Raw genomic sequence first — 115,343 nt, forward strand, 5'->3', positions numbered from 1 at the left:
GCCCGGGAACGGATGGCGGCCCACGAAAGCCTCCGGCAGGCCGAGTTCGCGGCCGAGCACGCGCACTTCGTCCTTGAACAGCTCGCGAAGCGGCTCGACGAGCTTCATCTTCATGCGCTCAGGGAGCCCGCCCACATTGTGGTGGCTCTTGATGGTAACGGAGGGGCCGCCGGTGAAGGACACGCTCTCGATCACGTCGGGATAGAGCGTTCCCTGCGCCAGGAAGTCCGCCCCGCCGATCTTCTTGGCCTCCTGGTCGAATACGTCGATGAAAAGCCTGCCGATGGTCTTGCGCTTCACCTCCGGATCGGACACGCCCTCCAGCGCCCCAATGAAGAGATCCTGCGCCTGAACGTGCACCAGCGGGATGTTGTAATGGTCGCGGAAGAGGCTCACCACCTGCTCGGCCTCGGACGCCCGCAGTAGGCCGTGATCCACGAACACACAGGTGAGCTGGTCGCCGATGGCCTCGTGGATTAGAACCGCTGCCACCGCCGAGTCGACGCCGCCCGACAGGCCGCAGATCACGCGGCCGGAACCGACCTGGGCGCGGATGCGCTCGACGGCCTCCTCGCGGAAGGCCTTCATGGTCCAGTCGCCCTTGCAACCCGCGATGTCGCGCACGAAGTTGCGGATCAGCTGCGCGCCCTGGGGCGTATGCACCACTTCCGGGTGGAACTGCACGCCGTAGAACTTGTGCTCCTCATCGGCAACGACCGCAAAAGGCGCGTTCTCGGAGGCCGCCAGAACCTCGAAGCCGTCGGGCAGCTTGGTCACTCGGTCGCCGTGGCTCATCCACACCGGATATTTCCTGCCGACCTGCCAGACGCCCTGAAAGAGCGGGCTCTCGGAGAGAATCTCGATCTCTGCGCGGCCGAATTCCGAGTGATGCCCGCCCTCGACCTGACCGCCGAGCTGAGCCGCCATGGTCTGCTGTCCGTAGCAGATACCGAAGACCGGGAGCCCTGCCTCGAACAGCTCCTTGGGCGCGCGGGGCGAGGCATCGGTCGTGACCGATTCCGGCCCTCCGGACAGGATCACGCCCTTGGGCTTCATGGTCCGGATGGCTTCGGCCGCCTTATTAAACGGGATTACCTCCGAATAAACGCCGTCCTCGCGAACCCGGCGGGCTATGAGCTGGGTTACCTGAGAACCAAAGTCGACGATGAGGATCTTGTCGTGGGACTGGGCCATATCATTTCACTAAGGGTAGAAGGGCATATCTCGGTAAAGGATCGTGTAGGTGCTTTACCCTCATCTCTGCCGAGGTGTCATGCCCTTTGAAGGGGCTGCCATGGCGCGTTACGCGTTTATAACGATTTTCTCAACACTTGGACTCCTCTTTCCAGGTGCGGGAGTTCCCGAAGGTCTGTCTTTGCAGAGGGTCGAAGAGCTCAGCCGGGGCGCCCTCCCCGAGGTTCGCGAATTCATCACCCGGAAGCTGGGATGTGCCCACTGGGAAGACGAGGACAGACGGCACATGCTCAGAACCATGGAGGCCAAGCGGGCCCTCAAGCACCTGAGGTGCAGCGAGTTGAAGGAGGACGAGGCCTTCCTGAGAAAGACTTACTCCCGCCACGCCGCGTCGGTCAGCGCGCTCGACGCCGTTCGACGGACACAGATCTCCGCTTCGGAGTCGGTGCAACTGCCCGTGCCCGCCAAAGCGGCTGTAAAGGGGGCAGGTTTCTAGAGCGTCCTTTCAGTCTTACCGCCTTCTGAGGCACGAAACGAAGAAGCCGTCCGTCCCCGTCCTTCCCGGCGTCAGCTGAAGCCCATGGCTCGTCATGCGCACGAAGGAGGAGAGCGTCGACAGCCCCGCCGAAGCAAGCAGCTCATCGGCCTTTACCACATCGAATCCCGGATCGCGCTGGAGCAGGCCTTCGAGCGCCTCGTCATTTTCCTCCGGCAGGATCGAGCAGGTGATGTAGACAATCCGCCCGCCCGGCTTCACCAGAGAAGCGGCGCGGTCAAGAACGGTCGCCTGCTCTTTCCGCCTTACCTCCAGGCTGCCGGGACGCAGCCGCCATTTGGCATCCGGGTTGCGCCGCCAGGTGCCCACGCCCGTGCAGGGCGCATCCACCAGCACGCAGTCGATCCGGCCATTCAGATCGGTGACCGCATCCGCACCGCTCCGCGGGGTCCGAACCTGGACATTGCGCACGCCCGCGCGGATCAGACGGTCGTGGATGGGGGCCAGACGGCGCGTGTCGCCGTCCGTGGCGTAGATCTGCCCGTGGTTCTCCATCATGGCCGCAAGGGCGAGGGTCTTGCCGCCACCGCCCGCGCAGAGATCGACAACCTGCTCGCCGGGCCTCGCGGCGGACAGCAGGGCCGCGAGCTGCGAGCCCTCGTCCTGGATCTCGATCCAGCCCTTGATGAACTCGGGCTCCGATTGCACGGCGGGGCCGCGTCCGTCCTCGGACGGCGCGATTCGCAGGCCAAGGGGCGACAGAGGCGTCTCGATCGCGCCGAGATGAGGCAAGGCATCGTGTGCCTCCTCCCGGGAGCGTACCTTGAGGGCGTTCACCCTCAAGTCGAGCGGCGCGCGGGTGGTCAGAGCCTGCATCTCGGGAATCAGCTCCTCCCCGAAGATCCGCCGGAGCGAGGGCTCGATCCATTCCGGAAAATCGCCCGCCACGTGGGCAGGCGCCCCTTCGAGGCTGGCCGCCGCCAGCTTCTCCCGTTCGGTGGCCGAGAGCGGCTCGGGCGCAAAACGCTCGCCCGAGCAAAGAGCTGCAACCGCTTCCGGGTCCATGCCGCGTTGGAGGCGCAGCATGCCGAGCACCACGGCGCGTGGCGTGGCCTCTCCCATGATCCAGGCGGCGGAGGCTTTGCGGCGCAGGGAGTCGTAGACGAGGCTGGCGATCGTGGCCCTGTCCTTCGAGCCCGCGAAACGATGGGACAGCCCCCAATCCTTGAGAGCGTCAGCGGCCGGGCGGCGGCGGGCTTCGAGATCGCCGAGAACCTCGATGGCGGCGGAGATACGGGCTGCAGGTGTCATCGAATAAGCACGCTCAAGCTTGGCCGCGATAGCGGCACGTTGTTTCCTGTTCTCCGACACGTTCAGAAGTGAATTCGAGAGCCGCGTGCATTCCGCACGTTTCTCTCGAAGCTTCTGACGGCGTCTACCCAATTCCGCCTCGCGCAAGCTGACCAACGCCAAGATCTGGCTCAACGGCGGCAAGCATAACCGGGCGGTCGGGCGGGACGGGCGATGCCGCTCATCCCACCTTTCAGATGGCGGCCTCCGCGAAGAAGATCCGGAAGCCGAAAACGATCCACATGGCGGCCAGGATCAGCACGCCGGCCGCGAAGGCCTGAAAGCGCCAGATCACCCTGTTGGATGTGGTGTGGATATAGGCGTGAACCAGCCGGGTCGCCACGAACATCCACGCCATCACCACGAAGAGCACGTCCGCCTTGCGCGTGACCAATGCGAGGGCCGCCAGAGCATAGAACAGCACCGGCAGCTCGAACTGGTTGTGAAACGCGTTCTGGAGCTGAAGGACCCGCTTCGGCCAGTTGCGCTCGCCCAGGGCGATGTCGCCCGTTTTCACCTCCCCCCTGCGGAGCGCCGCGACGCGGGAGCTCCCCAGCCGGAGAAGCAGCAGAAAGGCGAGCCCGACCTGGACGAAGACGGGCAGGAGGACGGCGGTGACGCTCATGAGTGGGAACTCGGGCTGATCTCAGCTCCGCGTCGGGTAGTTCGGGCTCTCTCGGGTGATCGTGACGTCATGGACGTGACTCTCTCGCAGGCCCGCGCTGGAGATGCGGATGAACTGCGCTTTTTCGCGGAATTCCGGGAGGGTGGCGGCTCCCACATAACCCATGGAGGCGCGAAGGCCTCCCGTGAGCTGGTGGAGAACGCCCGAGACCGGGCCCTTATAGGCCACCTGCCCCTCGACACCTTCCGGCACGAGCTTGAGGGTGTCGCGCACCTCCGCCTGGAAGTAGCGATCCGCTGAGCCGCGGGCCATCGCGCCGACCGAGCCCATGCCGCGATAGGATTTGTAGGAGCGCCCTTGGTAGAGGAACACCTCGCCGGGGGTTTCGTCCGTCCCCGCGAGCAGCGAGCCCACCATGGCGCAGGAGGCACCGGCCGCGAGGGCCTTGGCGAGATCGCCCGAGAACTTGATGCCGCCGTCGGCGATCACCGGGATATCGGCCGCGTGAGCGGCCTCGACGGCCTCCATGATGGCCGTGAGCTGGGGCACGCCGACGCCTGCCACAATACGGGTGGTGCAGATGGAACCCGGCCCGATGCCGACCTTCACCGCGTCCGCGCCCGCGTCGATGAGCGCCTGGGCGCCCTCGCGGGTCGCCACGTTGCCGGCCACGACCTGAACGGCGTTCGAAAGCTTCTTCACGCGTGTGACGCTCTCCAGAACTTTCACCGAATGGCCGTGAGCTGTGTCGACCACGACCACGTCGCAGCCCGCATCGATCAGGCGCTCGGCCCGCTCGAAGCCCTGCTCGCCCGTCGTCGTGGCGGCGGCGACGAGGAGGCGGCCCTGCTCGTCCTTGGCGGCGCTCGGGTAGGCCACCTGCTTCTCGATGTCCTTCACCGTGATGAGGCCGATGCAGCGGAAATGATCGTCCACCACCAGCAGCTTCTCGATACGGAATTGGTGCAGGAGACGGCGCGCCTCGTCCTGGCTCACGCCCTCGCGGACCGTGATGAGCCGGTCCTTGGTCATGAGCTCGGAAACCGGCTGGCCGGGATTGTTGGCGAAGCGCACGTCGCGGTTGGTGAGAATGCCGACGAGCTTGCCCTTGGCCCCGCTCGGGCCCCGCTCGACTACGGGGATACCGGAGATGCCGTGGTGCTTCATCATCGCCAGCGCATCGGCGAGCGTTTCGTCCGGGTGGATCGTGATGGGGTTCATCACCATGCCCGATTCATAGCGCTTCACGAGGCGCACCTGCTCAGCCTGAGCCTCAGGCTCCAGGTTGCGGTGGATCACGCCGAGACCGCCGTTCTGGGCCATGGCGATGGCCATGCGCGCCTCCGTTACCGTATCCATGGCGGACGCGATGATCGGCATGTTGAGGTGGATGGTGCGGGTCAGCCGGGTCGAGACGTTCACGTCGCCGGGGAGCACCTCGGAGCGACCGGGCCGAAGCAGCACGTCGTCGAAGGTCAGTCCTTCGATGATCTTGTTCGTGACGATTGAGGCCATGGCCAACTCCTTAGGATGTGCGCGGCGGATGAAGCGATAACGCTTTGACGAGTTGGCACGGGTCCGTAGCACGGTGTTTCGCTTTCGCAAAGGGGCGAGTGCCGCATTCCCCGAAGATCTGCCGTGCGCGAAACGGCTTTGCAACCTTTCCTGAGAGCGCTAAGTCCCCCGGGTCATGCTGCGCAAGGTTCGTGTTCTCCCGCTGATCGTCGCCACCGCCCTGTTCATGGAGAACATGGACTCGACGGTGATTTCCACCTCGCTTCCGATGATTGCGCTCGATCTGGGCACCGACCCCATCGCCCTGAAGCTGGCCCTTACGTCTTATCTCGTGAGCCTTGCGATCTTCATTCCGATCTCGGGCTGGATGGCGGACAAATACGGCGCCCGGACCATCTTCACCGCGGCCATCGCCGTGTTCATGGCCGGTTCTCTCGCCAGCGCCGGAGCGGATTCCCTGGCAGGCTTCGTCATCGCCCGCTTCGTGCAGGGCATGGGCGGAGCCATGATGGTGCCGGTCGGACGTCTGGTGATCCTTCGCAGTGTTTCCCGTAACGAGGTGGTCCAGGCCCTGGCGCTGCTGACCATTCCCGCCCTCGTCGGCCCCGTGGTCGGCCCACCCCTCGGGGGGTTCATCACCACCTATTTCCATTGGCGCTGGATCTTCTTCATCAACATCCCGATCGGCGTCCTCGGCATCGTGCTCGCCACGATGTACGTTCCGAACATCCGTGAAGACGACACCCCGCCCCTCGATGTGGCAGGCTTCCTGCTCTCGGGCCTCGGCCTCGCGCTCCTGATGCTGGGATTGGCCTCCGGGGGACGCCATCTGATCCCCGAGTCCGTCTCGCTCGCCTGCGTGGTCATCGGCACCATCAGCGTGGCGGCTTACGTATGGCATGCCAAACGGACGCCGCACCCGGTCCTGAGGCTCGACCTGCTAAAGGTACCAACCTTCGCCATCAGCGTCGTCGGCGGCTCGCTGTTCCGGGTCGGGGTCGGCTCGATCCCGTTTCTCCTGCCGCTCATGCTCCAGATCGGCTTCGGCCTGAGTCCGGTCGCCTCGGGATCGCTCACCTTCATCGCAGCGGTGGGCGCGCTGTTCATGAAGACCATGGCCAAGCGCATCCTGGAACGCTTCGGCTTTCGCCGGGTACTGATTGCCAACGCCTTCATCGGAGCCGCCTTCATCGCCTTTCATGGATTATTCACGGCCACGACACCCCATTGGCTGATCATGCTCATCCTCCTGATCGGCGGCTGCTTCCGCTCACTCCAGTTCACGAGCCTCAACGCCATCGCCTACGCTGAGGTGTCGAAGCGCGACATGAGTCACGCGACGAGCCTGTCGAGCGCGGTCCAGCAGGTGGCGCTGAGCGTGGGCGTGGCGTTCGGCGCCTTTGCGGTGGAAGCGACCGCTCACTGGCATGGCCGTTCGGCCATCGCCGCGGAAGATTTCGGTCCGGCCTTCTGGGCCGTGGCGGCGGTCTCGGCCCTCGCCGGTTTCGTCTTCGCGCGCCTCGAACCCACGGCGGGCGCGGAGATGTCGGGCCATCGGGCTCTGGAGCAGAAGCCGCCTGCGACAGGCCTCGGCGACGGCACTACAAATCTCGGTGAGGAGGTGGAACGCCGCTAGGTTTGCGTTACCATGGCTTTCGACCGGGAGGCCGCCATGGATCAACGTATCATAGACCTCTACGACGACTTCACTCATGGCGGCATGAGCCGCCGCTCCTTCCTCGACAAGCTGGCGGCGCTGGCCGGCAGCACCGCGGCCGCAGCCGCGCTTCTGCCGATCCTGCAGAACAACTACGCCATGGCGCAGGTCGTGCAGGAAAACGACCCGCGCATCACGGCGCAGACCGTCGACATTCCCGGAGCGCAGGGGCTCGAGGGGTATCTCGTGAAGCCGAAGGACGCTTCCGGCAAACTGCCCGCCGTGCTCGTCATACACGAGAACCGGGGCCTCAACCCACACATCAGGGATGTGACCCGCCGCATGGCGACCGAAGGCTTTCTCGCGCTCGGCCTCGATTACCTCTCGCCCATGGGCGGCACGCCCGCCGACGAGGACAAGGGCCGCGAGATGATCGGCCAGTTGAAACAGCCGGATGTGATCGCCTACGGCAAGGCCGCGGTGGCCTATCTCAAGGCCCATTCCGAGGGCAACGGCAAGGTCGGCGCCATCGGCTTCTGCTGGGGCGGCGCTGCGGTCAACAACCTCGCCACGAACGAGCCGGACCTCAGCGCGGGCGTGGCCTATTACGGCGGTCAGCCGAAAGCGGAGGACGTGCCGAAGATCCGGGCTGCCCTCATGCTGCATTACGGCGGTCTCGACGATCGCATCAACGCGGGAATTCCGGCCTACGAGGCGGCCTTGAAGCAGGCGGGCAAAACCTACGAGCTCTACGTCTACGAGGGTGCGAATCACGCCTTCAACAACGACACCAACGCCGCCCGTTACGACAAGGACGCCGCCGATCTCGCCTGGAGCCGCACGGTGGATTTCCTGAAGAAGCACTTGGCATAGCGGCCATTTTCAACGTCATGACATGATCCTTCGACATCATGGCCAATCGCGGACTCGTTCGGGGGTTGGCCATCGCGCTTCCGAATGGAGCGCGCTCCACGGATCGGGATCACCGGCACAGAGCCGGTGATGACGGGAGGTGCGACCGTGACGCCTCTCCTCGTAGCTCTCAATCCTCGAATGCCTCCACCGGCACCCGGCGGCCTACCATGAAGGCATCGGCCACGAGGCGGAATGGGGCGTCATCGACCTCGGAGCGGCCGATGGTGAGGAGGGCGTCGAAGCGGCGATAAATGCCTTGGTATTCGGCGGGCTCCTCCTTCACCACAAGGCGTCCGTCGATCTCGAGACAGCTGCCGCCGTGCATGAGCTTGAGCGCGAAGCCCGCCTCCGTCTCCACCTCGATGTCCCAGCTCTGCGGCCCGGTCTGGCGCCAGTCGAACACGGCCTGAAGATTGCCGTCCGTATGGCCGGTGTGGAATTGCAGGGTCGCTGCAATCGGCGCGTCCCTGTTGGCGGGAAATTCCAGATCTGCGGCCTTGATGAAGACCGGCTCCGGCATGATGCGGGTGACGATGGAGAGTGCGTTGATGCCGGGGTCGAAGACGCCGAATCCGCCTGCCTCCCAGATCCATTGCTGGCCCGGATGCCAGTGGCGCACATCCTCCTTCCAGGTCACCTGCAGGCGCTTGATGGACCAGCCGGCGAGCGCCTTCCGCGCCTCTTCGACGGCCTTGTTGTACTGCGAATGCCAAGTGGTGAAGACGGTCCTGCCCACCTTCTCGGCAATCCGCCTGAGGTCCTCCAGTTCGCTCAGCGTGGCGGCGGGAGGCTTCTCCAGCAGTACATTCTTTCCGGCCAGAAGCGCCTCGCGGGCGATGGCGTGGCGCACCTGCGGCGGCGTGCACACGGCCACCGCCTCCAGGTCCTTGAGCCCCAGGAGATCGCGATAATCCTGAAAACTGTACCTCGCGTCGTCAGGCACGAGTCCGCGCTGGCTCGACACTGCCAGCAGCTCGAAGTTCGGATTGGCCCGGATCACCGGCAGGTGCTGGTCCTGGGCGATCTTGCCGAGGCCGATGATTCCGATCTTGTGCGGTGTCATGTGCGTGGTCCTTCCATCAGCGGCGACCACGCAGGAGCCCCTCGAGGCTTAAGGCGTCCGGTCCGCCGCACCCCGAAAACCGGTCGCCAGCACGTAGAGTTCCGCCGAATCCGCCCGGCTTGCCGCAGGCTTCACGTGGCGCACCACCGCGAAGTCGCGCTTGAGATCCGCCAGGAGCTGGTTTTCGGTGCCGCCCTGGAACACCTTGGCGACGAAGACGCCACCGGGCGCCAGGATCTCCCGGGCGAAGTAGATCGCGGCCTCCGCGAGGCCGATGATGCGCAGGTGGTCGGTCTTCTTGTGACCGGTGGTGTTGGCGGCCATGTCCGACATCACCACGTCCGCGGGTCCGCCCAGCATCTCGATGAGCTTGCCCGGAGCGCTCTCGTCCAGGAAGTCGAGTTGGATGAACTCGACGCCCGCCATGGGATCGATCGGCAGGAGGTCGATGCCGACGACCTTGCCTTTCGGCCCCACCTTCTTGGCCGCGATCTGAGACCAGCCGCCCGGAGCGGCGCCAAGGTCGACGATCCGCTGCCCTGGCTTCAGAATGTGATATTTCTCATCGATCTCGAGCAGCTTGAAGGCCGCGCGCGAGCGATAGCCCTCTCGCTTGGCGCGGGCCACATAAGGATCGTTGAGCTGGCGCTCCAGCCATTTCTGGGAGGAAAGAGACCGCTTGTTCGCGGTCTTCACGCGCTGCTTGAGGTTGCGGACACCCGAGCCGGTCTTGGTGCTCACCGTTGGCTTCCCCCCCGCCATACGCTGTCCTCTCTCATCATTTTCATCAGAATTCCTTCACGTAAGCCCCGGTCCGCGATGCGCAGGCGATCCGAGGGGAAGGCCCGGCGGATCGCCTCGAGAATGGCGCAGCCCGCCAGGACCAGATCGGCCCTCTCCCGGCCGATGCATGGATTTTCGGCCCGCTGCTGGAAATTGGAATGCAGCAGGCGGTTCATCACTGTCGAGATCTCTCCGTTGCGCATCCACATGCCGTCGACCTTGCGCCGGTCGTACCGGGCGAGGCCCAAGTGAATTCCGCCCACGGTCGTCACGGTTCCCGAGGTGCCGAGGAGATGGAAGTTCCTGGCCCGCCCCGCCTCCGCCGCCACGAGAGAGAAATCCGTGAGAAGCTCGGATACCTCCTCGACCATGCCCTCGAAGCTCTCGGGAGTCACGTGCACCCCGCCATGGCGCTCCGCCAGGGTCACGACGCCGACGGGCAACGAATCCCAGGCACGGATGCGCTTGCACGGATCCGCGAAGGCATGAGGAGCCTGGCCGTCGAGCCAGGCGATCTCCGTCGATCCGCCTCCGATATCGAAGATGACCACGGACTGGGCCTTCGGATCGGCCAGGGCCGCGCAGCCCGTTACGGCCAGATAAGCCTCCGTCTTGCGGTCCACGATCTCCAGATCCAGGTCGAGATCGCTGCGCACGCGCTCGATGAAGGAGGCGCCGTTCTCGGCGAGGCGGCAGGCTTCCGTCGCCACGAGACGCGCGCGGATCACCTCCTTGGCGATCATCTTGTCGCGGCACACGCGAAGCGCGTCGATCGTGCGCTCGATGGCATCCTCGCTCAAGGCGTTGCCGAGGCCGAGTCCTTCGCCGAGCCGCACGATTCGCGAAAAGGCGTCGGTGACCCGAAACCCGTAATGGGCGGGCTCCGCGATGAGTAGCCGGCAATTGTTGGTCCCGAGATCCAGGGCGGCGTAGCTACGCGACGCCCGCCGTCTCGCATCTCGCCTGCCCCATGTCATCGATTGTCGGGAAGGCCATGACGAGCCATCCTCGGCCCCGGAAGATGGGTCCGCGCGTCGATCTCTCACATCGGTCGTCGCATCGGCTTTCACTGTCAAACTGAAATCCTTGGGCATTCTCGCAGAACGCCGGTGTTCCTTTTAGAGTAACAACCGCCGCCTCCATCTGCCAAGGGTTGCCGACGCAGATTGTGACCGCCCTCTCCCGGAGGTTAGAGCGTCAGCCCCTTCAGGCGCTCCGTGAGCGTGGCCAGGACATCGGCGCCGACATTGGCAACGGCGATGCGCAGGTGTCCTTCCTGACCTGGGCCGAAATAGCTGCCGGGCAGGCACAATACGCCGCGCTCGGTCGCCAGTTTCTCGGCGACGGCCTGTGCCTTCGCTCCCGCGAACGGATGCCGCAGATAGGCGAAGTAGGCCCCCACCGACTCAATGCGCCACTCCGGCAGAGGCGCGAGCGCCTCCCGAAAAACCTGTGCACGCCGGTTGATCTCGGAACGGTTCTCCTCGCGCCAGCCACGCAGGGCCTCGATGGCCCAGGGCAGGACGGCCTGCGCCGTTCGGGGCGCGCAGATCTGGACGCAGTCCAGAATCTTGGCGATTTGCCCGGTGAGAGCGGCATCGGCGGTGATGGCTCCCATGCGGTGACCCGGAATCGCATAGGATTTCGAGAAGGAGTAGAGCTGGATCACGTTCTGCCGCCATGCCTCACCCTTGAAGAGCCCATGGGCGCGGTTCATCCCCTGCGGCAGGAAATCCCGGTAAGTCTCATCGATCACGAGATAAATGCCGCGGCTGGCACACAGATGAGCAAATCCCTCGATGATATGCGCGGGATAGACGGCTCCGGTTGGATTGTTGGGCGTGACCAGCACGATGGCGCGCACCGTCTCGTCGATCAGCGCCTCCGCATCCTCGATGCGCGGAACAAATCCGTTCTCCGGATGGCACGGCAGCGGACGCGCCTCGATGCCGAGCATGTCCAGGCTCATCTGGTGATTGAAGTACCACGGCGTCGGCAGCAGCACCGTCTCGCCGCGATGGGCGAGTAGCATCATGGCGACGAAGAAGGCCATGTTGCATCCGGCCGTGATCGCAGTGTCGGCCGCCTCAATGCGGCCCTCGTAGAGGCGCGACACCTCCTCCGCATAGGCCTGCCTCAGAGCCGCATCGCCGGTGATGGGCCCGTACTGGGAGGTCCCGGCTTCGCCTGCGACCGAGGCGAGGCGCTCCAGGAAACTCGCATGGGGCGCATTGCCGGGAACCGCCTGCGAGAGATTGATCAGCGGCCCGCAGGATCCGTCGTAGCGCCGAGTCCAGCTCTGCGCCTCCGGGATCGGGGGGCTGCCGACGTCGGCCACCAGGGAATTGATGGGTGCGAAGAGACCGCTGGCCATTTGGAATTCGAGCTCCGAAGATGGAAAGGGCAGGAATCTCGGTGAAACTCCACCGAAAGCCCCTGCCCTTCAAGCTGTGTTCGCAGCGCTCGGCGTGATGGCCGGCCTTGTGCCGGTCATCCCGACGAAGAAAGACGCGGCGCTCCGAGGGTCGAGATCACCGGCACAGGCCCGTGATGACGCGAGCGGGGAAAGGACCTCAGTCCTTCGCGCGCTCCACGTAGGAGCCGTCTTCCGTCATGATCACGACGCGGGTGCCGGCCTGGATGTGCGGCGGCACCATGGTGCGCACGCCGTTTGAGAGCATCGCGGGCTTGTAGGAGGAGGAGGCCGTCTGCCCCTTTACCACCGGCTCGGTCTCGACGATCTCGAGGGTCACGCGGGCGGGCAGCTCGATGGCGATCGGCACGCCGTTATGGGTCGAGAGCATCACCGCCATGCCTTCCTGAAGGTAGGGCTTCTGGTCGCCGATGATGTCTTCGGGAACCGCAACCTGCTCGTAGGACTCGGGGTTCATGAAGTGGAAGCCTTCGCCGTCCTCATAGAGATAGGTGTATTCGCGGTCCTCCACGAAGGCGCGCTCGACCTGCTCGGTGGTGCGGTAGCGCTCGGACACCTTCACGCCGTCGGAGATGCGGCGCATGTCGAGCTGGGTGACCGGCGTGCCCTTGCCGGGGTGGATGTTCTGGGCGGTGAGCACGACATAGAGCCTGCCGTCGATGTCGACGACATTGCCTTTGCGGAGCGAGGAGGCGATGACCTTCACGGGAAGCGTTCCTTGTGACAGATAGGGGCGCGCCGCAGGGCCGGCCTGCCCGGCTCCGGCGACGCCGATATTCGGTTTCGCTGCCGCAACTAGCCTATCTCGGCGGAAATCGCCAGCCTGACGTGTTAGGAAGTCCTCCACGATGGAAAACGCCACGCCTGCTCCTTCCCCCTGGTGGACGCCGCACGTGCATGCGGATCGCCGCCCTTTCCTCTTGGGGCGCAACCGGATCCAGGCGGCCTTCCGGAGCTTTTTCGCAGATCGCGACTTCGTGGAGGTGGACACCGCCACGCTCCAGATTTCCCCCGGCAACGAGGCGCATCTGCACGCCTTCGCGACCGAGGCCGTCGGCCTGGGCGGATCGCGGACGCCCCTCTATCTCCACACCTCGCCGGAATTCGCCTGCAAGAAGCTGCTGACGGCGGGCGAAGCCCGGATCGCATGCTTCGCCCATGTCTATCGAAACCGGGAGCGCGGTCCCCTGCATCACCCGGAATTCACCATGCTCGAGTGGTATCGCGCGGGCGAAAGCTACGAGGCGCTGATGAAGGATTGCGCCGCCCTGCTGGCGCTCGCCGCCGAGACGTCGGGCACCCGCACCCTCGCCTATGGGGGCAGGCGGACCGATCCCTTCCTGGAACCAGGGCGCCTGAGCGTGGCGGAAGCGTTCCGGCGTTTTGCGGGCATCGACCTCCTCGCCTCCATCGACGAGAGCGGGGCAACGGACCGGGACTGCCTGGCGGCGAGCCTCCGCGGCGCCGGGATTCGCACGGCCGAGGACGACACCTGGTCGGACCTCTTCAGCCGCGTCATGGTGGAGCGGGTCGAGCCGCACCTCGGCCTCGGCCGCGCCACGATTCTCGACGAGTACCCGGTTGCGGAGGCGGCGCTCGCCCGTCCCACGGCACGCGATCCGCGCGTGGCCGAGCGTTTCGAGCTCTATGCCTGCGGCGTGGAACTGGCCAACGCCTTCGGCGAGCTGACCGATCCGGACGAGCAGCGCCGGCGGTTCGAGGCGGAGATGCGGGAGAAGATGCGGGTTTACGGAGAACGCTACCCCGTGGACGAGGATTTCCTGGCCGCCCTGGGCCACATGCCCGAGGCCAGCGGCATCGCGCTCGGCTTCGACCGGCTGGTGATGCTCGCCACCGGCGCGTCGCGCATCGATCAGGTGATCTGGGCTCCCGTTCCGGAGACGGACCATTGAGCACCCTTCGCACGCCGGCGGAGCTGGCCGAGGCGGGCCTCGCCGCTCCCGAAGAGCTGGCCGGAATCGAGGCCGTGGCCGAGCGCTACGCCATCGCCGTCAGCCCCGCCATGGCCGGCCTGATCGACCGGGCCGATCCGAACGATCCCATCGCACGCCAGTTCGTGCCCGATCCCGCGGAACTCGCGACGGGGCCGGAGGAGCGCGAGGATCCCATCGGCGACCTCTCCCATTCGCCCGTCGAGGGAATCGTGCACCGCTATCCCGACCGGGTGCTCCTGAAGGCCGTGCATGTTTGCCCGGTCTATTGCCGGTTCTGCTTCCGTCGCGAGATGGTCGGCCCCCAGGGCCTCGGCACCCTCTCCTCGGGCGCCCTGGACAGGGCCTTCGCCTATATTGGCGGGCACCCGGAAATCTGGGAGGTCATCCTCACCGGAGGCGACCCGCTGGTGCTCTCGCCAAGACGCCTCTCCGAGTTGATGCAGCGACTTGCCGCCATCGATCACGTGAAGGTCGTCCGCTTTCACACTCGGGTCCCGGCAGTCGTGCCAGAGCGGATCGACGAAGCTCTTATCGCGGGCATGAAGGAAAGCGGAAAGACCACGTATGTCGCGCTCCACGCCAACCACCCGCGCGAGCTCACGCCCGCTGCCCGTGCCGCCTGCGCCCGGCTGGTGGATGCGGGCATCGTCATGCTCAGCCAATCGGTGCTGCTCAAGGGCGTCAACGACGATCCCGACGTCCTGGCCAGCCTCATGCGCGCCTTCGTGGAGACGCGCATCAGGCCCTATTACCTTCACCATCCGGACCTTGCCCCGGGCACGAGCCATTTCCGCCTGTCCCTCGAAGAGGGCCGGAGGCTCGTGGCGGCGCTTCGCGGACGCATCTCCGGACTGTGCCAGCCGACTTACGTGCTCGATATCCCGGGCGGATACGGGAAAGCCGTGATCACTCCCGATAGCGTCAGGGAGAGGGACGGCTGCCAAACGGTTTCGGATTTCCGTGGCCGCGAACACATCTATCCGCCGGAAAATTAACATAGGTCATCATTTCTTCGCTTCCCTGCGTTCGGTCAGCGCGGCGATGGAACAACCGGGTGAAAAATTCCTTTCCCTCTCGAATTGCAATCAATGCAGTGCTGGAGGGAGCAATCTTGTCCCTCTCGACTTGCAATCAATGCAGCGCTGGAGGGAGCAATCTTATGCGTTTCGTATCAACCCGAATCCACGGCGTCATGGACTACATAGTGGGTCTTCTGCTGCTCGCTGTCCCGTACCTGCTGGGCTTTGCGGATGGCAGCGCCGCCCAATGGGTTCCCACCATCCTGGGCGTCGCGATTATCGGCATGGCGCTCATCACCGATTTCGAGCTCTCGGTGGTCAAGCTCATTCCCATGCCGCTGCATCTGGGCATCGACATCGCGGGCGGCCTGCTGCTCCTGGTTTCGCCTTGGCTCTTCGGCTTCGCCGACCGGGTCATGTGGCCTCACGTCATCGTCGGCGCTCTCGAGGTGGGCCTTGCCCTGACCACACGCACCGTGCCGGACACGGCGGAGGTGGAAGCGGGGCGATACAGCTGACCCGGTTTCGCGTCAGTCGAAAGCCGGCTTGGCCCCTCGGCCCTTCTTGATCTCCGAGCGTCGGCCCTTGGCCTCCAGCCTGCGCTTCTTGGAGGCCAGGGTCGGCCTCGTCGGCCGTCTCGGCTTCGGGCGCTCCGTGGCCTGACGGATCAGCTCGACCAAGCGGTTTACGGCGTCCTCCCGATTTCGTTCCTGCGTGCGGAACCGCTGGGCCGTAATGATCAGCACACCTTCGTTCGTCAGCCTCTTCCCGGCGGCCCGCTCCAGGCGCGCCTTCACATCCTCCGGCAGGGACGGCGAGTTGCGAACGTCGAAGCGCAGCTGGACGGCCGATTCCACCTTGTTGACGTTCTGCCCGCCGGGTCCCGAGGCGCGGATGAAACTCTCCTGAACCTCGGCCTCGTCGAGCGCGATGCTGTTCGTCACCTGGATCATCGGGGCCTCGGGCGGGACAGGACGAAAAGGAAAATGAAAGTGGGGCGTGAGAGCTTCATGTCCAATGGGGACTAAAGCCGCGCTTGTCGACCCTGGATTTAAGCCTTAAGCGGCTTGTTCCCTTCTTTCGCCGGGATAGCTCCGGCCCTGCAAGCATTCCCATGTCCGCTGTCTTCGCCAGCCTCATCCCGACATTCCTGATCATCGCCACCGGCTGGCTGTGCCGCGCCACGGGCTTCGTCAACGAGCAGCAATGGGCCGGGCTCGAGCGGGCCACCTATGTGATCTTTTTCCCTGCGCTCATCATCGACACGCTCGCCCGGGCGGATCTCGGATCGGTGCCGGTCCTAGGCGTCGGGGCTGCACTCGTCGGATCCATCCTGCTCATGGCGAGCCTCATGCTGGTGCTCCGCCCTCTCCTGGAGCGCCATGCCGGCATCGACGGGCCGAGCTTCACCTCGATCTTCCAGGGGGCCACGCGCTGGAACACCTTCGTGGCTCTTTCCGTCGCCGGAAGCCTGTTCGGCCAGCGCGGCATCGCCCTGATCGCGGTCGCGATCGCAGCCATGGTGCCGCTTCTGAACCTGCTCGCCGTCTATGTGTTCATCCGCTTCGCCGGCAGACCCCGGCAGAGCCCCTGGGCCATCCTCCGCTCCTTCGCCACGAATCCGTTCATCTGGTCCTGCGCGGTGGGCCTGACGCTCAATCTTCTCGCGCCGCCGCTGCCGAAGCCCGTGACCGCCTATATCGACCTGATGGGGCGCGCCTCGCTGGCGGCCGGGCTTCTGATCGTGGGAGCCGGCCTCGACATCCGGCGGCTTGCCAGGCCCGGCCTTCCCCACGCGCTGGCCACAGGCTGCAAGCTCGCCCTGATGCCGGTCACCGCCGTGACCTTCGCCCGCTACGGTGGGGTGAGCGGAAACGACCTTCTGGTCACGATCATCGCCGCTTCCGTACCTTCCGCAGCGGCCGGCTACGTGCTGGCGCGGCAGATGGGCGGCAACGCACCGCTGATGGCGGAGATTCTGACCCTGCAGACCCTGCTGGCTCTCGGTTCCATGCCGATCATGATCTCTCTTTTGGGTTGATCGCCCGGCACAGATTTGCAACTGAGAGTTATATAAGTCACTCTTGTTTAATCTTCGGTTGTATAGATAATGATGCGGACTGAAACAGAGACACAGCCGCACCACATGTCCAAGCCTCCGCGCCGCGTCCTTCCCGCTCCCTCGCCTCATGACCAGAAGGCCGCCGCTCCGACCCGGAGGTTTCACGAGGATGGCATGAGCGCGGTCGAGACGGCGCAGTACATCGCCGAGTTCACGGCTGAGCTGTCGTATCTCGCGCGGCAGACGAGGATGGATTTGCTGGCCTATCTTCTGGATATGGCGAGGCTCGAAGCCGCGCGGGTCGTCCAAACCGAAAAGCGAATGACATGATGCATGGTGCGGACGCGAAGGGCCGCACTGACAGAAATCGGATCCGGTCCGATCCCGGCCCTGACACGGTGCCGCGGCCCGGCGTGCGGTCCGAAGAATGCGATGACTGATCCTCCAGGATCAGCGGCCCGGGATCAGGGAGACCGCATTGCCGCCATGGCGTTCCAGGCGCCCTGCCATTTCGAGTTCGAGCAAAGCGGTCTGAACGGCGCGGATCGGCCATCCGGATTGGCGCACCAGATCATCCACCGAGATCGGCGACGGGCCGAGGAGCTCGATGAGACCGGTCGCCGGATCCGCGTGGCCGTCGTGCCACCCGGCTGCCGGTGGGACGGAGCCTGTGGGAGCCCGGGGGATTTCCGGGAGGTCGAGCTCGTCCCACAACTCCTGGGTATCCAGGTGCTGATGAGTTTCCTCCGCCCCCGTCTCGGTCCGGGATCCTGAAGCGATCAGCGGCTCGAGGACGCTCGTGACGTGCTCGACGCTCGCGCAGAGGGTAGCCCCTTCGCGGATGAGATCGTTCGTGCCCTCGGCGCGCGGGTCGAGGGGCGACCCCGGGACCGCGAAGACCTCCCGCCCATGTTCCAGAGCGAAGCGTGCGGTGATGAGCGATCCGGAACGGCGCGCCGCCTCCACGATCACGACGCCGTAGGACAGGCCGGAGATGATGCGGTTGCGGCGCGGAAAATCGCGCCCGCGCGGCTCCCAGCCCATGGGCATCTCGGACACGACGGCTCCGCCCCGTTCCACAATGGCCTGCAGGAGCGGCTCGTTCTCCGACGGATAGACCAGGTCCTGTCCGCCCGCGAGCACCGCGACGGTGCCAGTATCCAGGGTGGCCCTGTGCGCCCGGGTATCGATGCCACGCGCGAGCCCCGAGACGACGACATAGCCTGCCTCGCCGAGCTGTCGCGACAGGCGCTCGGCGAAGGCAAGTCCCGAGGCGGACGCGTTGCGCGAGCCGACCATGCCGACGGAGGGCTTCAAGAGCACCTCCGCGGAGCCGCGCACGGCGATCAGCGGCGGCGCAGTGTCGATGGCCTGCAGCGCTTTTGGGTATTCCGGCTCGCCCATGGCGATAAAGCGCGCGCCGAGGCGGGCAGCGGCCGCCATTTCCTTCTCGGCCTCGGCACGGTCCGCCACTTTCAGCGCCGGGCGTCCGCTGCGCCGTGCCAGATCGGGCAGGGCTTCGAGGGCTGCGGCCGCGCCGCCGTACCGGTTGATCAGGGTGCGAAACGTGCGCGGCCCCACGCTCTCCGAGCGGATCAGCCGGAGCCAGTCGAGGCGCTGCTCGTCCGTCAAGTTCACGGGGTCAGCCCTTCTGACCGATCTTGCCCTCGGTTCCGTCGAGCAGGCGGCTGATGTTTTCGCTGTGCTTCCACCAGAGCAGTGCCACGAGGATCACCGCCATGGCCGCCATCTCAGGCGCGTTCAGCAGCCAGAGAGCGACCGGGGTCGCGGCACTGGCGGCCAGGGCGGACAGGGACGAGTAGCGCGACGCGAAGGCAACGCCCAGCCAGATCGCGGCGAAGATCAGCGCCGCGATCCAGTTCAGGCCGATCAGCACGCCGATGAAGGTGGCCACGCCCTTGCCGCCCTTGAATTTGAGCCACAGCGGATAAAGATGGCCGAGGAAGGCCCCGAGTGCGGCAAGCGTCGCGAACTGATCGCCCCATCGCGCGGCGAGCAGCACCGCCGCGGTTCCCTTGAGCGCATCGCCCAGCAGGGTCGCGGCGGCGAGCCCCTTGCGGCCGGTGCGCAGAACGTTGGTTGCGCCGATATTGCCGGAGCCGACCTTGCGGATGTCCCCCAGCCCGGCCATGCGGGTGAAAATCACCCCGAAGGGAATCGAGCCCAGGAGATAGCCGAAGGCCAGGGCTACGAGCAGGTACAGCATGTTCATTTCGTCAGGCATTCGTTTCTCGTCACATCGAGCGTCGGTCGAACACGATCCTGCCCGCAACCATCGTGATCGTCACCTGTCCTTCCAGACGGGCCTCGTCGAAGGGCGAGTTCTTGGACAGGGATTTTAGGTCCCGTTTGTCGAGCACGTAGGGCGCTTCGGGATCGAACAGGATGAGGTCGGCGGGAGCGCCGATCTTCAGCCGCCCGGACGGAAGCCCGAGGATTTCCGCGGGTCTCGTGGACATGGCGCGCAGGAGCCTGGGCAGGGGAACGCGATCCGCATGCACGAGGCGAAGCGCCGCCGGGAGCAGGGTCTCGAGCCCCACGGCCCCGTTCGCGGCCTCGGCGAAGGGCAGGCGCTTGTTCTCCACATCCTGTGGATTGTGGTCCGAGACGATCACGTCGATGGTGCCGTCGGCCAGCGCCGCGATCACCGCCTGCCGGTCGTCCTCGTGCCGCAGGGGCGGCGAGAGCTTCATGAAGGTGCGGTAGTCGCCGATGTCGTTCTCGTTGAGCGACAGGTGATTGATGGAGACGCCGCAGGTCACCGGCAATCCCCGCGCCTTTGCGGCTTGGACGATCTCTGCCGAATCGGCGGTCGAGATCATGGCCGCATGATAACGCGCGCCGGTGAGGCGCACGAGGCGCATGTCGCGCTCCAGCATGATCGTCTCGGCCTCGCGCGGGATGCCGGGGAGCCCAAGGCGGGAGGAGAATTCGCCCTCGTTCATCACGCCCTGTCCCACGAGGTCGGGATCCTCCACGTGGTGGACGATGAGAGCGTCGAAATCACGGGCGTAGGTCAGCGCCCGGCGCATCACCTGCGCGTTGGTGACCGAGCGCGCTCCGTCCGTGAAGGCGATCGCGCCCGCCTCCTTCAGCCGCCCGATCTCCGCCATCTCCTCGCCCCTGAGGCCCTTGGTGAGTGCCGCGGCAGGCAGAATGTTCACGGCGGAGGTGTCGCGCGCCCGGCGCACGATGAAGTCGATCACCGCCGGATCGTCGAGAACCGGGCTCGTGTCCGGCATGGACACCATGGTGGTTACGCCACCGGCGGCAGCCGCCTCGCCCGCGCTCTTGAGCGTCTCGCGGTAAGGTCCGCCCGGCTCGCCGATGAAGGCGCGCATATCGATGAGACCGGGAGCCAGCACCTGCCCGCCGCAATCGATCACGTCCGCATCCGCGGCCTCGGCCAGTTGCGGTCCGAGATCCCGGATCACGCCGTCACAGACGAGCATGCCGCCCGTCTCCTCGCGCCCGGTGTCAGGGTCGACGAGGCGTGCGTTCTTGAAGAGAAGAGGTTTCGTGCCCATCGCGTCTCACCCGTTCGGCAGATGGCTCGCGAGAGCCTCGAGGACCGCCATGCGGACGGCCACGCCCATCTCGACCTGCTCGCGGATCAGCGACTGCGCGCCGTCCGCCACATCGGAGGAAATCTCCACGCCCCGGTTCATCGGCCCCGGATGCATCACGAGGGCATCGGGCTTGGCGAAAGCGAGCTTCTCCTGGTCAAGCCCGTAGAAGCGGAAATATTCCTTCACCGACGGCACGAAGGAGCCGTTCATGCGCTCGCGCTGGAGGCGCAGCATCATGACGATGTCCGCACCTTCCAGGCCCTTGCGCATGTCGGTGAAGGTTGGAAAGCCGAGGCGCGCGAAGCCGGGCGGCAGGAGGTTGGTGGGCGCCACGAGCCTGACCTGCGCACCCATCGCGGCCAGCAGGATCATGTTGGAGCGCGCCACGCGCGAATGCAGGATATCGCCGCAGATCGCGACCACGAGGCCTGCGATCCGACCCTTGTTGCGACGGATGGTGAGCGCGTCGAGGAGCGCCTGCGTCGGGTGCTCGTGTGCGCCGTCGCCTGCGTTCACGACCGCGCAATCGACCTTCTGCGCCAGGAGGTGCACCGCGCCCGCCGCGTGATGGCGCACGACGATGATGTCGGGCCGCATGGCGTTGAGTGTCGCCGCCGTGTCGATCAGCGTCTCGCCCTTCTTCACCGAGGAGGCCGCCACCGCCATGTTCAGCACGTCCGCGCCGAGACGCTTGCCCGCGATCTCGAAGGAGGATTGCGTGCGGGTGGAAGGCTCGAAGAAGAGGTTGATCTGCGTGCGGCCCCGAAGGGTCGTCTTACGCTTCTCGATCTGACGGCTCACCTCGACCTTGTTGTCGGCCAGATCGAGCAGCGCCTGGATATCCAAAGGGGACAATCCCTCGATGCCGAGGAGGTGCCGGTGGGGAAAAACGGATCGCGGGGTGTCTGTCATCTTAAAGCCATCGCTATAGGCGCTCGGATCGGGAGCGGCAAGACGCCCATTGTTCTTTCCGTCTGCGGAAAGGCTTGGATGTGGAGGACCGGACGGCCAGAGTGCGGCGCATGCTCCACGTACGACGGCGGAACAACGTCATGGCCGTCCCCGGACCTGATCCGGGGACGGCCATCCCGATGACGAACAGCGCACCGCTCAACGGATCGGGATCACCGGCACAGGGCCGGGGATGACAGGAGCGAGCCGGTTCCGCCGTCCACCCGTTCCCGCGCAAGATTGAGGACGTTTCTGGTGTTCGCCGAGCGCACTATATGAATGAACGACTCACAGGGTGGCCGCATGTCCGCATTCCAAACCCACGAGATCTTCAATCAGACCCCACCCTTCGGCGGCGTGAACCTGGTGGCGGGAGACCGGCCGCTCCTGGACGCTCTGAAGGCCAACGGCGTGGATCCTCAAACGGAAGGCCTCATCGCCTTCGGTGAAGTCTGGGGGAGCCCGGAGCGGCTCGATCTCGGGCGTCTGGCCAACGAAAATCCGCCGAAGCTGCGCACGCACGACGCGCGGGGCTTTCGAATCGACGCGGTGGAGTTTCACCCGGCCTATCACGCGCTCATGCGGGCCAGCATGGCGGACGGCCTCCATTCCTCCACCTGGGATGAACCCGGGAGCGGGCACGAGCATGCGGCCCGCGCGGCGCGGATCTACACCGCGGCAGGCGTCGAAAGCGGCCATGTCTGCCCCATCACCATGACCCACGCGTCTGCGGCGGCGCTCGCGACCGCGCCCGCCCGCCTGAACGAATGGTTGCCGAGGATCCGCTCCCGCGACTACGATTCGCGCTTCGTCCCCTTTTGGGAGAAGAGCTCCGTCACCCTCGGCATGGGCATGACGGAGAAGCAGGGCGGCACGGATGTGCGCGCCAACAGCACCCGCGCCGTCCCGACCGTTGGTGACGAATATGCGCTCACCGGGCACAAATGGTTCATGTCCGCACCTATGTGCGACGCCTTTCTGGTGCTGGCCCAGGCCCCCGGCGGCCTCACCTGCTTCCTCGTGCCCCGCTTCCGGCCGGACGGCTCCCTGAACGGGCTGCGCCTCCAGCGGCTCAAGGACAAGCTGGGGAACCGCTCCAACGCCTCCTCCGAGGTCGAGTTCACGGAGGCTTTCGGCTGGCGCATCGGCGAGGAGGGCGCGGGCATTCGCACCATCATCACCATGGTTCAGCTCACCCGGCTCGACTGCGCCGTCGCCTCCGCCGGGCTCGTGCGCATGGGCCTGACGCTCGCCATGCACCACGCCCATCATCGCAGCGTGTTCCAGAAGAAGCTGATCGACCATCCGGCCATGCGGATGGTGCTGGCCGATCTCGCCCTGGAGAACGAGGCCATGACGGCGCTCGCCCTGCGCACGGCCCGCAGCTTCGACCTCGCGCCGCAGGACGAGCACGAGGCAGCCTATGCCCGCCTGATCACGCCAGCGGCCAAGTTCGGCATCTGCAAGGCCGCGCCCCGGCTCCTCTACGAGGCCATGGAAAGCCTTGGCGGCAACGGCTACGTGGAGGAGAGTCCCCTGCCCCGGCTCTACCGCGAGGCTCCGGTCAACGCGATCTGGGAAGGGTCCGGCAACGTGATCGCCCTCGACCTGCTGCGTGTCGAGAGGAGGGAGCCGGAGCTGGCGGCCTCCGTCCTGGAACGACTCATGGCCGATGCGGGAGACCTGCCGGGAGCCTCCGAGACGGCCCGGGACATCGTTCTCGCCCTTCAATCTCCCGAGGCGGAGGGCAAGGCCCGGTTCATTGCCGAGCGCCTCTTCACCCTGGCAGCGGCGGCGGCCCTGGCGCGCTCCGCGCCCTCCCCGATCACCGAAAGCTACGCCCTGACGAGGCTCTCGCAGCCCGCTCGCATGACCGGAGCCAACGACCTGGGAGACGCCGCACCCCCCTTGGCAGAGCGGGCCTTCGTCACCATATAACAATAGGCGCGGAACGGCCGATTTGACTTGTCCTCGATCATCAACCACTTATCGCGCCTCTGACGGTCGTCACCGACCGCCGCCTCCTACAACACAATATTGAGCATCCGCTCGCGGCCATCTACGGGAAGTCGTCCATGAAAGTCGTCGTCGTCGAGTCGCCTGCAAAGGCCAAGACGATCAATAAATATCTCGGCAAGGACTACGAGGTCCTGGCCTCCTTCGGGCATATCCGCGATCTGCCCGCCAAGGACGGCTCGGTCGACCCGGATGCCGATTTCCGCATGATCTGGACCCTCGAGGACAAGGGCTCGAAGCGGGTCTCCGAGATCGCCAAGGCGATTAAGGGCGCCGAGAAGCTCATCCTCGCCACCGACCCCGACCGTGAGGGCGAGGCGATCTCCTGGCACGTGGTCGAGGCCCTGCGCGAGAAACGGGCGCTGAAGGACCTGCCGGTCGAGCGGGTGACCTTCAATGCCATCACCAAGGACGCGGTGCAGACGGCGCTCCGCCAGCCGCGCGAGATCGATCAGGCGCTGGTGGATGCCTACATGGCCCGCCGCGCCCTCGACTACCTGGTAGGATTCACCCTGTCCCCCGTCCTCTGGCGCAAGCTGCCTGGGGCGCGCTCGGCCGGACGCGTGCAGTCGGTGGCGCTTCGCCTCGTCTGCGACCGGGAGCTGGAGATCGAGACCTTCAAGCCGCGGGAATATTGGTCCCTCGTGGCGACGCTCGCGACCAGGGAGGGCGGCGTGTTCGACGCGCGCCTCGTGGGCGCCGATGGCAAGAAGATCCAGCGCCTTGACATCGGCAACGGCAAGGACGCGGAAACCTTCAAGAAGGACCTGGAGCTGGCGACCTTCTCGGTGGCTAATATCGAGGCCAAGCCCGCCAAGCGCCACCCCTACCCGCCATTTACCACCTCGACCCTGCAGCAGGAGGCCTCGCGCAAGCTGGGGCTCGCCCCCGCGCAGACCATGCGCATCGCCCAGCGTCTCTACGAAGGTGTTGATATCGGCGGCGAGACGGTCGGCCTCATCACCTATATGCGTACCGACGGCGTCGACATGGCCCCGGAGGCCGTGCAGGCCGCCCGCCGGGTGATCGGCAAGGAATACGGCGACCGCTACGTGCCCGCCGTCCCGCGCAAATACTCGACCAAGGCGAAGAACGCGCAGGAGGCGCACGAAGCCATCCGTCCGACCGACATGAGCCGCCTGCCGAAATATGTGGCGAAGTATCTGGAGCCCGAGCAGGCCCGTCTCTATGATCTCATCTGGACCCGCACCTTGGCGAGCCAGATGGAATCGGCGGAACTCGAGCGCACCACGGCCGACATTCTGGCCAAGGTCGGGCCGCGCAGTCTCGACCTTCGCGCGACCGGCCAAGTGATCAAGTTCGATGGTTTCCTCACTCTCTACAATGAGAGCAAGGACGACGAAGCGGACGAGGACGAAGGCCGCCTGCCGCCCATGAAGGCGGGCGATTCCCTGGAACGCCGGCGCATCAACGCGACCCAGCACTTCACCGAGCCGCCGCCGCGCTATTCGGAGGCCTCGCTCGTCAAGCGCATGGAGGAGCTCGGCATTGGTCGCCCCTCCACCTACGCCGCCGTCCTGCAGACCCTGCGTGACCGCGAATACGTGCGCATCGAGAAGAAGCGCCTCGTGCCCGAGGACAAGGGCCGCATCGTCACGGCCTTCCTGGAGAGCTTCTTCCGCCGCTACGTGGAATACGACTTCACCGCCGATCTGGAGGAGCAGCTCGACCGGGTCTCGAACAACGAGATCGACTGGAAGCAGGTGATGCGCGAGTTCTGGCGCGACTTCTCCGCCGCCATCGGCGAGACGAAGGAGCTGCGCACCACAGAGGTGCTGGACGCGCTCAACGAGCTACTCGGCCCGCACATCTTCCCCGACAAGGGCGACGGCTCGAACCCGCGTACCTGCCCGAATTGCGGCACGGGCCAGCTCTCCCTCAAGCTCGGCAAATTCGGCTCCTTCATCGGCTGCTCGAACTACCCGGAGTGCAAATACACCCGCCAGCTCGCTGCTTCCGGCGTCGAAGGCGACGGCGAAGGCTCATCGGAAAACGGCGGCACACCCGGGGTGAGGATTTTGGGCGACGACCCGGAAACCGGACAGCAGGTCACCCTGCGCGACGGCCGCTTCGGCCCCTTCGTCCAGCTCGGCGAGGGCGAGAAGCCCAAGCGCTCCTCGCTGCCGAAAGGGCTGGCTCCGTCGCAGGTCGATCTGGAGAAGGCGCTTAAGCTCCTCTCGCTCCCGCGTCAGGTGGCGACCCACCCGGAAACGGGCGAGCCGATCCTGGCGAGCATCGGGCGCTACGGCCCCTACGTTCAGCACGGCAAGACCTATGCCAATCTCGGCCCCGGCGACGACGTGCTGGAGATCGGCGCCAATCGCGCCATCGACCTGATCGTCACCAAGGAAAGCGGCGGCGGCGGTGCCCGTCGCGCCGCAGACCCGGGCCGTCCGCTGGGAGACGATCCTGAGTCTGGCAAGCCCATCGTGGTGAAAGCCGGGCGCTTCGGCCCCTATGTGACGGACGGGGAGACGAACGCTACCCTGCCGAGGACAACGTCCGCCGACGCGGTGACCCTCGACGAGGCCATCGAGCTTCTGAAGGCGCGCCGGGCCGCCGGTCCGTCGAAGAAGTCCGCGCGCGGCCGCAAGGCGCCCGCCAAAAAGGCCGCGGCGAAGGAAGCTCCCGCCAAGAAGGCAGCGAAGAAGACCGCCGCCAAGAAGACGACCGCCAAGAAGCCTGCCGCGAAGAAAACCGCGATCAAGAAAGCCGCGAAGGCGGCCGAATGAGATGAGTGAATGGCTGTCCTGGTTCCTGGTGGACCATGCCGATCAGGTCGAGATTCTGCTTCGCCTCTCCGTGGCAGCCCTCGCGGGCATGGCCGTCGGGCTGAACCGGGACATCCACAACAAGCCCATCGGCATGCGGACCCTGGGTCTGGTGGCGCTCGGCTCCGCCACGGTGATTCTCTCGGGCTCGGTCTATGAGGGGCTGCACTTCGGGCAGGACGCGGTCAGCCGCGTCGTCCAGGGTATCCTGACGGGCCTCGGCTTCCTGGGTGCCGGAGCGATCATCAAGGCCAGCGACGGCAGGGAGGTTCAGGGACTGACCACCGCCTCGACGGTGTGGATCGCAGCCGCCCTCGGGGTGACGGCGGGCCTCGGCGCCTGGTTCATCACCTTCGCCGGGACTGCGATGACGCTTTTCATGCTGACGTTCGGCAAGCCGCTGGAAAACTGGCTCACCCGCCTGTTTGCGGGCCGCGAGAAGGTCGTTCAGGATGACGAGTAATCAGAACGCGAAGCCGAGGCCGAGCACGGCGACGGCGGCGATGGAGAGCCACAGCAGGCTGGAGCCGATCGTGCCGCTCTTGGCAGCCGGAGCGTTATCCGGCTCGTCGAAGGCGAACGCCTCTCCGGCGGTGCGTGCTGCGCGGTCCAGGTGAAGTTTCTGAGCCGATCCCATCGTCGTCCGCATCGTCGCCCTCGTTCTGCGTCAAGCCCATGCTTACTCAACCAACGTGAATGGTAACTAAACAGTTCCTGATGACGGTTGAAAGACATCCTTTAGAGGCAATCGGGATACTGACCGAACCAGGGTTCTCAACGTCGGCATTTTGTGGCTTGTGACCTAAATCGCCTTCCCGTTTCCGTTTTGTTCTCGTATAAAAACGGAATGAGAAATAGTGTAAACAAACGCGAATCATCGAAACGGACCAAGGTCCCAATGGATAACGACGATCTCTTCGGGGGCGCAGCCGCGAAGCGCTCCGCGCCTGCAACGGCCAGAACGGCTGCCGTGAAAACCTCCCGCGCCGCACCTGCGCCGCAGCAAGGCACGCCGGGCGAGGCGGGCTATGACGCGTCCGCCATCGAGGTGCTGGAGGGGCTGGAGCCCGTCCGCCGCCGCCCGGGTATGTATATCGGCGGCACGGACGAGAAGGCCCTGCACCACCTCTTCGCCGAGGTGATCGACAATTCCATGGACGAGGCGGTGGCCGGCCACGCCACCTTCATCGAGGTCGAACTGGAGGAAGACGGCTGGCTGGCCGTGACCGACAACGGGCGCGGCATTCCGGTCGATCCGCATCCCAAGTTCCCGAAAAAGTCGGCGCTCGAGGTCATCATGACCACGCTGCACGCGGGCGGCAAGTTCGACTCGAAGGTCTACGAGACCTCCGGCGGCCTGCACGGCGTCGGCGTCTCGGTGGTGAACGCCCTCTCCGAAACCCTCGAGGTCGAGGTCGCACGCGGCCAGCAGCTCTACCGGCAGGTCTTCTCCCGCGGCATCCCCCAGGGCAAGCTCGAGACGGTGGGCCGCGTGCTCAACCGGCGCGGAACAAAGGTGCGGTTCAAGCCCGACTGGCAGATTTTCGGAAAGGACGCCCGCTTCCAGCCCCGCCGCCTATTCAAGATGGCGCGCTCGAAGGCTTATCTCTTCGGCGGGGTCGAAATCCGCTGGAAATGCGCCCGCTCCCTCATCGAGGGCATCGAGAACGTCCCGGCGGAAGCGGTTTTCAAGTTCCCGAACGGCCTGCGGGACTACCTGCTCCACGACATCGAGGGGAAGGAACTGGTCACGGACCAGATCTTCTCCGGCAAGATCACCAAGCCCGGCAGCCACGGCTCGCTGGAATGGGCGGTCGCGTGGATGTCGAACGAGGACGGATTCTCCACCTCCTACTGCAATACGGTGCCGACGCCGGAAGGCGGCACGCACGAGAACGGCCTGCGCATCGCGCTGCTGCGCGGTCTTCGCGATCACGCGGAGCGCGTCGGCCAGCAGAAGCGAATGGCCGCGGTGACCACCGACGACGTGATGGCCACCTGCGCCTCGATGCTCTCCGTGTTCATCCGCGAGCCGGAGTTCCAGGGCCAGACTAAGGACAAGCTCGCGACTGTGGAAGCAGGCCGCATCGTCGAGAACGGCATCCGGGATACCTTCGACCACTGGCTCGCCGCCTCCCCGCAGCAGGCCAACAAGCTTCTCGACTGGGTGATCGACAGGGCCGAGGAGCGCCTGCGCCGTCGCCAGGAGAAGGAGGTCGCCCGCAAGACGGCAACCCGCAAGCTGCGCCTGCCCGGCAAACTGGCGGATTGCTCGAACGCGGGCGCCAAGGGCTCCGAACTCTTCCTCGTCGAGGGCGACTCGGCCGGCGGCTCGGCCAAGCAGGCTCGCGACCGCGCCACCCAGGCCGTGCTCCCCCTGCGCGGCAAGATCCTCAACGTGGCCTCCGCCGGCCGCGACAAGCTGCACCAGAACCAGCAGATCTCCGATCTCGTTCAGGCGCTGGGATGCGGCACGGGCTCGGCTTACCGCGAGGCGGACCTCCGCTACGAGAAGGTCATCATCATGACCGACGCGGACGTGGACGGCGCACATATCGCGACGCTCCTCATCACCTTCTTCTACAGGCAGATGCCGAAGCTCATCGACGGCGGCCATCTCTACCTCGCGGTTCCGCCGCTCTACCGCCTCAGCCAGGGCGCAAAATCGGCCTATGCCCGCGACGAGGCCGATCGCGACCGGCTGCTGAAGACGGTGTTCAAGGGTTCCGGAAAAGTCGAGATCAGCCGCTTCAAAGGCTTGGGCGAGATGCTGCCGGGCCAGTTGAAGGAGACCACCATGGATCCGAAGAAGCGCCTGCTTCTGAAGGTAGTCGTGGCGGCCGACGACCGGCCGGAGGCCAACGATGCCGTGGAACGCCTGATGGGCAACAAGCCCGAAGCCCGCTTCACCTTCATCCAGGAGCGCGCCGCCTTCACCGACGAGGCAGACCTGGATATTTGATCGTTCGACCGGACAAGCGGGGAACCGGTCTGGCAGAGCGCCCGATCCAGGCAATGATACAATCGGCTGTCGCAGCAGGTCAGGCGGCCCTAGTCGCCCCGATACGGCCGTCGCGGAAAGCCCAATATCCCATTCAGCCCTTCCAGGAGTACTGCTCCTGGAAGGGCCGGGACGGCATGCTCTTCGCTCCTGGATCCGGGCCCATTGGTGTCTGGGAGTGCGTACCGTCAAGATGGCGCTGCGTTCCATGGTGATCGAGGCTCCCGTCAGGGCCCGGGAGAGCTGGACCGGCATGGCCTTCCCGGCCAGAGGCTCCTACTGGGTTCCACGCGCACATGTCCCCGCCGAACCGACCTGGTTTCCGGCAAGGGTCTCTATGGAGAGCGCAATCTGTGGATTCGGCATTGCCTCTAGCCCATCGTGCGGAACGATGGACCCGACTTTCCGCCTTTCACGATACGCTGTTCCACATCGGGTGGGGCATCGGATCACGTTCCGGCGGCGGAGCACTTCCCACGTCCGATGCTCTCGCGCGCGAACCGCTGCATGGGCCCGGAACGCGCTCCATCGTCTCCGACCAAGCAGGTCTGATATCCGAGGGGGCTGGAATCCGCCGGCCAGCGCCATGTACTCCCTGCCCGCTGTTCAAGCCGGATGCGGCGCCCAACCTCGTGCACGGCCAATCTCCAGGAAGAATTTGGCAGCTCTTTCAAAGACTTGCGCCAAGATGAAAATTCCTTGAAATTTTTATGAAGAATTTTTGGAACCAACGTTGAACCCGGTCGTTGATAAGCATCACCGGCCCATTCTGCCCCCACGGGCCGGTCCCTCACAGGCTCCTCAAAGGAGCCTTTTTTTTTGCCCTGAAGGGCTCTTATGGTTCCGATGGATCCATGCCGCCGCTCGCGCGTCATCCCCAGGGTGAAAGCCACGGACTAGCCGCGGCCAAGCTTGCATGCGACAAGACCCGACGAACTCAACGAGTTTTTCCCTTGGCCAAACGTTCCAAAATTCATTCCTCCTCCGCACTCCCGTCCCGGGAGGATCTCGTCACCTTCATTGCCGAGGCCCCCGGCAAGGTGACCAAGCGCGAGATCGCACAGGCGTTCAACATCAAGAGCGGCGACCGGATCTGGCTCAAGCAGGTGCTGAAAGAGCTGGAAGACGAAGGCGCGGTGAACCGCCGGGGCAAGCGCGTCCACAAGGCGGGCCAGCTGCCGCCGATGGTCATGGCCGATATCGTCAAGCGGGACCGGGACGGCGAGTTGGTCGCCGTGCCGACCGAATGGGACGAGGAGGAGCACGGCTTCATCCCGACCATCGTCATCATTCCCCCGCGCAAGCACAGGCCGGGAATGCCGGCGGCCGGGGTGGGGGACCGGGCTCTGCTGCGGGTCGACCCGCTGAAGAGCGGCGACATTCATCATTATGCAGGCCGCGTCACGAAGATCTTGGCCAAGAAGCAGGCGCAGGTACTCGGAATCTTCCGCGCGATGCCCGAGGGCGGCGGCCGGCTGATCCCGGTGGACAAGAAGGCTCGCGAGCAGGAGCTCCAGATCAATCCCGGCGACGAGGCCGGAGCCCAGGACGGCGATCTCATCGCCGCCTCGGTCGTGAAGCACGGCCGCTATGGCCTGCCCCACGCGAAGGTCAAGGAGCGACTGGGCTCCATCAAATCCGAGAAGGCCGTGAGCCTCATCGCGATCCATGCCCACAACATCCCGAGCGAGTTTCCGAAGGCCGTCATCGAGGAGGCCGAGCGGGCGGAGCACGCCTCCATGGCGGGCCGCGAGGATTGGCGTGACGTGCCGCTCGTCACCATCGACCCGCCGGACGCCAAGGACCATGACGATGCCGTCCACGCGGTTCGCGACGAAGACCCGCACAACCAGGGCGGCTTCGTCATCACCGTGGCCATCGCGGATGTAGCCGCCTATGTGCGGGCCGGATCAGCCATGGACCGCGAGGCGCAGGAGCGCGGCAATTCGGTCTATTTCCCGGACCGGGTCGTGCCGATGCTTCCCGAGAGGATTTCGAACGATCTCTGCTCCCTGCGTCCGCACGTGCCCCGCCCCGCTCTCGCCGTGCGGATGGTGATCGGCCCCGATGGCCGCAAACTCCGCCACAGCTTCCACCGGGTCATGATGCGCTCGGCGGCCAAGCTCTCGTACCAACAGGCGCAGGCCGCCATCGACGGCCGAACCGACGAGGTGACGGCGCCGATCCTTGATACGATCCTGAAACCCCTCTGGGCGGCCTATGCCTGTGTGAGGAAGGCCCGCGACATCCGTGAGCCGCTCTATCTCGACCTGCCCGAACGCAAGATCGTGCTCAAGCCCGACGGCACGGTGGACCGCGTGTTCGTTCCGGAGCGGCTCGAAGCACACAGGCTCATCGAGGAGTTCATGATCCTCGCAAACGTCGCGGCGGCCGAGGCTCTGGAGAAGGCGCAATCCGACCTGATTTATCGCGTCCACGACGAACCCTCGCTGGAGAAGATGCGGGCCTTGAGCGAAGTGCTGGCTTCCATCGGCTTGAAGCTGCCGACGCAAGGGGCGCTCAAGCCCGAGCTCTTCAACCGGATCCTGCGTAGCGTCGATGGCACCGAGCACCAGCTTTTCATCAACGAGGTGGTGCTCCGCTCGCAATCCCAGGCTGAGTACTCGGCGGAAAATTACGGGCATTTCGGCCTCAACCTGAAGCGTTATGCCCATTTCACCTCTCCGATCCGCCGCTACGCGGATCTCATCGTCCACCGCGTGTTGATCACCGGCCTCAGGCTCGGCAAGGATGGGCTGCCACCCGACACCACCCGCGCAGAGCTGATCGAGATCAGCGCCAAGATCTCGGCGGCGGAACGGCGCGCCATGGCGGCGGAACGTGAGACAATCGACCGTCTGATCGCGCACTTCCTGGCCGACCGTATCGGGGCCAAGTTCGACGGCCAGATCTCTGGAGTGACGAAGGCGGGCCTCTTCATCAAGCTGAGTGAGACCGGCGCTGACGGCTTCGTTCCGGCAGCCACCATTGGCGACGATTACTACCGCTTCGACGAGAAGACCCATTCCATGCGCGGCGAGCACACGGGTGAGACCTACCGCCTCGGCGACAAGGTGGAGGTGAAGCTGGTAGAAGCGGCACCCGTAGCCGGCGCCTTGCGGTTCGAGCTGCTCACCAAGGGCCGTTTCACGGGCAAGGCCGCAGGCGGTCGCAAGGCTGCGAAACGTCCTCCGCGCGGAGCCAAGAAGCCCGCGAAGGCGGCTTCGGGCCGCCGCGCTCCCACCCGCGTGAAGGTGAAACGGCGCGGTCGCGCCTGATAAGGAAGCGAGAATGCCCCTGACGATGCATACGGCCTCTCCGGCGATGGCAGAGGAAGTGAGAACCGTGCCCGCGATGAAACGAGGCTTTCGCGGGCATTGCCCGGCCTGCGACACGGGCCGCCTCTTCGGCCGGTTCCTGAAGGTGGTGGACCGCTGCGATGCCTGCGGCACGGAACTTCACCATCACCGGGCCGACGACCTGCCGCCCTATCTGGTGATCACCCTCGTTGGCCACTTGATCGGCTACGGCATCTTCACGACGGAAACCAGGATGGAGATGCCCCTCTGGGCGCATCTGGCGATCTGGCCCCTTCTGACCGTCGTCTTGGCCCTGCTGCTTCTTCAGCCCGTCAAGGGGGCTGTCGTAGGGCTCCAATACGCGCTAGGAATGCACGGCTTCGGCGCGGCCCGCCAGTTGAGGCAAGCAGACAGGGAGGACCGGGGTGACGGACGCGCAGACACTGACCAGAATGGATACGCTGGTCGCCGGGGAGCGTAAGGCGAACGCTCCCGCCCTTCGCCCCGCCGACGCCGCGACCCTCATCATCATCGACCGACGGGTCAGGCACCCGAAGGTTCTCATGGGCAGGCGCCACGACGGGCACAAATTCATGCCCGGCAAGTTCGTGTTTCCCGGCGGCCGCATCGAGGCGGGCGACCGGTCCATGACAGTTGCCGGCGCCCTGAATCCGCGGGCGGAGCAGGCCCTCATGGCGCGGGTCAGCCGACCATCCATCCAGCGCAGCCGGGCGCTGGCACTGGCGGCCATCCGGGAAACCTTCGAGGAAACTGGTCTCCTGCTCGGCACCAGGGATTACGGTGGCCCTGAATCGGTACCCGCCGGCACCCCATGGGAAGCCTTCCGGGAGCACGGGGTGTTCCCGGACCTGGAAGCGCTGCATTTCGTCGGCAGGGCCATCACTCCGCCCAAGCGCGTCAAACGGTTCGACACCCGCTTCTTCGCGGTCGACCGGAGCGCCGTGGCCCATGAGATCGAAGGAGTCGTCGGACCCGATTCCGAGCTTGTGGAACTGGCCTGGGTGACCGTGGCCGAGGCGAGAAAGCTCGATCTCCCTCCCATTACGGGCGTCCTCCTCGGCGAACTGGAGGCCCGGATCGCGGCCGGGTTCGGCCATCAGCTCCCTGTGCCCTTCTTCTATCAGAAGAACGGCCATTTCGTGCGGGAGCTGCTTTAAAGAATTTCGCTACGTGGAGATGCCACCGCCTCGTACGGATCTCCTCGCCAGCGAGGACGGCTCCATTCCATAGGAAGCCCGCCGCGTCATCACCGGCTCCAGGCTGGTGATCCAGACCCGTGGAACGCGGCTCCATCCGGAAGCGGGATCGCTTGGCCTGATCCCCTGATCAAGTCCAGGGCCGCTAGAGGCAAGACGTCGGCCGCTCCTCCAAGGGGAAATCTCGCTGCCCTTCTCCCGGAACCCTTGACGGAAGCGCCATAATCGGGCATGGGAACGTCACGATTTTCCGGCCGGGTTCGCCCGGCCTTTGCGTTTCGGCTACGCCGCGGGGCCAACCGAGCGCGTTGCAACTGAACAAGAGGTCCAACCCATGGCCAAAGCCGCAACGATCAAAGTGAAGCTCGTCTCCACCGCCGACACGGGCTATTTCTACGTTACGAAGAAGAACTCCCGCACGATGACAGACAAGATGTCGTTCAAGAAGTACGACCCTGTCGCGAAGAAGCATGTGGAGTTCAAGGAAGCCAAGATCAAGTAAGCTTCCTGCGAGCAGCCGCAGAATCGGAAAGCCGCCTCCTCATCGGGGCGGCTTTTTCATTTGCGGCTTGCTTAAACCAAGGAGCCCGGCATCCATGCGATGGGACAAGCACCTCTTTCTCATCACGCGCGAAGCCCTGCGGGCCGGCGCTTTTGCGATGGAGATGCGGAGATAAGGACCACCGAATGCCAACCTCAGGGTTCTGTGGGCACGGACGCAGCCGGCATCTTAGATAAGCCATGAGGGCTGTCGTCGGGGTGAAGGAAAGTCGTTCCTTGTCGCCGTCCTGCATTCGGCTTGCGCTCGGTCGGAGCTCAGCAGGGGCAGGCCTGCGCCCGAGGCGCGGCGAGGCCCGCGAAACAGCAGTGCGACGAACTCTGCCGCCGCACTGCCGCTGGAGTCTCAGATCGATTCCTTCAGGTCCTTCGCGGCGCGGAAGGCGATCTTCTTCGAAGCCTTGATCTTCACGGGCTCCCCGGTTTGTGGGTTGCGGCCCATGCGGGCGGCACGCTTGCGAACCTGGAGGATGCCGAGGCCGGTCAGGCGGATCTTCTCGCCCTTCTTCAGGCTCTTGGCGATGAAGTCGACGACTTGAGTCATCATCTCGTTCATCTGGCGTTTCGGAAGCTCATGCATCTCAGACAGCGCCTCAGCAATGTGCCGCAGCGTCAAGATGCCGTTGCTCGACACCGGCCCCTTCACGGGCTTCTTCGCAACCGCCTTCGCGGAGGTCTTCGCGGAGATCTTCGCAGGAGCCTTCGAAGCGGCAGCTTTCGCTGGCTTCTTGGCCGCCGGCTTTGCGACTGCTTTGGCCGTCGTCTTGGCCGCCGCCTTCTTAGCCGGAGCCTTGGTCGCCTTGGTTGCTGCGGCCTTGCGGGCCGGGGCTTTCTTGGTTGCAGTCTTTGCCACTGGAAACTCCTTTCACGAGGCCATACGCATATTTAGCACTATCTGCATAGAGATTGGGAACAAAGTTCCAAGTTGCCGGAGTGCCGTTTCCACAAGGGAAATGGCAGGGGAATGCGCAAACTGCCTTGAAAACCGCATGTTAATCGCCTGTCACGCTCCACCGGTACGAAGAGAACGAGTGCCCGGGAACGCGGTGACAGTACCGGTCAACCCGCAATCCTGCCGCCGAGTTCATCTTCGATATGCAGGCGAACGATCTCATCGAAGCTCTTCTCCGCCCTGAAACCGAGGCTCTCGGCGCGACTTGCATCGAAGCGGCGCGGCCATCCGGCCACCATGCGCATAATGTCGGGATCAGGCTCACGGCGGATCCTGGACGCGACCTTGTCGCCGGCGATGCGCCGCAATGCGTCGATCTGCTCCGCAACGGTCACCGAAACGCTCGGCATGGTGAGATTGCGGCGCGGGCCGATTTCGTCGGTGTCGATGGTGGCCGCATGCACGAGGAACCCCACGGCGGAGCGTGGTGACGCATGGGCATGGCACACATCCTCCGGCACGGGCAGCACCGCCTCCTGACCGTTCAAGGGCTCGCGGATGATGCTCGAGAAGAAACCGGAGGCTGCCTTGTTGGGCTTGCCGGGGCGCACGCAGATCGTGGGAAGGCGGATGCCGACGCCGTCGAAGAAGCCGCGCCGCGTATAGTCGGCGAGGAGCAATTCGCCGATCGCTTTCTGCGTGCCGTAGCTCGTGAGCGGCGTGAGGAAGAATTCGTCGCCGATGGCCTCCGGGAACGGAGCGCCGAATACGGCGATGGAGGATGTGAAGACCAGTCGCGGACGATAGCCGTCGCCCACCCGACGGACGGCGTCGAAGAGAAAGCGTGTGCCGTCGAGATTGATCCTGTAGCCCTTCTCCAGATCCGCTTCCGCCTCGCCGGAGACGATGGCGGCAAGATGAAAGATGACGTCCGGGCGGCTCGCCACGAGCCTCTCGGCCTCGCCGGGTTGAGAAAAGTCGGATGCGAGCGCCGTAACCTCGAAGGGGGCCGGTGGAGCGACGGGCTCCACGACGTCGTGCAGGATCATGCGCGTGATCGCCTGCCGGTTCAGCTGCCCCTCTTCGACAAGCCGGTCGGTGAGCTTCCGGCCGACCATTCCGGCCGCCCCGAGAATGAGAATCCGCATGGTTCAAGATCTTCGTTGGAAAGAGCAGTGTTCAACGGCAGTTCACGCCGTCCAGAGCGCCAAGCTCCGGACGGCGTGGCCTCGATGAAGGCGGGATGCGTTATTTCTTGCGCATCTTTTCCAGTTCGTCCCGCATCATCTTCACCGTCTCGGGACCGATGGTGGAAGCGTGTTTCTCCCACACGGCCTTCGCCTGATCGCGCATACGGTTGGCCTCCTGCTCGTTCAGCTCGTTGACGATGACGCCAGAGCCCTTGATCTTCTCGAGGGACGCTTGGGACAGCTCACGGGAGACCTTGCGCTGCTCGTCGCGGGCCTTCACGGCGCATTCGCGAAGCGCCGCCTGCTCATCCTTCGACAGGTCATCCCACAGCCTCTTGGAGTAGAGAACCAGGAAGGGCGTGTAGGCGTGACGGGTGACCGACAGATATTTCTGCACCTCGTAGAACTTGGAAGTGTCGATGGTCACGAACGGGTTTTCCTGACCGTCGATCGCCTTGGTCTCAAGGGCCGTGAACACCTCGCCGAAGGCCATCGGCACCGCGTTGGCGCCCATGTTCTTGAACGTGTCGAGGAACACGTTGTTCTGCATGACGCGAACCTTCAGCCCCTTGAAGTCCTCCCACTTCTCCACCGGACGGCGGGAGTTCGTGAGATTGCGGAAGCCGTTCTCCCAATAGGCGAGATTGACGAGCCCTACCCCTTCGAGCTTCGCGTCGATATGCTTTCCGAATTCCCCGTCGAGGATGGCGTCGGCCTCCTTCTCGTTGGAGAATAGGAAGGGCAGATCGAAGACGCCGAGTTCCGGCAGGATGCCGATGAGCGGCGAACTCGACGTGACCACCATTTCCTGGGTGCCGGAGCGCAGAGCCTGCGTGGCCTGGAGATCGCCGCCCAGGGCACCGCCCCAGAAGCCCTGAACTTTCATCTTGCCGCCCGACTTGTCGGCGAGACAGGTTCTGAATGTCTCGACGCCCTTTCCGTTCGGGTGATCCTCGTTGACGCCATTCGACAGGCGGATATTGCGCTCCGTGAACTGCGCGGCAGCCGGAAGCGCCGACAGGAGCGTGACCGCGACGCCCGCGGCGAGTGCGTATTTCAAAGCTTTCATTGTGGTTTCCTCTCCGTTGTTTGTTCTTTCCCCACTGCTCACCGCCCCCTCAGCCATGACAGGGGCACCATCACGAGGTCTGGGAAGACGATGAGCAGAACGAGCACGACGAGCTGCGCGATCAGAAAGGGATTGACCCCTTTGATCACGGCTCCCATTGGAACACGGGCGACGCCGCTCACGACGTTGAGCACGATGCCCACCGGCGGGGTGATCAGCCCGATTGCATTGTTGATGATGAACAGGACGCCGAAATAGACCGGATCGATGCCCGCCTGCTTCACGATGGGCATGAGGACGGGCGTCAGGATCAGCACGGTAGGCGAGAAGTCCAACGCCGTGCCCACGATGACAACCAGGAACATCAGGACGAACATGAGCAGAGTCTGGTTGCCCATGAGCGGCTGGATCAGGTTGCTGATCTCGGCGGGAATATTGGCCTGGGTGATGAGCCAGGCGGACACCAGCGCCGCGGCGACGAGGAACATCACCACGGCCGTGGTCTTGGCCGCTCTCAAGAGGATGCCGTAGAGCATCGACGGCGTCAGCTCGCGGTAAACGAACATGCCGATAACGAAGGCATAGACAGCCGCCAGAACGGCCGCCTCCGTGGGCGTGACGATGCCCCATTTGATGCCCCCTAGGATCATCACCGGCATCAGCAGGGCGAAGAATCCGTCGACGAAAGCCTTCCCGCGCTCCCGCATGGTCGTTCGCGGCGTTGTCTGCAGCTTGTCCTTCCGGCTGACGATCCACCACGCAACGACGAGCGACAGGGCCATCATGATGCCTGGAGCAACGCCCGCCAGGAACAGCTGCGAGATCGATACGTTCGCTGCGACCCCAAACACGATGAAACCGATGGACGGCGGGATTACGGGCGCGATGATGCCGCCCGCCGCGATGAGACCTGCCGATCGCGGAATGTCGTATCCCGCGTTGCGCATCATCGGGATCAGGATCGCCGCTAGCGCCGCCGTATCGGCCGCAGCCGAACCTGACAGGGCGGCGAGGATGATCGCCGCGACGATGGCGACATAACCCAGTCCGCCGTGAATATGCCCAAGGCACGCGAGAGCGAAGTTGACGATGCGCTTCGACAGGCCGCCCGCGTTCATCAGCTCCCCTGCGAGAAGGAAGAACGGGACCGCCAGCAACTGGAAGTTATCGGCACCGATGATCATATTCTGCGCCACGATCTGGCTGTCGAAATTGCCGAGCCACAGCATGAGCGCGAGCGCGCAGACGATGAGCGCGAAAGCGATCGGCATTCCCAGCGCCATCGCCCCAAGCAGGGAGAAGAGGAAGACGAGAATCGTCACTCGAGCCGCTCCCTCAAGGCATGAGCCTCGTCATCGCTGTAGTCGCCGGCGAAGGCCCGGAGTTCCCGCTCGCTGACCCGCCCTGTGAGCACCCTCAGAATTCTGAACGCGGCCATCAGGCCGAGGCCGACGCTCGTAAAGTACCCGATGCCGTAGACCCAGAGCATCGAGATTTCGGTGATAGGGGCATAGTTCGTGGCGTTGATCTCCGCCTGCAGCCAGGTGCCCCAGAAGAAAACGGCGCAGCAGATGATCACAAAGATGTCGGACAGGATCATGCAGACCTTTCGGCCCTGCTCTCCGAGCCTCGACACGAGGGTCTCAACGCCCAGATGGGCATTCTCCCGCCCGACCACCACCGCGCCGATGAAGGTGAGCCAGACGAAGAAGAAGCGGGACATCTCCTCCGACACGTCGATGCCCGTGTCGAGGAGGTATCGCAGCACGACATTGCCGAACACCATGACGACCATGCCGGCCAGCAGAAAGACCATGAGTCCTTCCAAGCCTCTGAAGAAGAAGGCTCCTATCCTGCTCACTGCTCCTCCCGCGCTGTTTTATCGATTTGGTGCTATTCTGATCGCAAGGGTGAATTATTCAAGACGAGCAGGAAGGAAGTGAAATCGGCTAATGGTATAAGACGCTATCCCGCACCGGTGTTACACATCAGGCTTATGTATACTCGGCTTCGGCACTGGTTTCGGTAGATCTTCCGGCGCCAGTTTGCATATGCTCTCAGGTGAACCGGGAATCGTTCACCCCTGCCCCGGCGCCGCTCCAGGGACGCAGCTGCGGGAGACGCTCATGAAGATCACCCAGGTCGAAACCATCCGCCTTCGAGAATTCGCCAACATCGTGTGGGTGCGGCTTCACACGGACGAGGGAATCATCGGGCTTGGGGAAACCTTCATGGGTGCCGCCGCCGTCGAGGCCTACATCCACGAGACGGTGGCGGCGAAGCTGATCGGACGCGACCCGCTTCAGATCGAAGGGATTCATCGCGACCTGCAGAACTACCTCGGCTGGCGCTCCGCGGGCGTGGAAACCCGTGGCAACTCCGCCATCGACATCGCCCTTTGGGACATCTTCGGCAAGGCGCATGGCAAGCCCGTTTGCGACATGCTGGGCGGCCGCTCGCGAGACAGGATCCGCGTTTACAACACCTGCGCCGGCTACCGGTACATCCGCGACAGCCGCGCGCAGAAGGTGGCGAACTGGGGCATCGGGCAGCCCGAAGGCGACTACGAGGATCTCGACGCCTTTCTGCACCATGCCGAGGACCTGGCTCACTCGCTTCTGGAGCAGGGCATCACCGGCATGAAGATTTGGCCCTTCGACGTCGCAGCCGAGCGCAGCAACGGCTACGACATCTCGCCGGAGGAACTGTGCACCGCGCTGGAACCCTTCGCCAGGATCCGCAACGCCGTCGGCGACAGGATGGACATCATGGTGGAGTTTCACTCCCTGTGGAGCCTGCCGATGGCCAAGAAGCTCGCGGGCGCGCTCGCGGAATTCAACACCTACTGGCACGAGGACCCCTTCCGCCTCGACAATGTCGGCGACCTGAAGGAATACGCGCGGCACTCGAAGGCCTGGGTCTGCGCTTCCGAGACCCTGTCGTACACCCACGCTTTCCGGGAATATCTCGAAACCGGCGTCGCGGGCGTGGCGATGCTCGATCTGTCCTGGTGCGGAGGCCTGACGGAAGCACGCAAGATCGCGGCCCTGGCGGAAGCCTGGCATGTTCCGGTCGCTCCGCACGATTGCACCGGACCGGTGGTCTACGCCGCGTCCTGCCATTTCTCCCTGCACGCCCGCAACGCACTCATCCAGGAAAGCGTCCGCGCCTTCTATACCGGCTGGTACACGGAACTGGTCACGGATTTGCCGACGGTCACAAAGGGAGAGGTCACGGTGAACATGAAGCCTGGCCTCGGCCTGGAGCTGCTGCCCGAGATCCGGACCCGTCCGGACGCCATCGTTCGCGTGACCGATTCAGCGTAGGCGCGAGGGAGCGGATTGCTTTCTGCAGGGCAAACGCCACCCCGACATGACGAGGCCGCCCCTTTCCAGAGGCGGCCTCAGGTGCCGATCGCTCCGATCTCAGCGATAGTTCACCCGGACGGCGCGACGCTCACGGATGGAGCCGGTGGTGACCACATCGCGGCGGACGGCTCGGACGACCCGGGTTCGTCGGCCATCACGGCGGTAGACGGTCCGCGTGCGATATTGCGGCTGGCGACGGACAACACGGGTGCGATAGACCGGCTCCCGATAGACGACCTGCGTACGATAGACTGGCGGAGCATAGACCACGCGGGTCGCGACGGGAGCCGCATAGTAGCCGTAGCTATAGGGATAGCCGTAGCCATAGCTGTAGGCGGGATAGTTGTACCCGTAGCGGTAGCCGTAAGCCGGGTATCCATAGGCGGGATAGCCGTAGGCGGGAGTCGCAGCGGCGCTGAGGAGCCCCCCCACCAGCGCACCGCCGATCAGGCCCGCGGCCAAGGCACCGCCATTTCCCCAGCCGCGATGATGGTGATGATGGTGACCGCCGCGCCACCCGTCACCGCGATAAACTCTTTGTGCTTCAGCCGAGCCGATGCTCCCAACGACCAGCAAAGCCGCACTCGAGAGCAGGATCACCTTCTTCATGACAAACCTCGTTCCGAAATGGCGAGCAGCATTCGTGCCTAACCAATCTGCAAATTTAAAAAAGGTTTCATGAGCAGGCACTACTACTCTTAGTATTTCGATTACCATTCATACTTCGTTCATATTCATGAACAAATTGGCGAATACTGCCAAGCAGAGCAGGCGATAAAGTAATCCACCTTCCTCTGATATAGTCAGAGTCGAAAACCGTTTTCGAAAGGCCGGCGGCCGCTCAGTGCGCATAGACTTGAGATCGGGGGAAGAGGATATCTCCCACCACGACTTCCACGATCGCATTCGCGATCTTGGCGCCGCCTTTCGCTGAAGGCTCGATGGGGTTTGCGTAATCCTCGTGTTGATCGCAGATCAGCCGCAGATCGATCAGGGGCAGCCTTCGGAGGAAGGCCTCGCGCGTAATGACATCGTTGAAGACCGACAAGGCCGTCACAACTTGGCGCTGCTCTTCCGGATCTGGAAAGCACCCGTCGTAGATCGTACAGAGCGCTGTCGGCAGACGGCGAGCCATCACCTGATCCAGAGCTTTGCCGTAGCTGCGGGCAAAGGAGTCCCGAATGTCGGCGATCCGGGACATGACCTCCGCGACGGAACGGGCACTTTCGCCGAGAATGGGGCTGCTGCCCAGCGCGTCATTGCCGCCGATGCTCAGGATCAAGTGACTAGCATCGTCGGGCAGATGGGCGAGCTGGCGCTCGAGACCAGTCGTGGTTGCCCCGTCGACGGCGTTCCTCGTGACCCGCCAGCCTGCGGGAAGGCTGGCCCGAACCTGCGCCAGGACATCCGGTTCTCCGGGCCTCACGTAAGCGCCGTTGTCGAACACGCTGTCGCCGAGCAAAACGACGTGGCTCATCGAAAGTCCTCGCTGTTTGGTTTCGATTCATTATATCATTACGTAGCGGCATATCCCTGGCGATAATAGATGGTCTTCCTCCGGACTAACGGCCCGCAGGCGCCGTCGCGGGAAACAAACGAAGGAGCCGCGTGTTCCGGCGACCTCCACGCGCTGCTTCTCAGGAACAGCCTGCTTCAGGCGACGTTGACAGGTTGAGTGATCGTGCCTTGGGAGAAGGACGGATGATCGAGACCATCAAGGTATCGTTGCTGACGCTGATGCTGACGGCCTGGAGCGCTCTGGCCATGGCGCAGACAACCCCGAGCCCCCCTCCCGGCGACACAGGAGCCGGAACCGCATCGCCCGCAGCCCCGGAGGCTGCCGGCGATGGAGAGACGATGACTTGGCTGTGGGTCGTTCTCGCCGTCATCGTCGTCGCCGGGTTGTTGTATTATTTTCTGGGACGCGGCCGCGCGACGCGGGTCTGAGCGCTGCCGGCGAAGCGCATTCCATCGAGCTGACGTTCACGCGTCAGCTTGAAAGAAGGACCTGAAATTTCCGAGCCAAGCAACGAGCCAGTGCTCAAGGGCTGTTTTGGCCGCCTCCTCCGTGGGCCCATAGCCCCAGGCATCCTCCTGCAGTGGCGTCGACCAGATCCAGAACCTGTTGCTGCCGTCATAGGCCACGCTGCCAACCTCGACCGGTCCCACGAAGCCCTTGTGACGCTTGAGCGGCACGCCGGCGACGGCGTCCTGCTGCCATTGAATTCTGCCCATGGCTCCGATCTAGCGCGGTCCCGCCCCGGCACAAGCCTATGCCGGAACAGGCCCAGCCCCACCACGTTGGTCCGCTGCCGATGAGCGAAAGACCGAACCATGCGTTTTCTTCCCACCCGTATCCACGGTGCGATCGACTATTCCTGGGGCGTCGCGCTCCTCGCATCTCCCTGGCTGTTCGGCTTCGCGGATACGACCACGGCTAAATGGGTTGCGATCGTCTTCGGCGTGGGAGCCATTCTTTACTCCGCTTTCACCGCCTATGAGCTCGGAGTGCTGCGCATCCTGCCCATGACGCTGCATCTGATGCTGGACGGCGTCGCAGGCGCCCTGCTTGCCGCCTCCCCCTTCCTGCTCGGGTTTTCCGGCCGAGTTTACCTGCCACATGTTCTGTTCGGGCTCTTCTCAGTCGCGGCGAGCCTCGTCACCCGCACGGAAGTCACGCTCGCCACCGGACATCGCGAGCCTGCCTGACTCCCTTCATCTTCGCTTGCCGGCGGACTCGCATGAGAGTAACATTGTCTCCCTCCAGGGAGGCGACTATGTTCGAACAAGCTGTTCAAGTCAGCGAGGCCCATCGACAAGGCGCGAGTCAGATGCACGGAATGCTCCGGATGGCGATGAAGGGCTGTCCGGAATGCCGCACCATGCACATGATCGCATCGCCAGAGCTCGGCACCTGTGCCGATTGCGGCTCCAGCCTTCAGGTGCTGGGGGATGAGACGCTGGCCTCATGGGCTGAAGGCGCATAGCCCGTTCTGCGAACCACCCTCTATGCTGTGCGTTCGGAGATTCGCATGGCATGGTCAGGGTGGATTGGCACGGCAGCGGGACGGATCGGAGCGCGTCAGGCGGAGCTGAAGCTCGCACTGCGCGTGACCGTCGCCGGCACCCTCGCCTACGCCATCACGAAGTTCTTCAGCCTTCCGCAGGGCTATTGGGCGGCCATCACCGCCGTCGTGGTCACGCAGGCCAGCCTCGGCGGATCGCTGAAGGCGGCCATCGAGCGTTTCCTCGGCACGCTCGCGGGGGCCGCCTATGGGGGCTTGGTCGCGGCGCTGGTCCCGCACGAATCGCCACTCGGCATGGGGCTTGCCGTCATCCTCGGGCTTTTTCCCCTGGCGCTTCTCGCGTCCATTTGGCCGAGCTTTCGCGTGGCGCCAGTGACCGGGCTGATCATGCTTCTGCCGCCGACCGGTCAAGCCATCGGCCCCATCTCCGCTGCCGTCGACCGGGTAGCGGAGATCACGCTCGGCAACGTCGTGGGCGTCGTCATATCCCTGTTCGTTGTGCCGGCACGGGCCCATACGTTGATGATGGAGGCAGCCGCCAGAGTCGTTTCGCTCAATGCCGGTCTGATCGAACTCCATATAAGCGAGCTCCTGGCGGAACCGAAGGGCAGAAGCGCCCTGCAAACCATCCATCCGCGGATCCGCGCCGCCCTCAAGAAGGCGGAAGCCGCCGCCGAGGAGGCCGCGCGCGAGCGTAGGAGCCATCTCACCGGCGCGCCGGATCCGGAGCCTCTCATCCGCACGCTCTATCGGGTGCGCCACGATCTCGTGATGATTGGCCGCGCCTCTGCGAGCCCCCTTCCGGAGCGTATCCTCGACAGACTCGGCCCTTCCTTAAGAGCCCTCCGGGATGAAACCTGCGCCCTCCTCTTGGACATTGCCCAATCCTTGCGGACGCGCACACCGCCGCCGAACGCCGGGACTTTCGAGGCAGCCCTTCGCGCTTTCATGAGCGAGACGGAGTCCTTGCGCTCCCATGCGTTTTCCCAGGATCTTCCCTATGGCAGATTCGGACAGGTCTTTGCCCTCGGCTTTGCTTTCGAGCAGTTCCGGAAGAACGTGAGCGATCTGCTCGCCCGAACAGAAGAGCTGGCGCAGAAAGGGAACGCCGAAGCGGCGGGATGAGAGGCTCCCATTCGTGGCGGAGCCGCTCGATCGAAGCGTGCCGCGCGGCGCGCCGGGCAATAGCCGAACACCACGCCAACCGGTGCCAAGCGCCCGATGGCCATGAGGATGATGGAGGGACCGATAAGGAACGAAACCTGCAACACGTTGGCAGCCGCAACGGGGCCGAGGCCCAGCAGAATGCCGACGATCCCGCCCACCAGGGAGAGCACCACGGCCGCCGCGAGGAACTGCAGTAATACCTGACCTTCGAGAGCACCGACGGCGAGACGGATGCCGATCTCGCGCGTGTGCTCGGTGACGAGGACGAACATGATGTTCATGATGCCGTTGCCGCCGACGAGCAGGAACACCGGCGCCAAGGCTCCGAGTTGCCCGGTGAGAACCGCTGTGGTCCCGGCCATGGTCTGCACCACCTGCTTCATTCCGCGGAGGGTGAAACCGTCCCCCGTGATGCCGCGCCGTTTACGCAGCAGGTGCTCGATGCTGGCTTGCACCTTCGACGGGTCAGCATCGTCCCGAGCCGAAACATAGACGCGCCCGATATCCGTATTGCCCGCGACGGGACACTGGAACGGGCATGGGCATGATGATCGTGTCGTCCTTGTCGGCGCCGAGACTCGACCGCCCTTGGCTTTCAGCACTCCGATCACCTCGCAGGAGATTTTGTTGATGCGGATACTGGACTCAAGGGGGCCGACATGGCCGAAAAGTTTATCCCGTACCGTCTGCCCGATGATGCAGGTGGCCCGCCCGGCCGGCTCCTCGCCGTCGAGGAAGGAGCGGCCGGAGGTCAGAGCGCGGTTCTGCGTGATCAGGACCTCGTTCTCTGTACCGGCCGGCGTCGTGGTGCGGCTTTCGTTTCCGTAGGTGGCCATTACCGATTTCTGTACGACGGGAGCGACCGCGCGGATGCGGAAAGTTGCATGTGCATGGTTTCGACATCGCGCGCGTTGAAGGGACGCGCATCCGAACTCGCACAACTGAGACCGAACTGCCCGGGCGAGGCGAAGAGCAGATCGCTTCCGAGCTTGGACAGATCCGCCGTCACCTTCGCGGTGGTGCCCTAGCCGATGGCGACCATGGCGATGAACGCCGACTCCGATCGCGATGCCGAGCTCCGTGAGAAACGAGCGCAACGCATTGCGACGGATGGAGGAGAGCGCGGGCTCGATCGCCTCGAACAGCATCAGGCCGTCCCCGCCTTGCGCTTGTCGCTGTCGAGATGACATCCACGAAACATACGATGCGCCTGGCATACGTCGCTATGTCGGGTTCGTGGTTAACCATGATGACGGTGACGCCCTGCCCGATAAGCCAGAGGTCTGCTCCATGATCTCGTCGTGGATTTGCTGTCGAGGTTGCCGGTTAGCTCGTCGGCGAGGAGCACGGCAGACTCCGTCACGGAGGCCGGGCGATGGCGACGCGCTGCTGCTGGCCGCCGGTGAGTTCGCTCGGCTGATGATGCGCGCGGGCTCTCAGGCCGACGTGCACCAGGGCCATGAGGGCCTTCTCCCGCCGCTCCCTGTGCGAGATGTCGCCATACGTCAGACGGCGTTCTAGATTCTCCACGGCGCTCGTGCGAGCAGTGGAGTTAAAGCCCTGGAAGACGAAACCGAGGAAGCGGCGGCGCAAGAGCCCGCGGCCCGTTCTGTCGATACCGACCGGCTTCATTTCGCCGTCACGGAATCCACGCTCACGTGCTGACCGGGCATGATGCCGACGCGGCCGATCTCCATTTTCCGGCCGTCGGTGGCGCCTGTCGTCACCGAAACGGCAGCAGGCTCGCCGTTCTGCAGAACCCAGATTCTGCGGTCCGCGCCCATCGCCGCTTTCTGGCTCGCGGGACGGAACTGCGGCATCCGCCGCAGAAGAGCGCCGGGGAGGCTACGCCTCTGCTGGGCCGTGGAAGCAGGCGGGGCGAAGCGCGAAGCCGCGTTGGGCACCAGCACGGCATCCCGAACCTCCTGTACCGAAATCTGCGCCGTGGCCGTCATGCCGGGGCGCAGGAGGAGCTCCGAATATCGACGTCGATTTCGACGAGGTCCTCCGCGATGGAGAACAGCACCAGGGTGCCGATGGCCTGGATCGCGAGGCGCGCCGGGGACAGCCAGCTCCGCCCGGACTCCTGAGCTCCAACAGCGCCTCAACATCCTGGGTCCGGTCACATAGGGAGTTATCGGCCATAGCTGTCCCTTCCTGGGGAACAGCACTCTTGGATCTATGGCCGGCAGCCCCCTTGAGAGAGGTCAACGTTCCCGCGCCGGATCGGCGCAGGCGGCCTATTCGTAGAGCGGCACCAGCTCCATCTCTGGCACGAGCACCAGTCCCTTGTCCGTGATGCGGATCTCCGGGATCACCGAGAGCGGTATCAGGTTGAAGCCCATGTACGGGATCTTGCAGCCTGCCTTCGTCCAGGCATCCTTCAGCGCGCGTGTTTCCTCCGCGACTTCCGTGACCCGCTTGTCGGAGAGGAGCCCCGCGACCGGTAGCGGAACCATGGCGACCATCTCACCCCGTTCCACCACGCAGACGCCACCCTGAGACCGGATGAGCGCATCCAGAGCCACGCGCATGTCGCCCTCGTTCGTCCCGGCGACGATGATGTTGTGGGAATCGTGCCCCACGCTGCTCGCCACCGCGCCGCTCTTCAGGCCGAAATTTTTGAGGAGCCCGTGCGCGACGCCCATTCCGTCGTTGCGCCCGTGACGTTCGATAACGGTGACGAAGGTCAGGTCGTTCCTGGAAAGCAACGCCTCCCAACTCTCCTCCTTGTCCAGCTTCACCTTGTCGTGGAAGAGCACGATCCCAGGCAGAGCCACGCGGATCACGTTCGCCGTGCAGGCCTGAGCCGGCAGCTCCGGAACGAGTTTCGGAACGCTCGGAATATGCACCGTGCGATAGGCCGCATCCGGATAGCGGTAGCGGTTGGAGAGCGCCTGATCGAGAACGGGAGTGATCTTCCTGTCTTCAACCACGAGCTCGCCGCCGTACCAGGTGTTTCGCACCTGCAGTTCGTCGTCGAGAAGCACCACGTCGGCGCGGCGCCCGCCGCCGAGACCGCCAATCTCCCCTTCCATACCGAAACGCGTCGCCGGATGAAGCGAGCCCATGCTCCAGGCCTGCTCGCGGCTCATGCCCGCGCGGCGTGCCTCGCGCGTCACCCAATCCATGCCGAACATCATGAGATCGTCCGCGTCGCGGTCATCCGTACAGACGCAGATGCGTTTGTGCGAGGCCCCTAGCTCCGTGATGGTCTTGATGGCCTCCGGCAGCGAGTGCCAGGGTGTCGTGGGAGGGCCTCCGCGCAGGAAGATCCAGATTCCCGCATCGAGCAGGTCGTCGGCGATGTCACGGTCTATGGCCTCGTGGGTGTCGGTGACGCCGCTCGCCGCATAGGCGGCCACGAACTCGCGGCCGTAGATGTGCCCCGAGACCGGCTTCCCGCGTTCGAGCGCGGCGGCCAGGATCGCGTGGCTTCTCTCGTCACCCATGGTGACGGGCACGAAATCCATCTTCTCCCCGAGGGCCGCAGCCTCCGGCCAGCGGTCGAAGAGCGCGGCGATCTTTTCGGGCGTCAGGTCGCCGCCTGCTGTTTCGAGATCCGGCGAGGTGGCGGGAACGGTGCTGGGTACTGTGAGGAAGATGGAGAGTGGCGCCAGACGGGCATCTTCCAGCATCATCTCGATGCCCGTGGCGTCCATGACGTTGCCGATCTCGTGGCTGTCGCAGAAGATCGTGGTGGTGCCGTTGAGCAGCGCCGCCTCCGCATAGGCGCAGGCGGTCACCATGCTGCTCTCGATATGGATATGGGGATCGACGAGGCCCGGAGCGACGATGCCGCCCTTCGCGTCGTAGACCCGCCCCGGCGCGCCGTTCACCCGGGTGTACGACCCGGCGGGCTTCACCGCCGCGATACGGCCGCCCGCGATCCACACCTCCCGCTCAATCGCGATCCGCTCGCTATAGGTCGAAAGCACCCGCGCGCCGGTAATAACCAGATCCGCCGGAGCACGGCCGGAGGCCACATCCGCCAGATGCCGGGTCATGGTAGACAGCGGCGCCACGGAAAACCGTGTCAGAGACGATCTCGGGGGTAGTGAAGGTGTGCGCTGATCCATGGTCGATCCCCTTTTCCGGGTCGATACCCTCCAGGGCCCATTCCCCAGCGGCATCGGCTATTCGTCTCAATAGTCACGGCCAAGCTTAACCTGCAAGCTGAAGTCCTGTGAACATTCCTGATTCGCGCTTACGGCCCGACCGAAACACCAACGGATACAGGAGGTAAGCTAGAGCCTGTGAGAGATTGAGACAGGGCGGAGTTCGGGAAACGGCAACAAAAAAGCGCCTTGCGGCGCTGGTCGGACGTTGGAAAGGTGGCCGGCTGGAAGCGGTGTTGAGGAGGCAACGATCCGCTCCCAGCCCGGCCGAGCCCACGAAGTCCCAGGAGATGCGGCGGACCTGAGCATCCGTAGGGCATTTCTTCCGCCGAGGCGGAAAGTTAACTTGAACATATTGGAAACATGGGCCGATGCAAGCGCCTATGTGCCTGAAAAGCTGCATTTTCCCATAAAAGTTAACGGAAAGGTCGATTTTCTTGGAGAAATGCTCCGGTCCCGCCTTGACAGCTACGGCACTCCCCCATCCGCTTCGAGGTATGTTTTAACAGTGGCGATGAACTTGGCCACGGAAATCGGCTTGGACATATAGGCTTCGCAGCCCCCTTCGCGAATTCGCTCTTCGTCCCCCTTCATGGCGAAGGCCGTAATCGCGATGACGGGGATGGACTTCAGCTCCTCATCGGCCTTGAGCCAGCGCGTGACTTCAAGGCCGGACACCTCAGGCAGCTGGATGTCCATGAGAATCAGGTCCGGCTTGTGGGCGCGCGCCAGCTCCATGGCTTCGATGCCGTGGCTGGTTTTCAGCGTGGCATAGCCATGAGCCTCGAGGAGATCGTTAAAGAGCTTCATGTTGAGTTCGTTGTCCTCAACGATGAGCACGGTCTTCTTCATTGGCACTGTCCCTGGGCCCGAGGTGGCATTTCACCGGCCCACTTCTTCTGAGAATGGTATAGTTAGGCCATAACCTATTGATGAAGTGCAAACCGACAGCATGAACACTCCCTTAAAAAAGATGAACAGAGACGAGGCAGAATACGTCGCAGTCAGCGCCTTCGCGTTCATCACGAGCGACGAGGAACGTATGGGCCGCTTTCTGGCGGTTTCGGGGCTGAGGCCCGACACGATCCGCTCCGCAGCCTCCGAGCCCGGCTTTTTTGCCGGAATTCTCGATTACGTCGCCTCCGACGAGCCCCTGCTGGTCGCCCTGGCGAAGGAGCTGAACACCAAGCCGGAGCACATCATGGCGGCTCATTGGACCCTCTCCCCCTCGGAGTTCGAGTGACCGCCTCCGCCCCAGATACTTCTTAAACCATGAGCACCTCCCCCTTCTGCCGCGATTGCCTCAGCCTCGCAGCCTCGCCCCTGGCGAGGCGCTGCGAAGCTTGCGGGTCCCCGCGCCTGCTGCGGCACCGGGAGCGGGACCTGCTGTCCATCGCCCACGTGGATTGCGACGCCTTCTTCGCGGCCGTGGAGAAGCGGGACGATCCGTCTCTTGCCGATAAGCCGGTGATCATCGGCGGCGGCAAGCGCGGCGTGGTGTCCACCGCCTGCTACGTGGCGCGGACCTATGGGGTGCGCTCCGCCATGCCCATGTTCCAGGCCCTCAAGCTCTGCCCTCACGCGGTGGTGATCCCGCCCAACGGGGAGAAATACCGCAAGGCCGGGCACGAGGTGCGCACGCTGATGCTGGAGCTGACGCCCCTGGTCGAGCCGGTTTCCATCGACGAGGCCTTCCTCGACCTGACTGGCACGGAGCGCCTCCACCACGGGAGCCCCGCCCTGACGCTGGCGCGCTTCGCGCAAAAGGTGGAGCGGGAGATCGGGATTACGATCTCGGTGGGGCTCTCCTACAACAAGTTCCTCGCCAAGATCGCCTCCGATTTCCAGAAGCCGCGGGGCTTCTCGATCATCGGGCGCGAGGAGGCCTCCGATTTTCTCGCCGACAAGCCGGTCGGCCTCATTCCCGGCATCGGAGCCTCCGCTCAGGCCCGGCTTGCGAAAGTGGGCGTGACGCGGATCGAGCATCTTCGCGAGGTTTCCCTGAAGACCTTGTTCGAGGCGCTGGGCCGGGATGCGCAGCGGCTCTCCCGCCTCGCCTGGGGCGAGGATACGCGGCGCGTGACTCCGGAGCGGGAAACCAAGAGCATCTCTGCGGAAACCACCTTCGAGAGCGACCTCAAATCCTTCGACGATCTGGAGCCGATCCTCTGGCGCCTGTGCGAGAAGGTCTCGCGCCGCCTGAAGGCTGCGGGTCTCGCCGGGCGCAGCGTCACCCTGAAGCTGAAGGACAGAGAATTCCGCCTCCTCACGCGCACCCGTTCGGGCTTAGCTCCGACGCAGCTCGCCACACGCCTCTTCGAGCCGGCGCGACAACTTCTTAAAACGGCCTGCGACGGCACGGCCTATCGTCTCGTCGGGATCGGCGCGGCGGATCTGTGCGATGCGGCCGATGCGGATCGCGGCGATCTCGCGGACCAGAGCGTGATCAAGCAGGCTAAGATGGAATTGGCTATCGACAGGATCCGTGACAAGTTCGGCGCGAGCGCCCTTCAGAAGGGCATCGCGCTCCGCAATAAGCCTCAGCGTTGACAGGCACTCGCGACGGGCTGAACCTCCAGGCTCTTGAGGTCGCCCTTCAGGGCAAACTCGCCATAATCAAGCTTCAGGGCGCGGGCGATCCCGTTCTCGTACAGCTCGAGTGAAATCGTATAGGCCGGCTCCCGGTCGGCGCGGCCTTCCTCGAAATAGCTGATGGTGACGGGCCAGCGCGGGCTCTTCGCCAGCGCCTCCTGACGGGCGGGCTCCTCCACGGCGCCAGCCGCACCCGGCTCGATCCGGTTGCCGATCACGCTCAGGGTCTCATAAACCTTCTTGCCGTCGTCGGAACCGTCGTAGACCCGTGCGGAGTATGTGCGCTCCCCGTCGCGAGCCTTCTCGATCAGGCGCTTCATGTGCTCGGTCGGGAAGACCGGCTGCCCCGTGGCCGCGAAGGTATCGTTCCGGGGCTGCTTGAAGCGCACGTCGAGGGAGCCATCGGGCCGCAGCTGCGCATCGCCGTCGATGCCCTCCCGCACGAGCCCCTGGGTGGTCGAGCTGCTCTTGAAGCGCATCGATCGACCATCACCCGATTCATAGGTTGCGGTCTGGGTGTCGAGAGTGCGCGAGCCTCCCTCGCTGATGTCGAGCACGGTGACCTGGCGGTATTTAACGGTATAACCGTCGCAGGCATCGCCGCCGAATTCCATGGCGATGCGCCCCCTCGCCGACTCGACGCCCTTGGTGCTTCCGGAGCGCAGGAGAGACAGGTCATACACAGCCCTGTGCGGAACGAGACGAACAGGGGCTTTCCCGACCTGAGCCCAGGCGGGGGCAAGCACGGCGAAGGAAAGGGCGGTGGCCACGATGAGGGAACGCATGTCATCTCCAGAGTTCGTCCAGGGAATCGGTCGTGAAAAGCGGAAAACCGCTTCCGGAACCCATCCGACGCTTCCTTGCTCAGGCGGGGCAACGTTCGGCACGGGAGGCCGGCTCCACGTTGTGCCGCGCGGTGCGCCCACCGAAAATAGAAGGACCTTGAGGACAGGGCAATGTTCCAGCTTGCGTCATCAAGCGTCATCCGCCACAAATCCCCCACACTGTTACAAGCAGAGGGCTCTCATGAGCGCAGTTGACAAAAAACTTCAGGACCTCGGCATCACCTTGCCCAATCCGGCCGCTCCCGTGGCAAACTACGTGCCATTCGTGCGCACAGGCAACCTGGTCGTCATCTCTGGACAACTCTGCCTTGGACAGGACGGCAAGCTCGCCGACGCCCACAAGGGCAAGCTCGGCGCCGAGATCTCTCCCGAACTCGGCCAGCAAGCCGCGCGCCTGTGCGCCATCAACCTGCTCGCTCAGCTGAAGGCGGCTGTCGGCGACCTCGACAACGTCGTGCGCTGCGTCCGGCTGGGCGGCTTCATCAACGCCTTGCCCACTTTCGCCGCCCTCGCGCCCGTGATGAACGGCGCGTCTGACCTCATGGTTGAGGTGCTCGGCGATGCGGGGCGCCACGCCCGCTCCACCATCGGCGTCGCGGAACTGCCGCTTGATGCCTGCGTCGAGGTCGAAGGAATGTTCGAAGTCAAATGAGCGCGCCCGGCTGGCTCGTCGCGAAGCCCATCGCCCATCGCGGCCTCCATGACAAAGCGAACGGCGTCGTCGAGAACACGATATCGGCCGCTGAAGCCGCTATCGCGCGCGGCTTCCCCATCGAGCTGGACGTTCAGCTGACCGCCGACAACGAAGCCATCGTTTTCCACGATTTCGAGCTCGACCGCCTCACCGGCGAAGCGGGTCTCGTCATCGAGCGCAATCTCTCGGCACTCACCGGCATCGGCATTTCCGGCACCATGGGTGGAGACAGGATTCCCTCGCTGAAGGATTACCTCGCGAGGATTGCCGGACGCACACCGCTGGTAATCGAGATCAAGAGCAAGTTCAACGGGGACATGCGCCTGACCAAGCGCGTGATCGAGATCCTCAAGGACTATCCCGGCCCCTTCGTGGTAAAGTCCTTCGACCCGGACATCGTCGCCTACTTGCGCCAGCATGCGCCGGACATCACGCGAGGCTTCATCGGCGAACTCGAATATGCGTCGAAGTCCGATAGCTTCCTCTCCCTTGAGCAGAAGCACCGGATGGCGAACCTGCTGCATTTCGAGGAGATGCAGCCGCACTTCCTGTCCTGGCGCGTAAAGGACCTGCCCTGCGCCTCGACCTATCTGAGCCGGCTCCTGGGCCGCATTCCCGTGATGACCTGGACCGTGCGGAGTCCGGAGGATCGCGCCAAGGCCGAAAAGCATGCGGACCAGATGGTGTTCGAAGGGTTCATTCCCTGACCATTGCAAGGGTCCCGCCGAGCGATTAGCTCTAGGTTCGAACGGCGGGATCCTTCCACTCAGTGACCTTCCAAGTCAAAATCGCCCAAAGCCTGAAAGCGGTTCCTGCCACCGCCTGGGACGCATGCGCCCTTCACACTGGCTCGGGCGAGGACGATCCGTTCAATCCTTTCGTTTCCCACGCTTTCCTGTCGACTCTCGAGGATTCCGGCTGCCTCGGCCCTAAGACCGGCTGGGCTCCGGTGCATGTGCTGGTCGAGGACCAGAGCGGCACGCTGCTCGGTGCCACCCCCTGCTACGTGAAGTCCCATTCCATGGGCGAGTATGTGTTCGACCATTCCTGGGCGGATGCCTATGAGCGCGCGGGCGGCCAGTATTATCCCAAGCTCCAAGTCGCCGTTCCCTTCACCCCCGTGACCGGCCCTCGCCTGCTCGTGTCGGAGGGCGCGCAGGCCGACGACGTACGGGCTCATCTGATCGCTGGCTTGCGCTCCTTAAGGGACCGGATCGGCGCCTCCTCGATCCATGCCACGTTTCTCCAGCACGACGATCTCGCGTCTCTGACCGGTCACGGCTTCCTGCACAGGGACGACCAGCAGTTCCACTGGTTCAACGACGGCTACGGCAGCTTCGACGATTTCCTGGCGGCGCTCGCCTCCCGCAAGCGCAAGGCCATCCGGCGGGAGCGGCGGGATGCGCTCGCGAACGGGATTTCGGTCGAATGGGTGACCGGGCGTGAGATCACGGAGGCGCATTGGGATGCGTTCTTCGCCTTCTACATGGATACGGGATCGCGCAAATGGGGGCGGCCGTATCTCAACCGCCGGTTCTTCTCCCTTCTCGGAGAGCGCATGGCCGACAGAATCCTGCTCGTCATGGCCATGCGGGAGGGCCGCTACATCGCCGGCGCTCTTAATCTCATCGGCGACAGGCGGCTCTATGGCCGCCATTGGGGGTGCATCGAGGATCACCCCTTCCTGCATTTCGAGGTCTGCTACTATCAGGCCATCGAATTTGCCATCGCGCAGGGGCTCGACCGCGTGGAAGCGGGAGCCCAAGGCGAGCACAAGCTGGCGCGCGGATACCGGCCGGTGATCACGTCCTCGGCCCATGACATCGCCGACCCCTCCTTGAGGAAGGCGGTGCAGGCCTATCTGAGCCAGGAGCGCACCTATGTGGCGGAAGCCGCCGGGGAGCTCTCGGAAGCGACCCCATTCAGGCACAGGCAAGAGGATTGATCTCTTTCCGCCCCTCTTACGTCATCTCCGGCCTTGAGGGGTGATCCCGCCTGCGGAAAGCGCCGCGCTTATCGGATCGGGATGGCCGGGGCAAGCCCGGCCATGATAGGAAGGGCGACACAGTCCCACTCGTCGTCACAGGCCTTGTGCCGGTGATCGATCCCTTCGTGCGGCGCCCTTAGCAGCGAGGTGGCTGGGTCAGGCCCGACTATCACATGGAGGAAATCGGGAGGGGTCAAGGGGGGATGTGAGCTTTAGCCTGTAGACGGGCCACGCCAAAGGAAAAGCGCGGGCCTTCCTCAGGTCCGCGCTTTGTTTCATCCCGAGCCGAGGCGACGTCAGAGGGCGTCGACAATAGCCCTGAACCCTTCCATCAAGGCTTCCGGCGAGGTTCCCATGGCGGCAAGCCCCACGTTCAGCAGCCAATAGCAGCCGACGATGATCGCAGGCACCAGGATCCAGCCGAGGATTTCCTCGAACCAAATCCGCCGGCGCCGACGCAGCTCACGCTGCTCACGCCAAGACAGCTTCGGCCGCGGCTCGATGATCCGGGTGGCTTCAACAGGGGCCTCGTGCAGCTCGGACGTCATGCTCTAACCAATGGAACCTTTGGAACGGTGCGGATACCTCCGCCCCCATTACCACCTGATCCTTTTGGCTTCACGGACTTTTTCGTCCTGGAGGACGACTTTGCCCGTGGCTTCTTCTTGCCCGCATTCGTGACGTCCTTCTCCGGCTTCGGCTTGACCGGGCCCTCGACATACTCGAAGCCCAGGCTTTGAAGGCCGATCTCGTCCGTCTTGACCACGACCTTGACCGCTCCGCCGTTCTTCAGCCGACCGAACAGCACCTCGTCCGCCAGGGGCGTCTTGATGGTGGACTGGATCAGGCGGCCCATCGGGCGAGCGCCCATGGCCTCGTCGTAGCCGTGCTCAACCAGCCAGTCGCGGGCCTCGTCCGTGAGTTCGATGGACACGTTGCGGTCCGCGAGCTGCGCGTCGAGCTGCATGACGAACTTGTCGACCACCTTCTGCACCACCTCCTTCGGCAGGTGACCGAAGGAGATGACCGCATCGAGCCGGTTGCGGAACTCCGGCGTGAACAGCTTATTGATCGCCTCCGTATCCTCTCCCTCACGCTTGGTGCGCGTGAAGCCGTAGGCCGGGCGGGCCATGTCGGCAGCTCCCGCATTCGTGGTCATGATGATGATCACGTTACGGAAGTCGACCTGCTTGCCGTTGTGATCCGTAAGCTTCCCGTGGTCCATGACCTGGAGCAGGATGTTGAACAGGTCGGGATGCGCCTTCTCGATCTCGTCGAGGAGAAGCACGCAATGGGGATGCTGATCGACGCCGTCAGTCAGGAGTCCGCCCTGGTCGAAGCCTACATATCCTGGAGGCGCGCCGATCAGGCGGCTCACCGTGTGGCGCTCCATGTACTCCGACATGTCGAAGCGCAGGAGCTCGACGCCGAGCGAAGTCGCGAGCTGCTTGGCCACCTCGGTCTTGCCGACACCGGTCGGACCGGCGAATAGGTAAGACCCGATCGGCTTTTCCGGATCGCGCAGGCCCGCGCGAGCCAGCTTGATGGCGGACGATAGGGCCTCGATGGCCTTGTCCTGGCCGTACACCACGCGCTTCAGGGTGTCCTGCAGATGTTCCAGCACCTCCGCATCGTCCTTCGACACTGTCTTAGGCGGTATGCGAGCCATAGTGGCGATGGTGGCCTCGATCTCCTTGATCCCGATGGTCTTCTTGCGACGGCCCTCGGGCACGAGCATCTGAGACGCGCCGGTCTCGTCAATCACGTCGATCGCCTTGTCCGGCAGCTTCCGGTCGTTGATGTAGCGGGCCGACAGCTCCACCGCCGCCTTGATGGCATCGTTGGTGTACTTGAGCTTGTGGAAGTCCTCGAAATAGGGCTTCAGGCCCTTCACGATCTCGATGGCGTCCGGCAGCGACGGCTCGTTGACATCGATCTTCTGGAAGCGGCGGACGAGGGCACGGTCCTTCTCGAAATACTGGCGGTATTCCTTGTAGGTCGTGGACCCGATGCAGCGCAGAGTGCCCTGGGCAAGAGCAGGCTTGAGCAGGTTCGACGCGTCCATGGCGCCGCCCGAGGTGGCGCCCGCGCCGATGACCGTATGGATCTCGTCGATGAACATGATCGCGTTCGGGTGCTGCTCGATCTCCTTCATCACCTGCTTCAGGCGCTCCTCGAAGTCACCGCGATAGCGGGTGCCCGCAAGCAGCGTGCCCATGTCGAGAGCGAAGACCGTGGCGCCTTTGAGAACTTCCGGCACTTCCCCCTGGACGATTTTGCGGGCAAGTCCTTCCGCGATGGCGGTCTTGCCGACTCCGGGATCACCGACGAGGAGCGGATTGTTCTTCTGGCGGCGGCAGAGGACCTGGATCGTACGCTGCACCTCGGCCTCGCGGCCGATGAGCGGATCGATCTTTCCATCCTTCGCCTTCTTGTTCAGGTTCACACAGTAAGATTCGAGGGCATCGCCCTTCTTCTTACCCCGTGCGTCTGACTCGTCCTGGGTCGGGCGCTCGTTGGACGATTCCTCTTCCGCGCCGCGCGGCGAGCGGCTCTCGGAGAGACCGGGGCGCTTGGCGATGCCGTGGCTGATGTAGTTCACGGCGTCGTAGCGGGTCATGTCCTGCTCCTGCAGGAAGTAGGCGGCATGGCTCTCGCGCTCGGCAAAGATCGCCACGAGCACGTTCGCACCAGTCACCTCGTCACGGCCCGAGGACTGGACATGGATCACCGCCCGCTGAATCACGCGCTGGAAGCCGGCCGTCGGCTTGGAGTCCTGGCGTCCATCAGCCACGAGGTTGGCGAGCTCGCTGTCGACGTAATCGACCAGGTTCCGGCGAAGGACTTCTAGATCGACATTGCAGGCCCGCATGACGGCGGCCGCGTCCTGGTCGTCGATCAATGCAAGGAGAAGGTGTTCGAGGGTTGCATATTCGTGTCGGCGCTCGCCCGCGAGAGCGAGGGCTCGGTGAAGGGCTTGTTCCAGACTGCGAGAAAAGCTCGGCAACGGCTTGTCCTTTATGAGACGGGTCTCGGCTAATTCTTTTCCATCACGCATTGCAGAGGGTGCTGGTGCTTTCGGGCGAAATCCATCACCTGGGTCACCTTGGTCTCCGCAACCTCGTAGGTAAAAACTCCACACTCCCCGACGCCGTTCTGGTGAACGTGAAGCATGATCCGGGTCGCATCCTCTCGGTTCTTATTGAAGAAACGCTCCAGCACGTGCACCACGAACTCCATCGGGGTATAATCATCGTTCAGAAGGAGAACGCGGTAAAGGTTCGGCCGTTTCGTGCGCGGTTTGACTTTCGTGACGATGGCGGTGTTCGAGCGGCCATCATCGTCGCCGCCAGGGGGCTGTGACCCGCCGGCAGCGGAGAGTGGGAACCGCTTCGTCCGGATCAGAGTGTCCTGAGCTAACCGCAGCATGATTATTCGACCGACCCCTTGCTTTTGCCCCCTGCCCTGCACCTTGCGTTTCCGCTCGTCCGCAGCGCCTGAGTCAAATGTATAGTCGCTCCATCCGGTTCGCTAGATCAACCAGATGGGAGCCCGGTGCGGCGTTGGAAAGCGCGACATCTTCTCACTCCCCGGTAGGGCGGCTCAAGGCTGGCGCGAGCCCGCAAACGCGAAACGCCCGGCGTGGCGACCGGGCGTTCCATTCGAAACCGACGAGACGATGGCGTCTTGTGTCAGGCCTTCATGGCCTTGGAGAGGAGGCCTTCGAAGGGCTTGAAGGTATCCGTAGCGAGCGCGGTGTAGAGCGCGCCGAGCTTCCCCGACTGGCCGATGAAGCTCTCGTAGGCGCCCTTCACGTAGGCCGACTGCACCTCGACAGCCTTCTCGAGGCTCTGAGCGCCGGCCAATTTCTCGAGCGCATCCGAGTTGTGCTCGAAGGACTTGCGGGCGAACTCGGCGGTTTCGTTGACGATCGCCTGGGCGTTACTGGAGAAGGCACCCGCCGCCTTGAGGGCAGCTTCCATGTTCTCCTGGCCAAGCTTTTGCAGGTTTGCAAACGGCTGAAGCATTGTTAACCTCGACAGTTAGGCGTTTAATGGCGGCAAGTGCCGGTAACGATTGACGGAAGCCATTATGTGCACTGCACAAATCATGTCAAGTTTTATTGTGCAGCGCACAAATATATGTACGCTCGCCCCTTTCCCTGTTAACGCCCTCGTAACCCCACCCTCGTACGGTCGGACGATGTGTTGCGCCGGCCACATTCTCTGTTTGGAGAACCGGTCGCGGAGGCCCAAAACCCAACTCAATAGGGATTTTTCAGCATGACTTCGGTTTGGGTAGGACGCCGAACTGCTTGGACGTTTATTGGTATTATCACTTCTGTCGCCATTGCGTTCTCCGCTCCTGCTGAAGCGGCGCGCCGCAAGGCTTCCTCGAGAGGAGGCTATAACCCCCCTGCCGCATCCATCGTGGTGGACGCGAAAACCGGCAAGATCCTGCAGGGTGAGAACATCGACGCGCCACGCATTCCGGCCTCGATCACGAAAGTGATGAGCCTTTATCTGCTGTTCGAGCAGCTCGAACAGGGGCGCATCACCACGAACACCCCCCTCACCGTCTCCGAGTACGCCGCGAGCCAGCCCCCGACCAAGCTTGGCCTGCGTCCCGGCTCCACCATCGAGGTGGAAGATGCGATCAAGGCCATGGTGACCCTCTCCGCCAACGACGTCTCGGTCGTGGTGGCCGAGAACATCGCCGGCTCCGAAGATGCTTTCGCGCGCATGATGACGCGCAAGGCGAAGGAGCTCGGCATGAGTTCCACGGAATTCTACAATCCCCACGGCCTGCCGCATTCCCCGCCGAACATCACGACGGCACGCGACCTCTCCATTCTCGGCCGCGCGATCCAGGATCGCTTCCCGAGATACTTCGCCTATTTCGATACACGCTCCTTCCAGTTCGGCAAGCGCACGATCCGCGGCCACAACCGTCTTCTGGGCAAGGTCAACGGCGTCGACGGCATCAAGACCGGCTACACCCGCCTTTCCGGCTTCAATCTGCTCACTTCGGTCAACACGGGGAGCCGCAGCCTCGTGGCCGTGGTCCTCGGCGGCCGCTCCGCCGCTGCGCGCGACAAGAAAATGGCGAGCCTCATCGACAGCTACCTGCCTCGCGCCTATGCCGGTGCCCGTATCGCGCCGCCGGTGGTCGAGCGTGGCGCTCAGACGACCCAGATCGCCTCGGCCGCGCCGGAGGCCACCATTGCGCCTGCTGCTCCGCCGACCATCCCTGTCCCCGAGCGCAAGCCCCTCGACCTGAACAGCCTGCGTCCGGTCGTTGCTTCCGCAACGGGTGCAAGCAGCACCACGACTCCATCCTCGACTGCCTCCGTCCGCTGGCAGAAGGGTGCCGAGCCCCTTCCGCTGAACGCTCAGGCCTATGCTGCTCTTCCGGCCCAGCCCCCGAAGATATCCGCCTCGCAGAGAGCCGCCCTGCAGGCGAAGATCGAGGCCAAGACGCCTGCCTCGGAGAAGACGCAACCGACAAAGGTCGCGTCCCTGAACGCCGAGGTTCCCGAGGTTAAGAAAACGGTCAGCGGCTGGGTGATCCAGCTCGGAGCGACCGATGACGAGAGCAAGGCGAAGGATATTCTGGACTCCGCCCGCGGCCGCTTCGGCAAGCTGCTCGGCAAGGCTTCTCCCTATACGGAGAAGGTGGTCTCGAATGGCAGCACCCTCTACCGCGCCCGCTTCTCGGGTTTTAAGGAATCCGGCGATGCGGAGAAGGCCTGCAAGGCGCTGAAGAAGGGTGGTGTAGCCTGCTTCGCTTCTCGCGGCTGACGAAGTATTAATCTCTCGTCTCTTTAATCATCGGCGACGGTGCGCAGTATCCGCTCCGTCGCAGCTCATCATAACCGGAATCGCGCGTGGAGTATCAGCGATGTCGGCTCATCAGGACTTCTCTCGCCTGATTCACGCGAGCAGCGAGATACGCTGTCCCTCCCTGGTCGGGATGCAGTTTCTTGATCAGCGTGCGATGCGCATGTCTGATCTCGTCGAGGCTCGCTCCAGGCTGAAGCCCCAGGATCTGGTAGGCTTCATCTTTCGTCATTACGCCCGTCTGCGAATGAGTGCGCGTCCGCGTGTCTCGATCTCCCTGAGCGTCTTCACGCCAGCCGGCAAACCGGCGATCAAGATAAGCCTCTAGAAGAGACACGCCTTCGGGATCGAGGGCGCTGCATTCGTCATAGAGGCGGCGCAGGCTCTCGGGCCCCAGGCTCGACAGGCGCCGTCCAGCGAGAGCACCAGCGAGAACATTGCCCTCCACTCCCCCTGTAGCGTGGTCGATTTCCATCTCGATCATCGCGGAGCGGATCCGCGAAAAGCGGCCGGACGCCTTCTGAAAACGGCCAAAGAGACCCGGCAGCGGCAATCCGCCCCAGCCGAGCATCCAGGCGCCGAGGCCGCCAAGGAGGACGGCTGAGGCAAAATGCCCCTTCGCGCCGATCACCACGGCCGCGCCCAGCGCAGTAATTCCCGCGACGACCTTTGCGGCCTTGGTCACCGCTGCCGCGTCGGAGCGGGCGAAAATCTTGAGCAGCCACCACACGAGGGCGACGACGGCAATTCCATAAAGCAGCATCATGTGTTCATTCCCACCCAAGATGTGGGCTGCCTTGAGGCGCTTGTAAATCGACAAGTCCTCTTTCGCACGAAAGCCGGCCCCTCTTTCGAGGGGCCGGCTTTCTCATCCGCTTCAAAATCCCGTGCGGCGCGTCTTGGCGCATCGTCCGGAGGAGTGCCCGGCTTTGCCGGATCACCGGAAGGGATGTCCGAGACGCATCGATTCTCTCGCGGAGCCCGAATTGGCTCTCAGGTTCGATGATCTAGTGGAGAAGGCGCCCCACACCCCGCTGGCTTTCCCGTTCCCAGGCCTGGATCACGACACCGTTGATTCCGGAATCGTGCAGACGGTCGCTCAAATCGATGAAATGGCGCTCGGTGGCTTCCACATCGATTTCAATCTGCTCGTCCTCGACCTGCTCGAGTTCACAGGCGGCATAGCGCTCGTAGGCGGCCGACATCTCCGCATATGCGAACGCCACCGGCAGAGTGCGGAAGATCGTGGAAAAATCGTCGTCCAGCTCCCCGGTCATCAGATCGCGCATCTGGACGAGATAGCCGTCCTCGTGCTCACACACTTCGTAACGCCAGTGCCGGCCTTCGGATGCAGACAGGAGCATCGGAACCTCCACTCAACTGAACTGCAAGGCCAATGCGAATCCGGGCAGCGGGGTTCCAGGATGATCCCCTGCAAAAAAGTCTAACGGCTCCAACCCGTTTCGACGCGGACGCGCCCTCCGATACGAACCGTCGTGCCGTTCCCCAGATCGATGGCGCCCGGCTCGCTCTTGAGCGCTTCCGCCTTCTGCTGCTTGAGACGGACTACATCCTTGCATGTGGAGGGCACCTGAAGCGGCTGCCCCGGTCTCGGATCGGGAATGCGGCACTGCTCCGCAAGGGCAGGCCCCACAAGGATGAGCAGAGACGATGCAAGAGCCGCCTGACGCATCATGGATCTCTCCGGAATTCACATATGTTACAACAGGCCGAGCTCGGCCAATTCACGCCGCATATCTTCAGGCATCTTGGCAAGGTCCCCGGCCTTCCCGTCGATGTCCCGCGGGGCATCCTTGGGCGCGAGATAGCGCCAGCCCTGGAAAGGCCTGTACGGGCGGGGCTCAACAGGGATAACCTTGGGCTCCAGCACCAGCCGGCAGCGCCCGATGCCGTCCGCATCCGTGAAGGGGCGCACCTCCAGAAGCCTCTGGCGCGCGGCCACCTGCCCCTTGATAACCCAATAGAGCGAACCGCCATCCAGGAGTTCCTCCACGCGCTTGGGCACCATGCGGGTGGTGTGCGTCTGCTCGTAGTCACGACCGAGCAGCTGGTGATGGGCGCGGTTCTCCTCGATCCATTCCTCAAGGTCGATGATGGATTCGCAGCCTACGCAGAGTTTGATCAGGTGAAGAGCCATGTCAGCGTTGAACCATGCGCGTGACGAACCGAAAATCCCGCGTTCCGCCGCACTCCTATTCCTCTTCCGCCCTCAGCACAATGAGACGCGCGCCCTCGGCCACCTGCGCACCGGGCTCGGCGGCGATCTCCGCGACGTTGCCATCGGACGGTGCGAGGAGCACGTGCTCCATCTTCATCGCCTCGACGATGGCGAGCCGCTGCCCCTTCTCGACCTTGTCGCCTGGCTGCACGAACACGGCGACGAGCTTGCCGTGCATTGGCGCCTTCACCGTGCCGCCCTCGGACATGTGTTCGAGATCGACGTCGAAGGGATCGTAGGGCTGCACGAGCGTCTGCCGTCCCTTACGGAAGATGTAGACCCCGTGAGACGCATCGACCTCCCGGTCGATCCCCTCGTCGGCCCAGGGATCGCTCTCACCCACGGCCACCGTGCTGACACCTCGATGCCGGGAGCTGAACACCTCGCGCGCCTCGACACGCTCGCCGTCCACGCGCAGCGTCATGCCGACGCTGCGCGTTCCGAGCAATTGGAAGCCATCCGGTTGCGACCAAGGAGATGAGGGCTCGTCGCTCTTCAGATGCTCGGACATCCGCAGGCGGTCGATCTCCCGTGAAATCAAGGCGGCAGCTCCGAACGACGCGGCCACCTCGTCGAGCGGATGCGGCCCGGCGCCCAGCGCCTCGAGATTACGATCGATGAAGCCCGTATCGAAGCGCCCCGCCCTGAACTCCTCCGCCTCACAGAGCTTCTTCAGGAAAGCCGTGTTCGTTCTCGGCCCGGCGACGATCGTTTGACCGAGCGCATCGGCGAGCTTCGACAACGCTTCGTCGCGCGTCGCCCCGTGGGCGATCACCTTGGCGATCATCGGGTCGTAGTAAGGCGTCACCTCGGCTCCGGCCTCGACGCCGGTATCGATACGAATGCCCTCATCTTCCGGGAATTCTAGAGCCCAGAGCCTGCCGGTCGAAGGCAGAAACTCCTTTTCCGGATCTTCCGCGTAAAGGCGCGCCTCGACTGCGTGGCCGTCGATGGAAAGATCGTCCTGTGTGAACGGCAGCGTCTGGCCAGATGCCGCACGGAATTGCAGCTCCACGAGATCGAGCCCCGTAATCGCCTCCGTCACCGGGTGCTCCACCTGGAGGCGCGTGTTCATTTCCATGAAATAGAAGCGGTCGGGGCGAAGGCCCTCGCGCCCGTCGGCGATGAACTCCACCGTTCCTGCGCCCACATAGCCCACGGCCCGCGCTGCTTCGACGGCAGCCCGGCCCATGGCCTCCCGCATCTCGGGCGTCATGCCAGGAGCGGGCGCCTCCTCGATCACCTTCTGGTGACGGCGCTGGAGGGAGCAATCGCGCTCGAAGAGATGCACCACGTTGCCGTGCGCGTCGGCGAAGACCTGGATTTCGATATGGCGGGGTGCGAGAACGTACTTCTCCACCAGCACCCGCGGATCGCCGAATGCGCTCGCGGCCTCCCGCTGTGCGCTCTCCAGAGCGGCATCGAAGTCGGCCGCCTTCTCGACGCGCCTCATCCCCTTGCCGCCACCGCCCGCGACCGCCTTGATGAGAACCGGATAACCGATCTCATAGGCTTTCTGACGCAGGAAATCGGGGTCCTGCTTCGAGCCGTGATAGCCCGGCACCACTGGCACACCCGCCTGCTGCACGAGCGCCTTCGCCGCATCCTTCAGGCCCATGGCCTTGATGGCGGAGGCCGGAGGACCGACGAAGACGATCCCGTTGCGCGCGCAGGTCTCGGCGAATTCGGCGCGCTCCGACAGGAAGCCGTAGCCGGGATGGATGGAGGCTGCCTTGGCCCGTTTCGCCACCTCGATGATCCTGTCGATTCGAAGATAGCTGTCCCGGGCGGGCGCGGGACCAATCGGATAGGCCTCGTCGGCCATCTGCACGAAGAGCGCGTTCGCATCCACCTCGGAATAGACCGCGATCGTACGCATCCCCAGCCGTTGGGCGGTGCGAATGATCCGGCAGGCAATCTCGCCGCGATTGGCGATGAGGACACTCTCGAGCATGGCCATCCCTTCAGATCCGACTTCAGGTTCGGTTTGATCAGCAGCTAGAGCAAAACCTGTGCCGCTTGTCACCTCCGAAGCTAGGGCTTTCGGCATCCGGTAGGAGACCCGGCGGCTTCCCAAATGCGAAATCCCGCAGGCAGTGCCAACAAGAGGTGGATCCCTGGACCGAGGCCGTGGCTGACGTAAGGTGAAACGCTTTCGCCCTCCCCATCTGGGCCGGTGCTGTCCCGGATTCCTGATCGGGAAAGCACGGCGTTTCACTCAATCGAGATCACCGGCACAAGGCCGGCGATGGCGAGCGCCTGGCAGGATGATCAGGCGTCCTTCAAGCGGCTCAGCGCCTCTTCCATCTTCGCCTTACGGGCAAGAGCATCCTCGCGGCGCTCGCGCTGCTCCTCGACGACTTCTTCAGGCGCACGCTTGAGGAAGTCCGCGTTTCCGAGTTTCGCGTCGATCTTGGCCGTTTCCGCGTCGAGCTTCTGGATTTCCTTGGCGAGACGCGCCCGCTCGGCAGCGAGATCGATGACACCCTCCAGCGGCAGCGCCGCCACCTCGCCCCGGATGAGAAGCTGGATCGAGCTCTTCGGCGCGGCATCCGCGAACGCAATATCCGAGATGCGTGCGAGACGCCTCACGATATCGCCCCAGCGGTCGGCGCGGGCCCTCACATCCGCAGAGGACGCGATCAGCACGAGCGGAATCTGCGCACCGGCGGGCACATTGGTCTCGGAGCGGGCAGAGCGGATCTCGTTGACGAGGTCCACCACCCAGCCGATTTCGGCCTCGGCTTGGCTGTCGACGAGGTGATCGAGGTTCGACCAGGGCGCGAGAGCCAGAATCGTCTCCCGCTTCGGCCCCTCCTGTCCTTTCACCGCCCACAGCTCTTCCGTGAGGAAGGGCATGAACGGGTGAAGCAGCTTGCAGATTTCATCGAGGATGAACGCGATCGTGGCACGGGTCTCCGTTTTGGCCGGTGTGTCCGCGCCCTGCAGCACCGGCTTGGCGAGTTCCAGCGTCCAGTCACAGAACACGTTCCACACGAACCGGTAGGCCGCAAGCGCTGCCTCGTTGAAGCGATAGGCCTGAATGCCGGCCGCGACCTCGTTGATGGCCTTCGCGCATTCGCTGAGTGCCCATTTGTTGAGCGTCTCGTTCACGGTGGCAGGATCGAAGCCCTCGGCGCGCCTGCACTCGTTCATCTCGGCGAAGCGGGCCGCGTTCCAGATCTTCGTCGCGAAGTTTCGATAGCCCTCCACGCGCTGCACGGAGAGTTTGATGTCGCGTCCCTGCGCCGCCATGGCCGAGAGCGTCATGCGCAACGCGTCAGCGCCGTATTGCTCGATGACGTCGAGGGGATCGATGACGTTGCCTTTCGACTTCGACATCTTCGCGCCCTTCTCGTCGCGCACGAGGGCGTGGATATAGACCGTGTCGAACGGCACCTCGTCCATGAAGTGCAGGCCCATCATCATCATGCGGGCGACCCAGAAAAAGATGATGTCGAAGCCAGTCACCAGCGTGTTGGTCGGGTAGTAGCGCCTGAGCTCAGGCGTCTCGTCCGGCCAGCCGAGGGTGGAGAACGGCCAGAGCGCTGAGGAGAACCAAGTGTCGAGAACATCCTCGTCGCGCTTCAGGGCCACGTCCTTGCCGAGCTTGGCGCGCGCCTCGGCCCTCGCTTCGTCCTCGGAATGCGCCACGAACACGTTGCCCTGGTCATCGTACCAGGCCGGGATCTGGTGGCCCCACCAGAGCTGGCGCGAGATGCACCACGGCTCGATATTTTCGAGCCACTGGAAGTACGTCTTCTCCCAGTTCTCAGGCACGAACTTGGTCTTGCCCTTGCGCACCGCGTCCAGCGCGCGATCCGCCAGCGGCTTCACGTTCACGTACCACTGGTCCGTGAGATACGGCTCGATGACCGCGTTGGAGCGGTCGCCATGGGGCACCATGTGCGTGTGCGGCTCGATATGGACCAGATCCTCGCGCTCCTCGAGCATCGCTACGATGCGCTTGCGTGCCTCGAAGCGGTCGAGACCGTCGAGAGCGAGCACAGCTGTCAGGTCGTCCGTTTCACTCAGCCCTTCGAGGAAGCCTTCGTTGCCGGACAGCGCCAGCTGCGCCTCCGTGCCGAAGATGTTGATGAGCGGCAGCTTGTGACGCTTGCCGACCTCGAAGTCGTTGAAGTCATGCGCGGGCGTGATCTTCACCGCGCCGGTGCCCTTCTCGGGGTCGGAATATTCGTCGGCCACGATGGGAATGCGCCGGCCCACCAGCGGCAGGATCGCGAACTTGCCGATAAGGTCCCTGTAGCGCTCATCCTCCGGGTGAACGGCGACGGCCACGTCCCCCAGCATGGTCTCGGGACGCGTGGTCGCGACGGTGATCGAGCGGTCGGGCGTGCCCTCGACGGCATAGCGGATATGCCAGAGATTGCCCTTCACCTCGACCTGCATCACCTCAAGATCCGAGATCGCGGTCTGGAACTTGGGGTCCCAGTTCACGAGACGCTTGTCCTTGTAGATCAGGCCCTGCCTGTAGAGATCCACGAACACCTTCAGGACTGCCTTCGACAGGCCCTCGTCCATGGTAAAACGCTCGCGCGACCAGTCGCAGGAGGCGCCCAGGCGCTTGAGCTGGCGCACGATGGTGCCGCCGGACTCCTCCTTCCACTCCCACACGCGTTTGATAAACTCCTCCCGGCCCAGCTCACGGCGATGGATCTGCTTCTCCATGAGCTTGCGCTCGACCACCATCTGGGTGGCGATGCCCGCGTGATCGGTGCCCGGTTGCCAGAGCACGTCGCGCCCCCGCATACGCTCGAAGCGGCAGAGAATGTCCTGGATCGTGTTGTTGAGGGCGTGCCCCATATGGAGGGAGCCCGTGACGTTCGGCGGCGGGATGACGATGGTATAGGGGTCCGCGCCCTTGCGATCCGGCCGACCGGCCTTGAAGGCCTCAGCCTCATCCCAGCGGGTGGCGATGCGTGCTTCGACGGAAGCGGGGTCGAACGTCTTGTCCATCATGATGCGATACCGGCCAGTTGGCGCGCCAAACGCGCGAAGCAAGACGGCTACAAACCGGACGGATCGAGCGAAGTCAACCGACGGACGAAAAGTTCGGGCTCAGCCTCGGGTCACGCGCGCGATTTCGTCCCTCACGAGGCGCTCCACGAGGGTGGGGAGATGGTCGTCGAGCCACGCCTTGAGCATGGGGCGCAGCATCTCCTTCAACAGCTCTTCCACGGTCGGCGACCGGCCTAGGGCGCGGGCGGCATCGAGGCGGCCGAAGGATTCGGCGACGGACGCCTCCGTCGAAGGGGACATCAGGGCTTCCCCCGGGCTCCGCTCGCAGGGCCGTGTGAAGGCCTGAGCCGGCTGCGGCCTTGCGGATGCGGGAGAACGGACGGCCTCTGCGGATTCATAACTCTCCGCCGGGTGCGCAGTGGAGCGCTCTCGGAAAGGATCGTCCTGGAGGAGCGGCATCTCCTCGACGGACGATCCGGGCTGTGTATCGGGATGGAGATTGCCCGTGAGGTGGCGCTCGGCGATGTCGAGCACGGTCCTCAGGGGCGACGGCTCCGACTCGCCGGAATCTGGCTCGGGGTCCTCTGAAATTATGCGGCGGATGGAAGCCAGAATGTCCTCCATCGACGGCTCATTGACCTTCAGGTTCGTAGAACCCATAGCCCCACCCAATAAAAACGTGTTCTTAGAATTTCATTCTTGCGAATGTTCTGAGTATTTACGCAATTCTACAGAAAACAAGCGGGGCCAGAACTCAACTGCTCTGACCCCGGAACTTATCAACGACCATCAGGCGTCGTAGTGCCGATCCAAAGATCCTTGACCTGATCGTAATGGATCTTGGGGCTATAGTGATTCACCGCGAGGCCCAGAGCGCGAGACGTGAGACGTCCCATCGCGCTGACCAGCTGGTACGACGCGACCACGCGGTCACGCTGAGCCTGGATCAGATTGACTCGGGCCGTCAGGAGTTCCTGCTGGGCGTTCAGCACGTCAAGCGTCGTCCGCTGGCCCACGCGGGCCTCCTCGCGGACGCCGCTGAGAGCGGTCTCCGCCGCATCGATCTGAGCCTGCGCGGCCTGGATCTGCGCGCGAGCAGCCTCGACCGCACCCCAGTTCGAGACCACGGCGGCCCGCACCTGATCGCGAACCCAATCCGCCTCGAGCTGGGCCTGGCCGACCTGCTCCTTGGCCTGTCGCGTCGCGGAATAGGCCTGACCACCCTCGTAGATCGGAACCGTCAGCGTTGCCACGGCGGAAGCCTGCAGCGCCTCATCGTTGTTGGTTCGACTATCATACCGCTGGGCAACAGAAGCTGTCACACCGATTTGCGGGGCCAGATCCGCCTGCGCGATCTTCACCTGGTGCTCGGCCGCATCGACCTGATGCTGGGCTGCCTTGATCGCCGGATGCTCTCCGAATGCGATCTTGAGAGCCGCGTTGAGCGAACCAGGGGTCAGCTTGTCGAGCGGACGCCCGGGGGCCAGTTGCCGAGGCTCCACGCCGACATATTGACGGTACCGCGCGATACTGGCCCGCAGAGTGGCCTCGGCCCGGCTCGCTTCGGAGCGCGCCGCTGCCAGGCGCGATTCAGCCTGAGCCACGTCCGTACGGGTCACTTCGCCCACGTTGAAGCGGTCCTGGGTCTGGCGCAGCTGCTCGTCGATCACCTCGACGTTGTTGCGCTGCAGATCGAGGATCGCCGTGTCGCGCAGCACATCCATGTAGGCGGTGGCCGCGTTGACGAGAATGTCCTGCTCCGTGGTGTTGAGCCCCTCGCGGGCCGCGAGGACGCCCGATTCCGCCCGGCGCACGGCATTGTCCGTCCGGAAACCATCGAAGATCGTTTGGCTGAGCTCCACACCGTACCCACGGGGGGTAAGCCGCGTGATGGACTCGCCTCCGCCGAAAATGGTTTCCGGCTGACGGTCGTCGTACTTGGAAAAGGTGCGGCCGATATCCGCGCTTGCGCTAATCCGAGGGCGGTAGCCCGACTTCGCCTGCGCGACGTTTTCGTCCGTCGCGCGAACGCCGGCGCGTTCAGCGTTCAGATTGGGGTTGTTGCCATAAGCCTTGGCCAGGGCGCTTTCCAGCGTCTCGGCCGAAACGCCGCCCGCGCTCGCAAGAACGAGCACGGAAGCCATGGCTCCCAGGAGCATGCGATACTGTTTACTGGATTGCTTCCCGCTCACGCTCACCTGCCTAACGACCCAAATACCAACAACTCGTGATCGAAACCGATTCACAAGATCCACATCGTTCAAAGCGCAACAATACCCATCACGGATGAGTCGGCAACAAGGCGCTTACCGCTCCAGCATTTTAGCGGAGAGGTGGCGCAAAAAAGCGACACCTTTCGCGAACGATAGTGAGGATTTAGAAAGGAAGGGCTCAGAACGTGAAGCCCGGCTCCTGAACGAAGGGCGCGAGCAAGGGGGCCGCCGCATCGAACAGAGCCCGCTCACCGAAGGCATCGCCGGAACGCACATAGAGCGTTGCCCGCGCCGCACGTCCACGACCCTTCACGCAAACCAGACGTCCGCCGTCGGCAAGCTGCCGCAGAAGCGCTTCCGGACGCAGATCGACAGCGCCATTGATGACGATGACGTCATAGGGGGCGTTCCCCGCATGGCCCTCATCGAGGGCACCCGTCACAACCTGGACGCTGCCAGCGCCGGCAGCCGCGAGGCTTCTCCTGGCCTCGGCAGCGAGGGCCTCGTCCGACTCCAGCGCCGTGACCTGGGCGCCGAGTTCGTGGAGCACGGCAGAGGCATAGCCGCGCCCAGCGGCCACATCCAGCGCCTTCTCCCCACGCTCAACGCCCAGAGCCTGAATCATGCGGCCAAGGTTCATCGGAGAAAGCATGAAGCGGCGGGCAGGGCCGTCGCCGACCAGGATATCCTGGTCGATATAGGCAAGCTCCTCACGGCCGGGGAGAACGAACTTCTCGCGCGCAACGCTACCCATCGCGTCGAGCAGCGGAATGTCGTTCACATCGAAAGTGCGCAGCTGGCTATCAACCATCATCCGGCGCGCTTGCGAGAAATCGACCATAAAGATTGCCTCAGAAATTCGACTTGGAGGCCTCGCCCGGAATCGAACCGGGGTGCAAGGATTTGCAGTCCTCTGCGTAACCACTCCGCCACGAGGCCATCCGGGGCGTACCGCGAACGCGGCGGGAGCCTCATAGCAAGCCCCCCTCCAAAGAGCAACAGCCTGTTTTGCAAGATCGCTGACGAAAGGGGCTTGCAACCGCCGAAACCCGTGTTATATGCCACCCACCGTCGCCGAACGGCACTGCTCAGGCAGCCCCGGCGAAGAGAGGCAACGCCTCTGAAGGTATGGCTTATTCCGGCGTGGCGCAGCGGTAGCGCAGCGGACTGTTAATCCGTTGGTCGTAGGTTCGAATCCTACCGCCGGAGCCAACCTCAAACCCTTACGCAGCAAGGCTTTCAGGGGTTTGCAATCTCTCCGCAAAAGTCGAACTTTCGTGGTTCAGACGGTTCAGTTTTGGTTCAGTGAATCTGCGCCGTATTTGCGTCAACGGATAAACCATCCGTTTAAATCCGGTCCCACATCCGTTGAAACAATGGCTCGACATTAGTTACGCTGATGGAAATACTGCGCCAACCGTGAAGGTTACGCTGGCGCAGTATATGCGCTGAGCACTGGGTAAGCCTAGGGCTAAGAACAGCTAGACACAGGCTAAGACTGTGGCCGCTGCTCAAAGTACGACTGTTATTAACTGAACCTCGCAGCCCTAAGCGCAGCAAGAGGTTAGCCGGACTGTTAATCCGTTGGTCGTAGGTTCGAATCCTACCGCCGGAGCCAACTTCCTCTCAGATAAGACTGCTTTACGAGGTGTCCCGGCTCTTCCTGTCGCGGGGTCGCCTTCATGTTGCATAGCCTTCCCAAGCGTAGCCCTAGCCTGCTCGTGCTGTGGAGTAACGGCGGAGCCTTCCCATCCTTTTCCGGCTTTGGGACGATCACCGCCTGGGCGACGCCCCTGCCATCGTCGCCGTCCTGGAGACGAACGCACCGATTCTGTGTCTCCGCCGTCGCGGGGGAATCAGCCGACGGCCTGCGCCTGCTGGGCAGTGCGGCCCGCTGGCGGCTTCACAACTGGCTTCAGGCTCTCGACGAATCCCCGCAGAGGGCAGGCTCGCGCCTTCTCCTGCTGCCCGGCACATCCGCAGAGCCATCAAGGCCGCGCTCTCCGCCACCGGAGCGCAAGCCGTTTTCTGGAATCACCGCTACGGCGGCGCCGAAATCGCCCTCGACAGCGCGTCAAGAAGCGCCTGACGCGGCGGGGCATCAGGGTTCGAAGCCTAATGGGCGGCTTCGTCACGAGCGCTGGCAGGTGGTCGACTGGTCCGGAAGGCCGTTCCACGTTTTCACGTCCAATCTTCGTGCGGACATGGCACGGCCTGTCGAGGCTCATCGCCCTGCCCCGTAACGATTCCCGGCGCCAACTGACCTCTGGAGATCCTCGCAGCAGCCTCGGGCTCGGCAATCTGAGGCCGAAACCCACGAATCCCGATTGGGATTCGTAGATCGGCCGCACATGGCAGCCGGGCGGAAGCGCCGCCCAGGACAGGCTCCGGAATTTCTCGGACGATCCTTCCAGGCTATTCGCAGAGATGGGACGCCCCCGGCAAGGAGACGACATCACATCTCTCCTCGCATCTGAGATTCGGTGAGATCAGCCCGCGTCAGGTGTGGCACGCCATACAAGATCTCGTTGCCGAGCGCCCCGCGCCGTTGCGGGACGCGCTGAAGTTTCTGAGCGAGGTGGTCTGGCGCAATTTTAACCACCAGCTTTTGCACACTTACCCACACCTGCCGGAAGAATCCAACGCACCGCGCTTCGAAAAATTTTTCTGTTAGAACAATCCGCAAGATCTGAATGCCTTGCGGACGGGGCTGAGGGAGTATCCCATCGTCGATGCCGGCATGGGCCAGCTGCGGCACACGGGCTGGATGCACGATCGCGAGCGCATGATCGCTGCATCCTTCCTCGTGAAGCATGTGCTCACTGATCGGCGACAGGGGGACGAGTGGTTCTGGGATATGCTGAGGGATGCGGCCCCGCGAGCAATGCCTTCGGCTGGCAATGGGTCGCAGGTGCCGGCTCCCATCGTGCAGCACGGCCAGGCGCGAGCGGGCACTGTTTGCCTTCTGGAATCCGAGGGACTCCGACCATCAGACCAAGGGAGCGGCTTGACCCATCGCACGGCTTGCCGTCAGCATCGGACTCCCGTGCAGAAATGCTCCTGCCCTTCGGAATGACCATGACAGCCACTGCCCTTCTGTTTCGTGATGATGCCTATGCCCGTTCCTGCACGGCAACCGTGCTCGATGTGACGCCCGAAGGTGGCGTCGTTCTCGACCGCACGGTGTTCTATGCCCAGGGCGGCGGGCAGCCAGGCGATGTCGGCGTGATCGTGCGCACCAACGGCGAAAGGATCGACGTCACCAACACGGTCTATGGCCCTGACCGGACGCAGATTGTCCATCTCGCCGGCGCAGAAGCCGCCTCCCGCTTGGCTCCCGGAGAAAGCATCGAGTTGCAGCTCGATTGGGAGCGCCGGTTCAAAAGAATGCGGGTTCACACCGCCCTTCATCTCTTGAGCGTCGTCTTGCCGTACCCGGTCACGGGCGGTGCGATTGGCGACGGCGACGGGCGGCTCGATTTCGACATTCCCGACGCAGGTCTAGACAAGGCCGAGTTGACCGACAAGCTGAACGCGTTGATTGCGCGCGACGCCCCCGTCACCGAGCGCTGGATCACGGACGAAGAGCTCGACGCCAATCCGAGTCTCGTCAAGACGATGTCCGTGAAGCCGCCGCGGGGATCCGGCCGGGTCCGCCTGGTGGAAATAGAAGGTATCGACCTGCAGCCCTGCGGCGGAACCCACGTGCGCCACACGCGCGAGATCGGTCGGGCCGCCGTTACCGACATCGAGAAAAAGGGCAAGCAGAACCGCCGCGTCCGCCTGTCCCTGGTCGGCTGATACGCTATTTGAGCGTCCACATGATCGCCAGGAGTACTCCCATGTCCCAACCCTTCGTTTCATCCGAACGACTGCAGGAGCACCTCGATGATCCGAACATCGTGATTCTCGACGGCTCCTGGTATCTGCCGGCCCTGAACAGGGATCCGCAAGCCGAGTTTCTGGCGGGGCATATCCCCGGTGCGGTGCGCTTCGACATCGAAACGGTCAAGGATACCTCATCGTCCCTGCCCCATATGCTCCCCTCGCCGCAGGAATTCGCAAAGGCAGCGGGGAATCTCGGGATCAGTGAAGACATGACCATTGTCGCCTACGACGGCATCGGCCTGTATTCCGCTCCCCGGGTGCGCTGGATGTTCCAGGTTTTCGGAGCGCGCCGGGTCTTCATTCTCGAAGGAGGCTTCCCAGCCTGGAAGGCGGAGGGCCGCCCTGTCGAGACGGGGCCTGAGAAACCCCGCTCTCCTCGGACGTTCACGCCCTCCTTCAATGCTGCGGCCGTTGCGAATGCCGCCCTCGTTCAGAATGCGATCCTGTCGAACTCCGCCCAAGTGGTCGATGCGCGGGCCGCCGACCGGTTCAGAGGCGAGGTCCCCGAGCCGCGACCGGGCCTCCGGTCAGGTCACATTCCGGGAAGCCTCAACCTTCCCTGGAGCGAGATCGTGGAGAACGGCCGTCTCAAGGACAAGGCCAGCCTTATGCAGGCTGTCAAAGAGGCGGGGCTGGATCTCGACCGCCCCATCATCGCCAGTTGCGGCTCCGGCGTTTCGGCCGCAGTCCTCTCAGTCGCCTTCGAAACCCTGGGTCATCCCACGAGGGCCATTTACGACGGCTCCTGGTCCGAATGGGGTGCCCGGGAGGATCTTCCGGTTGAAACAGGCCCGGCAAGGAAGGGATAGTGCGTCCGGCCCATTGATCACGGCGGTTTTCGGGATGGGCTTTATCGCACGCCGATCAGGAGCACCCGACTTGCGGCGGAAGCGGGGATTGAGGGCGCGACCGAAACGTCCGCGCGCTTTGGCGGCTCCAGAGAGGACGACAGCCGCACAGCATACCGACGGGCTCGTCCGGTCCCTTCGGCGGGTCACTCACGGCGGCCCTTCGGCATCGGGATCTGCGGCACCCCGCCTCTGCTCCGCTCTTTGAAGAGCGCATGGTGCGGATTGAGCGACCTCGCAGCCGGTCGCCCTGGCCCTTTCCCCAAGGGAATGAAAAGCTCGCGGATAAATAAAAGGCCCCGGAGAACACCGGGGCCGTTTTCTTCTGTCGCCGGCCTGCTCAGTGCAGGATCTGGGACAGGAAGAGCTTGGTGCGTTCGTGCTGCGGGTTCTTGAAGAACTCGTCGGGGGTGTTCATTTCCACGATCTGCCCGTAATCCATGAAGATCACCCGGTCGGCCACCTGACGGGCGAAGCCCATCTCGTGGGTAACACAGAGCATGGTCATACCCTCTTCCGCCAAGCCCACCATGGTGTCGAGCACCTCCTTCACCATTTCGGGGTCGAGCGCGGAGGTCGGCTCGTCGAACAACATGATCTTCGGGCTCATGCAGAGCGAGCGGGCGATCGCCACGCGCTGCTGCTGACCGCCGGACAGCTGGCCCGGATACTTGTTCGCCTGCTCGGGAATCTTGACCCGGGTCAGGTAGTGCATGGCAACCTCCTCTGCCTCCTTCTTGGCCATCTTCTTCACCCAGATCGGCGCGAGCGTGCAGTTCTCGAGAATCGTGAGGTGCGGAAAGAGGTTGAAGTGCTGGAACACCATGCCGACGTCCCGACGCACCTCATCAATGCGCTTGAGGTCGTTCGTGAGTTCGATGCCGTCGACGATGATGCGGCCCTTCTGATGCTCCTCCAGGCGGTTGATGCAGCGAATCATCGTGGACTTGCCTGACCCCGACGGGCCGCAGATCACGATGCGCTCGCCGCGGCGCACGTTGAGCTTGATGTCACGCAGAACGTGGAACTCGCCGTACCACTTGTGCACGTCGATCATCTGCACGGCGGCCTCGGCCTTGGCATCGACGGCGCTGGTCTGAATGGTCTGGGATGTCACTGTTGCCATGGATTTTACCGTTTTTGACCTGCTGCAAGGCGCCGCTCAACACCGAGCGAATAGCGCGACATGCCGAAGCAGAAGATGAAGTAGAACAGGGCTGCGAAGGCATAGCCCGTCATGCCGATGGTAGGGGCCGCCCAATTGGGATCGATCCGGGAGGCCTCGATGGTCTTGACCACGTCGAAGATGCCGACGATCGCCACAAGGGACGTATCCTTGAACAGACCGATGAAGGTGTTCACGATTCCGGGGATCACGATGCGCAGGGCCTGCGGCAGGATGATGAGGATCATCATCTGCGGATAGTTGAGACCGAGCGACATCGCGCCCTCGTACTGTCCCTTCGGCATGGCCTGGAGACCGCCGCGCACCACCTCCGCCATGTAGGCGGAGGAGAAGAGCGCCGTGCCGATCAGGGGGCGCAGCAGGCGGTCCACCGTGATGTCGCCCGGCAGGAAGAGCGGCAGCATGGTATTGGCCATGATGAGCACGGTAATGAGCGGAACGCCTCGCACAAACTCGATGAAGATCACCGAGGCCATCCGCACGACGGGCAGTTTCGAGCGGCGCCCGAGCGCCAGCAGGATCCCGAAGGGCAGGGAGACGACGATGCCCACTGTCGCCACGAGCAGGGTTACGAGAATACCGCCCCAGAGAGAGGTCGGCACGTGCTCCAGGCCGAAATCCATGTCCATCAGCACGAGCGTGATGCCGATGACGGCGACGATACCGCCCCCGATGATAAGCGCCGGCCGCAGCGACGTCTTGAGGAGAGCGGCGATGAAGGCGAAAAGCGCGATCAGCAGAGCGCCGAAGATCAGGAAACCGATCCAGAAACGGCCGCTGAAATCGGCATTGCCGCCGGTCAGAAGGATGTAGGAAACCACAGGGAAGAGCCAGAAGAAGTAGACGGCTCCCAGATCACGCCTCGGCGCCTTCAGCCACAGAAGCCACCCCACGCCGAGAGCCAGGAGAGCGAAGAAGACATCGACCCTCCAGCGCTCCGAGACCGTATAGGAGCCGTAGGTGAAATAGCTGAGTTTCTCGCGGACGAAGGCCCAGCAGGCACCCGTCTCGCTGCCGCCCATATCGGCGCGGCAAGCCGCGCGGTCGGCACCGCTCCACACCGCGTCGATGAAGAGAAAATTCAGGAGCGGCGGGACGCTGATATAGAGCAGATAGAAGACCACCAGGGTCAGAAGAGTATTGAATGGGCCCGAGAACAGGTTCTCCCTCACCCAGGCGATGGGGCCGCGCGTCAGACTGGGCGGAGGCAGGGCCTCCACCTGCTGGGCGCGCACGAAACGGGGCATGTCGACGGCGGTGCTCATCGGAATTCCTATCGTTCGACGATCGCCACACGGCGGTTGTAGATGTTCATCAAGGCGGAGGTCACGAGACTGATCGTGAGGTACACCCCCATGGTGATGATAACGACCTCAATGGCCTGGCCTGTCTGATTCAGCACCGTGCCCATGAAAACCTGCACGAGATCCGGATAGCCGATAGCCACAGCCAGCGACGAGTTCTTCGTCAGGTTCAGATACTGGCTCGTCAGCGGCGGAATGATCACGCGCATGGCTTGAGGGATCACCACCAGCCGCAGGATCTGACCCGGCTTGAGGCCGAGCGAGCCCGCCGCCTCGGTCTGCCCTTTGGAGACGGCCAGAATGCCGGCGCGCACCACTTCGGCGATGAAGGCCGCAGTGTAGGTGGTCAGGCCGAGCAGCAGCGCTACGAACTCGGGCAGGATCTGCATGCCACCCGTCAGGTTGAAGGTTCCCCTCTTGGGAATCTCGAAGGTTATCGGATTGGCTCCGACGAGGGCGAGGACGACCCAGGTCAGAACAGGCAGGCCGAGGACCAGCCCGAGGGTGACGAGGCCGACCGGATATTGCTGGCCGGTACGCTCCTGCCGCACCCTCGCCCAGCGCCGATAGATGAACGTGCCTACGAGACCGATCAGCAGCGCCGCAGGAATCACCCATGCATCCGCCGCGAAGATCGGACGGGCCATGAAGAGTCCGCGTGAGTTCAGGAAGAAGCCGGCTCCCATCTCGAGCGAATTGCGTGGCTGCGGCAGCGGTCCGAGGACTGCGATGTACCAGAACAGCAGTTGCACCAGGAGTGGGATGTTGCGGAGCACCTCGACATAAACCATGGCAACCTTCGCCACCATCCAGTTCTTGGACAAGCGGGCAATGCCGATGATGAAGCCGAGGATCGTGGTGAAGAAGATGCCGATAGCGGAAACGATCAGCGTGTTGAGCAGGCCGACGATGAAGGCCTCACCATAGGTGGAGCCCGCAGCGCTGAATTGAATCAGCGTCTGGCTGATGTCGAATCCCGCCGTGTTGTTGAGGAAGCCGAAGCCGGAAGCGATCCTGGCCCGCTGCAAATTCTCGACGGCATTGGTGGCCGCCACATAGAACAGGTAGCCGACAACTACGATCAACAGAACCTGGTAAAAAATCCCACGAACCTTCGGATCGTAGAGAAACGACTTTTTGGGTGGCGATGTCTGGCTGACAACGGTCTGCACTGAACTCAATCCTCTGACGGCAGGCTTTGTTAGGCCGTCCCTCCCCCATGTTCATGCAATTGTCGCTGCCATGAACGAGCGGCAGTTATTGTTATAAAGAAGCGCCCGGATACCCGGGCGCTTCAATCTTGTAGTGGGCGGTTAGCGGATCGGCATGCCGTACTGGAGGCCGCCCTTCGTCCAGAGAGCGTTCTGACCGCGCTTGATCTTCAGCCTGGAGCCTTCGCCGACGTTCTTCTCGAAGCTCTCGCCGTAATTGCCCACGTGCTTGATGACCCGATAGGCCCAGTCGTTCGTCAGGCCGATGGCCTCGCCGAACTTGCCTTCGGTGCCGAGCAGGCGCTTGATCTCCGGGTTGTCGGAGTTCTTCATCTGATCGACATTGGCCTTGGTCACGCCGAGTTCTTCCGCGTCGAGCATGGCATTGTGAACCCAGGCGACGATATCGCCCCACTGGTTGTCGCCGTGCCGCACTGCCGGGCCAAGAGGCTCCTTGGAGATGATCTCGGGCAGAACGATGTGGTCGTCGGGAGCCGAAGCGCGCAGACGCTCCGCATAGAGGCCCGAAGCGTCCGTGGTGAACGCGTCGCAGCGGCCGGAGTCATAAGCCTTGAAGGTTTCGTCCGAGGTCGCGAAGGCCACCACCTCGTACTTCATGTTGTTGGCGCGGAAGTAGTCGGCGAGATTGAGTTCGGTGGTGGTACCCTGCTGGGTGCAGATCGAAGCGCCGTTCAGCTCCTTCGCGGACGACACGCCGAGCTTCTTGCGGACCATGAAGCCCTGACCGTCGAAGTAGTTGATGACCGGGAAGTCGAGGCCGAGCTGAGTGTCGCGGGACATCGTCTTGGTCGAATTGCGCGATAGCACGTCCACTTCGCCCGACTGCAGCGCCGTGAAGCGGTCCTTGGCGGCGAGCGGGATGAAGCGAACCTTGCTCGGATCGTCGAAGATCGCCGCAGCGATAGCGCGGCAGAGGTCCACGTCGAGACCGGTCCAGTTGCCCTGGGCGTCCGGCAGGCCGAATCCGGCGAGACCCGTGTTGGAGCCGCAGGTCAGAAAGCCCTTCTGCTTGACGCTGTTCAGGGTCGCCTGGGCCGAGGCGCCCGTTGCGAGCAGGCTTGCCGTGAGGCCGAAGGCAATCGATACGAGAGCCTTTTTCATGTTGGTTTGTTCTCCCAATAGTTCCATTCGGCTCGCCTGTTCTTGTTCCCCCAGCCGAGCCACGGTCAGACCGTTCCGCGCCCCATCGGTCGATGGCGGCATCGATCCATCACATTCCATGATTGGTCACCGGTCAAGTCTTGATGGGATGCTTTTTCGCGGGAGGGTTGACGCCGGACGCGGCTCGGCTTCTGATCGTGCCCCCTTCAGCAAGTCCTTGAGCCCATGCCCAAACTTCCTCCAAAGCCTGCCCACCTCGCCGAACGCACCCTGCTCGTCCATGCAGGACGGGAGCCCTTCGAACAGCACGGATTCGTGAATACTCCGATCTATCGCGGCTCCACAGTCCTCTACCCGACGACGGACGATCTCTTGCACCGCCGGGGCCGCTATTCCTATGGAACGAAGGGGACTCCGACCACGGAAGCTCTCGAGAAGGCGTGGACTGAGCTTACCGGAGCGGCGGGCACGGTGCTGGCTCCTTCAGGGCTTGCTGCCGTCACGGTCGCCCTCACGTCCTGCCTCAAGGCTGGCGACCACCTCCTGGTCACGGATTCGGTCTACCTTCCCACCCGGCAGTTCTGTAACGGGATGCTCAAGAAATTTGGTGTGGAAACCACTTACTACGACCCTTTGATCGGGGCCGAAATCGCCTCTCTCATGCGCCCGAACACGGCCGCCGTGTTCACGGAGGCGCCCGGCTCCCAATCCCTCGAGATGCAGGACATCCCCGCCATCGCGGAGGTTGCGCACCGGCATGGCGCTGTGGTCCTCATGGACAACACCTGGGCAACCCCCCTGCTCTTCCCGCCTCACGAACGAGGGGTCGACATCGCCATCGAGGCGGGCACCAAGTATCTCAGCGGCGGGTCAGATCTTCTGCTCGGCCTCGTCTCGGCCAACGAGCGGTGCTTCAAGGACCTGCGCGCGGCCTATGAGGCCTTCGCCATGTGCCCGGGCCCGGAGGATGTTTTCTTGGGGCTCCGCGGTCTTCGCACCATGGCGCTGCGCCTGCGCGAGCACGAGAAGCAGGCTCTGGAGATGGCGCACTGGCTCGCCGCGCGGCCCGAGGTGGAGCGCGTGCTCCACCCGGCGCTCGAGTCTTACGCAGGGCACGACATCTGGAAGCGGGACTTCAAGGGTTCGTCCGGCCTGTTCTCCGTCATTCTCAAGCCCTGTTCGGACAAGGCCCTCGCGGCCATGCTCGACGGCCTGGCGCTGTTCGGAATGGGGTACTCCTGGGGCGGCTTCGAGAGCCTCGTGATTCCGTTCAACTGCGCAAGCTACCGCACGGCGACGAGGTGGGAGCCGGGCGGCCACGCCCTACGCTTCCACATCGGTCTCGAGGACCTCGAGGATCTCAAGCGCGATCTCGATGCGGGCTTCGCCCGCCTGCGGGAGGCCGACTAGCGCAGCATGTGGACCCGCAGGCGGGCGAATGTCCGTGGCCCGAAGGGCCGCGTCAGCGAACCGTGGATCCGGCTTTCCGCTTATTCGCCGTCATCACCGGCTTTGTGATCCGGTCCGGGGCACGCTGGGCCTTTCTCGGGATGGCCGGGGCGGGCCCGGCCATGACACGTGTCCGATGTTCAGGTCGGGAGTTCGGTCTCGGCCTTCCGCCGCCTTTCCTTTGCGATCAGCATCAGGTTGCGGACATAGATGAAGATCGACAGGGTCTGGGGCAAGATGATCACGATATCACGTCGGGCGAAACCATAGACCATGGTCATCAGCCCACCGGCGATGGACAGGAACCAGAATCCCATCGGGATGACGCTCTTTTCTGCCTTTTCACTTGCGATCCACTGCACGATGAAGCGCGCTCCGAAGACGAACTGGGCCAGCACGCCGAAAGCGGCCCAAAGGTCGAAGCGGGCAATGACGATATCGTAGAAGTATAATCCGATATCGTGGGATAGGCGCATCAGCATCAGAGGACTTCCTGGGAAACGGGCACGCGCCGGCGGCGGCGGATCAGCCACCACACACCGGCTAGATCGAGGATTCCGACCCACAGCCGGTCGAAGAGACCATACTTGGACTGCCCGGCGTGGCGGGGCCGGTCGACCACGTCCAAATGGGCGACCAAAAAGCCCTCGCGCTTGACCAGGGCCGGCATGAAGCGGTGCAGGGCGTCAAAGTACGGCAGGCGCAGATATACGTCGCGTCGGAAGGCCTTGAGCCCGCAGCCGGTGTCCCTGGTCCCATCGTTCAGAATACGTCCGCGCACCCCGTTCGCGATCCGCGACTGCCAGCGCTTGGCGACCCCTTTGCGCCCGAGACGCTGGCCCGCGACGAGACCGATGGCTGGATCGTCGAGGGCGGCTACCATCTTCGGGATGAAGGCCGGATCGTTCTGGCCGTCCCCGTCGAGCGTGGCTATGAGGGGCGCACGCGCCGCATGGACACCCGTGCGCACCGCGGCGCTCTGACCGCAGCTGGCCTCGTGGCGCACGAGGCGCAGCCAGGGCCGGGTGGCACGGGCCGCCAAGACCTCGTTGGCCGTATCGTCCGTCGAGCCGTCATCAACGTAGATCACCTCGAAGGGGGCGAGCGGCGCGCAGGCGCCCTCGATCTCCTCCAAGAGGGGGACGATGTTCAAGGCCTCGTTCTTGACGGGCACCACGACGCTGAGACGCGGGGCCGGGATGAAGTCGTTCATCGATCAAGGGCCCTTGTGGACCCCCTCTTGAGAGAAGATGTCATGGGCAGCCAGCATCAACGGAATAGACGCCGATCTCCACACGCTTCCCACTGTTGATATTGAAACCCGAGACCCTGGTCGAGAGGGCAGGTGCGAGCCGGTTCCGCTCGTTCGCGGCCATGAAATCATTCTCGAAGCGCCTGTCCACGAAAACCGCCGCGCAGCTGCTGTTCTTCAGGAAGGCGGAGGCTTCGGACGCGCCGTCGAGCATGGCGAGATTGGTACCGACCAGAAAAACGAGGCTCGGCTCGCGATAGCCGAGAGTACCGACGTTCATCTTGCCTCGCACCGTTTCCGCGAGCCTGTCCGAGATCTTCAGCGACCGCAGGTCGAGCTGGGCGAAGCCGAAAACGCCGACGGCCAGGCAGACCGAGGAGAGAAAACCGGCCCAGAGGCAGCTCAGCATGCGGTTCCTTATGAAGAGCCACCACGCATACAGCGCGATCGCGGAGGCGGCCACCATGGCGGGAAGCGCCCGGTAGGGCAGCGTGCCGTCGAAGGACCAGTTCGCCGCCGAGAGGCCGATGGTCAGCCCCACGGGGATGAAGGGAATGAGAACCGTGGACAGTTTCGCCAGCGGCCGGTGCGGGCCGACGAAGTGGCGGCTGATCGCCATGATGGTGACGATGGCGATCGCCGGAAGCAGAGGCAGGGTGTAATGCGGCAGCTTGGTCGGAACGGCCTCGAAGACCAGCCAGGAGGGAACGATCCAAGCGAGCGCGAAGGCCACCGGCTCCTCGCGGCGGTGGATCCAGGCGAACGGCACCGCGATGGCAGCCAGGATCGCGCCAGGCCAGAAGGTGCCGAAGAAAGCCAGCAGATAGAAGCCGGGCGGGGCCCAGTGATACTTCTGTGCCGTACCGACCTTCCCCAGCATGTCATGGCCCACGGCCTGCGCATAGAAGTCGCCGCCGCTCCTGATGGCGATGGCGACGAACCAGGGCAGGACCACGGCGAGCGTGAATGCCAGGCCCAGCCAGGGCCTCAAGGTTAGAAGCCAGCGGGTCGAGCGCTCCCTGTAGGCGAGAACGGCGGCCGTGAGGCCGGCGAACATAAGGATCAGGGGCCCCTTGATGAGGATGCCGAGGGCAAAGCCTGTCCAGAAGATCAACAGGGCCCGGCGGGGCAGAACCCCGGCGCCGCGGCTCAGATAGGCCCGCGCCAAGCCGCCCATGACCGCGACGGAGCAGGCGGCCAGCATGGCGTCCGTCTTGGCCAGCCGCGCCTCGACCATGAGGATGACGCAGCTGGCCATCAGAGCCGCCGTCAGGAAGGCTCCTCGCCTCCCGAGGAACGCCAGGGCGGCCCAATAGGTCAGGAGAACAGTCGCGATGGCGCCGAGCAGGGACGGTATCCGGTAGAGAGCAATCGTGGTGCGGGCCTCCGAAACGCCCAGAGCATCCCCAAGGGCGACGCTGGCGCTCTGCATCCAGTAGATGCCCACCGGCTTCTTGTAGCGCGCCTCGTCCTGAAAGCGGACATCGACAAAATCACCCGTCTCCAGCATCTGCTTGGAAGCCTGAGCATAGCGGGGCTCGTCCCGGTCCATGGGCTGGAGGGTGGTGAAGCCCGGCAGGAAGCAGGCCAGCGACAGCAGAACAAGAACGGCGCAGAGCCGGGCATGGCTCCGCTCCAAGAAACTCGCCAGGTGTGCAGCCGAGAAGCGGCCCAGGGACAGATGCTGCTGAGCGACGGAACCATCCATCGGTGACATGCCTTTGCGGACAAGGATACGGGCGGGGTTATCCCCGCAAGCGCGCTGATGTCCTCCAAACCCGTCGCGAAGTCAAATTGACGGAAGGTAGCGCCGGGACAGGGACCCGCCCCGGCTGCAGGTCTAGACGACCTGGAAATCGTCCGCCGTCATCCTCAGACCCGTGGCGAGCTTGGCGATTTGCACCGGAGCACCCTTCCCGATTCCGTCTCCATCGTAATGAAGGCTGCCTTTTGCAGAATCGTAAAGAACGCGGTCGGTGGAATCATGAGCCGTGGCCCCAGTCCAGAACGCCGCCGAAGGGAGCTTGCCAGCTTTCAATTTCGTGAAGATGACGCTCTCGAGATAAATCGTATCGTCGCTGACGGAGAAATCGACGATACGGTCGAGATTTGAGGCGAGGCTGGGTTTCCTATTGAAGACGAAGATGTCCCTGCCCGCTCCCCCTGAGAGCACGTCGCTGCCTTCGAGCCCGTAGAGACGGTCGTCGCCCCCTCCCCCTTTGAGGATATTCGCGACGGTGTTGCCAACGATCACATCCTTGCCGCTCCCGCCGACGGCATTCTCGATCAGGGACTGGACACTGCCGCGATAGGTCAAGGCGTTAGCGACGTTGCCGCGCGCCTCCTGCCCGTCCCCGAGCTGGGCGATCTGGGCTGTGGAGAGACGGGACCACTGGCCCGGACGAAGGTCCACGCGGAGATTGGTGGTGTAATTGGAGAGATCGTAGGTGTCCCTTCCGCCGCCATCCCAGACCGTCATAAAGATTCGGTTGCCGCCCGGGACGCTCTGGCCGATGCCATCGGCGGATGCCTGTCCGGTCGCCGGATTCCAGCGGTAGACCGTATTGCCTGCGTTGGTGGTGAAGTCGGCGCCGTACATCTCCTGCAGCGCGGCGATGTCGTACATCATGAGCGTCTGGGCATAGCCCCAGGTCTCGTTCTCAAGGTACTGCCCGGTCGCACCCACATAAGATCTGTAGGTCATGGCCGAGAATTCCATGGAGTCACGGGTGGCCGTCATGGCTCCGAAACCGCTCGCTTCATTGCCGTGCTTCAACCCGACCGCGTGCAGAATCTCGTGGATGAAGACGTAATAACCATAGCTTCCCCGGACCGGCGCATCGAACCAGCCGTTGGCGCGTCCGAACCACACGTCTCCCCCTTCCGGAGACGTGCTCGGGAAATACGACCATGCCGAGGACGGCGTGTCCGCAATGGCGAGCCGCACGGTCGCGTGGCTCGTAGAGGTCTCGTCTATTTCGGTAAAGCTCAGGTTGGCGACTGAGGCGATCATCGCGAACACCTCGCGGGCCGCCCGGACTTGGCTTGGGCTCAACGCCCCGAAATTGTCCTGCGGTTCGCCCGAACCGTAGCCGCTTCCGTAGTAGGATGCTCTCGTCGGGAAACTGTATGTGAGGCTCCGCCCGCTCCAGGCTAAACCCGAAAGAACTCCATCAACATCCTGGTTGCCCGTTCGGGCAACCGCAACTGTAGCCGCCATGTTTCCCCTCGTATCAGTTGACCGGGTTAGAGCACAGCGGGAGCATAAAATTCATATCTCTTAAGGGTTATTTCCAAACTTTACTTAGACCTATTTTCTCCGTCTCAAGCATATTTACGCATCTCGATAGTTTTATTGCCCCAGCCAAGAAATTTCAGCCGGCCGATGATTTATATACCCAAGCTTAAACCTTCAGCCCTGCGGCCTCCCGGAGGTGAAGTTCCTGCCGGAACGGACCTGCGCCATGCGGGTTTGGCAATGAGCGGAACCAGAGAGCCTGCATGGAAACGCGCATCTACGGCGAGCACGACGAGAAGACCATCAAGCAGCTGAACCGTTGTATGGAAGCGGGTAGCGCCGCAAAGGGCGTGCTCTGCGCGGACGGGCATCTGGGCTACGCCCATCCCATCGGCGGCGTGGTGGCCTATGAGGAGCACATCTCCATCAGCGGCGTCGGCTTCGACATCGCCTGCGGCAACATGGCCCTACGCCTCGACACTCGCTATGAGGACATTGCCGGGCAAGCCGGCACGATCCTGCGGGACATCGGCAAAACCATCAGCTTCGGGATCGGGCAGAAGAATGCCGTCACCGTAGATCACGAGTTGTTCGACTCACCGCTCTGGGACGAGGCCGGCGTGCGAGACCTGAAGAAGATGGCCTCCCAGCAGCTGGGCACGGTTGGATCGGGCAATCACTACGTGGATCTGTTCGAAGACGAGGAGGGCTTCGTCTGGATCGGCGTTCATTTCGGCTCCCGAGGATTGGGTCACAGGATCACCACGAAGCATCTGGCTCTCGTCGGAGCAAAGGATGGGATGGAGGTCGATCCCGCCCTTGTTCATCATGACAGCGAGATCGGACGCAGCTATCTCGCAGGCGTCGCCCTTGGAGGATCGTATGCCTATGCCGGACGTGAATGGGTGGTCGAGCGCGTCCGCCGGATTATCGGTGGCAACGTCACGGATTCGGTTCACAACCATCACAACTTCGTCTGGCGCGAGAATCACGGAGGACGCGACTACTGGGTGGTCCGGAAAGGTGCCACGCCTGCCTTTCCGGGACAGCGCGGTTTCGTGGGAGGTTCAATGGGCGACAACGCGGTGATCCTGCGCGGCGTGGAGAACGAGCAGAGCGCCGACAGCCTCTATTCGACGGTCCATGGCGCAGGCCGTGTCTTCGGGCGCATGGAAGCGAAGGGCAAGAAGAACAGGCGCGGCGAATGGATTCGCCCTCCGCGCTTCACCCGAGAGGAGATGGACTCGTGGCTGCGCGAGAAAGGCGTGCTGCTCAGAGGCGGCGACGTAGATGAAAGCCCCATGGTCTACCGCCGTCTCGACGAGGTGCTTGCCTATCACCGCGGCACGATTGCCATCGAACATACGTTGCGCCCCTTCGCGGTGGCCATGGCAGGCCCTGGCGAATTCGATCCCTACAAGGACTGAATCTGCGCCGGAGCCTGACCGTTATCGAAGCCAGCCGAAATAGAGCGCCCAGAGGCTTGGGGAGCGGATGCCGCGCACCCTGCGGGCCGCCTCGTCAGACCGCATGGACTCGCCGCCGTGGCACGAGCAGAGGACGATATGCGCATCATGCTCGGAGATCTGAAAGAAGTTTACGGCATCCCCGAATCTGTCGCTGACGAGACCTGCCGTCCGCAGCACCGGATCGTCGAACGCCACCGTCAGGGCGGAACCGTCAGCGCGCATGGCGTGGCGCACCGCCTTAGGTTTCCATTCGATCTCATCGAGCGTTCTGAGAAGTCGATCCGGCTCCCGCTCGAGGAGCTCGGCCCAGCGGTCCAGGCGCTCTCGTTTCGACAGGGTATGAACTTGCGAGGGCTTCAGATCGGCAACATGGCCGAGTTCAGACAGAGGTCTGTGTTCCATGCTCCCCTCCTTGGCAGAGAAGCGTTTGCGAGCACCCCAGCTGAGAGCTCAACCATGAAGCCCAATGAAAAGTTCGGGAGCGCCCCCGCTGATATTTTAGGCAGCGGCCAAATGCATTGCGCCCGTGGAGCGGTCCGCTCCACGGGCGCAATGCGCAATCGTCTTTTGAGGATCAGGCGTCCGCACCGTGGCTGTGATGCTGGAGCCGGTCTCCGGCCACTCCCATGAGCTCGGCGAGACGGTTGCGCGCCCGGTTCACGCGGCTCTTGATGGTACCGACCTTTACCCCCAGAGCCTCGGCCGCATCCTCATAGGACATGCCCTCGGCGCCGATCAGGATGATTGCCTCGCGCTGCTCCTGCGGCAGCTTTTCCAGCGCTGTCGACAGATCCTGCAGAGCCAGCTTGTCCTCTTGATCGGGGATGGCGACCATGCTCGCGGCATGAGCTCCGTCGCCGTCCTCCACCTCTCGGCTGGTCTTCCGATGAGTCGAGTAGAAGCCGTTTCGCAGAATGGTGAAGAGCCAGGCTTGCAGGTTCGTGCCGGCCTCGAAGGTTTCCTGCTTCGTCAGGGCCTTAAGAACCGTGTCCTGTACAAGGTCCTCCGCCTGATCGAGCTTTCCGGTGAGCGACAGCGCAAAGGCACGCAGATTCGGTAGCGCCTCCATCACGCCGTCGATGAAAGCCTGATCGACAGGCTCTGTATGCGCGCGGATAACCTGCGCGACGCGTTCTGCGAGCTTGGCCAAATCACGCGGCAGCTTGTCTTCCGCCGGATCGCCGTAAAGCGCACGGAGCTGCTTGCCGAGGTGAAGGCGGACAGCCGCGCTCAGAGCCGCACCCGTGATCGGCGAAGAGGAGTCCTGAGAGAGAGTTTTGGTCTTGTCTGGCATGTGGAAATATCTGGGGCGGCCGTTACGCTTTTAAATATGCTCGCGACATTTCGACCGCGCGTTTTTTTGCGATCAGAAGCTAGGTCGTTGAGCGCGGATCCACACGCGACGGCGGAACTCGCGGGCTCGTTTTCAGTTCCTCGAGCAACTTGCCGGAACCCTTTGCCGCCTCGCCTGTTCCTGTCGATCCGACCAGCAGGAGTTGATGACAATGAGCAGTCGCGGCTTACCTTCCATGACGGCCCTTCTCGGGCTTCTCGCGATCGCCGGGTATCAAAACCGGGACAAAATCGCCGAGATGCTGCGTGGCGGGCAGCAGCCCGGCACTTCGGGACAATCGCCGGGTCAACAAGCTGGCGGTTCAGAGGGCCTGGGCGGCCTGCTCGGCAGTCTTGGCGGCAGCGATGCAGGCGGACTCCTGAGCGGGGGCCTGGGCGAACTCGTCGACCGTTTCCGTCGGAACGGCCAAGGCGAGGCTGCCGATTCCTGGATTGGCACAGGCCCGAACAAGGAGATTGCGCCACAGCATCTCGAACACGCCATCGGACCAGATGTGCTGGACACCCTGACGCGACAGACCGGTTTCTCGCGGGAGGAGATTCTCGCACGCCTGTCCCGTGACCTGCCCCATGCCGTTGATCAGTATACGCCGGATGGGCGCCTGCCGAGCTAACTGTTCTGACGCCATGCCCGCCGCCGCCGCTCCCACCATACTGCGGCGCGGCGGCGCAGTCTGCGCGCTGCGGGAATGTCGACGGACAATACGATCACACCGAGAGGAACCATCCAAAATCCAAGCACGGGCAGGAAACCGACAAGTCCTCCCGCCACAAGTGCGATGCCGAGGCTGATCCTGAGAATCCTGGAGCGTGGCAAAGGGACATGACGCCCGCCGAAGGAGGCCCGCGGCTTTCTCATGAATGTCTGTCCTTGCTCATGTTGGCAGGAAAAGCGGAGCGCCCCGGCCAAGCCTCAATCTTATGCTTTCTCGGTTTTGGGAATCATGGCCTGCTTCAAGGCAGTCACGAGGGCCTCGGCGCGGATCGGCTTCTGCAGGAAATGCGTGCCCTCCGGGAGATCGCCGGGCCTCGGCGCCACCTTGCCGGAGATCACAAGTACGCTCACGTCTGGCCAACCCTGGCGGACGAGCCGAGCGAACTCGAAGCCATCGATGGAACCCGGCATATTCACATCCGTCAGCACCACGTTGATGTCGGCACGCTTTTTAAGGACATCAAAGGCCTCGTCCGCATCCTGGGCCTCGACGACCCAGAATTCGGCATCCCTCAAGATTTCCACCTGGGTCAGGCGCACGAGCAACTCGTCCTCCACTAGGAGAACGACTGGCCGATTCAATATTTCACGCCGCGGCTTCATACAGCGGGAAACGGACGACCATCTTCCTGGTTCCCATCCCCACTTCACGTCTGAGTGTGCGTCCTCCCGCGGTCAGGAGCGATGCGGGTCGGCGGTTGCATTTCGTGACCCGACGCGATGTCTCCTCCTCGGGTCTAGTATTCCCACTCGAAGCCGACGCCGACGGATGTTCCGCCCTCCGCGTCGACCGCGCCCTGCGCCTTGAGGCGCCGCGTGAGATCGACATCGACCGTGACGCCGCTCTCCTCGGGTCGCGCCCCGGCCTTAACGCCGACGCGGACATTGTCGCTGATGTAGCGCGATACGCCGACCGCCGGCCCACCGCTCGCATCCACGGTGATGTCGAGACTGTCGACGCCGAGCGAGCGGCGCAGGCTCTCGAAGGCGTCCGTTCCGGCTCCGCCTGAGAGCTGCGCCACCGTCTGCGCGAGTTGCAGCGCCTGCCCGGCCGAGAGACCGCCGGAGGGGCGCTGGAACAGGATACGGGACAGCACCTCGTCCTGCGGCAGATCGGGACTCGAGCTGAAGGCGAATTCGGGTTGCGATGCAGGCCCTGTCACCGCGATGCGCGCCGTCACCTCGCCGGCCTGGGTCTCGGCAAGGAAGTCGAGGGAGGGCGTGAGATCGCCGGTGAAATCCAGCCGCCCCCGAACGAAGTCGATGCGCCGCCCGATGAGATCGAGGCGCCCGCGCCGCAGCTCGAAGGCGCCGATGGCCACCGGATCCCGCGACGTGCCCTGGAGGCGCAGATCGCCGCCGAGTTCGGCGTTGATGCCGCGACCGCGCACGAAGATGCGGTTCTGCGCCGTGAGGATGAGATCGAGATCCGCGCTGAACGGCGGGCGTCCGCGTGAGCCGGCCCCTTGCTGTTTGCGAGCTAAGGCGAGCCGTGCCGCAGCGGTGGGTGTCGGCTGCACATGCTTGGTGCCCGGCAACGGCCTCAGAGTGGTTGGCAGGCGGTCGGGCACCGACACGTTCATGGTGATGATATTGACCCTTCCTGCAACGCGCGGACGGCTCGTCAGCGGACCAGTAATCGCAAGATCCAGATCCGCCGTCGCATCCACAGTCTCGTTGGACACGAGCTGGGCCCGGCTGCCCAGGATGCGGATATCGGCCGGCAGGCCCGCAGCCGGATCGATGGCGACCCGTCCGCTTGCCGAGAGCGATCCGCCGTTGCGCGTGCGCGCGCTCAGTCCCTCGATGGTGAGTGTCCGACCACTCGCGGCAAGCCGCCCGCTGATGTCGTTCAGCTGGATACCCTGCAGCGAATCGACGAAGCTGCCTCCGGCAAGGGCGACCGTACCCTGAATCTGCGGGTCCGCCACCGATCCCGAAATCGACAGATCGAGCGTGGCGCCGCCTGTCAGGCGCTGCCCACTGGCCGAGAGGAAGCTGTTGGCGACCGCAAGATCGGTTCTGCCAGATGCCCTCAGGGCGAGTTCGTCCGAGGTGTTGATCGGAACGCTGCCTGTCACCTGCAGGGTTCCGAAACGTCCCGCGGAGACGTCGGCGTCAATCGTTGCCCGGCGATCAGCGATCCGGCCCTGCGCAGTGACCGTGAGCGGCGGCAGCCCGGCCTGGCGGGTTTGCGACGTCGCAAGTCCCGTTACCCTGACATCATAGGTTCCGTTCGGATCGCTCGGCTCTCCACGGACCATGGCGCTTCCGTTCACGGTGCCTGCGAGCCCGAGATTGGGAACGGCGATCTCGGCAGCCTGGAGCGGGAGGTTGCGGATGTCGACCGAAAGATCGAGCCGCTCGCCCACGGTGCCGGACACTCCGACTCGGCCCTGGTCGGCGGCGATCACGAGGCCGGTGATGGTGGCGGTGCCGCTCTGGAGAGAGATGGAGGCGGGTTGCGCCAGAGCGAGGCGCCTGTTGCCGCGCCGCACGGTAAAGTTCGCCAGCTCGATCCGGGTCGCATCGCCCGGCACGACGCGCGCCTGCGCGTTCAGGTCGAAGCCCTGCCCGACCGCGGAAGCCGTTATGTTCGATGCGTCCGGCGAGCCCTGCGCCGTGAGGCGCACGCTCCTGAAGGTCTGCCCGGCCGATCTCAGCGTCTCGGCTTGGATGGTGCCGTCGATCATGGGGCGCGCGTAGAGATCGGAGACGGCGACCCGCGCCTCGAAATCCTGCACGGCCACGTCGGCAACCGCCACTCGGGAGCCGTTCGCGGTGATCGAAGCGTCCTGGCGGCCATTCTCTGCGCTGAGGACGATATCGGCATTGACCGAACCATCGAGCCTCGTCAGCAGCAGCGGGCTGAGATCGTCGAGATTGCCGCCCGAAAGAATGACACGGCCCTGCGCCAGCTGATCGGGACCCAGGCGCAGGTTGCCGGTCAGGGATACGGAGCCGACCTCCAGATCGAGCCGGTCCAGCAGCCACCCGCCTCCCACCGGCCGGGCAAGATGGACATTGCCGGTCGCGGATTCGCCGCCGACCTGCCCTTCCAGACGGAGAGCCGCATCGAGAGCGCCCGTCACGTCCTTCGCATCCAGTTGGAGCACGAGGCGCGGAATCGAGCGCTCGAGGGCACGCATGTCGGACAGCGTCGCGGTCGCCGTCACGTCCGGCCTCTCCAGGGAGCCCGACAGGCGCGCCACCACATCCGCGCGGCCTCCGGTGATGCGAGGGTCCACCCGCCTGAGTTCGTCGATCGTGATGTCGAGGCCCATATCTGCGGCGCTCTGCGTGGCCCGTCCGTTGACGCGCGCATCGAGATGCGCTCCGTCGACTCGGAAATTCTCGAAGCCGAACCCGCCGGGAACACGGCGCAGGACGCCGTTCGCCGTTACCGAGCGGCCGAGAAGACCGTCCAGCGACGGCGTTCCCGTCCTGAGCTCCCGCAGGTTGGCCTCGACGGTCGCAGCGATGTCGGACCGCCGCGGGTTGCCAGAGAGTCTTGCCGTCAGGGCTGCCGAGCCGCGCAGCGTCCGGCCCGTGATCCCGGAAAAGGCGGTGAGCGCCGGGATTTCGGCCTCGAGGTTAGCGTCGAGCACCGTCGAGCCGACCCGGCCCGTGAACCTGGCCTGGGCCGTCGATGTTTCCAGGCGCGCCGTGTCGACGGTTGCGATTCCGTCGCGGCCGAAAGTGCCGTTGGCGGTCAGTGACAGGGTCGGGCCCAGGGCACGGGCGAGCGCCCTGTCGGCCGGCTGAATTCCGCTGGCCCTGGCGTCCACGATGAAGGAGAATCGGTCCGGTATCGCGGCGTCGTTAACCGGATCCATGGCGATGCGCGCCGTCAGCGTGTCGAGTGCGCCCTCGGGCAAGCGCACGCCGGCAGCGTCGAGCGACCCGTTGATGCGGGGAGCCATCATGGTTCCCTGCACTCTGCCGTCGAAGACGAGGCGGCGGATCCCTGCGACTCCCGCGCGGGTTTCGGAGCCGTCGTTCGGCAGAGCCCGGGCCTGCAGGGTCAGGTCGAGAGCCTGCTGCCCGCTGACCGTTCCCGACATGTCGAAGCTCGCCACGTTCGAGGTGATGCGAATGGGCTGGAGCCGCACGCTGCCGTCATCCCCGATGGCCACGTTGCCGACGAGTTGAGTCGTTCCCGAGAAGACGGGAGCGACCGGCCTGGGCAACAGCCCCTCGATACGCGCCGCGAGATCGGCGTCCACCATATAGGCTGCGCCCGCCCGCCTGACGGTCGTCGTTCCCGCCGCGCCGATGGTCGGCCCGGCGGAGAAATCGAGCCGCGCCGCGAAATTGCTCAGGGGCCCCTCACCGGCGAGCTTGAGGTCGACCGGCGGCAGCCCTGGCAAATCGAGGAGCCGGGCCGCAATGCCGCCTTCCGGCTCCTGGTGGGTCAGGTCCAGGGCCAGCCGATTCGTCTGCGGCACGAAGGCTAGATCGACCGAAAGCCGTCCCGGCGCATCGAGGCGCTGCGCCGAAAGATCGAGCTGGAGTCCCTCGTTCGGGTCGCCGAGATTGGCCGAGCCCTGCGCCGAGAGCCGCGCGATCGTGCCGAGCACCGGCTCGCCGAGGGCAAGCTCCTTGAGGGTGAACCCTTCCACGATGACCTTGACGGGCAGTTCGGGCAGGATCGGCTCGTCGGAGACGGCAGCCTCGTCCTCTTCGGTCGTCTCTGGCTTGCGCTGGATCTCCAGCCGGTCGATCTCGAGCTCGTTGACCTCGAGACGCCCGCGCAGCAGCGCCGTCCGGGTCCAGACCAGCCGCGCGCGGTCGAGCGACAGCCAGACGCCGTTACGATCAGCGATCCGCACGTCACGGATGACCGCATTGGAAGACAGCGCCCCCTCGATTCGGCCGATGCTCACCCGCGTCGTCGGCGTCGACAGCAGGCGTGAGATCAAATTGGCGAGAACGCTCTGATCCGTCTGGGCCTGGCTCTGGGAGCCGGCAGCGAACCAAAACGCGCCGAGTGTCACGATTACGGCCACAGCGAAGAGAGTGAGAAGGCGGCGCAGCATGATCATCAGAACGCCTGTCCAATTCCGACGTAGATGGCGAAGGAGCGGTCGTCCCCTCTTTCCCGGCGAACTGGAACCGCAACGTCCAGGCGAATCGGGCCGATGGCCGTGTAATACCGCAGGCCCAGACCCGCCGAGACCCTGATGGAATCGTCGAAATCCGGATAGCTCGACTCGAAGGCGGTTCCCGCATCGACGAAGGGAACGATGCCGATGGTGTCGGTGACCTTGATCCGCGCCTCCACGGAGGCTTCGAGCAGGCTGCGCCCGCCGATGGGCTCCCCGAGGAAGAATGGGCTCAAGGTGCGGTAGCCGAAGCCTCGCACCGACCCGCCGCCGCCCGCGAAGAAGCGGCGATTTGCAGGAATTTCCTCGAGGTCCGCTCCGATGATCGAGCCGAGGCCGAGGCGTCCGGCGAGGATATAGCGGGATTCCTCGTCGATGGACCAGTAAGCCGAAGCCGTTCCTCTCGCGATGGTCATGGGCACCGAGGAGCCGAGAAAATCCGGGTAAGGCGTCACCGACGCGAGCAGCTTCATGCCCTCCGTGGGATCGAGCGTGTTGTCCGTCGAGTCGTAGGTAACGGACAGCGGTAGTCCCACGAGCGTGTAATCCACCTGCCCGAGAATGTCCGATGCTTGCCCCTTCTCGTACTCGATCCCGCCCTGAATCGAGAACTTCTCGCTGAATCGGTGGCGGATGCCCGCCGTCCCGTTCACCAGGCGGCTCGTGTAGCCCTCGGTGCGGTCGCGTTCGACGAGCGCTTCGGCGAGGAAGTCATTGCGCGTTCCCCCGAGGGCGGGCTTGAGGAAGGTCGCCCGGAAGCGCCCCCCCAGGTCGTCCCAGTCGAAATCCTCGTCGTCCTCGGGACGGCCGCCGTTCTCGGTGAGATAGAAGAGGCTGCCCTCGAGCCTCAGCCGCTCGGCCCCTCCGAACAGGTTGCGGTGCGCCCAATAGGCCCGAACCGCCGGACCATCGGTCGTCGAATATTGTACCGATGCTCCGATGACACGCGGTGGGCGCTCTGTGATATCGACGAAGAGAGGAAGGTTGCCATAGGCGTCGAGCGTCTCGCCCTCGCGGATACGTACGGACGACAGCGCCTCGATGTTCAGAATTGACTTGCGCATCGACGCGAGAGCCGCCGGAGAATAGGGATCGCCCGGCTCGGTGTAGATGAAGGAGCGCACCACCGCCGGGTCGACGTTCTCCGCGCCGCGGATCGCGATTCCTCCGATGCCCGCCTGTGGCCCGGGATCCACGGTCAGGCTGATGTCCATGACCTGCGCCGGATGAATGACGACAGGATTCTGCCCGGTCACCTTCGCGAAAGGCCGCGACTCCGCACGGAAATGATCGACGATCCGCGCCTGGGCCGCCACGATGTCGGCTGCGCGGGCCGGATCGCCGGGCTCGATCTGGACGACGCGCGGCGGCAGATCGTCCGGCATGAAGGGACGGCCGGTCCTGGCATCCAGAATGGCGACATTCCGCAGGACGAATTGCGGGCCCGGATCGACGGTGACCTGGATCGGCACCAAAGCCTGCGACCGATACACCGTAGCAGCGCGAATGGCGGCCTCGGGACGAGGGGATTGGAGAGATAGCGGCACACCCGCGACATTGATCGCAATCCGTGCATTGTAATAGCCCGCCCCCCAGAGCGCGTCGTTCAGGCGAGGCAGGTCCGCTTCGGCCCGGCGCACGAGCGCCTCCGCATCGGGTGGCGGATCTCCCTTCAGGCTTTGTAGGGTCGAAGCGTCTTTGAGGACCTGGACAAGGTCCTTGTCACCACCTGCGACCGTAAAATCAAGATTGTAAGGGAGTGTTTGCGCATTCGGCGGAGGTGGCGCCTCGTCGCGTCCTCCAAAGAGGCCGAAGAAGTCGAATGCAATTGCAGGCGGGATCGACAGCCCACCGGACAAGAGTCCCGCGAGGAGTACCAGAAAGGAATATTTCCTCGTTCCCGACCATACCGACTGAGCCACGACCACCCTAACTACGAACTATAGAAATGAACCTTTACCGCACATCGAGACTTCGCGCCCAAATAGGGCGAAAACCGGGATGAGCCAATCCGAATTCCACCATATTTCGCCGGGATTCGACGGCGAATGCATGATCCCAGGGCCGATGAGCAACGAACCGATCCAGGGACAGGCACTGAAGCACCTCGCATCGCATACAGGCAAGACCGGAATGGGCGAAAGCGATCTTTGCCGGTCACTCCGTCAAGGGATGCGTATCCGGGAATTCAAAATCTCACAGCGAGATAGGTTCTATCATCCGCCCAATGGGACGCTGTGGATCCTTTGGGGGATGGATAGAGCAGGACCTTCGCGGGATCCTCCCGCTCGGCCTCCGCGAATGCCTTCTCCCAGGCCGCCACACCGAATCCATCCCCGGGCTTGAAATAGCCGTCGGAGTAGATTTCGATCGTCCCGACGTCGGAACGCCGAAAGCGCTCGATCGTGATCAAGTGCTGCGGCACATCGAAACCGTCGATGCAGGGATAGCCGAGCTGCAGAGTAGGATTGTTCTGATAGCCGCCCTGCGCATTGACGATGCCGCCCCGCACTAGGTTCTCGATGTCCGCCCGGGCCACGTGAGGCAACGCCTCAAGATTGACTGCGATGGCGCGGCTCTCGATGAGCATCAGGTCGTCGGCATCGAGCGTATCGGCGACCGCGTCGAGGGGCTGACGCGTGCCGTGCCATGTGGCGAGGCGGGAAATCTGCTCCTGCTTCTCGGGATCGGATGCTCTGCGCCCAATCACGGGCCAAGCCTCCCGGCGCAGGTTGGACGTGATCAGGTCGAGGTCCTTCTCCATGCGAAGAACGGTCTCGCCGTTGATGCGCACGCCGCTGTCGCCGGCAAGGACCACCTCCACGGCTTCCTCCTGAACGAGTACCAGGGCGAGCGCTGCCGAGATGCGCAGGTTCCAATCGTTCCGGACCGCCTCGGCCATGCCATGGGCCTTGTAGGCAGCGGCGATTTCGGCCGTCAGCGCACTGACGATGGAGGCACCGTCCATGCACGTGTCGGGTGCGCTCAACATATGCTCGAGCGCACGTTTCACAGTCACTGCCGCATACCGACCGGAGAGCATTCCGTCGTAGCGGGTCCCAAGGCGATCCGTGACCCCGTCGATCACCGCATAAGCGCGGCCCGGCAGGATCACGAGCTGGTCCTCGTTCGTCTGGGGCGAGGACGGGTCCTTCGCCTCGGAGAATGCTTCGATCAGCATGTCAGATCAGGGGATAAAGTGGTTACGGCTCAGCGATTCTGCAGAGCTGCCTTCCACTTGGCGACCCATTCGTTGCGGTTCTGTGCCACCTTCTTGATATCGTAGTCAACGAGCTTGATCTCGCTGATGGGCTTCAGTCCCGTGCCGGTCACGTCCTTGCGAACCGAGCGGCGTCCGATCTCGGAGACGAGTTGCTCCTGCACGGGCTTCGAGAGAAGCCAATCGATGAACGTCTTGCCATTCTCCGGATGCGGAGCGCCCTTTACCAGAGCGACACCGTCGGCGACGGTGGAAGATCCGTCCTCGGGATAGACGATCGCGACATTCCCGCCGCCTTTGACGTAATCGAGGGCATTGTCCTCGAGCGTGAGACCCACGAGCGCCTCGCCGTCGTTGACGTAGCGCGAGACGGCGCCCGACGAGTCCGAGAGATTGATGTTGGCGAGAATCTTGTTGTAGACATCCCAGCCTTTGTCGCCGTGGCCGATCAGCACAGTTGCAAGCTGCTGGAAACTGGAGCCCGAGCTATCGGCACGAGCCGACGAGATCTTGCCCTTCCATTTGGGGTCACCGAGCTCGGCCCAGGTCTTGGGATACTCCTCCGGCTTCAACTCCTTGCTGTTGACCGCCATGACCAGCAGGATGCCCGTATAGGGGATCCATTCCGGGCTGACCTTGTAGTTCGGCAGAAGGGCGTCGTCCTCCTTCGGCTTGTAGACGGCCAGAAGATCCTTGTTGTCCTCGAGCTGCTCGCCGCCGATGCTCCAGATCACATCGGCCTTCGGGGCAGCGGACTCCGCCTTGACTCGCTTGATAATGTCCCCCGAGCCGGCCTTCACGACATCGACCTTGATGCCGGTTTCCTGCTCGAACTTCGGCACGAGCGCATCGACGATGGATGCCTTGTGAGCGGTATAGACCACCACGGTCTTGTCCTGGGCCATGGCCGCCGCGGTGAGAGATGCGAGCAGCACGCCCGCGGTCAGTCCGACTTTCAGCATGGAATCCCCTCATGGATTTTATTAGCCAGGTAACTTGATGTTGCTGAAGGCCGTAACTTTTGTAAAGTCGTGGCCGTTTCGGGGCGTGGATAAACAAGCAGGGAGCCCGTCGTGGCCGATTTGAAGATCCAGGGGCTGGCCAAGAGCTACAAGGACGTCCGGGTTCTGGAGAACATCGATCTCGATATCGCATCGGGTGAGTTCTTCACCCTGCTGGGCCCCAGCGGCTGTGGAAAGACCACCCTCCTGCGCACGATCGCAGGCTTCCAGCACCAGGATCGGGGCGAAATCATCGTCAATGGCCAGCGCATCGACCACAAGCCCGCTCACAAGCGGGACATCGGTATGGTGTTCCAGGATTACGCCATCTTCCCGCACCTGTCGGTCGCCGACAACGTGGCATTCGGGCTGAAGGCGCGCTCCCTTCCGAAAGGCGAGATCGAGGCCCGCGTGAACGAAAGTCTCAAGATGGTGCGCCTCGACGGTTATCAGGACCGCCTCCCGGGAGAGATGTCGGGCGGCCAGCAGCAGCGGATCGGTCTCGCGCGCGCCATGGCGATCCGGCCCACCCTTCTGCTCATGGACGAGCCGCTGTCGAACCTGGATGCGAAGCTGCGCATCGAATTGCGCGAGGATATCCGTGACATCCAGCGGCGGCTGGGCATCACAACCATCTATGTCACGCACGATCAGGAGGAGGCCCTTGCGGTCTCCGACCGTATCTGCGTGATGAACAAGGGCAATATCGAGCAGATCGGAACGCCCTTCGAGATCTACCGAAAGCCTTTGCGTCGGTTCGCGGCGTCCTTCGTCGGAACCATGAACTTCCTGCCGGGACAACTCGAAGGCGGGCGTCTGCGCGTCGGCAGCCAATCCATCGACTATCCCGTTGATGCGTCGGGCTGCGTCGAAGTGGCCATTCGACCGGAAAATGTGGCGCTCGCCTCCGCTCCCCTCCAGGAGGGAATGGTCGCGCTCAAAGGCGAGGTGCTCAAGATTACCTTCCTCGGCCGCGAAGCTCATTACACCCTCAGGACCGAGGCCGGCGAGATCGTGGCCCAGGTGGCGGATCCTGCTCAGGATTTCATCGGGATGGAGGGCCGTGCGGTCGAGGTGCGTCTCCCGCTCCAGAAGCTCGTTCTCTTCCATCCTAATGGCGACGTGCTCGATGCGGGGCAGGCACGATGAGAAGGCGGAGCCGCCTCGATATTTGGACCTTCGTGCTCGTCGCGGCCTGGGGCATCCTCATCGCCCTTCTGATCTGGCCGCTCTCGTCGATCCTGCGATCCAGCCTGCTCGACAACGACACGGGAGCCTTCTCCCTCGTCCACTATTTCCAGATCGCAACCATCAAAGCCTATCAGAGGGCTGTCGGAAACACGCTTCTGGCGGGATTCGGCGGCATGACCGGGGCTCTCCTTCTCGGCGTCACCCTCGCCTTCCTGACGACGCGGTTTCACATCTATGGCCGCGCTCTGATTCAGACCCTCGCCGTGGTGGCACTGGTCTCGCCGCCCTTCATCGGCGCCTATTCGTGGATCGTGCTGTTTGGTGCGAGCGGCGTCGTGCGCAAGGGGCTGGACGCCATCGGCATCTCCATTCCGCCGCTCTACGGCGCCGCCGGCGTGATCCTCGTCTTCGCGTTCAAGTTCTTCCCTCACGTCTTTCTGATCACGTCGGGAGCCCTCGCCTCCATCAACCGCTCTGTCGAAGAGGCGGCGGAAAGCCTCGGCGTCTCACCGACAAAACGCCTCTTCACGGTCACGTTCCCGCTCATCCTGCCAGCCATTTCCGCGAGCGCCCTCCTCACCTTCGTTCTGTCGATCGCGGATTTCGGCACTCCACGGATCATCGGCCGCGATTTCAACGTGCTGGCGACGGAGGCTTTCAATCTCTATGGCAGCGAGGTGGGCGGCAATCCCGGAATGGCATCGGCGCTCAGCATCGTGCTGATCGTCCTGTCGATGATCATCGTGTTCGGGCAGCGCTGGGTCCTGCGCAAGAACGTCTATCACAGCAACATGATCAAGAAGCCGGAACGCAAGCAGGTCCGCGGCTTCAAGGCCGTCGGGGTTCATGTTCTGGCCTATGCCATCGTGCTCATCGGCGCGCTTCCCGCCATCATCGTGGTGCTGTTCTCGTTCCGGCGCACGAGCGGACCCGTGTTCCAGCCTGGGGTGAGCCTGCAGAGCTACGAGCGTGTCATTTCGACGATCTCGGACCCGATATGGAACACGCTGATCTTCTCCTCCACGGCAGTGGTTGCGATCGTCATCACTGGAACCCTGATCGGCTATCTGATTTCCCGGCGTCCCGGCATCGCCACGGGAGCGCTCGATGCAATCCTGATGGTGCCCTATGTCGTTCCCGGCATTGTCATGGGCATCGCCTTCATCACGCGCTTCAACGAACCCCCGCTCGCGCTGACCGGCACGGGGCTCATTATCGTCATGGCGGTTTTCATCCGGCGCCTTCCCTATTCGGCACGCTCCGTCGCAGCGGCATTGAAGCAGGTCGGCCCCAATCTGGAAGACGCCGCGGTCAGCCTCGGCTACTCGCCTGGCAAGGCCTTCGTGAAAGTCACGGTGCCCCTGATCCTGCCTGGCATCATGGCGGGAGCCCTCATGAGCTTCATCACGGCCATGAACGAACTCTCATCCTCCCTCGTGCTCTATGTGGGCAGCACCATCACCATGCCCGTGCGCATCTATCTCTCGGTCATGGACGGCGAATACGGCACTGCATCGGCCCTCTCCACCATCCTCCTGGCTATGACGGTCACCGCCGTTTACGCGGCCTTTCATCTGTCCGGCCGTAAGGAGAGTGCCCTTCTGTGATGCTTGTGCCAGCAGAGCGATCACCCCGTCCCGGCTGATGTTGTTCGCCGACTTGGCCGCAGCAAGGGAGCAGCCCTTCTCGCCTCAGTAAGGATTGTCAGGGGGAATGGCTGCGAGCGATGCGAGGGCCGCAGACATCAGAAGACGCTCCTCGGGAACACTCGCTCGAGGCTGTGGGGCTGGTCGGGTCTCCGGCTGCAACCCTTGTGGCAGCCGCGCTCCTCGACAGCGCATACCTCGCGGCGGAAAGGAGCAGAGCACTCTTCGGCGAAGCGGATCCGGTTCGCCGCCAAGGAGCGCGGCAAACCAAAGACGTGAGGCGTTTCCCCATCAACGGAAACAGCTCTAGGCGTGGACATCAAACAAAAGGCTCCGCTATACGGATACTGATGCTCCCACACCAGGGGCAGACCGTTTGCCTGACTCCCTTTGTTCCTCGCGATGACATCATCGTGGCGGAACGCGTATTCCTGCCAAGCCTAGGACCTTCCTCGCTCTTGTCAGGTGGCACGTCAGGTACCGCCACTCGCGTGAGCTGCTCGCGGATCTTCCGGGCCAACTTAGCGCCAATACCGGGGACCACCCGCTCGATACGCGGGGCGAGAACGGCAAGCTGGGCACCCGTCAAGATGTTTTCCCGCCTCAGCGCGACCCATGCGCGCTGAGGCAGCAGGATCCCCGGAATGTGGCCGCAACAGGAAGCGTTGGCAGGCTCATCAACCTTTTGTCCCATGTCCGGCATCACTCTTCTCTGAACGCCCTGGCAAACTGGTCCAGGAAGGGCTTGGACAGGTAGGAAATCGCGGTGCGCTCTTCGGTGGCCACGAACACCTCGACAGGCATCCCGGGTTTGAGCGGCTGCCCGCGCAGCTTTTCCATTTCGCTTGGATCGATCTTGATGTCGGCTAGATAGTGAGTTGCGTTCGTGGCCGGATCCCGCGTGGACGCCGCCGAGACATATGCGACCTCCCCCTTCACCTCGGGGGTCGTGCGCTGGTTGAACGCGGAGAAGCGGAGCTTGGCCCCCTGTCCCACGGAGACCTGATCGACGTCGACAGGCGAGAGTTTGGCTTCGATCTTGAGAGCTGCACGCTCCGGAACGATGGTCGCAAGGGGCTCTGCGGGAGTGATGACGCCTCCGATGGTGTGAACCGATAGCTCGTTGACGATCCCGGACAGGGGAGCGCGGATATCGGCACGCGAGAGGCGGTCTTCCAGGGCGACGCGCCGGTCGTTGAGCTCCGATATCCTGGTTGCGACCGCGCTCAGCTCGCGCTGCGCCTCTGTCCGGGCATTCTCGTCGATTGCGATGATTTGAAGCCTGACGCTGCTCGTCCTGGCCCGGGCGCGCGCAATGCTCGCCCCGATCTCGCCGACCTCACCGGTCAGACGGGCGACATCGCGATTCAAGCCGTAGATCCTGCTTCCCTCGATCAGCCCCTTGTCGGCCAGTCCTTTGAGCTTGTTGAACTCGGTCCTGACAAGTTCCAGCTCGTTGCTCTTCGCGGCCTGCTGGAACTGAAGGCCTCGTATCTCCTGCTCGAGTTGGACGATTTCAGTGCGCAGCTGTTCCTTCTGACTTTCCCGGTTTGCCCGATTGCCTTCGAAAAGCCTCAACTCTCCATAAGCGACGATGTCGGCTTCCGAAACAAGAAATGTATGCTCCTGCGGCACGGGAATAGCCGCCATTCCGTCGCGCTCCGCGATGAGGCGCGCCCGCCGGGCGACCAGCTCGGAAAGCTGCGACCGGACGATCGACAGCTCCGCCCTCGTCTGCACGTCGTCGAGCCGAAAGAGAATCTGTCCCGCCTCGACGAAATCCCCCTCGCGCACAGCGATCTGGCTGACGATACCGCCATCGCGATGCTGAATGATTTTCAGGTTCTGGTCGACCTTGACCGTACCTTGCGCGATGACGGATCCGTTGATCTGCGCGATAGCGGCCCAGCCACCGCAGCCTACCACCAGCACCATTCCCAACGCGATACCGGCGGACACACGGGTCCCGAGGCGGTATTCGCCACTTCCCCTGCCAACATACGTGCTCATTCCTCTCTCCTTCTTATTCCGCCTGGTTCGGCAGTCGTTATTCCGGCTATGCGTGCTCCACGATGATGAAAGCCCTGTAGCCGTCGATATGGATCGTGGTTTCGTAGTTTGCGTCTCGGTCGAGATCGGCCTCGATGACAGTCCTGTCGATCTCGTCCGTCCTCTCATGGCGGTAGCGAATCCGTACGTCGTCCTCGTCAATCTTGTTTCCGTAGACTCCCGTGAACTTGTCCTCGAGCTGGTCGAGAACCTCCTCGAAGATGTCGTATTTGGACATCCGAATCCGATCTCCGACCTCGAAGTCGATGATCTCATGGAGAACCGGCGCGGCCGCGTTCTCGTTGGGCAGAGGCAGGTATTCGAACAGGTCGTCCCCCGCCCCGCCTTTGATGGCCGTCGGCGAGGATCCGACGATGAAATGATCGGCGCCGCTGCCGCCGATCACAATCTCGAAGCCGCGGATCGTATCGTTTCCGACTTCACCGCCGCTTGCGTTTCCAGCAGCCAAATCGACCAGGACCCCGTTCTCCGATGCGGAGTAATCCAGCGTGTCGCAAGCCTCCCCGCCGTCATAGACGTCATCCACGCCATCGGGCGCGGCAAAGACGATATCGTTCCCGTTTCCTCCGCTGACGACGTCCTGTCCGGTGCCGTCCCAGATCGTGTCATCGCCTGCGCCACCGTCGAGAGAGTCGTTGCCGTCGCGACCGAGCAACTGATCGTCGCCGTCACCGCCGGAGATCGTTTCGCCGCCATCGCTTCCCGCGATCGTGTCGCCGGCGGATCCCCCCCGAACGACCTCGAAGCCCTGCGCCTGATTCCGTCCGATCTCGCTTCCATTCGCTGTCCCGGCTTGGAGATCGACTTCAACGCCCCAACCGGCGTGCGACAGGTCGAGGGTATCGGTCCCGGCGCCTCCATCGTACAGGTCCCGATCACCGTCTAGGGCAACGATGACATGGTCATCGCCACTGCCGCCCGAGACGGTGTCCGACCCTGCGCCGTCGAGGACGACGTCAGCTCCCGCTCCGCCGTCAATCGAATCGTGGCCGAGGCCTCCGGCGACGACGTCGTCGCCATCGCCGCCACGGAGGATGTCACCGCCCGCACCTCCCTCGATCCTGTCGTCTCCGCCATCGCCTTCGACGAGGTCGTTCCCGCTTCCGCCGAACAGCACGTCGTCCCCGCTGCCGCCATGAATCTGATCGCTGCCGGCGTCACCGAAGATGATGTCGTTTCCATCGTCTCCGAACAGCCGATCCGCACCCTCTCCGCCTGAGATCTGGTCGTTTCCGGCGCCTCCGAGAACGATGTCGTTTCCGTCACCCCCGCGGATGATATCATCACCCGCCCCTCCAATGATGTGGTCGCCACCTGCACCGCCTTCGAGAATGTCATCGCCGCTCCGGCCATCGATGAGATCATTTCCCGCGCGCGCTTCGATGATGTCGGCGCATCCGGTTCCGAGCAGAACATCATCACCATCCGTGCCGGTAACCGAGTTCCTGACGACCGAGAAGTAGGCGTGCTGGACGATCGTAACCCTGCCGTCTGTGACTTCGTAGGTGACGGTCACGGGGCCCAAGCCATTCGGATCGTAGAGCAAGCCCTTCTCTGTCCATGTGATCGTGCCTGAAGATACTTTCAGGTTCCGGATCGACAGCGCATCGCCGTCGGGATCGGACACGTTCCTGAGAAGATCCGACAGGACGATGAGAAAGACCCCGCAGCCCGCCACGTCTTGGAGATAAACCGGACCGCTGGTCCGAGGCGGCCGGTTCACCGACGGACGAGGCGGCTCGTCGTCACCTTCGTCGGAGGTTGGAGGCTTCTCCGCAGGACGATCTTTCTCCGTGTGATCATCTCCCGGGGGAGGCGTATCGCTTCCATCTGTCTCGTGAGACGGCGAGCTGTGGCCGGGAGCGACGTTGTCGTTCGCCACCAGAAGCGGCCTTCCGAAGCTCGCGGTTCCGCTCACATCCGCCTTCTGGTTGAAAAGTAACGGGAAGTGGAAGGAGGGTGCATCGACCTCCATGAATTCTGCGGGCTCGAGGCGCGCGTCATATGGAGTACCTGATCCGATCCGGCGCGGAACGTCGTCTCCCGACGGATGGTCTCCCTGCTCATGTGGTCCCAGCGGCTCCGACAGCATTCCCGTGTCGATCAGCTTCAGGCGCGACCCGCCGGCTTCTTCCGGCTGCACCGGAGCCTCATCCTCGGGGGGCAGGCGTCCCCAGCTCTGGAGGGCGCTTTTCAGATAGGCCGCCAGTCCTAGGATCATCGCGCCCAACACGAGCGGCACCTTCGATGGCTTGACCTCCTTGGGTGCGTAGTCCTCGCGTTTGGCCCCGGCGCTCTTCCCAGCGCTCTCGCTCCTCGTTCCCTTGACGTCGATGATCATGCTGGAACCCTCGTCGTTACGGATGACCTTGCCTGAGAAGCGGCTTCGCGAATGCCGATGACCTCCTCCTTCGGGCCGAACGCCGTCATTCGCCCGGCCTGGATGACGGCCACCAGGTCAACCGCCGCCAGAGCGCTCGGGCGATGGGCAATGACAACCGCAATGCCGCCTCTGGCGCGAATGCCGCGGATCGCCTCCGTCAGGGCGGCTTCGCCCTCTCCGTCGAGATTCGAGTTCGGCTCGTCCATGACCACCAAGAACGGGTCCTTGTAGAGCGCGCGGGCAAGGCCGATGCGCTGCCGCTGTCCGGCCGAAAGCGCGGCGCCCTGCGCGCCGAGGCGTGTGCGATAGCCGTCGGGCAGGCGCACGATCATCTCGTGGATACCCGCGGCGCGCGCAGCCGCCACGATGGCGCGGGAATCGTTCGACGGATCGAAACGAGAGATGTTCTCCTCGATCGTGCCGTCGAGCAGCGATACGTCCTGCGGCAGGTAGCCGATGTGCTTGCCGAGGTCCTCGTCCTTCCATTGGGTGAGTTCCGCGCCGTCGAGGCGGACGCTGCCACGCAGCACCGGCCAGATGCCTGTCAGCGCACGCACGAGTGTCGTCTTGCCGCCGCCGCTCGGGCCGATGACGCCGAGCGCCTGTCCGGCTGTGAGCTGGAGTTCCAAGTCGCTGAGAAGAACGCGGCCGGTTTCCGGAGCGGCAACAGTAATCCGCTCGACCTGGAGCGTGCTGTGCGGCGCGGGCAGCGGCATCGGCGGATTCAGGTCCGCCAGCGCGATCACCGTCTCTTTGAGGCGCTGGAACGCCGTGCGAGCCGCGACCACGTTCTTCCAGTTGCCGATCGCCAAGTCTACGGGAGCAAGCGCGCGGGCGGAAGCTACGGAGCAGGCGATGATCGCGCCCGAGGACAATTCGCCCAGGATCGTCAGATACGCGCCTAGGCCGAGCGTCGCCGATTGCAGGATCATGCGGAGCACCTTGGAGATCGCCCCGAAGGTGCCGCTGATGTCGTTGGTCTTCGTCTGGAGGCTCAGGTGCTCGGCATTGGCCTTGTCGAACCGCGCCACGGCACGCTGTGCCATGCCCATCGCTTTCAGGATCTCGGCGTTGCGGGCGTTCGAGTCGGCAATCGTATTGCGCTCTATCGCAGCCTGGTGGCTCGCGCCGCTCAAGCGCCGGGTCATGAGCTCGGTGGCGACCGTCAGCAAGGTCAGCACGACGGCGCCACCCAGGACGAGCGCTCCAAGCAATGGATGGAGAAAGTAGACGAAAGCGAGGTAGAGCGGCATCCAGGGCAGGTCGAAAAGCGCGACGGGCCCTTGACTGCCGAGGAAGCCGCGTACGGTGTCGACGTCTCGCCCGCGCTCAAGCGCCTCCGCCGTGGAGAATCCGAAGCGAGGCATGTCGATGGCGACCTGGTGCGCCAGCGGAGCGATGCGTTTGTCGAGCCGCGCGCCGACTCGAACGAGCACCTGCGAGCGGATCACGTCGAATACGCCTTGAAAGAGATAGAGGCCGATCGCCAGGACCGAGAGCGCCACTAGGGTCGGTACGCTGCCGCTGGTCAGCGCCCGGTCATAGATCTGCAACATGTAGAAGGAACCGGTCAACGCGAGCACGTTGATGATGCCGGACATGGAGAAGAGAAAAATGATAATGCCCCGAAGCCCCTGCGTCAGCTTTTCCGCTGCCTTTCGCTTCTGGGCCGACGTGAAACCGGATCCGCGCATCTGACCATCCCTGCTGGTATTTTTGTTCGTTGGGGTGACGGCCGGGATGAATGCCCCGGCCGTCTTGCTGCGTCATGGGGAGTGAGGCCCTCAGGAGAGGATGAAGTCCGACGCCTTGAGGTCGTGGTTACCCTTGAGGCTGATCCGGAACTCGGCCGCATCGGGTCCGCTCGTGTTGCCGCTCACGACCGTGTACTCGCCGTCCTCGCGGGTTTCATGAGTGACCAGGAGCTTGGCGGGGCCGCTGAAGGATGACCCGTTCGCTAGGGTGAAGGACTGTTTCCCCGCAGCACCGCCATTCGCGTCAATCGCCGAGAGATCGAGACGGTCGCCCGGCTGGAAGCCGAGGATCGTGTCGCCATCGGCATCCGCCGCCGACAGGAAGCGGAAGACGTCGTTGCCTGCGCCTCCGTCGATCACGTTCACCGCCCGGCTCGCCGTGATCACGTCGTTGCCCGATCCGGTCACGATGTTCTCGATGCCCCAGATCGTGTCGCTACCGGACTGGGTGCTGAACACGCTGCCGCTGCCGCCATTGGCCCCGAGATTCGCCGTGATGTTCGCGGTTATCGCCGCCATGTCGAGTGTGTCGGCTCCCGAGCCGCTCGCCATGTCGTCTCCGTGGTAGACGTCGTTGCCGTCGTTCACCGCAGCCACGATGACATCATCTCCAGCCCCACCATAGACGATGTCGTTGCCGGAACCGGCGTCGATCAGGTCGCTGCCGTTGTCGCCGAAGATGCGGTCACTGCCCGCCTCACCGTACAGCATGTCGCCGTCGTCGCCGCCAAGCATGTTGTCATCGCCCTCGCCACCGAACATGACGTCCCTGCCGCTCTCGCCGCTCAGGAAGTCGTTGCCATTGCCTCCGTTGACGATGTCCGCTCCGGCTCCGGCAACCACGTTGTCGTGGCCGTCGAGAGCCATGATCGTCTCACCCTTCCCGGTGCCGACCAACACCTCGGTGCCATTCGTTCCGGCGACGGGAGCGCCGACCGAAGTATCCGGCTGCGTCGGGGGCGAGCCCGTGTCCTCCTCATCCTCACCGTTTTCGTGATCACAGGAGCCGTCGCCGTTTTCCCCGTCGTCGCCGCTGTCATCATCGGCCGGAGGAGTTTCCTCCTGCTCCGAGTCGCCGGACCCGAACTGCGGCAGGCCACCCTCGCAAACGAATCTCAGGGTATGGCCGGCCTTGGTCATGGTGGTCACACCGTCGTCGTCGGTCGTGATCTGGTAGTCCCCCGGCGCTGCGCCGGCCGGGAGCTCGATCACGTCCTGCGGACGCAGGGTGCCGATGACGGTATCGTTGCCGCCGTTCGAGCGGAATACGATCCGGTGGGCGGAGGACAGCGCAGTGATATCGACAGTGTCGTTCCCTTCGTTGCCGTCGATCGTGATGGTGTTGAAGTTGAGGCTGGTTCCGTTGAAGTCGCCGACGACCTGGATAGTGTCGGTTCCGGCGGTGCCGCCGTTCTGCCCTCCTGGCGTCGTGACGGCGAACGTGCTGACGCGGATTTCCTCGATGTTGTCGAGTTCGGCGATCACGACCCCGTTGCGGGCGATCACGATCTCGGTGCTGGCCGCGAGGGTCAGTCCCGTGATCGCCGCGAACGCAGCGGCGCGGGTGTAGATCGTGAAGGTCTCGCTTTCCGCGGAGCCGTTCAGGACGTAGGTGTCCTCCCCGTCACCGCCGTCGATCAAATCGCGGCCTGCATGTGCGGCAGCCTGATTGATCGTGTCGGCACCCGCCCCGGCATTGATGACGTCGCTGCCGATGCCGCCATTGATCACATCCGCACCGTCTCCCGCCGCGACGATATCGTCGCCGCTTCCGGCATTGATGACGTCGTCCCCGCCGAAGCCGAAGATCGCGTCCCTGCCGAGTGTCACGGTATTGATGTCGTTGGTGCCGTTCAGGGGCGCATCACCCGCTGCGGTGCCCAGGCGAACGGCATACGTGACGCCGTTGAAGTCGAGGCGCTCGATGCCTCGCAGCGTGTCGACACCATCGGTCCCGACAGTGTCGGCAACGGTGAGATCGGTGCCGTTGTTGCCAAAGGCGTAGTCCGCGGCCGCTCCCGTGAAGTGGGCGACATCGAGGAGCGCATCTCCGCCATCGAGCGTGTCGTTGCCCTCACCACCCGTGAGATGGTCAACGGCAAGGCCGCCCAAGAGGATATCGTCCCCTGCCCCTCCGTCCAGCTCGTCTGCGCCACCGCCGCCATCGAGGGTGTCGTTTCCAGCGCTCCCCATGAGGTTGTCCGCGGCTCCGAGCCCATAGGCGGCATCATCCCCATCGGTGCCGTTGAAGACGTCTTCGAGCCCGGTTCCGTTGAAGAGGTCACCGACGATAGCCGTGGGTTGTGAATGCACGGTCTCGACCATGCCGAACCCGTCGGTGTAGCTCATGGCGACCCGCACCTGTCGGCCGACCTGGGCTTGGGCCGGCGTGAAGCTCACCGCCGTCGCCCCGGCGATGTCCACCCAGGCCCCGTCGACCAGGACCTGCCACTGGTAGGTGTAGGAGGCCGGATCGATGCCGTCGGCATCCTGAACCGTGCCGATGGAGGCCACGATGGGCGATCCCTCGGTGGGGCGCGTGTCGGTGAGCGTGGGCTCACCGGTCGGCGCCTGGTTGAAGAGCTGGCGGACCGTGAACTCGCCGTCGGCGAACTTCAGCTTCTCGATGTTCGTCAGGCGGTCCTTTCCGTCCGACCTGATTCTCGCGTCGCCACCCGCCGGGTCGTCGATCACGATCTCCACGTTGTGCTCGACCGTGATGCTGCCATCCTCCTCGTCGAGAGTGACGGTGTAGTCCGCTCGATTGCCGCTGAATACGGCGACGTCGATGTCGGTGGCCTTGCTGCCGCCGGTGACGATCTCGCGGACGATCGAGAGCTGGCCCGGATTGAGCGTCCGGTCGAACATTGTCTGCTGGAGCGTCTTGCCGTCGAACTGCGCCACCGCGGTTTCAGACAGCACCCCGTTCACGTAATCCGTCTCGAGATAGATCTTCGAGTCCATCCCGTCGGCGGTGTATGTCTGGTTCCCGGCCGTGATGCGGATGCGGACGTTGAGCCACTTGTCGCCGTCGATGATGTCGTCGCCGGCATTGCCCTGGATCGTGTCGCTGCCGGCGCCGCCGAGCAGGATATCGGAGGCGTCGCCCGTACCCATGACGATGGTCTCGGTCTTGCCGTCGGCTCCCGTCACCGTGGTCCGGGCGAGGTGCGCCACGAGATCGGCGAGGCCGTCGATCAAGGCGACGTTCTTCTCCAGCAAGGCGTTGGAATACGACTCGAGCGGCGCGCCAGCTTCGACTTGAGTCGCGTTGCCATCCGCATCATAGGCACCCGTCACGACCTCACGGCCCGTCAGCTTGTCGTCGTGCTTCCAGCCCGACAGGCCCTCCACCAGGTCGAACCGGTCCCGGAGGATGTTGTTCTGCTGGTTCTGGAAGATCGAGACCGTCATGTCCGAGTCGGCCGCCTGGTTGTGCCCCTTATGGATCGCCCAGTCGAAGCCGGCCATGCCGTTGTTGCGCTCGATGCCCTCGTTCTGGAACATGATGTCGTCGCCGGACTCGGCGTCGTAATCGTTGTCGTTCCCGCGCCCGTTCAGGACGTCATGGCCGATGATGGTCGAGTTGAAGAACAGCTCCGAGTTCTCGCCAGCGAGGGTGTCGAAGCTCTCGCCGCCCTCGATCCAGTCGTCGCCCTCATTGCCTTTCAGGAAGCTGTTACCCGTGCCACCGCGGATGAAGTCGCTGCCCAATCCGCCCGTGATATCCTTGGCCTCCGTGCCGCCATAGACGAAGTCCTGCCCGCTGCCGCCGAACACGAGGTCGAGACCGCTGCCCGGATTGATGACGTCGTTGCCGGCATCGCCGTGGATCACGTCGGCCGCGCCGATATCGGTGCCGCTGTCGGTGATGATGTCGTTCCCGTCGCCGCCATGGAGATGGTCGACGCCGTAGCCGCCTTCGAGGCTGTCATCGCCGCCGTCGCCCCACAGCGTATCGTCGCCTTCGCCGCCGATCAGGGTGTCTCCCTCGTTCGTCCCGCCCAGCACGGCATGGTCGACGCCGCTGTAGCGCAGGTAGTCGGCATCGCCGTCTCCGTCGACGTCCCTGCGGATCACCATCGGGCTGACCGCGTTGAGGATCGGATCCGAGTGAATCGGATCGGCCCCGATCTGCCTGGTTTGATCCATTTCGACGATGACGTCAGCCGTCTCGAAGGCGGCGCCATTCACGTGGGGCGATCTCCCGTCGCCGAGGCTGGTGTTGCGCATGATGAGCTGCGCGAAGGAGTCTGCCTCCAGCTCGTTGAGGAGGTTCAGGCCCTGAGTGCGGCTGAGATAGTAGAACCGGTCCCCGGCCTGGAGCTGCTCTATCTGGTATTCGAACACGTAGGTGAAGGTGGAACCCAGCATGGAGCCGAAGGCCATCTTCTTCTCGGCCAGGCCGCCGATCCAGAAGTCCACATCGTTGAGGCCGCCAAGCCTGCCCAGTGCCGTATCGCCATAGGCGCCCTGGCCGTGCAGGAAATCCAGCCGGTCGGCCGGAGCTCCGTCGCCGCCCATGACGAGCAGGGTCGCCGCCGCGCGCTTGGCTTCGAGCGTCGTTGCAGACGTGATGGAGGTATGCGTGCCGTAGGCCGCGATGAAGTTGATCACCGAGGCCGTGTTCTTAAGGGAGAGCGCGAAGTCGTACCAGCTCTCGTAAGGCTTCACGCGGGTGTCCTGGGTGTCCGCGAAAAACTGCTTCCGGGCCTCGTTGAGCGACGGCACGCCGGTTTCGCGGGCACGGGCGATGTTGGTGGCGCCGAGGTCGAGCGGCAGACCGACCAGGTTGTTGCGCAGGGCTCCCGTCAGGAATTCGTCGATCTCGTTGCCGACCTGGCGCGACATGCCGCTCAGGATGGCGCCCGCCGCCTCGTTAGGGTTGATGCCGGCATTGCCGAACGCAAGCGGATTGAGGAAGGCCTCGATCAGGCCGATTTCGCTCTCGACCGGGCGGCCGTCCGCCCCGACGTGGATCATATCGATGTTCTCGGTGAGCATCGAGTGGCCGAAACGGTACACGACGTGCGCGAACTCGGCGACGATGGCTCCGGATACCGTCGTGGTGTTGGAGAACACGAAGGGATCCACGTCGGGCGCGACGGCTCGGGCGAACTCCTCGAAGACCAGGTGCTGATAGACCATCTCGGTCGAGAAGCGGGCCGCCTGGAACAGGCGCTCGCCGTCCCATGTGAGGGTCGAGGCGAAGGCCTCGATCGCGGCGGTGTCGCCCGGAGCCGGCAGCGCGGTCCCCTCCGGCAGATCGACGGCGAGCCATTCGTTGAGGAACGCGAGGTCGCCGGACTCGATTGCGACCTTCTTCGTCTCCTCGATCATGCGGTTGTGCTCGGAGTGGAACACGTGGTGGATCGAGGTCAGGCCGATGTTTTCGTTGCCGCGTCCGTCACCTACGATGACGTGCCTGTCGAGCAACTCGTTGTCGTAGTTCAGATTGAACCCGTACATGTTGGGGACGATCGGGTTGCCGGCGACGTCATCGGCATCCGGAGTCACTTCCACATCAGGAGTATTCGGGTTGCGATCATGGTCGATCGGACCGGCAGGGGGCACTGCCGTGTGCGCGATATCGTTCAGGAACGCCCGACCGGCCGAGAGGGCCTGAGAGGCGGCCACGGGCTGGGCGAGATTGCCCTCGACGAAACCCGCTTGCGTCACGAGCTGCGGCAGGCCGTTGGCTCCCCGCACGAACTCTCCGTAGACGTCGGTCAACAGTCCGGGAACGCGCAGGACGTCGGCGTCGGCCAGGAGGATGCCGAGCTTCCCGGCCGCTTGCTCCTTGACGTCGGCCCAAGTCGCCGGGCCGCCGTTCTTGCCTTCCAGCATGCGCCCGGTCGCGACCGGGTGAGAATCCTTGATGCCGTCGCCGTCGCTGTCGACGGAGAATTCATACTCGCGCAGGAAGACCTGATGCGACGGATTGGACGTATAGACCTGGTTGAGGTCGATCCACGGAGTGGTCTCGTTCCGGTGATCGACGGTGTCGTCCGCCGTGCCCATCTGCCCGTCGGCGCCAGCGCCCCTCACCGGAGTCGCGCGGGTCAGGACCATGAAATTGGACGGGCTCCCCGGGACATAGAGCGGATCGTCGGGCTGGAGCGGCATGAAGACGGTGCCGTTTTCGCCCTTGCTGACAAGGTCGAGGCCGTGGTCGAAGAACTGGCCGAACAGGGTGAAGAAGCCGTTAAAGGGCGCAGTGTCGCCGAGATCGGCCGCGACGTTGTCGATCATGACGGTCTTCGGCGCCATCTCGATGTAATCGATGCGGGCGAGTTCAAGCGTGCTTGCGGAAGCTCTGATCTCGACGACGGAGGCCGGACCGACCTTGACGTTCTCGAACGTGATCGTGCGGAGGTTCTCGATCTGAGCACCGTTGCCGGGTGTCGCCTCGTCGAGCGTCCAGGCTCCGACCATCTTGCCGTCGACCCAAAGTTCGAGCGGGATGGCGCCGTCATTTTCGTCGAGATAGGCGACCTTCAAGTCGTACGCTCCGGGCGTGATGCCGTCCTGCGCCAAGCGGGTCGAGGTCGCGCCGGTCTGGTTCGCTCCCAGGCGCACGACCGTTCCGCCGGAGGCGCCGGCAACCGCCTCGTCGAAGAACTCCCCGGGGGTCGTGAAGTCCTCCGCCTCGATGCGGATGGGAGTGCCGGTGACGACGTGTGCCTTGCCCTCCTGGATGAGGGCCTGGATGGCCGGATTGTCGATCGACTGATCCGCGATCAGGTTTGAAATGATGCGCGGATCGGCATCGTACACGCTACCGGGGTTCTGGTAGCTGGTCGGTGCTCCCGTCCGCGGATTGACATCGGCCGGAACATACACGGGATTGAGCAGGCGCGGCATGATCTGGTCGGCTGCCCCGTCGTATTCGTGGCCCGGGATCAGGTTGTTGTAGCTGCCGTCCACTGTGCGCAGCCCATAGGGCAGAAGGTGGTGGCTGACCAGATCGGTGAGCGGGGTCGATCCGGGGCCGTCGTGGGCGACCGAGTTCGCTTCGCCGATCTTGATCTGCTTCAGGATGAATTCGAGGTCGTGCTTGACCAGATGGACCATGGTGTACCTCCCAGGGCTTCGCCCGCGTTGCTGCTCTCTTGCCATTGCCGGGACCAGGGCTGCGTCGCCCATAGGTCTGCAATTTCGTCAGCAATGTTGAAGGAGGACCGCCCGGCCCGCATCGCATGGAGGTACAACGATTTTCTCGTCAC

General features: G+C 63.8%; 95 protein-coding genes, 2 tRNA genes and 2 pseudogenes (1 of these 99 running past the window's edge). 35 read left to right on the top strand and 64 right to left on the bottom strand.

What is annotated here, in order from left to right:
- A protein-coding gene (guaA, locus tag GR328_RS06150; RefSeq protein ID WP_160883642.1) for a glutamine-hydrolyzing GMP synthase crosses the window boundary here: on the bottom strand, positions 1-1,194 show its 5' portion. The gene continues 363 nt to the left of window position 1, outside the view; the window shows 1,194 of its 1,557 coding nt (coding positions 1-1,194); its start codon is at positions 1,192-1,194; its stop codon lies off the left edge, out of view.
- 100 nt (positions 1,195-1,294) lie between these two features.
- Between guaA and GR328_RS06155 the strand changes: the two genes are divergently transcribed.
- Complete coding sequence (locus tag GR328_RS06155; protein ID WP_160883643.1) at positions 1,295-1,690, top strand: hypothetical protein; 396 nt, start codon at positions 1,295-1,297, stop codon at positions 1,688-1,690.
- A 15-nt stretch (positions 1,691-1,705) separates the two neighbouring features.
- Here the strand turns inward: GR328_RS06155 and GR328_RS06160 are convergent, their stop codons facing one another.
- The 3 genes from GR328_RS06160 to guaB all read right to left on the bottom strand — a co-directional run bounded on the left by GR328_RS06160 (position 1,706) and on the right by guaB (position 5,180).
- Entirely contained in the window at positions 1,706-3,001 is a 1,296-nt protein-coding gene (locus tag GR328_RS06160) for an RsmB/NOP family class I SAM-dependent RNA methyltransferase (RefSeq protein ID WP_160883644.1), read from the bottom strand.
- Between the two features lie 232 nt (positions 3,002-3,233).
- The gene (locus GR328_RS06165) at positions 3,234-3,665 is read right to left on the bottom strand and encodes an MAPEG family protein (protein ID WP_160883645.1); all 432 of its coding nucleotides are present in this window, start codon (positions 3,663-3,665) and stop codon (positions 3,234-3,236) included.
- Positions 3,666-3,686: 21 nt separating this feature from the next.
- Complete coding sequence (gene guaB / locus GR328_RS06170) at positions 3,687-5,180, bottom strand: IMP dehydrogenase (RefSeq protein ID WP_160883646.1); 1,494 nt, start codon at positions 5,178-5,180, stop codon at positions 3,687-3,689.
- A gap of 175 nt (positions 5,181-5,355) precedes the next feature.
- On the opposite strand from guaB, the gene GR328_RS06175 reads away from it, so the two are divergent.
- The gene (locus tag GR328_RS06175) at positions 5,356-6,816 is read left to right on the top strand and encodes an MDR family MFS transporter (protein ID WP_425487017.1); all 1,461 of its coding nucleotides are present in this window, start codon (positions 5,356-5,358) and stop codon (positions 6,814-6,816) included.
- 36 nt (positions 6,817-6,852) lie between these two features.
- A complete protein-coding gene (locus GR328_RS06180; RefSeq protein ID WP_160883647.1) occupies positions 6,853-7,710 on the top strand; it encodes a dienelactone hydrolase family protein in 858 nt (285 codons plus the stop codon).
- 169 nt (positions 7,711-7,879) lie between these two features.
- On the opposite strand, the gene GR328_RS06185 is transcribed toward GR328_RS06180, so the two are convergent.
- From GR328_RS06185 to efp, 5 genes are all read right to left on the bottom strand, one after another.
- Positions 7,880-8,815 (bottom strand): Gfo/Idh/MocA family protein, encoded by a 936-nt coding sequence (locus GR328_RS06185; protein ID WP_160883648.1) that lies wholly within the window; start codon positions 8,813-8,815, stop codon positions 7,880-7,882.
- Positions 8,816-8,863: 48 nt separating this feature from the next.
- On the bottom strand, positions 8,864-9,577 hold the full coding sequence (locus GR328_RS06190; RefSeq protein WP_205789771.1) for an RlmE family RNA methyltransferase: 714 nt from the start codon (positions 9,575-9,577) through the stop codon (positions 8,864-8,866).
- Positions 9,553-10,644: a Ppx/GppA phosphatase family protein gene (locus tag GR328_RS06195; protein WP_425487020.1), complete on the bottom strand. Its 1,092-nt coding sequence runs from the start codon at positions 10,642-10,644 to the stop codon at positions 9,553-9,555. The genes GR328_RS06190 and GR328_RS06195 overlap by 25 nt, the downstream gene beginning before the upstream one ends.
- A 143-nt stretch (positions 10,645-10,787) precedes the next feature.
- Positions 10,788-11,972 (bottom strand): aminotransferase, encoded by a 1,185-nt coding sequence (locus tag GR328_RS06200; protein WP_160883651.1) that lies wholly within the window; start codon positions 11,970-11,972, stop codon positions 10,788-10,790.
- Positions 11,973-12,171: 199 nt separating this feature from the next.
- The gene (gene efp / locus GR328_RS06205; RefSeq protein WP_160883744.1) at positions 12,172-12,738 is read right to left on the bottom strand and encodes an elongation factor P; all 567 of its coding nucleotides are present in this window, start codon (positions 12,736-12,738) and stop codon (positions 12,172-12,174) included.
- 142 nt (positions 12,739-12,880) lie between these two features.
- Between efp and epmA the strand changes: the two genes are divergently transcribed.
- From epmA to GR328_RS06220, 3 genes are all read left to right on the top strand, one after another.
- Positions 12,881-13,945, top strand: a complete 1,065-nt coding sequence (gene epmA, locus GR328_RS06210) for an EF-P lysine aminoacylase EpmA (RefSeq protein WP_160883652.1) — start codon at positions 12,881-12,883, stop codon at positions 13,943-13,945.
- Positions 13,942-14,982, top strand: a complete 1,041-nt coding sequence (locus tag GR328_RS06215; RefSeq protein WP_160883653.1) for a lysine-2,3-aminomutase-like protein — start codon at positions 13,942-13,944, stop codon at positions 14,980-14,982. The genes epmA and GR328_RS06215 overlap by 4 nt, the downstream gene beginning before the upstream one ends.
- Positions 14,983-15,146: 164 nt before the next feature.
- A complete protein-coding gene (locus GR328_RS06220) occupies positions 15,147-15,524 on the top strand; it encodes an SPW repeat protein (protein WP_160883654.1) in 378 nt (125 codons plus the stop codon).
- A 12-nt stretch (positions 15,525-15,536) separates the two neighbouring features.
- Here the strand turns inward: GR328_RS06220 and arfB are convergent, their stop codons facing one another.
- A complete protein-coding gene (gene arfB, locus GR328_RS06225; protein WP_160883655.1) occupies positions 15,537-15,959 on the bottom strand; it encodes an alternative ribosome rescue aminoacyl-tRNA hydrolase ArfB in 423 nt (140 codons plus the stop codon).
- A gap of 161 nt (positions 15,960-16,120) precedes the next feature.
- Here arfB and GR328_RS06230 point away from each other — a divergent pair, with 161 nt between their 5' ends.
- Positions 16,121-17,047: an AEC family transporter gene (locus tag GR328_RS06230; RefSeq protein ID WP_160883656.1), complete on the top strand. Its 927-nt coding sequence runs from the start codon at positions 16,121-16,123 to the stop codon at positions 17,045-17,047.
- 105 nt (positions 17,048-17,152) lie between these two features.
- A complete protein-coding gene (locus tag GR328_RS26640) occupies positions 17,153-17,398 on the top strand; it encodes a hypothetical protein (RefSeq protein WP_170304107.1) in 246 nt (81 codons plus the stop codon).
- 120 nt (positions 17,399-17,518) lie between these two features.
- On the opposite strand, the gene dprA is transcribed toward GR328_RS26640, so the two are convergent.
- Genes dprA through GR328_RS06250 form a run of 4 tightly spaced genes read right to left on the bottom strand, consistent with a single transcriptional unit; the run spans position 17,519 to position 21,570 of the window.
- The gene (gene dprA / locus GR328_RS06235; protein ID WP_160883657.1) at positions 17,519-18,706 is read right to left on the bottom strand and encodes a DNA-processing protein DprA; all 1,188 of its coding nucleotides are present in this window, start codon (positions 18,704-18,706) and stop codon (positions 17,519-17,521) included.
- Between the two features lie 4 nt (positions 18,707-18,710).
- Entirely contained in the window at positions 18,711-19,313 is a 603-nt protein-coding gene (gene plsY / locus GR328_RS06240; RefSeq protein ID WP_160883658.1) for a glycerol-3-phosphate 1-O-acyltransferase PlsY, read from the bottom strand.
- A 10-nt stretch (positions 19,314-19,323) separates the two neighbouring features.
- The gene (locus tag GR328_RS06245; protein ID WP_160883659.1) at positions 19,324-20,616 is read right to left on the bottom strand and encodes a dihydroorotase; all 1,293 of its coding nucleotides are present in this window, start codon (positions 20,614-20,616) and stop codon (positions 19,324-19,326) included.
- Between the two features lie 6 nt (positions 20,617-20,622).
- Complete coding sequence (locus GR328_RS06250) at positions 20,623-21,570, bottom strand: aspartate carbamoyltransferase catalytic subunit (protein WP_160883660.1); 948 nt, start codon at positions 21,568-21,570, stop codon at positions 20,623-20,625.
- Positions 21,571-21,912: 342 nt separating this feature from the next.
- Here GR328_RS06250 and GR328_RS06255 point away from each other — a divergent pair, with 342 nt between their 5' ends.
- The 3 genes from GR328_RS06255 to GR328_RS06265 all read left to right on the top strand — a co-directional run bounded on the left by GR328_RS06255 (position 21,913) and on the right by GR328_RS06265 (position 26,880).
- Complete coding sequence (locus tag GR328_RS06255; protein ID WP_160883661.1) at positions 21,913-23,547, top strand: isovaleryl-CoA dehydrogenase; 1,635 nt, start codon at positions 21,913-21,915, stop codon at positions 23,545-23,547.
- Positions 23,548-23,684: 137 nt separating this feature from the next.
- On the top strand, positions 23,685-26,378 hold the full coding sequence (gene topA / locus GR328_RS06260) for a type I DNA topoisomerase (RefSeq protein ID WP_160883662.1): 2,694 nt from the start codon (positions 23,685-23,687) through the stop codon (positions 26,376-26,378).
- Position 26,379: 1 nt separating this feature from the next.
- A complete protein-coding gene (locus GR328_RS06265) occupies positions 26,380-26,880 on the top strand; it encodes an MgtC/SapB family protein (RefSeq protein ID WP_160883663.1) in 501 nt (166 codons plus the stop codon).
- Here GR328_RS06265 and GR328_RS06270 read toward each other — a convergent pair whose 3' ends face one another.
- Positions 26,881-27,066, bottom strand: a complete 186-nt coding sequence (locus GR328_RS06270) for a hypothetical protein (RefSeq protein WP_160883664.1) — start codon at positions 27,064-27,066, stop codon at positions 26,881-26,883. It lies immediately after the preceding gene.
- A gap of 249 nt (positions 27,067-27,315) precedes the next feature.
- On the opposite strand from GR328_RS06270, the gene parE reads away from it, so the two are divergent.
- The 5 genes from parE (at position 27,316) to rpmG (ending at position 34,436) form a co-directional block, all read left to right on the top strand.
- Positions 27,316-29,379 carry a DNA topoisomerase IV subunit B gene (parE, locus tag GR328_RS06275; protein ID WP_160883665.1) on the top strand — a complete coding sequence of 688 codons (2,064 nt, stop codon included), beginning with the start codon at positions 27,316-27,318 and terminating at the stop codon, positions 29,377-29,379.
- A 992-nt stretch (positions 29,380-30,371) separates the two neighbouring features.
- On the top strand, positions 30,372-32,696 hold the full coding sequence (rnr, locus tag GR328_RS06280) for a ribonuclease R (RefSeq protein WP_246215714.1): 2,325 nt from the start codon (positions 30,372-30,374) through the stop codon (positions 32,694-32,696).
- A gap of 13 nt (positions 32,697-32,709) precedes the next feature.
- Positions 32,710-33,198 carry a DUF983 domain-containing protein gene (locus GR328_RS06285; RefSeq protein ID WP_160883667.1) on the top strand — a complete coding sequence of 163 codons (489 nt, stop codon included), beginning with the start codon at positions 32,710-32,712 and terminating at the stop codon, positions 33,196-33,198.
- Positions 33,170-33,895, top strand: coding sequence for an NUDIX hydrolase (locus tag GR328_RS06290; RefSeq protein ID WP_160883745.1), 726 nt, complete (start codon positions 33,170-33,172; stop codon positions 33,893-33,895). Before GR328_RS06285 ends, GR328_RS06290 begins: the two co-directional genes overlap by 29 nt.
- Before the next feature lie 373 nt (positions 33,896-34,268).
- Complete coding sequence (gene rpmG, locus GR328_RS06295) at positions 34,269-34,436, top strand: 50S ribosomal protein L33 (RefSeq protein WP_091138407.1); 168 nt, start codon at positions 34,269-34,271, stop codon at positions 34,434-34,436.
- Positions 34,437-34,838: 402 nt separating this feature from the next.
- Here rpmG and GR328_RS28190 read toward each other — a convergent pair whose 3' ends face one another.
- From GR328_RS28190 to GR328_RS06320, 5 genes are all read right to left on the bottom strand, one after another.
- Positions 34,839-35,345 carry an HU family DNA-binding protein gene (locus GR328_RS28190; protein ID WP_160883668.1) on the bottom strand — a complete coding sequence of 169 codons (507 nt, stop codon included), beginning with the start codon at positions 35,343-35,345 and terminating at the stop codon, positions 34,839-34,841.
- Between the two features lie 206 nt (positions 35,346-35,551).
- A complete protein-coding gene (denD, locus tag GR328_RS06305) occupies positions 35,552-36,532 on the bottom strand; it encodes a D-erythronate dehydrogenase (RefSeq protein ID WP_160883669.1) in 981 nt (326 codons plus the stop codon).
- A gap of 100 nt (positions 36,533-36,632) precedes the next feature.
- Positions 36,633-37,643: a TRAP transporter substrate-binding protein gene (locus tag GR328_RS06310; RefSeq protein WP_160883670.1), complete on the bottom strand. Its 1,011-nt coding sequence runs from the start codon at positions 37,641-37,643 to the stop codon at positions 36,633-36,635.
- Between the two features lie 38 nt (positions 37,644-37,681).
- A complete protein-coding gene (locus tag GR328_RS06315) occupies positions 37,682-38,965 on the bottom strand; it encodes a TRAP transporter large permease subunit (RefSeq protein ID WP_160883671.1) in 1,284 nt (427 codons plus the stop codon).
- On the bottom strand, positions 38,962-39,459 hold the full coding sequence (locus GR328_RS06320) for a TRAP transporter small permease (RefSeq protein ID WP_160883672.1): 498 nt from the start codon (positions 39,457-39,459) through the stop codon (positions 38,962-38,964). The genes GR328_RS06315 and GR328_RS06320 overlap by 4 nt, the downstream gene beginning before the upstream one ends.
- A 310-nt stretch (positions 39,460-39,769) precedes the next feature.
- Between GR328_RS06320 and GR328_RS06325 the strand changes: the two genes are divergently transcribed.
- Positions 39,770-40,969 carry a mandelate racemase/muconate lactonizing enzyme family protein gene (locus GR328_RS06325; RefSeq protein ID WP_160883673.1) on the top strand — a complete coding sequence of 400 codons (1,200 nt, stop codon included), beginning with the start codon at positions 39,770-39,772 and terminating at the stop codon, positions 40,967-40,969.
- A gap of 99 nt (positions 40,970-41,068) precedes the next feature.
- Here GR328_RS06325 and GR328_RS26835 read toward each other — a convergent pair whose 3' ends face one another.
- The gene (locus GR328_RS26835) at positions 41,069-41,620 is read right to left on the bottom strand and encodes a hypothetical protein (protein ID WP_205789772.1); all 552 of its coding nucleotides are present in this window, start codon (positions 41,618-41,620) and stop codon (positions 41,069-41,071) included.
- 232 nt (positions 41,621-41,852) lie between these two features.
- Complete coding sequence (locus tag GR328_RS06335) at positions 41,853-42,488, bottom strand: SGNH/GDSL hydrolase family protein (protein ID WP_160883674.1); 636 nt, start codon at positions 42,486-42,488, stop codon at positions 41,853-41,855.
- A gap of 224 nt (positions 42,489-42,712) precedes the next feature.
- Between GR328_RS06335 and GR328_RS06340 the strand changes: the two genes are divergently transcribed.
- On the top strand, positions 42,713-42,958 hold the full coding sequence (locus GR328_RS06340) for a hypothetical protein (RefSeq protein ID WP_160883675.1): 246 nt from the start codon (positions 42,713-42,715) through the stop codon (positions 42,956-42,958).
- A 36-nt stretch (positions 42,959-42,994) separates the two neighbouring features.
- On the opposite strand, the gene GR328_RS06345 is transcribed toward GR328_RS06340, so the two are convergent.
- Positions 42,995-43,246 (bottom strand): hypothetical protein, encoded by a 252-nt coding sequence (locus GR328_RS06345; RefSeq protein ID WP_160883676.1) that lies wholly within the window; start codon positions 43,244-43,246, stop codon positions 42,995-42,997.
- Positions 43,247-43,345: 99 nt separating this feature from the next.
- On the opposite strand from GR328_RS06345, the gene GR328_RS06350 reads away from it, so the two are divergent.
- Positions 43,346-43,720 carry an SPW repeat domain-containing protein gene (locus GR328_RS06350; protein WP_160883677.1) on the top strand — a complete coding sequence of 125 codons (375 nt, stop codon included), beginning with the start codon at positions 43,346-43,348 and terminating at the stop codon, positions 43,718-43,720.
- 323 nt (positions 43,721-44,043) lie between these two features.
- The gene (locus tag GR328_RS27180; protein ID WP_160883678.1) at positions 44,044-45,162 is read left to right on the top strand and encodes an FUSC family protein; all 1,119 of its coding nucleotides are present in this window, start codon (positions 44,044-44,046) and stop codon (positions 45,160-45,162) included.
- Positions 45,163-45,257: 95 nt separating this feature from the next.
- Here the strand turns inward: GR328_RS27180 and GR328_RS28195 are convergent.
- The 5 genes and pseudogenes from GR328_RS28195 to GR328_RS06380 all read right to left on the bottom strand — a co-directional run.
- A pseudogene (locus GR328_RS28195) lies at positions 45,258-46,421 on the bottom strand (ABC transporter permease); the annotation flags it as partial.
- A 142-nt stretch (positions 46,422-46,563) separates the two neighbouring features.
- The gene (locus GR328_RS27965; protein ID WP_160883680.1) at positions 46,564-46,836 is read right to left on the bottom strand and encodes an ATP-binding cassette domain-containing protein; all 273 of its coding nucleotides are present in this window, start codon (positions 46,834-46,836) and stop codon (positions 46,564-46,566) included.
- Entirely contained in the window at positions 46,833-47,159 is a 327-nt protein-coding gene (locus GR328_RS06370; protein WP_160883681.1) for a hypothetical protein, read from the bottom strand. Before GR328_RS06370 ends, GR328_RS27965 begins: the two co-directional genes overlap by 4 nt.
- A 285-nt stretch (positions 47,160-47,444) precedes the next feature.
- The gene (locus GR328_RS06375) at positions 47,445-49,283 is read right to left on the bottom strand and encodes an adenine deaminase (protein WP_160883682.1); all 1,839 of its coding nucleotides are present in this window, start codon (positions 49,281-49,283) and stop codon (positions 47,445-47,447) included.
- Positions 49,284-49,790: 507 nt separating this feature from the next.
- On the bottom strand, positions 49,791-50,174 hold the full coding sequence (locus tag GR328_RS06380; protein WP_160883683.1) for a response regulator: 384 nt from the start codon (positions 50,172-50,174) through the stop codon (positions 49,791-49,793).
- A gap of 121 nt (positions 50,175-50,295) precedes the next feature.
- Here GR328_RS06380 and GR328_RS06385 point away from each other — a divergent pair, with 121 nt between their 5' ends.
- Positions 50,296-50,565: a DUF3572 domain-containing protein gene (locus GR328_RS06385; protein WP_160883746.1), complete on the top strand. Its 270-nt coding sequence runs from the start codon at positions 50,296-50,298 to the stop codon at positions 50,563-50,565.
- Positions 50,566-50,594: 29 nt separating this feature from the next.
- Positions 50,595-51,872 carry a DNA polymerase IV gene (locus GR328_RS06390; RefSeq protein WP_160883684.1) on the top strand — a complete coding sequence of 426 codons (1,278 nt, stop codon included), beginning with the start codon at positions 50,595-50,597 and terminating at the stop codon, positions 51,870-51,872.
- Here GR328_RS06390 and GR328_RS06395 read toward each other — a convergent pair.
- On the bottom strand, positions 51,863-52,699 hold the full coding sequence (locus GR328_RS06395) for a cell envelope integrity EipB family protein (protein WP_160883685.1): 837 nt from the start codon (positions 52,697-52,699) through the stop codon (positions 51,863-51,865). The two genes, GR328_RS06390 and GR328_RS06395, sit on opposite strands and share 10 nt — an antisense overlap.
- A 241-nt stretch (positions 52,700-52,940) precedes the next feature.
- On the opposite strand from GR328_RS06395, the gene GR328_RS06400 reads away from it, so the two are divergent.
- The 3 genes from GR328_RS06400 to GR328_RS06410 all read left to right on the top strand — a co-directional run bounded on the left by GR328_RS06400 (position 52,941) and on the right by GR328_RS06410 (position 55,398).
- Positions 52,941-53,411 (top strand): RidA family protein, encoded by a 471-nt coding sequence (locus GR328_RS06400; RefSeq protein ID WP_160883686.1) that lies wholly within the window; start codon positions 52,941-52,943, stop codon positions 53,409-53,411.
- A complete protein-coding gene (locus tag GR328_RS06405) occupies positions 53,408-54,160 on the top strand; it encodes a glycerophosphodiester phosphodiesterase family protein (RefSeq protein ID WP_160883687.1) in 753 nt (250 codons plus the stop codon). Before GR328_RS06400 ends, GR328_RS06405 begins: the two co-directional genes overlap by 4 nt.
- A 62-nt stretch (positions 54,161-54,222) precedes the next feature.
- Entirely contained in the window at positions 54,223-55,398 is a 1,176-nt protein-coding gene (locus GR328_RS06410; protein ID WP_160883688.1) for a GNAT family N-acetyltransferase, read from the top strand.
- Positions 55,399-55,736: 338 nt separating this feature from the next.
- On the opposite strand, the gene GR328_RS06415 is transcribed toward GR328_RS06410, so the two are convergent.
- The 4 genes from GR328_RS06415 to GR328_RS06430 form a co-directional block, all read right to left on the bottom strand.
- Positions 55,737-55,988, bottom strand: coding sequence for a hypothetical protein (locus tag GR328_RS06415; protein ID WP_160883689.1), 252 nt, complete (start codon positions 55,986-55,988; stop codon positions 55,737-55,739).
- A complete protein-coding gene (gene clpA / locus GR328_RS06420) occupies positions 55,985-58,447 on the bottom strand; it encodes an ATP-dependent Clp protease ATP-binding subunit ClpA (RefSeq protein WP_160883690.1) in 2,463 nt (820 codons plus the stop codon). The genes GR328_RS06415 and clpA overlap by 4 nt, the downstream gene beginning before the upstream one ends.
- 29 nt (positions 58,448-58,476) lie before the next feature.
- Positions 58,477-58,869, bottom strand: a complete 393-nt coding sequence (gene clpS / locus GR328_RS06425; RefSeq protein ID WP_047188441.1) for an ATP-dependent Clp protease adapter ClpS — start codon at positions 58,867-58,869, stop codon at positions 58,477-58,479.
- A gap of 263 nt (positions 58,870-59,132) precedes the next feature.
- Positions 59,133-59,468 (bottom strand): phasin family protein, encoded by a 336-nt coding sequence (locus GR328_RS06430; protein WP_160883691.1) that lies wholly within the window; start codon positions 59,466-59,468, stop codon positions 59,133-59,135.
- Between the two features lie 255 nt (positions 59,469-59,723).
- On the opposite strand from GR328_RS06430, the gene GR328_RS06435 reads away from it, so the two are divergent.
- Positions 59,724-61,241, top strand: coding sequence for an SPOR domain-containing protein (locus GR328_RS06435; RefSeq protein WP_160883692.1), 1,518 nt, complete (start codon positions 59,724-59,726; stop codon positions 61,239-61,241).
- Between the two features lie 94 nt (positions 61,242-61,335).
- Here GR328_RS06435 and GR328_RS06440 read toward each other — a convergent pair whose 3' ends face one another.
- The 10 genes from GR328_RS06440 to GR328_RS06485 all read right to left on the bottom strand — a co-directional run bounded on the left by GR328_RS06440 (position 61,336) and on the right by GR328_RS06485 (position 71,651).
- Positions 61,336-62,046: a J domain-containing protein gene (locus GR328_RS06440; protein WP_160883693.1), complete on the bottom strand. Its 711-nt coding sequence runs from the start codon at positions 62,044-62,046 to the stop codon at positions 61,336-61,338.
- 241 nt (positions 62,047-62,287) lie between these two features.
- Positions 62,288-62,644: a hypothetical protein gene (locus tag GR328_RS06445; RefSeq protein WP_160883694.1), complete on the bottom strand. Its 357-nt coding sequence runs from the start codon at positions 62,642-62,644 to the stop codon at positions 62,288-62,290.
- 80 nt (positions 62,645-62,724) lie between these two features.
- Positions 62,725-62,976 carry a hypothetical protein gene (locus tag GR328_RS06450; protein ID WP_160883695.1) on the bottom strand — a complete coding sequence of 84 codons (252 nt, stop codon included), beginning with the start codon at positions 62,974-62,976 and terminating at the stop codon, positions 62,725-62,727.
- A gap of 24 nt (positions 62,977-63,000) precedes the next feature.
- Positions 63,001-63,438 carry a DUF1489 family protein gene (locus tag GR328_RS06455; protein ID WP_160883696.1) on the bottom strand — a complete coding sequence of 146 codons (438 nt, stop codon included), beginning with the start codon at positions 63,436-63,438 and terminating at the stop codon, positions 63,001-63,003.
- Positions 63,439-63,493: 55 nt separating this feature from the next.
- The gene (locus tag GR328_RS06460) at positions 63,494-65,473 is read right to left on the bottom strand and encodes an acetyl/propionyl/methylcrotonyl-CoA carboxylase subunit alpha (protein ID WP_160883697.1); all 1,980 of its coding nucleotides are present in this window, start codon (positions 65,471-65,473) and stop codon (positions 63,494-63,496) included.
- Between the two features lie 317 nt (positions 65,474-65,790).
- Complete coding sequence (locus GR328_RS06465; RefSeq protein ID WP_160883698.1) at positions 65,791-68,499, bottom strand: valine--tRNA ligase; 2,709 nt, start codon at positions 68,497-68,499, stop codon at positions 65,791-65,793.
- Between the two features lie 99 nt (positions 68,500-68,598).
- Positions 68,599-69,159: a PopZ family protein gene (locus GR328_RS06470; RefSeq protein ID WP_160883699.1), complete on the bottom strand. Its 561-nt coding sequence runs from the start codon at positions 69,157-69,159 to the stop codon at positions 68,599-68,601.
- Between the two features lie 119 nt (positions 69,160-69,278).
- Positions 69,279-70,658 (bottom strand): TolC family outer membrane protein, encoded by a 1,380-nt coding sequence (locus GR328_RS06475; protein WP_160883700.1) that lies wholly within the window; start codon positions 70,656-70,658, stop codon positions 69,279-69,281.
- Positions 70,659-70,890: 232 nt separating this feature from the next.
- Positions 70,891-71,553 (bottom strand): protein-L-isoaspartate O-methyltransferase family protein, encoded by a 663-nt coding sequence (locus GR328_RS06480; protein ID WP_160883701.1) that lies wholly within the window; start codon positions 71,551-71,553, stop codon positions 70,891-70,893.
- Positions 71,554-71,577: 24 nt separating this feature from the next.
- Positions 71,578-71,651: transfer RNA gene (locus GR328_RS06485), tRNA-Cys, on the bottom strand.
- Positions 71,652-71,849: 198 nt separating this feature from the next.
- Between GR328_RS06485 and GR328_RS06490 the strand changes: the two genes are divergently transcribed.
- Positions 71,850-71,924: transfer RNA gene (locus GR328_RS06490), tRNA-Asn, on the top strand.
- A gap of 1,243 nt (positions 71,925-73,167) precedes the next feature.
- Here GR328_RS06490 and GR328_RS26645 read toward each other — a convergent pair.
- Positions 73,168-73,527: a hypothetical protein gene (locus tag GR328_RS26645; protein WP_170304108.1), complete on the bottom strand. Its 360-nt coding sequence runs from the start codon at positions 73,525-73,527 to the stop codon at positions 73,168-73,170.
- Between GR328_RS26645 and GR328_RS28515 the strand changes: the two genes are divergently transcribed.
- The 3 genes from GR328_RS28515 to sseA are packed head-to-tail and all read left to right on the top strand — an operon-like array spanning position 73,453 to position 75,409.
- A complete protein-coding gene (locus GR328_RS28515) occupies positions 73,453-73,788 on the top strand; it encodes an FAD-binding domain-containing protein (protein ID WP_425487021.1) in 336 nt (111 codons plus the stop codon). The two genes, GR328_RS26645 and GR328_RS28515, sit on opposite strands and share 75 nt — an antisense overlap.
- 2 nt (positions 73,789-73,790) lie before the next feature.
- On the top strand, positions 73,791-74,513 hold the full coding sequence (locus GR328_RS06500; RefSeq protein ID WP_160883703.1) for an alanyl-tRNA editing protein: 723 nt from the start codon (positions 73,791-73,793) through the stop codon (positions 74,511-74,513).
- 41 nt (positions 74,514-74,554) lie between these two features.
- Complete coding sequence (gene sseA, locus GR328_RS06505) at positions 74,555-75,409, top strand: 3-mercaptopyruvate sulfurtransferase (protein ID WP_160883704.1); 855 nt, start codon at positions 74,555-74,557, stop codon at positions 75,407-75,409.
- A 379-nt stretch (positions 75,410-75,788) separates the two neighbouring features.
- On the opposite strand, the pseudogene GR328_RS06510 reads toward sseA, so the two are convergent.
- The 4 genes and pseudogenes from GR328_RS06510 to GR328_RS06525 form a co-directional block, all read right to left on the bottom strand.
- Positions 75,789-76,496: pseudogene (locus GR328_RS06510) on the bottom strand (amino acid ABC transporter ATP-binding protein); the annotation flags it as partial.
- Positions 76,497-76,579: 83 nt separating this feature from the next.
- The gene (locus tag GR328_RS06515; RefSeq protein WP_160883706.1) at positions 76,580-77,899 is read right to left on the bottom strand and encodes an amino acid ABC transporter permease; all 1,320 of its coding nucleotides are present in this window, start codon (positions 77,897-77,899) and stop codon (positions 76,580-76,582) included.
- Positions 77,900-77,907: 8 nt separating this feature from the next.
- The gene (locus GR328_RS06520) at positions 77,908-79,110 is read right to left on the bottom strand and encodes an ABC transporter permease subunit (RefSeq protein WP_160883707.1); all 1,203 of its coding nucleotides are present in this window, start codon (positions 79,108-79,110) and stop codon (positions 77,908-77,910) included.
- A 141-nt stretch (positions 79,111-79,251) separates the two neighbouring features.
- Positions 79,252-80,271, bottom strand: coding sequence for an amino acid ABC transporter substrate-binding protein (locus GR328_RS06525; protein ID WP_160883708.1), 1,020 nt, complete (start codon positions 80,269-80,271; stop codon positions 79,252-79,254).
- 225 nt (positions 80,272-80,496) lie between these two features.
- Here GR328_RS06525 and metC point away from each other — a divergent pair, with 225 nt between their 5' ends.
- Complete coding sequence (gene metC, locus GR328_RS06530) at positions 80,497-81,681, top strand: cystathionine beta-lyase (protein WP_160883709.1); 1,185 nt, start codon at positions 80,497-80,499, stop codon at positions 81,679-81,681.
- Positions 81,682-81,860: 179 nt separating this feature from the next.
- Here metC and GR328_RS06535 read toward each other — a convergent pair whose 3' ends face one another.
- The 4 genes from GR328_RS06535 to GR328_RS06550 all read right to left on the bottom strand — a co-directional run bounded on the left by GR328_RS06535 (position 81,861) and on the right by GR328_RS06550 (position 86,192).
- Positions 81,861-82,202 (bottom strand): lipid-A-disaccharide synthase N-terminal domain-containing protein, encoded by a 342-nt coding sequence (locus GR328_RS06535; protein ID WP_160883710.1) that lies wholly within the window; start codon positions 82,200-82,202, stop codon positions 81,861-81,863.
- Positions 82,202-82,933 carry a glycosyltransferase family 2 protein gene (locus GR328_RS06540; protein WP_160883711.1) on the bottom strand — a complete coding sequence of 244 codons (732 nt, stop codon included), beginning with the start codon at positions 82,931-82,933 and terminating at the stop codon, positions 82,202-82,204. The genes GR328_RS06535 and GR328_RS06540 overlap by 1 nt, the downstream gene beginning before the upstream one ends.
- A 40-nt stretch (positions 82,934-82,973) precedes the next feature.
- Complete coding sequence (locus GR328_RS06545; RefSeq protein WP_160883712.1) at positions 82,974-84,680, bottom strand: ArnT family glycosyltransferase; 1,707 nt, start codon at positions 84,678-84,680, stop codon at positions 82,974-82,976.
- 132 nt (positions 84,681-84,812) lie between these two features.
- Positions 84,813-86,192, bottom strand: coding sequence for a M10 family metallopeptidase (locus GR328_RS06550; RefSeq protein WP_160883713.1), 1,380 nt, complete (start codon positions 86,190-86,192; stop codon positions 84,813-84,815).
- Between the two features lie 281 nt (positions 86,193-86,473).
- On the opposite strand from GR328_RS06550, the gene GR328_RS06555 reads away from it, so the two are divergent.
- Entirely contained in the window at positions 86,474-87,637 is a 1,164-nt protein-coding gene (locus GR328_RS06555; RefSeq protein ID WP_160883714.1) for an RtcB family protein, read from the top strand.
- Positions 87,638-87,658: 21 nt separating this feature from the next.
- On the opposite strand, the gene GR328_RS06560 is transcribed toward GR328_RS06555, so the two are convergent.
- Together GR328_RS06560 and GR328_RS06565 are read right to left on the bottom strand one after the other, a co-directional pair.
- A complete protein-coding gene (locus tag GR328_RS06560) occupies positions 87,659-88,081 on the bottom strand; it encodes a hypothetical protein (RefSeq protein WP_160883715.1) in 423 nt (140 codons plus the stop codon).
- 172 nt (positions 88,082-88,253) lie between these two features.
- Complete coding sequence (locus GR328_RS06565) at positions 88,254-88,973, bottom strand: sigma-70 family RNA polymerase sigma factor (RefSeq protein ID WP_160883716.1); 720 nt, start codon at positions 88,971-88,973, stop codon at positions 88,254-88,256.
- 211 nt (positions 88,974-89,184) lie between these two features.
- On the opposite strand from GR328_RS06565, the gene GR328_RS06570 reads away from it, so the two are divergent.
- Positions 89,185-89,646, top strand: coding sequence for a YidB family protein (locus GR328_RS06570; protein ID WP_246215716.1), 462 nt, complete (start codon positions 89,185-89,187; stop codon positions 89,644-89,646).
- Here the strand turns inward: GR328_RS06570 and GR328_RS06575 are convergent.
- The 6 genes from GR328_RS06575 to GR328_RS06600 all read right to left on the bottom strand — a co-directional run bounded on the left by GR328_RS06575 (position 89,643) and on the right by GR328_RS06600 (position 99,034).
- A complete protein-coding gene (locus GR328_RS06575; RefSeq protein ID WP_246215717.1) occupies positions 89,643-89,891 on the bottom strand; it encodes a hypothetical protein in 249 nt (82 codons plus the stop codon). The genes GR328_RS06570 and GR328_RS06575 overlap by 4 nt on opposite strands.
- A gap of 60 nt (positions 89,892-89,951) precedes the next feature.
- Positions 89,952-90,329, bottom strand: a complete 378-nt coding sequence (locus GR328_RS06580; protein ID WP_425487018.1) for a response regulator — start codon at positions 90,327-90,329, stop codon at positions 89,952-89,954.
- A 155-nt stretch (positions 90,330-90,484) separates the two neighbouring features.
- Positions 90,485-94,792 carry a translocation/assembly module TamB domain-containing protein gene (locus tag GR328_RS06585; RefSeq protein ID WP_246215718.1) on the bottom strand — a complete coding sequence of 1,436 codons (4,308 nt, stop codon included), beginning with the start codon at positions 94,790-94,792 and terminating at the stop codon, positions 90,485-90,487.
- Positions 94,792-96,774 (bottom strand): autotransporter assembly complex protein TamA, encoded by a 1,983-nt coding sequence (locus GR328_RS06590; protein WP_343039302.1) that lies wholly within the window; start codon positions 96,772-96,774, stop codon positions 94,792-94,794. The genes GR328_RS06585 and GR328_RS06590 overlap by 1 nt, the downstream gene beginning before the upstream one ends.
- A 266-nt stretch (positions 96,775-97,040) precedes the next feature.
- Positions 97,041-98,033 (bottom strand): hypothetical protein, encoded by a 993-nt coding sequence (locus tag GR328_RS06595; protein WP_160883718.1) that lies wholly within the window; start codon positions 98,031-98,033, stop codon positions 97,041-97,043.
- 29 nt (positions 98,034-98,062) lie between these two features.
- Positions 98,063-99,034 (bottom strand): extracellular solute-binding protein, encoded by a 972-nt coding sequence (locus tag GR328_RS06600; RefSeq protein WP_160883719.1) that lies wholly within the window; start codon positions 99,032-99,034, stop codon positions 98,063-98,065.
- A gap of 111 nt (positions 99,035-99,145) precedes the next feature.
- Between GR328_RS06600 and GR328_RS06605 the strand changes: the two genes are divergently transcribed.
- Together GR328_RS06605 and GR328_RS06610 are read left to right on the top strand one after the other, a co-directional pair.
- A complete protein-coding gene (locus GR328_RS06605; protein WP_160883720.1) occupies positions 99,146-100,222 on the top strand; it encodes an ATP-binding cassette domain-containing protein in 1,077 nt (358 codons plus the stop codon).
- Positions 100,219-101,871 (top strand): ABC transporter permease, encoded by a 1,653-nt coding sequence (locus tag GR328_RS06610; protein WP_160883721.1) that lies wholly within the window; start codon positions 100,219-100,221, stop codon positions 101,869-101,871. Before GR328_RS06605 ends, GR328_RS06610 begins: the two co-directional genes overlap by 4 nt.
- 741 nt (positions 101,872-102,612) lie before the next feature.
- On the opposite strand, the gene GR328_RS06615 is transcribed toward GR328_RS06610, so the two are convergent.
- The 4 genes from GR328_RS06615 to GR328_RS06630 form a co-directional block, all read right to left on the bottom strand.
- Positions 102,613-103,920, bottom strand: coding sequence for an HlyD family type I secretion periplasmic adaptor subunit (locus GR328_RS06615; protein WP_160883722.1), 1,308 nt, complete (start codon positions 103,918-103,920; stop codon positions 102,613-102,615).
- Positions 103,921-103,966: 46 nt separating this feature from the next.
- Positions 103,967-106,321: a cadherin-like domain-containing protein gene (locus GR328_RS06620; RefSeq protein WP_160883723.1), complete on the bottom strand. Its 2,355-nt coding sequence runs from the start codon at positions 106,319-106,321 to the stop codon at positions 103,967-103,969.
- Positions 106,318-108,057, bottom strand: a complete 1,740-nt coding sequence (locus GR328_RS06625; RefSeq protein ID WP_160883724.1) for a type I secretion system permease/ATPase — start codon at positions 108,055-108,057, stop codon at positions 106,318-106,320. The genes GR328_RS06620 and GR328_RS06625 overlap by 4 nt, the downstream gene beginning before the upstream one ends.
- 90 nt (positions 108,058-108,147) lie before the next feature.
- The gene (locus tag GR328_RS06630) at positions 108,148-115,191 is read right to left on the bottom strand and encodes a peroxidase family protein (protein ID WP_160883725.1); all 7,044 of its coding nucleotides are present in this window, start codon (positions 115,189-115,191) and stop codon (positions 108,148-108,150) included.
- Positions 115,192-115,343 lie beyond the last annotated feature (152 nt).

The sequence above is a fragment of the Microvirga makkahensis genome (assembly GCF_009830105.1).
GTDB classification, from domain to species: domain Bacteria; phylum Pseudomonadota; class Alphaproteobacteria; order Rhizobiales; family Beijerinckiaceae; genus Microvirga; species Microvirga makkahensis.

Excerpts from the sequence above, each read along its gene's own strand:
- GR328_RS26835 (WP_205789772.1), bottom strand. The coding sequence starts at position 41,620 with ATGAAGAAGGTGATCCTGCTCTCGAGTGCGGCTTTGCTGGTCGTTGGG.
- denD (WP_160883669.1), bottom strand. The coding sequence starts at position 36,532 with ATGCGGATTCTCATTCTCGGGGCGGCCGGAATGGTCGGCCGGAAGCTC.
- GR328_RS06415 (WP_160883689.1), bottom strand. The coding sequence starts at position 55,988 with ATGACGTCCGAGCTGCACGAGGCCCCTGTTGAAGCCACCCGGATCATC.
- GR328_RS26645 (WP_170304108.1), bottom strand. The coding sequence starts at position 73,527 with ATGCTTCACGAGGAAGGATGCAGCGATCATGCGCTCGCGATCGTGCAT.
- GR328_RS06430 (WP_160883691.1), bottom strand. The coding sequence starts at position 59,468 with ATGCTTCAGCCGTTTGCAAACCTGCAAAAGCTTGGCCAGGAGAACATG.
- GR328_RS06600 (WP_160883719.1), bottom strand. The coding sequence starts at position 99,034 with ATGCTGAAAGTCGGACTGACCGCGGGCGTGCTGCTCGCATCTCTCACC.
- epmA (WP_160883652.1), top strand. The coding sequence starts at position 12,881 with ATGGAAAACGCCACGCCTGCTCCTTCCCCCTGGTGGACGCCGCACGTG.
- GR328_RS06560 (WP_160883715.1), bottom strand. The coding sequence starts at position 88,081 with ATGGAACACAGACCTCTGTCTGAACTCGGCCATGTTGCCGATCTGAAG.
- GR328_RS06290 (WP_160883745.1), top strand. The coding sequence starts at position 33,170 with ATGGATACGCTGGTCGCCGGGGAGCGTAAGGCGAACGCTCCCGCCCTT.
- GR328_RS06445 (WP_160883694.1), bottom strand. The coding sequence starts at position 62,644 with ATGCTCCTGTCTGCATCCGAAGGCCGGCACTGGCGTTACGAAGTGTGT.
- GR328_RS06175 (WP_425487017.1), top strand. The coding sequence starts at position 5,356 with ATGCTGCGCAAGGTTCGTGTTCTCCCGCTGATCGTCGCCACCGCCCTG.
- GR328_RS06255 (WP_160883661.1), top strand. The coding sequence starts at position 21,913 with ATGTCCGCATTCCAAACCCACGAGATCTTCAATCAGACCCCACCCTTC.
- rpmG (WP_091138407.1), top strand. The coding sequence starts at position 34,269 with ATGGCCAAAGCCGCAACGATCAAAGTGAAGCTCGTCTCCACCGCCGAC.
- GR328_RS06390 (WP_160883684.1), top strand. The coding sequence starts at position 50,595 with ATGAGCACCTCCCCCTTCTGCCGCGATTGCCTCAGCCTCGCAGCCTCG.
- GR328_RS06555 (WP_160883714.1), top strand. The coding sequence starts at position 86,474 with ATGGAAACGCGCATCTACGGCGAGCACGACGAGAAGACCATCAAGCAG.
- GR328_RS06595 (WP_160883718.1), bottom strand. The coding sequence starts at position 98,033 with ATGCTGATCGAAGCATTCTCCGAGGCGAAGGACCCGTCCTCGCCCCAG.
- GR328_RS06405 (WP_160883687.1), top strand. The coding sequence starts at position 53,408 with ATGAGCGCGCCCGGCTGGCTCGTCGCGAAGCCCATCGCCCATCGCGGC.
- GR328_RS06245 (WP_160883659.1), bottom strand. The coding sequence starts at position 20,616 with ATGGGCACGAAACCTCTTCTCTTCAAGAACGCACGCCTCGTCGACCCT.
- GR328_RS28515 (WP_425487021.1), top strand. The coding sequence starts at position 73,453 with ATGGGCCAGCTGCGGCACACGGGCTGGATGCACGATCGCGAGCGCATG.
- arfB (WP_160883655.1), bottom strand. The coding sequence starts at position 15,959 with ATGATCCAGGTGACGAACAGCATCGCGCTCGACGAGGCCGAGGTTCAG.
- GR328_RS06230 (WP_160883656.1), top strand. The coding sequence starts at position 16,121 with ATGTCCGCTGTCTTCGCCAGCCTCATCCCGACATTCCTGATCATCGCC.
- GR328_RS06455 (WP_160883696.1), bottom strand. The coding sequence starts at position 63,438 with ATGGCTCTTCACCTGATCAAACTCTGCGTAGGCTGCGAATCCATCATC.
- GR328_RS06465 (WP_160883698.1), bottom strand. The coding sequence starts at position 68,499 with ATGATGGACAAGACGTTCGACCCCGCTTCCGTCGAAGCACGCATCGCC.
- GR328_RS26640 (WP_170304107.1), top strand. The coding sequence starts at position 17,153 with ATGTCCAAGCCTCCGCGCCGCGTCCTTCCCGCTCCCTCGCCTCATGAC.
- GR328_RS06500 (WP_160883703.1), top strand. The coding sequence starts at position 73,791 with ATGACAGCCACTGCCCTTCTGTTTCGTGATGATGCCTATGCCCGTTCC.
- GR328_RS06200 (WP_160883651.1), bottom strand. The coding sequence starts at position 11,972 with ATGGCCAGCGGTCTCTTCGCACCCATCAATTCCCTGGTGGCCGACGTC.
- GR328_RS27965 (WP_160883680.1), bottom strand. The coding sequence starts at position 46,836 with ATGAAGCCGGTCGGTATCGACAGAACGGGCCGCGGGCTCTTGCGCCGC.
- GR328_RS06270 (WP_160883664.1), bottom strand. The coding sequence starts at position 27,066 with ATGCGGACGACGATGGGATCGGCTCAGAAACTTCACCTGGACCGCGCA.
- GR328_RS06585 (WP_246215718.1), bottom strand. The coding sequence starts at position 94,792 with ATGATCATGCTGCGCCGCCTTCTCACTCTCTTCGCTGTGGCCGTAATC.
- GR328_RS06615 (WP_160883722.1), bottom strand. The coding sequence starts at position 103,920 with ATGAGCACGTATGTTGGCAGGGGAAGTGGCGAATACCGCCTCGGGACC.
- GR328_RS06220 (WP_160883654.1), top strand. The coding sequence starts at position 15,147 with ATGCGTTTCGTATCAACCCGAATCCACGGCGTCATGGACTACATAGTG.
- clpS (WP_047188441.1), bottom strand. The coding sequence starts at position 58,869 with ATGCTGCGGTTAGCTCAGGACACTCTGATCCGGACGAAGCGGTTCCCA.
- GR328_RS06155 (WP_160883643.1), top strand. The coding sequence starts at position 1,295 with ATGGCGCGTTACGCGTTTATAACGATTTTCTCAACACTTGGACTCCTC.
- GR328_RS06375 (WP_160883682.1), bottom strand. The coding sequence starts at position 49,283 with ATGGATCAGCGCACACCTTCACTACCCCCGAGATCGTCTCTGACACGG.
- GR328_RS06475 (WP_160883700.1), bottom strand. The coding sequence starts at position 70,658 with ATGCTCCTGGGAGCCATGGCTTCCGTGCTCGTTCTTGCGAGCGCGGGC.
- GR328_RS06380 (WP_160883683.1), bottom strand. The coding sequence starts at position 50,174 with ATGAAGAAGACCGTGCTCATCGTTGAGGACAACGAACTCAACATGAAG.
- GR328_RS27180 (WP_160883678.1), top strand. The coding sequence starts at position 44,044 with ATGGCATGGTCAGGGTGGATTGGCACGGCAGCGGGACGGATCGGAGCG.
- GR328_RS06570 (WP_246215716.1), top strand. The coding sequence starts at position 89,185 with ATGAGCAGTCGCGGCTTACCTTCCATGACGGCCCTTCTCGGGCTTCTC.
- plsY (WP_160883658.1), bottom strand. The coding sequence starts at position 19,313 with ATGCCTGACGAAATGAACATGCTGTACCTGCTCGTAGCCCTGGCCTTC.
- GR328_RS06165 (WP_160883645.1), bottom strand. The coding sequence starts at position 3,665 with ATGAGCGTCACCGCCGTCCTCCTGCCCGTCTTCGTCCAGGTCGGGCTC.
- GR328_RS06350 (WP_160883677.1), top strand. The coding sequence starts at position 43,346 with ATGCGTTTTCTTCCCACCCGTATCCACGGTGCGATCGACTATTCCTGG.
- GR328_RS06620 (WP_160883723.1), bottom strand. The coding sequence starts at position 106,321 with ATGATCATCGACGTCAAGGGAACGAGGAGCGAGAGCGCTGGGAAGAGC.
- GR328_RS06480 (WP_160883701.1), bottom strand. The coding sequence starts at position 71,553 with ATGGTCGATTTCTCGCAAGCGCGCCGGATGATGGTTGATAGCCAGCTG.
- GR328_RS06545 (WP_160883712.1), bottom strand. The coding sequence starts at position 84,680 with ATGGATGGTTCCGTCGCTCAGCAGCATCTGTCCCTGGGCCGCTTCTCG.
- GR328_RS06630 (WP_160883725.1), bottom strand. The coding sequence starts at position 115,191 with ATGGTCCATCTGGTCAAGCACGACCTCGAATTCATCCTGAAGCAGATC.
- metC (WP_160883709.1), top strand. The coding sequence starts at position 80,497 with ATGCCCAAACTTCCTCCAAAGCCTGCCCACCTCGCCGAACGCACCCTG.
- GR328_RS06625 (WP_160883724.1), bottom strand. The coding sequence starts at position 108,057 with ATGCGCGGATCCGGTTTCACGTCGGCCCAGAAGCGAAAGGCAGCGGAA.
- GR328_RS06525 (WP_160883708.1), bottom strand. The coding sequence starts at position 80,271 with ATGAAAAAGGCTCTCGTATCGATTGCCTTCGGCCTCACGGCAAGCCTG.
- GR328_RS06540 (WP_160883711.1), bottom strand. The coding sequence starts at position 82,933 with ATGAACGACTTCATCCCGGCCCCGCGTCTCAGCGTCGTGGTGCCCGTC.
- topA (WP_160883662.1), top strand. The coding sequence starts at position 23,685 with ATGAAAGTCGTCGTCGTCGAGTCGCCTGCAAAGGCCAAGACGATCAAT.
- GR328_RS06325 (WP_160883673.1), top strand. The coding sequence starts at position 39,770 with ATGAAGATCACCCAGGTCGAAACCATCCGCCTTCGAGAATTCGCCAAC.
- GR328_RS06265 (WP_160883663.1), top strand. The coding sequence starts at position 26,380 with ATGAGTGAATGGCTGTCCTGGTTCCTGGTGGACCATGCCGATCAGGTC.
- GR328_RS06340 (WP_160883675.1), top strand. The coding sequence starts at position 42,713 with ATGATCGAGACCATCAAGGTATCGTTGCTGACGCTGATGCTGACGGCC.
- GR328_RS06450 (WP_160883695.1), bottom strand. The coding sequence starts at position 62,976 with ATGATGCGTCAGGCGGCTCTTGCATCGTCTCTGCTCATCCTTGTGGGG.
- GR328_RS06345 (WP_160883676.1), bottom strand. The coding sequence starts at position 43,246 with ATGGGCAGAATTCAATGGCAGCAGGACGCCGTCGCCGGCGTGCCGCTC.
- GR328_RS06185 (WP_160883648.1), bottom strand. The coding sequence starts at position 8,815 with ATGACACCGCACAAGATCGGAATCATCGGCCTCGGCAAGATCGCCCAG.
- GR328_RS06610 (WP_160883721.1), top strand. The coding sequence starts at position 100,219 with ATGAGAAGGCGGAGCCGCCTCGATATTTGGACCTTCGTGCTCGTCGCG.
- guaB (WP_160883646.1), bottom strand. The coding sequence starts at position 5,180 with ATGGCCTCAATCGTCACGAACAAGATCATCGAAGGACTGACCTTCGAC.
- GR328_RS06440 (WP_160883693.1), bottom strand. The coding sequence starts at position 62,046 with ATGATGCTGCTTTATGGAATTGCCGTCGTCGCCCTCGTGTGGTGGCTG.
- GR328_RS06575 (WP_246215717.1), bottom strand. The coding sequence starts at position 89,891 with ATGAGAAAGCCGCGGGCCTCCTTCGGCGGGCGTCATGTCCCTTTGCCA.
- sseA (WP_160883704.1), top strand. The coding sequence starts at position 74,555 with ATGTCCCAACCCTTCGTTTCATCCGAACGACTGCAGGAGCACCTCGAT.
- GR328_RS06310 (WP_160883670.1), bottom strand. The coding sequence starts at position 37,643 with ATGAAAGCTTTGAAATACGCACTCGCCGCGGGCGTCGCGGTCACGCTC.
- GR328_RS06335 (WP_160883674.1), bottom strand. The coding sequence starts at position 42,488 with ATGAGCCACGTCGTTTTGCTCGGCGACAGCGTGTTCGACAACGGCGCT.
- GR328_RS06550 (WP_160883713.1), bottom strand. The coding sequence starts at position 86,192 with ATGGCGGCTACAGTTGCGGTTGCCCGAACGGGCAACCAGGATGTTGAT.
- GR328_RS06470 (WP_160883699.1), bottom strand. The coding sequence starts at position 69,159 with ATGGGTTCTACGAACCTGAAGGTCAATGAGCCGTCGATGGAGGACATT.
- GR328_RS06160 (WP_160883644.1), bottom strand. The coding sequence starts at position 3,001 with ATGACACCTGCAGCCCGTATCTCCGCCGCCATCGAGGTTCTCGGCGAT.
- GR328_RS06400 (WP_160883686.1), top strand. The coding sequence starts at position 52,941 with ATGAGCGCAGTTGACAAAAAACTTCAGGACCTCGGCATCACCTTGCCC.
- GR328_RS06385 (WP_160883746.1), top strand. The coding sequence starts at position 50,296 with ATGAACAGAGACGAGGCAGAATACGTCGCAGTCAGCGCCTTCGCGTTC.
- GR328_RS06435 (WP_160883692.1), top strand. The coding sequence starts at position 59,724 with ATGACTTCGGTTTGGGTAGGACGCCGAACTGCTTGGACGTTTATTGGT.
- GR328_RS06250 (WP_160883660.1), bottom strand. The coding sequence starts at position 21,570 with ATGACAGACACCCCGCGATCCGTTTTTCCCCACCGGCACCTCCTCGGC.
- GR328_RS06180 (WP_160883647.1), top strand. The coding sequence starts at position 6,853 with ATGGATCAACGTATCATAGACCTCTACGACGACTTCACTCATGGCGGC.
- GR328_RS06190 (WP_205789771.1), bottom strand. The coding sequence starts at position 9,577 with ATGGCGGGGGGGAAGCCAACGGTGAGCACCAAGACCGGCTCGGGTGTC.
- GR328_RS06535 (WP_160883710.1), bottom strand. The coding sequence starts at position 82,202 with ATGCTGATGCGCCTATCCCACGATATCGGATTATACTTCTACGATATC.
- GR328_RS06565 (WP_160883716.1), bottom strand. The coding sequence starts at position 88,973 with ATGCCAGACAAGACCAAAACTCTCTCTCAGGACTCCTCTTCGCCGATC.
- parE (WP_160883665.1), top strand. The coding sequence starts at position 27,316 with ATGGATAACGACGATCTCTTCGGGGGCGCAGCCGCGAAGCGCTCCGCG.
- GR328_RS06395 (WP_160883685.1), bottom strand. The coding sequence starts at position 52,699 with ATGCGTTCCCTCATCGTGGCCACCGCCCTTTCCTTCGCCGTGCTTGCC.
- GR328_RS06370 (WP_160883681.1), bottom strand. The coding sequence starts at position 47,159 with ATGACGGCCACGGCGCAGATTTCGGTACAGGAGGTTCGGGATGCCGTG.
- GR328_RS06320 (WP_160883672.1), bottom strand. The coding sequence starts at position 39,459 with ATGGTCTTTCTGCTGGCCGGCATGGTCGTCATGGTGTTCGGCAATGTC.
- GR328_RS06285 (WP_160883667.1), top strand. The coding sequence starts at position 32,710 with ATGCCCCTGACGATGCATACGGCCTCTCCGGCGATGGCAGAGGAAGTG.
- GR328_RS06515 (WP_160883706.1), bottom strand. The coding sequence starts at position 77,899 with ATGAGCACCGCCGTCGACATGCCCCGTTTCGTGCGCGCCCAGCAGGTG.
- GR328_RS06460 (WP_160883697.1), bottom strand. The coding sequence starts at position 65,473 with ATGCTCGAGAGTGTCCTCATCGCCAATCGCGGCGAGATTGCCTGCCGG.